We start from the raw sequence: 115,343 nt of genomic DNA, 5'->3' as shown, positions 1-115,343 counted from the left end.
CCTGCGTCTGAGACCTTGGCGCTTTGATCCAGGCCGTTTCGCCGCTCCAGATTTCGAGACGGGTTGCAGTCGTGCTGGGCGGCAGTGTCGAAAGTAAGATTGGCAAAATGACCTTGATTCGCCTAATTCATTCTCTGGAGCAATTATTCCTGTGGGGCATGTCCATGCTCGATTCTCGCCTCAAGCATGCCGTCGCGGTTGGTCAGCTTCGTTCCTTCTCCAGGGCAGCGGATGCGGTTGGTGTCACGCAGTCGGCGGTGACCAAGAGTGTCGCTGAACTCGAACGGCATCTTGGCTATTCCCTTTTCCATCGGACCTCACGGGGCGCGATGCCGACAGAGGAGGGACGCGAATTTATTGATCGCGCAGCGCGCTTGCTTGCCGACGCAGCTGAACTACTCGGAGATACAGCCCGCCGCGCCGACGCCTATGCGGGCCCGCTTCGAATCGGACTGTTCCCAGGGTCAATCGACTGGTTGCTCACCCAACCTCTGGTTTCTTTGCTGCGGCGCCATCCGGCAGTGCGCGTCGAAGTCGTTTCGGGCAACAGCGAAAGGGGCGTGCGACTCCTGTCGCGCGGCGATATCGATGTCGCCTTTGGACTTGAAGCGGCCTTTGCACGCTGGCCGGAATTCAAGTGCGAGCGGGTCGCCTCGATCGAAATACTGCCTTTTGTGCGGAACAATCATCCCATTCTGGGGATAAACCCGACCAGCAAGGAGCCGCTGGTCCAGTTCGAATTCGTAGTGCCCTCATCTTCCGAACCCTACACATCGATCATTCAGCAGATGTACGAAAAAAGCGGTAAGCGTCCCGCTGACTGGATCCACATGACAGACTATTTTCAATTGGTTCGACGGATCGTTGCCACATCCGATGCTATCGGGATGGTTGCAAAACAGTTCACCGAGAACTCATGGTTTCGCGCCAATTTCGTGGCCTTGGAGGGAATCGGTTTATTCGATCCATTGACGCTTTGTTATGCTGTGCGTAGCCGCTGGCAGGTAAAACCGGCTGGCCGTGCGCTCGTCAGCCTTGTTCGTCAGGCATGGCGCACCGCATCATCGGATTAACGGCAAGGGGGCGGGGTGCGATCGGAAATCCGCTGCATCCGTCGCGATCAGCTAGAGCATTTCGCGCAGAAGTGGGAACCGGCTTTCCGGCAGGAAATGCTCTAGCAAATTGATCTTGGGCATTTTCCGAGTTGGCGGGTGATTCCACTCGCCTCGAAAATGGCCTAGAAGCTAATCGCCACTTCTCCGCCGATGACGCGCCCCCTGTTTAGCGGTGAAAGGCTTGCACCCGTGCCCCCGAAGGCCGCCGGCAAAGGTGTATCGCCGCCAATCGTCACCTCATTCAGGAGGTTTCGGCCATAGATGGAGAAGCGCCAGTGCTTGTTGTCGGTCGCCAATGTGAGGCTCGCATCGAGCATATCGGCGCCCTGAAGGAAGCCGACGTTGTTGTCGGTGAATGCCGCCTTGTCGCGATGCGTGAAGCTGACACGCGCCGTTGCTGTCCCCAATTCGCCAAGCTGCTGATCATAAGTCAGCCCCACGCCATAGGTCCATGGCGACAGCCTTGGCAATTTGAGCGCACGATCCACATCGTTGATGACGCCATCACCGCTGAGGTCGAACTGGACGTTGCGATACTGGCCATTCACGTAGCCGAGCTGACCCGAAATCACGAGGTTGGACAAAAGAAAAAACTGCCCCTCGGCCTCGACGCCTTTGATTGTGGCGTCGGCGGTGTTCCGTATGACCTGGCTGACGCCAAGCGGTCCGGGCAGGTTGATCTCGCGCTGCAGGTCCTTCATGCGATTGTAGAAGGCCGCCAGGTTGATCCGGTGGCGCCCGAATTGCTTCTTGGCGCCGAGTTCGAAACTGTCCTGGGTCTCTTGATTGAATGGCCCCGGCGGCACAGCGGGATCGGTGTTGCGCAAATTATATCCGCCGCTGCGGAACCCGCGCGTGTAAAGGCCATAAATCTGCGTGTCGTCATCCGGCTTCCACTGAAGGCCGATTTTCGGCGTAAACCCTCGCCATTTTGCCGCGTCGGCGAAATTGGTTGCACAGATCAGCGTGTCTAGATTGCAACCATTTGCGCGTAAGGCCGAGACCCGAACGGCTTTGCGTTCCCAACTATACCGCGCGCCGAGATTCAAGGTCAGCGTATCGGTGAAATGCCAGTCGGTCGAAGCAAAAATGCCCCATGTTGTCTGGTCTTGCGTACCCCCACCGGAAACGATCCGAGCACCGCCCAAAAGATTCCGCAGCTCGGCGTAACGAAGATCCTGGGAAAAATAGTATAGACCGGTTGTCAATTCGACGTCACCGAACCTTCCGGCATAACGAAGTTCGTCGCTGAGTTGATCCTGGTCGATTTCGAAAAAGGCATGAAAGAAGGACTGTGGTGTTCCATCGATATCAGCGCCCGCGGAGGATCGGAATTTCCGATAGCCAGCGATGTTGGTGAAGACGCCTTCGCCCAGACCGACATCGATGTTGGTTTCCACGATCGCCTGGTCCCATTTGGCATCATAGAAACCTGGGAAATTGATCGAAAACCTGAAGCTGTCGCGGGGAAACAGCGCGTGACTCTGGACAGGGGCTCCATCGCTTTCGACATCGCCATGCTCATAGCGGAGATCCATTCGGAAGCGGTCGCCACCCTTGAGCGAAAGTGCCGGGCGAATGATAAGGTCATGTGATTTACCGAAGCTGCGATTGTCGAAGCGGTTGCGAAACCAGCCATTGTCGTCGCTGTAGTAGACGGCCAATTTGGCAGCCAAAACGTCATCGACGATAGGTCCGGTAACCGTGCCGCTTACGGTCTTTTTCAGTCCCGTTTCAATGGATAGCTTGGCTTTGGCTCCAAAATCGAAGCTGGGCCGCGTGGTCCGCACAACCACGGCACCGCCGGTAACGTTGCGACCGAAAAGCAAGCCTTGCGGTCAACGCAGAACTTCGATCCCCTCAAGGTCGAAGTTGTCCAGCACGACACCAGCGTTGATGCCGAGGTAAATACCGTCAGTGAAAACGCCTACGGTGGGGTCGATCGATGGGATCGTGCTGTTGATGCCGAGGCCCCGGATAGTGAAATTGGCATAGCCCGGTGCCGTACCCACATCCTCGAGCTGGACGTTGGGAACGTCGTAGCTCAGACTTTGAAGATTCTGGACGAACTTGGCATCCAGCTGCGCTTCACCAAAAGCCGTGACCGCCATCGGTACTTTCTGCACGCTTTCGCCATAGCCCTTTTTGGTGGCGGTAACGACAATGTCCTCAGCCAGCGCTTCCGTGGCGCTCCCGGTTTGGTCGTTCGCCTGGGGCGTTGCTTCCTGGGCAAATGCTGTTCCCGAGCACAACAACGCGGCAGAAGCCAATAGACATCCTCTCATGGCTGATCCTCTCTTCCCAGGAGATATTGTGTAGTTCATGCCGTTTGGCGGCATTTGAGGGCCGTCGTCCAATTCAATTCGCTGCAGAACTATTCCTGCTGCTCATCGATATCTGGCGGCAGCACGACGCCATCGGCAGCCCGACGGCCGCTCAAAAATATCATGGTAATTCATCGGGTTGATTACGCTCTCAGCGCCCGTTCTACCGCCTCAAGGCTGTCATTCAGCCCGAGCGGGTGCTCGGCATCCGTGAAGTCGACAATTCTACCCCAGTGCCGGGCGACATCATCGAGCGTGAACGCCCTGTCCGCTCCGAAGGCGTGCCCAAGCGCGCGCTCCCACCTAAGCTTGGCGATATAGCCGGCTCCAACTTCAAAAAGCCCTTTGGTTTCGCTGCAATTCTCGTGCGCAAGCCAACCGACCAATGGACTGATCGCTTCCGCTCTGAGATTGGCGAGAAACTCTTGTGGAAAGGCAGTCGCGGTCATACGCGATGCGGCGATTGGGGCGATCGTATTAACCTGGATGTTTCTGGACCGCCCCTCCTCCGCCAGCGCGTTCGCAAGCCCCAATATTCCGAGCTTGGCTGCGGCATAGTTGGCCTGACCGAAGTTGCCGTAGATTGCGGCTGCAGACGTGGTCATGACGATGCGGCCATAGCCCTTGTCGCGCAGTATCGGCCATGCTGCCTGCGTCACTGCCCGCGTCCCATTCAGATGGACCCGCTGAAGCAGTGTCCAGTCTTCGTCGGTCATTTTGTGGAAGCTCACATCGCGCAGGATGCCGGCATTGTTGATGACGACGTCAACGGTTCCGAAGTTGTCAACCGCGGCTTGGATGATCAGCGCGCCCTCCTCGACCGACGCATAATTTGCCACCGCCTGACCGCCCGTGGCTCGAATTTCGTCGACCACATTGTCAGCGGCTGTGGAGCAGCTGCCGCTCCCTTTCTCGTCGCCACCCAGATCATTCACCACCACCTTGGCTCCGCGCCCGCCAAACATCAGCGCGTACTGGCGCCCAAGTCCGCCTCCGGCTCCGGTCACAACCACTACCCTGCCATCGAAACGAAGCTCTTCGTCCATCGCTTGTCTGCCTCTTTTACCTGAGCGACGCATCTGCGCATTTGATCCTGTGCGAGTCAGGCACGCGGCTCCATTTCCGTCGACGCTGTCGTTTTCGTCTGAGCCTTACCGAAAGGCTTGAATGCCGGTCAGGGCGCGCGAAACAACAAGCTTTTGAATCTCCGTCGTGCCATCGGGGATGGGGCAAATGATCGCCTCACGCACCAGCCGCTCAACGATGAATTCGCGGGTGACGCCGTTGCCGCCATGGATCTGAAGCGCATCGCGCGTCGCTTCGATCGCCATTTCGGTGGCGTACCACTTGGCCATCGAGCATTCCGTCTCTGCGCGCGTGCCCGCCTGGACGAGGGATATTGCCCGGTGCGTCAACAGACGGGCTGCGTCGATCTTGGTCGCCATGATGGCGATCTTGTCGGCGATCAGCTGATGGCCGGCGATCTTCTTGCCATGCTGCGCGCGATCGCGAGCGTACGCGATCGCCTCATCCATTGCTCGCCGTGCGATGCCGATACTCCACATCGCCATATGGCAGCGGGCAATCTCGAACACTTGCAACGTATTGCGCAATCCATCGCCGACCCGGCCGATCGTGTTTGCCACCGGTACGCGGCAATCGGACAGGAATATCTGTGCAGTCGATTGGCCGTTGAGCGCCATCTTCTGGATATCGCGCACCTCATACTCACTCTCGTCACGATCGACCAGGATGTGAGTGACTTCATTTTCGCCAGTCTTGCACGTACAGATGAAGATGTCCGAGTAGGCTCCGTTGGTGATCCAGGTCTTTTCGCCATTGATGACCCAGAAATCGCCGTCTCGTACGGCGCGTGTCTTGATGGCGGCGACGTCCGAGCCGACATCGGGCTCCGAGATGCCGAGCGAAACGAACTTCTCGGCCGCGACGAGGTCGGCAAGATAGCGTTGCTTGATCGTCTCCGGGGCGAAGCGGCGGATGAGTTCTGCGCCAACCGCGTTGATGAAGCCGGGTATGGCCACATCGAGCGAGGAATAGGCGATCTCCTCGAAAATGAGCAGATGAGTGAGCCATCCCATATCAAGCCCGCCCCATTGCTCCTGATGCGGTGCGGTAATATGGCCATAGCCGGTCAGTGCTTGAGTCCATTCCTTCATGAGCGGTTTGGGGATGAATCGCTCCCCATGCCGGCGGATTTCCGGCTCAAGCTTGTTGTCGAGAAAGCGGCGGACGGTTTCCACCGCCATGCGTTGTTCATCGGACAGCTCAAAGTTCATATCGTGACCCCGTGTTTCCCTAGGCGCGCTCTGACAACTACCGGCCCAGGATCGTGACGGCGACCACCGCCTCTTCCACCCCGATGACACCTCCGCCGTTCTGCGCGATCGCGAACCGGGCATTCGGAACCTGTCGATCTTCCGCCTCGCCGCGCAATTGCAGCGCAAGCTCGTAGATTTGGCCGAGCCCGGTGGCGCCGATCGGATGTCCCTTGCATTCAAGCCCGCCCGACGTGTTTACCGGAATACGCCCACCCAGCGCCGTCTCACCGCGCTCTGCCGCGAGTCCGCCCTCGCCAGGCGGCGTCAGGCCGAGCGCCTCGATTTCAATGATCTCGCCAACCGCCGTGGCGTCATGCACCTCCGCGACGCCAATATCTTCTGGCCCCACGCCGGCCATCGCATAGGCCCGGTTCGCCGCAAGGCGGCTGACATGGTGGTCATAATCAAAGGGATCGCGCGCGGCGCCGGTTTGCAGCACAGACGCCAGGATTCTTAGCGCCCTGTCCGGGGCTGCCGACAGTTTGCGCCGACCGGCTTCGCTGCAGATGATCGCAGCGGCGGCGCCGTCGCTGATCGGGGAGCACATCGGCAGTGTGAACGGGTAAACGATCGGAGGCGCAGCGAGTACACTTTCGACGGTATATGGGAGGCGATACTGGGCAAGCAGATTGCGCGTCGAATGCATGTGATTTTTCGCCGAGACGGCCGCGATTTGCGCTTGCGTCGAGCCGTAGGTCTTCATGTGCGCGCGTGCCATCGCGGCGTATACATCCATGAAAACGCTGTAAGGCTGACTCGATGTCGTTCCTTCCGGAACATCGACGCCATTGCCCATGGCCAGCAGCTGCGCGCGGCCCGACTCGGTTTCATGCACGTCCCAAGCGCCATCGAATGCACTGAACATGAGCGCCTTGTCGGGCGAGTACATCTTCTCCGCGCCGAGCGCGAGTACGACATCCGCTGCCCCCGATCGAACATAGGCGGCGGCCATGTGCAAGGCCGTGGAAGCCGTCGCACATGCGTTTTCGACATTCACCACGGGAACGCTTGAGATGCCCATCGCTCGCGCCACGATTTCGCCGCGGATCATGTCCTGGCCCTCCATATGCCCCTGGACGCAATTGCCGAAGAAGATGGCTTCGACATCGCCGGCGGTGCATCCTGCGTCGGAAAAGGCCTGCGACGAAGCTTCGGCGCAGAGCATTTTCAGGCTCTTGTCGAACTGTTTTCCGAACGGGGTCATCCCAACCCCCATGACGAATATGTCGGTCATTCGTTGATCCATTCTTCCAATGTGTTCCGCATCCGATCAGGTCTCACCGGTCGGAAAAATCGGGCTTCCGCTTCTCCCGGAATGCCGCCAGTCCTTCGACAATGTCGTTGGACAAGGCGTAAGCAGCCATGGTTTCGAGTTCCTGACGCAGCCCGACTTCGAGCGAGCTATCCTGCGCAGCGCGGACTAGCTGCTTCATGTAGGCGAGCCCTGGCCGGCTCTTTTCTGCAAGAGATTCTACCAGCGCTTGCGCTGCCGCAATGAGATCCTCGGGAGCAACCAGTTGGGTCACGAGTCCGGCTTCCTTCATCTCGGCAGCCGAGATGGTCCCGCCGGTCATCATCAGATGTTTCGCACGCGCTTCGCCGATCTTCCTAGGGAGTCGAACCGACCCTCCACCGCCGGGCAACAGGCCGTAATTTGCATGGGCGTCGCCAAATCTGGCCGGGTGCGCGGCAATGACGAGATCACAGCACAACACCAGTTCCAAGCCGCCGGCGAGCGTAAGGCCGTTGACCGCCGCAATTATCGGAAGGCGCGACGTCTCGATCCTGTTAAAAGCCTGACCGAGCGGCGGCAGAAACAGATTTAAGCGTTCGGCGAGAGTTTGTCCGCCTGTTCCATCGCCAATTGCGAGCAGATCCGCGCCAGCGCAAAACGCCCGTCCGGCGCCGGTAAGAATGCAAGCGCGCACCGTCGCATCTGCTTCCGCTGCCTCGATCGCTGCGGCGAGTTCCTCGGCCAAAGCCAACGACAGACTGTTCAACGCTGCCGGCCGGTTGAGGGTCACCCAAAGCGCTGGGCCGCGTTGCTCAACCAGGATGTATTCATAGTCCATTGCAGTCTCCCGCGCGCCGGCAGGCGGTCACCGGAATAGAGGATGTGGCTAGGATGGCTGCGTCGGTCATGCCCCCGAAATGCGCCGGTCCTGGCCCGCCCAATAGGGCTCTCGAAGCTTTGAACGAAGCACCTTTCCGACATTGCTCAACGGCAGTGGCTCGGCGGTAAAAACGACCTTGCTTGGCTTTTTTGCGGAGCCCAGACGCTGGCGCACCAAATCTATTATCTCGGTCTCCGTGATTTGTGCTCCGGGCTTGACACGCACCATTGCAAGCGGCGTTTCACCCCATTTTTCATGGGGCACGCCAAAGACCGCGACCTCGAGTACACCGGGATGGTCGGCAATTACGTTTTCGATTTCGGTGGGATAGATATTGAAGCCGCCTGACACGATCATGTCGTTGTTGCGATCGAGCAGATACAAAAATCCGTTTGTGTCGATCATGCCGACATCGCCGGTTTTGACCCAGCCATCTTCCATGCGCCGGGCGGTTTCCTCCGGATCGTTCCAGAATTCCTCCATCTGGCCATTTTCGAACCGTGCGACGATCTCGCCGGGCTCGTTTGGTCCCAGCACCTTTCCGTCCTCGTTACGGATTTCGATATCGGCGCCACTCATGGGACGTCCGACCGCCCGAATTGGGGCAGAACCTTCAAATTCGCCGAACCACTCGTTGGGCCCCATAGACGCGATGGGCAGGATTTCGGTCTGTCCATAGCCCGAATGAAGAACATGATTCCCGAATATCTGGCACGACTTGCGAAGCGTCGGCTCGGAGATCGGCGCTGAAGCACTCAGCAGAAACTTCAAATTCGGAAAGTGGCGGCCATATGCCCCGTCGTGATGCACTATGGCATTGAGCATGGTGGGGGCTACAAAGGCATGGCTGATCCGTTCCTGCTCGAGAGTGTCAAGAAAGGACGCTGGATCGAAGCCGTCCATCATCACGTTGCGGGCGCCGCAATACCAGGCCGGCACGAACAGGAAGCCCGATGCATGGGACAACGGGCCGACATGCAGAATGGCATCCCCTGGGGCCACTTGGGGGCCGATGCTGAAAAATGCGGCGGAGATCGTCATCCATGAACGGTGCCGATAGGCAACGCCCTTGGGTTTGCCCGTCGTGCCGCCGGTGTGGCGGATGACACAATAGTCCTCCGGCGCGACGACGGGATCAGGATCCCGGTCCGAGGCTGTCGCCAACCAATTCTCATAGTTGTGATCGCGGATAATGATCCGCTCAAGCGTCGGAGCTTGGGCATCCAGCCCCGCCAACTCCGAAGCCAATGCCTCATCGACCAGCGCCAACCGAGATCCGGTACTCGCGATCATATGGGCGTGCGCTTCACATCGGTTGCGCGCATAGAGAGGAACACGCGTATAGTTTCCAATGGCAGCCGCCAGTATGATGTCGGCGGCCTCGATGGAGTTCTTCTCCAGCGTAGCAATCCGGTCACCCGGTTGAAGGCCGCACTCCGCAAGAGCATTTGCGAGCTTCACGCCGCGCAACCAGGCTTCCGAGAAAGTCAACCGCCTGTGGCCGTGAACGAGAGCCTCTTGCTGGGCGAAATAACGTGCGGCGCGACGTATTTGCGTACGGACGTCCATCAGCCGCGCTCCTCTAAGGCGCTCGCCCACAATGGCGCAGTCGACACATAATAAACTGACATGCGATAGGCCTCTCCGGACTTCTTTTCGTAAGCATCTGTGTCTGCAGCATTGATCCAATCGTCCAATTCAATATTCTGCGATGCTATTCTTGCTGCTCATATTATCGTGCCGGATCATGTCGGCGGCTTTCTCGCCGATCATGATGCAGGTTGCATTGGTGTTGCCGTTGACGATTGATGGCATGATCGAGGCATCGGCCACGCGGATATTTGCGAGGCCGTGAACGCGCAGGCGGTTGTCGACCACCGCCATCTCGTCGGTGCCCATCTTGCATGTTCCCACCGGATGATAAGCATGATTGGCTTCTGCCCGGATATAGGCGTCGATCTCTTCATCAGTTTCAAGGTAGCGGTCAGGATAGAGAGGCCGTTTCATCATCGCCTTCATGCGATCCGAATGCAGGATCTCCTGCACGACACGGAAGGCATTGCGCAACGTCTTGAGGTCGTCGGGATGACTCAAGAGATTGAGGTCCATCTTGGGATCGGATTCGGGGTTTGAGTCATGTAAGGCAACCCAGCCGCGGCTCTTTGGGCGCCCAATATTGAGAATGATCGCATAGCCCCATTTCGTCATCAGCTTGTAGTCGCGCGCATGGTCGCGATAGGCGAGCGGCACGACATGGACCTGGCAGTCCGCCCGGTTCTGCCCCGGCGCGGATCGCAAGAAACCGCCTGCAGCCGTGGGCGGCGATGCCAGCCAGCTTTTCCTTTGCGTGAGATACTGGAATAGGTCTCGCACGGTCTTGAGCGCGCCAACGACATTGAGTGCGATCCCGAGCCGCTTCTTCGACTGGTAGATCAGCATCAGGTCAGGATGGTCGTGAAGATTCTGGCCGACACCGGGAATATCATGAATCACTTCGATTCCATGCTTCTCCAACTCATCACGCGGTCCGATACCGGAAAGCATCAACAGTTGGGGCGAATTATAGGCGCCGCCGCTGACAATGACTTCCTTTTCGCACGGGATCGTCTTCAACTGCCCGTCCTGGGAATACTCGACTGCCACCGCGCGGTTGCCCTCAAACCTGATACGATGGACGCGGGCATGTACTTCGACGCGGAGGTTGCCGCGCCTGCCCATCACCGGATCAAGGTAACACGCCTTCACGCTGGCGCGCTTCCCGTCCTTCACGGTAAACTGATAGATGCCGACACCTTCCTGGCTGGCACCATTGAAGTCCGGATTGGCTTGATGGTCCAGTCCAGTCGCCGCCTCGATGAAAGCATCATAGACATCGAATTCGCGCTTGCCGTTGGATACGTGAAGCGGTCCCGACGAGCCGTGAAACTCATCCTCACCGCGCTCATTATTCTCAGCCTTGCGGAAATAGGACAGGACATCGTTGTAACCCCAGCCGTCGTTGCCGAGTTCGGCCCAGTGGTCGAAATCCGACCGGTCGCCGCGGATATAGACCATCCCGTTCATACCGCTCGATCCACCCAGCATCTTCCCGCGCGGATTGTAGAGGCGGCGGTCGTTGAGCGCCTTTGAAGGGTCGGTGTTGAACCGCCAGTTGAGCGTATTGATCCGATAGTCTTGGATCAGCGCCCCAAAAGCGCCGGGCGTGGACACAAGCGGCGAGGTGCCTGGGCCGCCTGCCTCGAGCAGGCAAACGGTGACATCGGGGTCCTCGGACAACCGGCTGGCGATAACGCCGCCCGACGACCCACCTCCAATAATTACATAGTCAGCCATTTGCTTCCCTTGTCATTCGACCCATGCTGGCGACCCGGCGTCATGCAACATGCCAGCATCAACCGCCGCAGCCACGTCAGAGGATCTTTTCGAAGATGTTGAGTAGTCCTTCGGTCTTGCTCGAATAGGGTGGCAGAAGTTGACCAAGCAGGCTGAGTTTCGGCTGAGAGAACACCGGCTTGTAATGAGTGAAGCGCTCGAAACTGGCGACGCCGGTATAGGCACCGATGCCGCTCTGTCCGATGCCACCGAAAGGCAGCCGGCGCTGGAAGACGTGCATGACCGTGCCGTTGAGAGTCACGCCGCCAGCGTGCGTTTCGGAAATGATCTTGCGCCGTTCCTCACTTTCGTCGCCAAAATAATAGAGCGCCAGCGGGCGCTCATGCCGGTTTACGTAGCGAATGAGCTCGTCTTCGGAGCGATATGGCATGATCGGCAGGATCGGTCCGAAAATCTCCTCCTGCATCATCGCCATGTCATCGGTAACGTCGAGAACCGCCAACGGCACGATCCGATGCCGTTCAGGAAGCGTTCCATCGCCGTTGTCCGAGAGGTTGAGCACCGTCGCGCCCTTGGCTTCGGCATCATCGAGCAAACCTTGGAGCCGCGCGAACTGTCGGTCATTGATGATACTGGTGAAATCGGGGTTGCTTGCCGCGTTGGGGTAGCATTTGGCAACCTGAGCGCGGAGTGCGGCGACGAAGCTTTCCATCTGATCGACATGGACGAAGGCATAGTCAGCGGCGATGCAGGTCTGGCCGGCGTTGAGCAGCTTGCCGAACACTAAGCTTTCACAGACTTGTGCAAGCGATGCACCCTTGCCCACGATGGCAGGGCATTTGCCGCCAAGTTCCAGAGTAACAGGTGTAAGGTTGGCAGCCGCCGCTTCATAGACTTTGCGGCCAACCGCGGGTGAACCGGTGAAGAGAATATGGTCGAAAGGTAGGGCCGTCATCGCCTGTGCCATGTCGGGCCCGCCCTGGACAATCGCGAATTCCTCTTCGGCGAAATACCGGCGCACAAGCCGCTCGCTGGCTTCGGCGGCGTTGGCGGAAACTTCGCTCGGCTTTGCGATCACGCGGTTGCCGGCCGCCAATGCACCGGCCGCGCCAACGAATATGGTGCCGAGCGGATAGTTCCACGTGCCGAGAACGCCCACCACACCTAGGGGCTGGGGGACCAGGCGCGATGAACCGGGAAGGCCGAAGATGTCAGTCTTCACCCGCCGCGGCCTCAGCCACGTCTTCAGATTGCGGCGCGCAAATTTAATTTCCGATATGCCAAGCATCAGGTCGAGCAGGATAGTCTCGTAGCGGGATCGAATGCCGAAATCGGCGGCAACGGCATCGACCAATTCGTCTCTGTGCTGCTCAAATATCCGGCCAAGGCGCCCGAGCAGGTCCATGCGTTCTTCGTAGCTGCGCGAAACCTGCTCACGCGTCCCTTCGCGTTGGGTCGCGAAAATTCGTTCCAGCTCAGTTCTGTTCCGAGACGCATCCACGTTAAATCGTCCGGAGGCGCGCTGGCCGCTCGGCGCTGCTCGCCTGGGCGGTGCTTTCAGCTGCGCCGATCTCAGTGATCACAGCGCGCTCGATTCTGTACGCCGTGCCGATGAATGAGGGACCGTTGCCGGTGGAACGCATTATGGATGCTCCTCGGTCTGAAAGTCAGGTCGAAAAAATCGGGGGCAGCGGGCGGGAGAGGATGCCCGCCGCCCCCGTCGCAGCAGCGATCAGAACTTGACTGTCGCTTCGACGCCATAAGTGCGCGGCATGCCGCGGTTCAGATAATCGTAGCCGAACACGTTCAGGTTGAGGCCGTAGGTGTAGTAATATTTGTCGAACAGATTCTTCGCCCACAAGCTAACCGACATATTGTCGTGCGCATAGGTTAATCGCGCATTGGCGAGCCAGTAGCCCGGATTTGCGCATGTAATCGCCTTACCCGCGAGCGTTATGTTCGATCCCGCTGGGGGTGTATCGCACGGTGTCTGCCCATAATTCTTGAACGGATCAAAATAGTACTTGCCCATGTAGGACGCATCACCGCGCAAGGTCAGCTTGTTGGTGCCGTCATCGATCATATCCCAGTCGAATCCGGCCTGGAACGTAACCTCCGGCGCGTTCGGGAAGGGATTGCCGTTGACGTTCAATGTCGGGCTGGCCGGGTTTGCCGGATCGATCACATTGCCTTTGTACTTGCTGTTGAGATAGCCCAGCGAAGCATCGAAACGCAACGTATCGGCCACCTGCCAGGCGAGTTCGGCCTCGCCACCGAACAGGCGACCATTGGCGCTGCGCGTGAAGGTTGTAGCGCCGACCGCCTGCGTTACTTGGTGATTCGAATACTCGTAGTAGAAGCCCGCGAGGTTAAGTTGGACGCGGCGATCGAACAGCCGGGTTTTGAGCCCCGCCTCATATGCATTCACCTTTTCAGGCTGGATATAATAGACTTGATTGACGCCCTGATAGGCAAGCCCGTTGAAGCTGCCGCTGCGGTAACCGCGACTGTACTGGAGATAGCCCATGATATCATCGGCGAACTCATAGCTGACATTGATACGGCCGGTTAGCCTGTTTGCCTTTTCGCGCTGCTCAAGCGGCGCGAGATTGGGGTTGTATGGATTGCTGTAGGGGATCAGGTTGACAACCGGCGTCGTACCGTCGAGCGCATAGAGGAAAGTGCTGCCGTTAAGGTAATTGACCTTATCCTGGGTGTAGCGTGCACCCACCGCCACGGTCAGCCGCTCGGTCGCTTTCCAGGTTACGTCGCCGTAGATCGCCTTCGAGGGGCGCGACACGTCAAAACGCTGTTCGCCGAGGATCGGGGTGAACGGAGGCGCGCCTGCCCCGGCGCAGCCCGCCGAAAAGCTACCCCCCATGCCGCCATTGCCCGTATTATTGATCGCGATGTCGGTCTGGAGTGCAATCAGCGAGCGTGCATCAAGGAAGCCGTTGGGATTGATCTCGATCGCGTCGCAGAATCCGGCATCGCCAGGCCCCAACGCCGGATTGGCGGCAAAGGCTGGGATATAGCGGATCGCGTCGGGCGTTCCGATTGCGGCGTTATTGTAGCTGCCCGGAAGACCGGCGCCAAGCAGCAGCGGCCTCAGCGCCCCGAAAAAGTCCGGGTAGTTGACCGTCTTGACCTTGTCCCTGCCATAATAAAGGCCGGCAATGATATCGAGGCGGTCGTTCGAATAGCTGAAACGCAGGTCCTGGTTGAAATTCTTGCTCGTCGACGTGAGGCCGATCGAGCAGAGATCGGCTGGGCCGCCATCGCAATCATCAGGATTGTTGATATAGTCGCCGGTGTCGTAGCCGGTAATCGAGGTGACGGAGAATTGGTCGCTGACATCCCATTTGATGTTGAGGGCTATCCCTTTCGACTTGCTGATGTTCTTACCTACCCGATCAACTGCGACCTCATTGTCACGCAGCAACCGCCCGCCTAGGAAAGGTTGCGGATCGTAACGCGAATAGCCGAGCGCATCCTGCCCGCCCGCGAGTTGACCACCTGCATAGGGCGCGGTGCCCCATGGATCGTCCTTCGCGGCATAGAGCTTCAAATTGATGTCGAGATCGGGATCGGGCCGGAAGCGGATCGAGATGCGACCGCCGATCGTATCGGTGGTCCCTAGGTCGCGCTCATTCCCAGGCAGTACATTGCGCTGCCAACCATCCCCTTTTGCAAAAGTACCGGCGACGCGGACGCCCAAGATGTCGGGAACCAGCGTCGCTTCAGCGGCGCCCTGCACCGTGAAAGTGTCGTAATTGGCATAGCCGGCGGTCAGATAGCCATTGGCCTCTCCCAGATCCGGCTTGCGCGTGAAGAAGCTGATCGCGCCACCCGTGGTGTTGCGACCGTAGAGTGTTCCTTGCGGTCCGCGCAGTACCTCGACCCGGTCGATGTCATAGAGTTGCAGGCCATGGCTCGCCCGGAAGCTCTGATAGACTTCATCGACATAGACGCCAACCGGCGACGCAGTGGAGGCGGAAAATTCGTTCGCCACTGAAATCCCGCGCAGCGAGAAATTCGGTTGGGTGCGACCATAGGGAGTGGTGACTTGCAGGCTGGGGATCGCGCCCATCAAGTCTGAGGTCTCCGTGATGCCGCGCGTGCGCAGCGTCTCGCCGCCTATGGCGGAAACGGCGGCTGGAACATCCTGCAAATTCTGTTCGCGCTTCTGCGCCGTGACGACGATTGTCTCAAGGCCACCTTCCTGCGCCTCGGGCTTTTCGCCCTGCGATGCAGCGTCCTGGGCATGTGCCGGCACTGCAAGCGCACACGCGATCGATAGCGCGGTGGCACAAAGCAAATTTGTCCTAAAGGCTGTGACCATGACTGTCCTCCCCACGGCATTTTTTGATTTGGCGCCATTTGCCGCGCCTTGGGGCTCATCGTCCAATTCAATTTGTTGGCGAACTATTCCTCCCACTCATTGATTAAGGACTGATGAGCCTGCACCGCTGACGCTTCGTGGCGACGCAAATAACCCCATATATTTCATTGAATTAGTCACGCTGAGCGCGTCCATCGGGACGGATGCGCGCGTTCTGCTCGCCCCAATCGAGCCCTTCCAGACGATGTATCGGCGTAATTGGCGGTCCCGGCGGTTTCCCTTGTCGAGTTGCAAGGGGAATCAGCTATGATGAGATGTAGTGAGATACGGTTTCTTGGAGTTCATTCTACTATTCGCGGATGCATCTAAGTAGCTGATATTTCTAACAACTATGGCAGAAAACCGCGCCTCTAAATCGGCGGTTCTGACTTTTGAGGCTCATCGCGAAGCCGCCCGAAGGGGGCGTTGCCAATACGGCTGTCTCTGGTCGCTTGGTGGCAGGTGCTGGATGGGAGCGGAACAGCGCATGAATTGTGAGAACTCGATAGGATTCTTCTCGACATTCGACACTGCGGTTGCCGCGTCGATCACGTCGGCCCAGTCTTGGAGCATCCGCCTTCGCGGTGTGAGATAGAGCGCACTGTTGTAAGCGCCGCGCACCTCATCCTCGTCCTCGTGAGCGAGCGCCATCTCGATCCAATCCGGCTTGTAGCGTTCGGCTTCGTTCGCCCAGGTCGAGCCGAGCCCCCTAAACCCATGTACCGTCTGCCGATGGAGATACCCCATCCGATAACAGGCATAGATCATGGTGTTCTCGGAAATAGACTTTCCAGGCTTGGCTCCGGGAAAGAGGAACGCATCGTTCGTCGCCTGCAAGCGGCGCTGAACGATCATTGCGGCCTGGCGGGACAGCGGAACAAGATGCTCACGTTCCATCTTCATGCGCTCCGGCGACAGACGCCATAGCGGGTTCGGTCCATAGAGATCCTCGAACTCGTCCCTGGCCGCGAAGCGGGTTTCGCTGGTTCGGACCCATGTGAGCAAGGTGAACAGCAGCGCGTCACGGGTGATCTCGCGGCGGCGCGGCGTGTCCTCGCCGTCATAGGCGAAGATCGCTCGCACCAGCTTCGGAAACTCCGCGAGCGGCACGCGCGCCATGTGCCTGACGGGCGGCTTGGGCTTGAGCGCATCGTTGAGGCCGAGCGTCGGATCGATGGTCGCCCAGCCGCTCGCGATCGCGAAGCGATAGATCTGGCTGACGTTCTGCTTGAGGCGACGGGCGATATCGAGGGCGCCGCGCGCTTCGACCGCGCGGATCATCTCGAGAATCTCGGGCGGGTCGATTTCCGTGATCGGACGCTTCCCGATGACCGGAAAGACGTCGCGCTCCATCCGGTTGATGACGCGCAGGGCATGGGCCGAGTCCAGCCCTTCAATACGATTGGCGTGCCAGGCCCGCGCAATCTCTTCGAACAGCTTGAGCGCGGCCCTCTGCTTCTTCGCCCGCTTCCTGGCCTCGGCGGGGTCCTCACCCTGATCGAGCAGCCGCTTGGCTTCGGTCCGCTTCTCGCGGGCGATCGCCAGCGTGACGGTCGGATATTTGCCGAAGCTCAGCAGTTTTTCCTTGCCGTCGAAGCGGTATTTCAGGCGCCAGAGCTTCGATCCGTTCGGCTGGACGAGCAGGTGCAGGCCTTCTCCATCGGACAGCTTGTAGGGGCGCTGCCGCTTGGTGGCGTATTTGACCTCAAGTTCTTTCAAAGCCATCTGGGGGTATCGCCTGTTTTGGGGACAGCCGAAAAATACCCCCAAAATACCCCCAATCCAAATCGCCGTGGGTGGCCGCAGCCGGTCGCACCGGGACGCCGGCGTACGCAACGGGACGCGAAAAATATTTGATTTTCCTCGAAAAATGTCTGCCAGTGGCCTCAGTGGGTCACTGGTGGACAATCCGGGTTGGTAGCGGAGGAGGGACTCGAACCCCCGACACGCGGATTATGATTCCGCTGCTCTAACCTGCTGAGCTACTCCGCCCCGGTGCGCGAAACTGAAGTCCGCTGGGCAGGTCGGGCCTCTAGCTGTGGCTGCCTGTCCGGTCAACCGGGTAAGCAGGATTTTTTCCAGCCCTTGTGGCTGCGCTCCTCCGACCGGCGCCGACGTCGCTAAACCACTCCATTGCTGCCCGTTTGCGCATTGGCGCGCCGTGACTGCCACGCCTTGAACAGCGGCACGAAGGGGAAGACCCACTGCTCGCGGATAGACAGCCGCCTGCGATCGTCCTGCCCGACCACACTGGCCTCGCCCTCCTTGTAGGTGCCGAAGATCCGGTCGCACAGGATCAGCGAATTGCCGTAGTTGCAGCGCGTATCCTCGTAGGGCACCGAGTGGTGCAAGCTGTGGTGGCGGATCGTGGTGAAGAAGAAAGAATAGAACTTCGGCGGGTCCGACCGGACATTGGCGTGCGCAAAGGTCGAGATCACGTTGGTTGCGCCGAATGCGCCCAGCACTGCTGCCTGCGATACGTCAAACAGCACGACGATGCTCAGGCTGATCAGCACCAGTTCGATCGGGTTGCCCACCGCGCCTTTCATCGCGTTGAGTTGCGTGATGTGGTGATGCGGCGCATGGGTCAGCCAGAACGGCGTCGAATTGTGCATTAGGCGATGCATCCAGTACTGGCCAAACTCATAGACGAACAAGATCAGCGCCACTTGCGCCAGAAACGGCATCTCTGCCGCCCAAGGCGTCTCGATGCCCGCTGCCTTCTTGAAAGCCATGAGCGGGGCTTCCCCAACAAGCTGTGAAACCTTCGATATCAGCGTCGCGTTCAACACCATGTAGAACAGGTCGGTGAAGAACTCCTGGCGATTCATCCGCCACCCGGCATGACGCTCGAACACCATCTCGAGTCCCAGCACCCATGTCGTCACAAGCGCGGTCATGATGATTGCGGTCCAGGTGTTTTCCACCCAGGCTTTCGGAGCAAGTCCCCAGAAGGAAACGACAATCGCCAGCGTCACCGGCGGCAGCATATCGACTGCAAATTTCCTGATGTTCATGTCGCTTGCCCGCAAAACCCCTGAACGAAGCAGATATAACGCACTTAGGCCCAACCCGCCAAACCGGGCGCTACGTCAATCGACGTATCCGCACTTTCGGCCGGGCGGGTATTACCAAAGCAGCTGATCGTAATACCAGGGACCAGCCGGTCCGGGGCTGCGACAACGCTTCACTCCATCAAGGGGAATGGCTGGTGCTACATGCCTTCGCGACGCGCTTGCGGACTCATATCGGAAAAGTCGGCAAGACCGCGCTGATCGGTGCGGCACTCGCCCTCGCCTCGTGCTCGGGCGGTGAGAAGGCCGCCGAAAAGCGCACCGAATTCAGCATCGGCTGGTCGATCTATGCGGGCTGGATGCCATGGCCCTATGCCCAGCAGGCCGGCATCGTGAAGAAGTGGGCCGACAAGTACCACATCAAGATCAACGTGGTGCAGGTGAACGACTACGTCGAGTCTGTGAACCAGTACACGGCCGGCAAGTTCGACGGCGTGACGGTTGCCAACATGGATGCACTCACCATCCCCGCCGCCGGCGGCAAGGACACCAGCGCGATCATCGTCGGCGATTACTCCAACGGCAATGACGGCATCCTGCTCAAAGGCGCAAACGCTCTGGCCGCGATCAAGGGCCGCCAGGTCTACCTCGCCGAACTCTCGGTCTCGCATTACCTGCTCGCCCGCGCGCTCGGCAAAAACGGCATGGCGCTGACCGACGTCAAGACAATCAACACGTCCGATGCGGACATCGTTGCCGCCTTCGCTTCGCCCGATGCAACGGCCGCTGTCGCCTGGAACCCGCAACTCTCGGTCATGGCCGCGCAGCCCGGCGTGTCGAAGGTCTTCACCTCGGCGGACATCCCGGGTGAGATCCTCGACCTCCTCGTCGTGGATACCGCAACGCTCAAGGCCAACCCCGATCTCGGCAAGGCCCTCGCCGGCATCTGGTACGATACGATGAAGGTGATGACTGCGCAGGACGAGCAGGGCAGGCAGGCCCGCGCCGCGATGGCAAAGCTCGCCGGGACGACACCGGACGTCTTCGAAGCCCAGCTCAAGACCACCTACCTCTACGCCCAGCCCAAGGACGCGGTAGCCGCCACGCAGGACGCAAAGCTCATCGAGACGATGACCCGCGTGCGCGACTTCAGCTTCTCCAAGGGCCTGTTCCCCGGCGCATCCTCCGCCGATGCAGTGGGCATGGCCTTCCCCGGCGGCAAGACGCTGGGCGATCCAACCCACGTCACCCTGCGCTTCGATGACAGCTTCATGAAGCTTGCCGCCGACGGAAAGCTCTGATCTCCTAGATACTTCGGGACAACTCCTCATGCGCTGGGTAAACCGCGAACCGGACCGCAAACAGCGCCTCGCGCTCGGCGCCGTGCCGATCCTGCTGCTGGTCATCGTCTACCTCTTCGCTGCCTATGGCCGGCATGCGGGGAACCCGGCAGACAAGATCCTGCCGCTGCCTTCGGGCATGGCGACGGCGCTCTGGGCGCAGATGACCAAGGTCGACGTGCTAACGGGCAGCGTGGTGTTCTGGGCCGATACCCTCGCCAGCCTCCAGCGTCTGGGCCTTGGCCTTGCCATCGCCACACTGATGGCGCTGCTGGTCGGCCTTGTCCTGGGCGCGCTGCCCCCGGTGCGCGCCACCTTCGGACCACTCGTAACAGGTATTGCGGTGATCCCGCCGATCGCGCTCCTGCCCATCCTGTTCGTCGCGCTTGGCCTCGGTGAAACGGCCAAGGTCGCCCTGATCGTCATCGGCATCGCGCCGGTCATGATCCGCGACGTCGCCGGCCATGTCGGCACCCTCCCGCGCGAAATGCTGGCCAAGGCGCAGACCCTTGGGGCGGGCTCATGGCAGATCCTCATCCGCGTTGCCCTGCCTCAGGCCATGCCGCGCCTGATCCTCGCCCTGCGCCTCGCGCTCGGCCCGGCTTGGGTATTCCTCATCTCGGCAGAGGCCATCGCGTCCGATGTCGGCCTTGGCTACCGCATCTTCCTCGTCCGCCGATACCTCGCGATGGACGTGATCATTCCCTACGTCGCGTGGATTGCCCTGCTCGCGATCGCCATGGACTGGGGCCTCAAGAACCTGAGCCAGAGGGCGTTCCCCTGGGCACACGGAGCAAGCCATTGAGCGCGCTCCTTTCCCTCCGCAACGTCTGGGTCGAATACGGTGACCGTGTCGTCCTCGAAAAGGTCGATCTCGACGTCGCAGAAGGATCGTTCGTTTCGGTCGTCGGCCCTTCGGGCGCGGGCAAGAGCACGTTCCTGCGCGTCGTTCTCGGCCAGGAAGTGCCCACTTCCGGCACGATCACCCTCGACGGCCAGCCGCTCGCCCGCGAATGCGGCCCAGATCGCGGCGTGGTGTTTCAGCGCTACTCGGTCTTCCCGCACCTCACCGTCCTTCAGAACGTGATGTTCGGCCTCGAATGCACCAAGGCCCCGCTGCTCGCGCGTCTCTTCGGCGATGCAAAGAAGCGTGCCGCCGACGAAGCCACAGCGATGCTGCAGGCGGTCGGCCTCGGCGACAGCCTGAACCTTTATCCCAGCCAGATGTCGGGCGGCATGCAGCAGCGCCTGGCCGTCGCGCAGGCCCTCATCATGCGCCCGCGCATCCTCCTGCTCGACGAGCCGTTCGGCGCGCTGGACCCCGGCATCCGTGCCGACATGCACGTGCTGATCCGCCAGCTCTGGAGGGACTTCGGCTTGACCGTCATCATGGTCACGCACGACATCAAGGAAGCCTTCTCGCTCGGCACCCGCGTTCTCGCGCTCGACAAGCGCCGCCACGATCCCCACGCCCCGCACCGCTTTGGCGCAACGGCAGTCTACGATCTGGAACTGCGCAAGGACGAGCCTGCGCCTGAACCAGAACCGGAAGCGGCGTGATGTCCAACGAACCCGCCAGCCTCGCCCGCCTAAGCATGAGCCTGCCGGCAGACCTGTTCCGCAAGCTCGACATGATGGTCGAGGAACGCCAGCTCCCCTCGCGCTCGCAGCTGATTGCGGAGCTGATCCGCCACGCCCTTGCAGCGCACGAGGCACTGACTCGCCCGGACGAGATCCTCGCCGGCACCATCACCCTCGTCTACCGTGGCGACCGGGGCCGCGTGCGCCAGCAACTCGCAAGCACGCAGGCCGATTTTCAGACCGAAGTGATCTCCACCCAGCACGTCTTTCTGAAGGACGACCAGTCGCTGGAAGTCCTGCTGGTGCAAGGCCCCGCCGCCCGGCTCAAGGGTCTTGCCGACGCTCTGCGCCGTGTGCGCGGGGTCCAGCAACTCCAGCTTGTCACCACCACCGCCTTGTTGCCGCCTCTGTCCGAGGCTGGCCCCGGATCGAAGAAAGGAGCGGCCGCATGACCGACGCCCCAACCAGCACACTGGCAAACCCCAACGCCGCCCGCGATCACGCCCGCTCGATGGCGGGAACGGTCGTGGAAGCCATGCCGATCCTTCCCCCAATCGCGGCAGACCTTCCCGATGGCGTCAGCGCTGACGACCTGCTCTGGGAAGAAACCGTTGCCCCCGGCGGGTATGCCACGCGCCGCATCGCTCGCGGCACCCGTCTGCGGCTGATCGACGTAAAGGGTGATGCCTGCGCCTCGCTCAACATCTTCAACGCCGAAATGCCGACGGAGCGGCTGAACTTCGCCGATACGGTCAAGGTCCAATGGAATGCGTACCTCGGCACCGGCAAGCTTCTCCTGTCCGACATGGGCCGCGTGCTGATGAGCATCGAGGCGGATGATGCCGGCACGCACGATTGCTTCTGCGGCACCTCGAACGCCGCCACCAATGCCGCCAAATACGGCGAAGGCCGCAATAGCGGCAGCTATCCCAACGGGCGCGACCGTTTCCTGCTGGGCGCTGCCAAGCACGGCCTCGGCCGCCGTGATGTTCACCCCTGCGTCACCCTGTTCAAGGGCACCCGCATTGAGGATGACGGCACGATCACGCCGCAGGTTGGCCCCTATGCGCCCGGACGCAGCGTGGTTTTACGCGCAGAGATGGACATCATCGTTGTTGTCACGAACTGCCCGCATGTCCTTGATCCAAGGCCGGAATACAGTGTCACTCCGCTGCGCCTCACCGCATGGCGCGGACTTGTGACAACCCAGAGCGACCCCATCCGCAACGCGACGCCGGAGGGCCAGCGGGCCTTCCTCAATGTCGAAGACTACTACCGCCGCTGAAAAGGACAGGACCGATGACCGATCCCCACATCTCCGGCCTTTCCGGCAAGATCGTCCACGACGAGATCGTCCCCGCCCGCGCGCCGTGGGCGCACCACGTGAAGCAGGGCGAGACGCTGCGCATCGTCGATCTCGAAGGCAACCAGGCGGTCGACTTCCTGATCTACAGCGCCGCCGATGATTCCGAACGCTACAGCGCGCAGGATACTGTCGCCGCACAGGGGAACCTGTTCCTGCGCGAAGGCACCGTGCTGCTTTCCAACGAAGGCCGCCCGCTGATGACCCTCACCGGCAGCGCGGTCGAGTATCACGACACTATCGGCGGCGCATGTTCGTGCGAATCCAATACCTTGCGCTATGGACATCACACAAAGTCGCAACATGCCTGCGTCGAGAACTTTCTGGAGGCCAACCTCTGGGAAGGCCGCGGCAAGCGCGACATCGTCTCCAACATCAACTTCTTCATGAACGTGCCGGTCGAGGCGGACGGTGCGCTTGGCATCGTTGACGGCATTTCCGCCCCTGGCCTCACAGTGGACCTGCGCGCAGAGATGGACGTGATCGTCGTCGTTTCCAACTGCCCGCAGATCAACAACCCCTGCAACGCCTTCAACCCCACCCCCGTCCGCATGATCGTTGCAGCATGAGCATGGCCCCCGCATTCGACACGGTACTGATCGCCAATCGCGGCGCCATCGCCACACGCATCATCCGCACCTTGCGAAAGATGGGCCTTCGCTCGGTCGCGGTCTATTCCGAGGCCGACGAAGCCTCGCTCCATGTTGCGCATGCTGACGAGGCCGTGTGCATTGGCGGCGCGAGACCTTCGGAAAGCTACCTCAACATCGCCGCGATCATCGAAGCGGCCAAGCGCACCGGCGCCGGTGCAATCCATCCGGGCTACGGCTTCCTCTCCGAAAACACCGAGTTTGCCGCCGCCTGTGCCGAAGCCGGCATCGTCTTCATCGGCCCCACGCCCGACAACATCCGCACTTTCGGCCTAAAGCACAGCGCCCGCGAGCTTGCCGCTGCCCATGGCGTCCCCCTTGCGCCGGGCAGCAACCTGCTGACCAGCGAGGACGAAGCGCTCGCCGCAGCAGACGCCATCGGTTTCCCGATCATGCTCAAGGCCACGGCAGGCGGTGGCGGCATCGGCATGCGCGTGTGCGAAACCGCTGACGACATCCGCGAAGGCTTTGCCGCCGTTGCCCGCCTCGGCCAAAGCAATTTTAGCGACGCCGGTGTCTTCCTCGAACGCTTCGTCCGCCGCGCCCGCCATGTCGAAGTTCAGATCTTCGGCGATGGCGAGGGCCGCGTTGTCGCCTTGGGCGAGCGCGACTGTTCGCTCCAGCGCCGCAACCAGAAAGTCGTCGAGGAAGCCCCCGCCCCGCTCCTGCCCGAAGAGGTCCGTCAGGCGCTTTACGCAGCCGCCATCCGCGTCGGCGAAGCAGCCCGCTATCGTTCGGCGGGCACCGTAGAATTCCTCTACGATTCCGAGCGCAAGGAGTTCTTTTTCCTCGAAATGAACACCCGGCTACAGGTCGAACACGGCGTGACCGAAATGGTCATGGGCGTCGATCTGGTGGAATGGATGATCCGCGGCGCTGCCGGGGACTACAGCTTCCTCGATAGCGCCCCCACCACCCCCAGCGGCCATTCGGTTCAGATCCGCCTCTACGCCGAAGACCCCGCGCTCGATTACCGCCCCACTTCGGGCACCCTGACCTGTGTCGAGTTTCCGGCCGACATCCGCGCCGAAACCTGGGTCATGGCGGGCACCGAGGTCAGCGCCTGGTACGATCCGATGCTTGCCAAGCTGATCGTCCACGCGCCCACTCGCGATCTCGCCGTCACCGCGATGCAGGAGGCGCTGGCGCGGTCCCGCGTCGATGGCATCGAAACCAACCTGCGCTGGCTGCGCAGCGTCGTCGCCGCGCCTGCCTTCACTTTAGGTGAAGTCTCAACACGCGCACTCGAAGACGTTGTTTTCAGAACCAAATCAATCCGCGTGCTGAGTGGCGGAACGGCCACCACCGTGCAGGACTGGCCCGGCCGCCAGCACCTCTGGGCCGTGGGCGTGCCGCCCTCTGGCCCGATGGACGACCAGTCCTTCCGCCTCGGCAACCGCCTGCTCGGCAATCCTGAAGGTACCGCCGGGCTGGAGATGACCGTCACCGGCCCCACGCTCCAGTTCGGCGCCGATGCAACCCTGTGCCTCACCGGTGCGGACTTCGGCGCAACTCTCGAGGGCAAACCGGTAACTCCAGGGCAACTCTTCGAGGCAAAGGCAGGGCAAACGCTGGTCGTCGGCAGGGCAAACGGTGGCGGCATGCGCGGCTACCTGCTCGTCGCCGGAGGGCTCGACATCGCCCCCTACCTCGGCAGCCGCAGCACCTTCGAACTCGGCCAGTTCGGCGGCCACGCGGCGCGCCGCCTCGTCGCCGGGGATGTCCTTCACCTCGCCCATGAACCGACTGGCAAACCACTCGCTCCTGCCGCGCTCCCCGCTCTCCCCAATGAATGGTGCGTTCGCGTGCTTTACGGTCCCCATGGCGCGCCGGACTTCTTTACCGAAGCCGACATCGACATGGTGGTCACCGCCGAGTGGCAGGTGCACTACAATTCCAATCGCACCGGCGTGCGCCTTGTCGGCCCCAAGCCCGAATGGGCGCGGCGTGATGGGGGGGAAGCGGGCCTGCACCCGTCCAATATCCACGACAACGCCTATGCCATTGGCGCGGTGGACTTTACCGGCGACATGCCGATCATCCTCGGCCCCGATGGTCCCTCGCTTGGCGGCTTCGTCTGCCCCTTCGTGGTGATCGCGGCTGATCGGTGGAAGATCGGCCAGTTCGTTCCGGGCGACCGGGTGCGCTTCGTGCCCGTAACAATGGAGGAGGCGACCGCCGCCGACCGTGCCCAGCAGGAATACCTCGCAACTGGCGCCAAGCCCGCCTCCAGCCGCCCCTGCGATGCCGCCACCCAGACGCCGATCCTCGGGGCAATCGAGGCCGCGCCCGGACGCCCCGGCGTCGTCTATCGCCAGCAGGGCGATCGCAACATCCTCGTCGAATACGGGCCGCTCGTCCTCGATCTGGAACTGCGCATCCGCGTCCACGCGCTGATGACGGAGTTGGAGCGCATGGCCCTGCCCGGCGTGATCGACGTCGTGCCCGGCATCCGCTCGCTCCAGCTGCATTTCGATGGACGCAGTCTCACGCAAGCCGCTGCCCTTTCCGCGCTCATGGCGGCAGAGGAGCGCCTCGGCGATCTCGAGGACTTCGCCATCCCCTCGCGCATTGTCCACCTGCCGCTCAGCTGGCGCGATCCGGCCACGATCGAGACCATCGAGAAGTACATGAGCGCGGTCCGCGACGATGCGCCGTGGTGCCCGGACAATATCGAGTTCATCCGCCGCATCAACGGCTTGCCCGACGTGGCGGCGGTGGAGAACCTGATCTTCGAGGCGAGCTATCTCGTCATGGGGCTGGGCGATGTCTACCTCGGCGCGCCGGTTGCCACGCCGGTCGATCCGCGCCACCGCCTCGTCACCACCAAGTACAACCCCGCGCGCACCTGGACGCCGCCCAATGTCGTCGGCATCGGCGGCGCCTACATGTGCATCTATGGCATGGAGGGACCCGGCGGCTACCAGTTGTTCGGCCGCACCGTGCAGGTATGGAACACGCACCGGCAGACGGCAGACTTCATCGAGGGCAAGCCCTGGCTCCTGCGCTTCTTCGACCAGATCCGCTTCTATCCGGTCAGCGCCGAGGAACTGGCCGAGTGGCGCCGCGATTTCCCCAGCGGCAAGCGCTCCCTGAAGATCGAACCGTCGGAATTTCGCCTGTCGGACTACCGCAAGTTCCTGTCCGACAACGCCGATGACATCGCCGCGTTCGAAGCGCGCCGCACGGCCGCGTTCGATGCCGAGCGCGCCGAGTGGGAGCGCCGGGGCGAGTTCGACCGGGTCAGTGCGCTTGCCGAGAGCGAGGCTCCGGCAGAAAACGCGGTGGACGTGCCCGAGGGCGCGGACCTGATCGAAGCACCCTTCGGCGGCAGCGTGTGGAAGCTGCTCGTTCAGCCCGGCGACACGGTTCAGGCGGGCGAGACCATCGCGGTGATCGAGGCAATGAAGATGGAATGCCCGGTCGAAAGCCCCGGCGCCGGCACGGTGGCTGCGCTCTACATCAAGGAACGACAGCCGCTACAGCCCGGCACGCCGATGCTGGCCCTGCGGAGGAGCGCATGACCGTGCTCGACCGCCGCAGCGCCGCAGCCATCGCTGCCGGCGTCAATGCCGGCACGACGCCCGCCGTCTCCGTCATGGAGGAAACGCTCGCCCGCATTGCCACCTACGATGCGGTCCAGCCGCAAGTGTGGATCAGCCGCGCCACGGCGGAGGACTTGCTTGCGCAGGCCCGAGCAGTCGACGCCCGGATTGCAGCCGGCGAAGTCCTCCCCCTCGCCGGTGTGCCCTATGCCGCAAAGGACAACATCGACGTGGCGGGGCTCCAGACCACCGCGGCCTGCCCGGCCTTCGCCTATGCGCCCGCGGAAAACGCCACGGTCATTGCCAGGCTCAAGGCCGCAGGCGCGATCTGCGTGGGCAAGACCAACCTCGATCAGTTCGCTACCGGCCTTGTCGGTACGCGCAGCCCCTATGGCATTCCGCGCAATGCCTATAACCGGGACTACGTCAGCGGTGGGTCCAGCTCCGGCTCAGCCATCGCGGTTGCCGCTGGCCTGGTGCCCATCGCGCTTGGCACCGATACCGCAGGTTCGGGCCGCGTGCCCGCCGCGTTCAACCACTTGATCGGCTTCAAGCCGACCAAGGGCCGCTGGAGCACCAGGGGCCTTGTTCCGGCCTGCCGCTCGATCGACTGCATCACCGTGTTCGCCTGCGACACCATCGACGCGCGTCTCGTCGACCATGCGCTGGCCGGATTTGACGTTGGCGATCCATGGTCGCGCCAACTCACCGAAGCCCCGCTCAACCCCAGGCGCATCGGCGTGCCTCGCCGCGATCAGCGGGCATTCTTTGGCGATGGCGAGTCCGAGTTCTTCTATGATCATGCCCTCGCCACGCTGGCGCAAGGTGCAGAAGTGGTCGAAATCGATATCGCCCCGCTGCTCGAAGCCGCGCAACTGCTCTATGGCGGACCGTGGGTGGCCGAACGCACCGCTGCCATCGCCGCACTTCTCAAGGACAACCCCGAAGCTGTCGACCCCACCGTGCGCACCGTGGTCGAGGCAGGGTGGGACAAGACCGCCGTCGAACTGTGGAACGGCTTGTACCGCATGGCCGAGCTGAAACGCCATGCGGATCAGTTGTGGCAAAGCGTCGATATGTTGGCCTTCCCCACGACCGGCACGACCTATCGCGTGGCCGAACTGGCGGTCGCCCCTGTCGCCTTGAACAGCAACCTCGGGTTCTACACCAACTTCGTGAACCTGCTCGACATGGCCGCCGTCGCCGTGCCGGCCGGCACCCGCCACAACGGCACCGGCTTTGGCATCACCCTGATCGGCCCGGCCGCCACAGATCGCGCCCTGCTCGATGCCGCCGATGCGTGGCTCGCTGCCGCCAACCTTTCTCCCCCACCCCCGCTCGATCTGGAGGGCAAGATGCAGACCGTGAAACTGGCCGTTGTTGGCGCACACCTCGAAGGCATGCCGCTGCACTGGCAGTTGACCTCCCGGAATGCGAAGTTCGTCGGCGCCTTTGAAACCGCACCGACGTACAGGCTCTACGCGATCGCCAACAGCGTGCCGCCGAAGCCCGCGCTAGTATTCGATGAAGGTGGGGCGGCAATCAAGTTGGAGGTCTACGAGTTGGGCGTCGCCGAGTTCGGCAGCTTCACCGTCGAGGTTCCGCCGCCGCTCGCCATCGGCACCGTCACGCTGGCGGACGGCAGCAGCGTAAAGGGCTTCGTCGCCGAACCGCGCGCCCTTACCGGAGCCGAAGACATTACGCACCTTGGCGGATGGCGCGCCTATATCGCCTCGCGTAGCTGATCGGGCAGAAGGACGCACACATGATCCGCAACCTGCTTCTCGCCGCCGCCGCCCTGTCCCCCACCCTTGCTCATGCGCAGGTCGAACAGGCGCAGACCGTTCCCGGTTTCGCCGATTTCCTCGCCGTCGATGGCGACGCTGTGTGGGCGACCAATCGCGGCAAGGTCGAAAAGTGGTCACGCACCGGCAAACTTGCGGAAGTTGCCGTCGCCCGCCCCTGCGGTGCGCTGACCGTGGCGTTCGGTTCACTGTGGGTCGCCAACTGCGGCGATGGCTCGCTGGTGCGGATCGATCTCGAAACCGCGAAGATCACCGCCACGATCCCCACCGGAATTGCCAACCAGAAGCAGGGCGAGCTGATCGTCGCCAATGGTGCCGGCTCGATCTGGCTGGCGAGCAAGCCCGAAGGCGCGGTCGCTCGTGTCGATCCTGAGACCAACACCGTCGTCGCCTCCATCCCGGTCGATCCCGATACCTGGTACGTGACCTTCGGTTATGACGCCGTCTGGGCGGTCAGCGCCACGAAGCAGACGCTGCAGAAGATCGATCCCGCCACCAACACCGTCGTCGCCCGCGCTGCGCTCGGCACGATGCCGGGCTTCCTCGCTGCGGGCGAAGGTGGCGTGTGGGTGCAGGAACAGGGTGATGGCACGCTCGTTCGCGCCGATCCGGCCACGGGCCAGGTCGTCGGACGGGTCAAGGTCGGGGCCAACCTCAAATGGGGTGATATCGACACCGGCGGCGGCAAGGTCTGGCTGCGCACCACCGACGATCAGGTCTGGGCGGCAATCGATCCGGTGACCATGACCGTCGCCCAGCGTGGTGGAAAGCCAGCGGGCAGCGGCGCACTGCGTTATACGCCCAAGGGCATCTGGACCTCGGCGCACGATGTGCACACGCTGTCTTGGTGGCCTGCAAACGGATTGGCGACCGCGGCCAAGCCATGACCTGTCGCAGCTCATCGCAGGTTCGCTAACCTATGTTGTGACATGCGCGCCAGCCGCGTTTCACTTTGCCATAATTGACGCTTTTTCAAGGGTTCAGCATCGCGCAGGGATTGCCACGCAGGCAAACTCGGGCAAGATGAGCATACGCAGTCATCCGGCTGCGCGTGCACCTGCCGAAAGGGTGATGGGGGATGCAATCGGGTCGCCAGCAAGGCGAAGCGCACCTGTTTGGTCGATGGCCGTTCTCACTGTGCCATGTTTTTCTCGGCCGCCCCGTTCCTGGCGTACTGTCCGCCATCGGCCTGATCGCATTCGCTCTCGTGGTTCGGCTCGCCATGGGCACGCCGCCACCTGCGCCGCTTCTGCCCTTCTATCCGTCAATTGTCATCGCGACTTTTCTCGGAGGCCGCTTACCAGGCTATATCGCGGCGACTCTGGCATGGATATGCGCTGGCTATCTGTTCCTGAATTCCGGGACGGGCCTTGGCATGCAGCCGGGCGCGCCGGTGGCCATGCTGGTCTATATTCCCAGCACCATAATCGTGCTCGAAGTCGTCCACTCGCTCTGCACCAGCGCGATGAACCTCATCGCCGCAAAAGAGGCGCTTGAACGCGAAGGCCGCGATCAGGCCGAACAGAAAGCCCATCTTCTTGGCGTGATCGACGAGTTGCAGGCAATCTATGACGAGGCTCCTGTCGGCCTTGGCCTGCTCGATGGCGATCTCAAATTCGCGCGCATCAACGCGGCACTTGCGGATATGAACGGGTTTTCAGCCGAGGATCATCTAGGGCAAAGCGTGTGGGATCTTCTCCCCGACTTGCGCTCCTCGGCGGAACCGCTCTTGCGCAAGGTCCTGGAAAGCGGCGAAGTGCTGCGCGGGGTGGAGATCACCGGCGAGACACCGGCAAAGCCAGGCGTGAAGCGCACTTGGTCGGAAGTGTTCTACCCCGTTCACGGCCCAGACGGATTTCGGCGGGGCGTAGGTATTTTCTGCGTCGAGATCACCGACCTCAAGCAAGCGCGCGAACGTGAGGATCTGCTCACGCGTGAAGTCGATCACCGCGCCAAGAACCTGCTCGCCGTGGTCCAGTCGATCGTCCAGATGATGAAAGCGCAGGGCACAGTCAGCGAATTCAAGGATGCCCTGATCGGTCGCATTTCCGCCATCAGCCGCGCCCACAGTCACCTGTCGGAAAACCGCTGGAACGGGGTGCCATTGCAGGCGCTCATCTCAGACGAACTGACGCCTTACGGAATCGAGTTTGCACTTGGGGACGAAACCTCCAACCTCATTCTGACGTCTGCCACGGCCCAGGCGCTGGGCATGGTTCTTCACGAATTGGCGACGAACTCGGCGAAGTATGGCGCGCTCTCGACCGAGGGCAGCGTCGAGGTTACCTGCAGCAGTTCGTCCGAGGACGACGCGGCGCTGGTGCTGAGATGGGCAGAAGCGGGCGGCCCCGCCGTTGCAGAGCCTTCCGCAAAAGGCTTTGGTACAAGGCTGATAGAACGGTCGGTCACCCACGGCATCGGGGGGAAACTGGATTACCAGTTCCGCCCCGAAGGTGTATTCTGCGCGATCAGCATTCCGCGTACGGCGCTGCGTTAAGGTCAGATCATCCGTGGCGTGGTCGCGTTGTGGCCGCCATTGCGGTGCAGGATTTCCGTTACTTGATTACTGTCGGCGAAGTCGTCCTCGACCGTCACAAGAACGGCTCCATCCTTCATCCGGTCGTTGTAGTAGGTCGCGTCGGCCTCATCGATGCCGTGCTTGGTCAGCACCTCGTTCAACGAACCGCCAATCGCGCCAAGCGCCGCGCCGATGCCGATAGCCTCGGGCACCGCCGAAGCCGCGATCGCGCCAGCCGCAGCCAAGGGTCCCACGCCGGGTATTGCCAAGGCTGCAACGCCCAACCCTGCGCCCAATGCGCCGCCGCCGATTATGCCGCGCAACACATTGCGGTGATGTTCGTCCGTCACCTCGCCATCGCCAGAGCGTGTCGTGGTCGTGCCTCCGTGGTGCGCGATGACTGACATCTGGCTGTCGCGCACGCCAAGGCCGCGGAGATCTCCGACGGCGCGTTCCGCTTGTGCGTGGTTGTCGAAAATGGCGGATGCGGGCATTGCTGTCTCTCCTCAGGGTTTGAGCCGAGAGAAGCTTCTGTTCATCCACCAGTTCCGCCCCGAAGGACCAAGCGGTCACCCTGTGCGATGGCCATGCTGGCAAGCACGCCGCAAGCCAACATGGATCAATGGTTGGAGATGTGCGAACCGAGATGCTTGCCCGCCAGATAGCCGAAGGTCAGCCCCGGCCCCAGCGTACCGCCGGCACCGCCGTAGACCTCGCCCAGCACGGCCGCCATGGCATTGCCCGCCGCGTATAGTCCGGGAATGGGATTGCCGCTCCAGTCCAACACTTGCGCATCGGCGTTGGTCTTCGGGCCGCCTGCCGTACCCAAGGCTCCCGCCTCCATCTTCACCGCATAGAACGGTCCCTGATCGATCACCCCGAGCGTGCGGTAGGGAGGGTCGAACGCCATGTCGCCCCACATGTAGAAGTTGTCATAGGTGGTATTGCCGCGGTTGAAATCGTCGTCATGACCGTTGCGAACCATCTGATTGAAGCGCGCAACTTCGGCCTCCAGCCCTGCCGGATCGATGCCGGCCTTCTCCGCCAGTTCGGCCAGCGTTGCCGCCTCGATGGCGTAGCTCGGTGTCGGGCTTCCCGGCTGCGAATTGAACAGCGGGTACTTGTCGCGGTAACGCTGGTCGATGATCAGCCAGTAAGGCAGGTTGGCATACTCATGCGTGCCGCCCTCGAAGGCATGGAGCGACTTGCCCAGCGCGTTGTAATTCGCCGCCTCGTTGACAAAGCGCTTGCCCTTGCGGTTGACGAGGATCGCCCCGGGGCGTGCGCGCTCATCGGATCCCAGCATGTAATTCGGCTTGGCATTGCGGTGCTGTGGCTTGAATTCCAGCGCGCTTTGCATCCAGAAGGCGTTCTGCATGTTGCCTAGCTGCGCCCCGGCTTCGATTGCCATGAGCAGCCCATCGCCTTCGTTTTCGGGCACGCTCACCGGGCCGGTCAGCGGTCCGCGAATGAAGGCCTTCACCAGCGTCTCGTTCCATTCGAACCCGCCAGTGGCGATGACCACGCCGCGCCGCGCCCGCACGCGAAAGTCCTTGCCGTTCGCGTCCTCGGCCACGACGCCGATTACCCGCTCACCATCCTTGACCAGCTTGCGCGCGCGCTTCTCGAATTCCACCGGAATGCCCCGTTCGATCACGCCAAGGAACAGTGAACCGACCAACGCCTGCCCCAGCCCGCGATAGTCACCCGCCTCGCGCTCGGCCAGGGTAGCCTCGTCCAGCGTGCCGCGCGTCGCCTCGATCAGGCTGCCGCGCAAGGGGTAGGCCATCTTGCTGGGGTTCACCCGTGCTGCCCACTTGCCCAGCCGGGCAAAGCTGAATGCCTCGTTGTCGAGCGAGCGCCCGCCGTCGGGCTTCGCGCCCGGGGAATAGGGCTGATAGTCCGGGAAGTCTGAAAAGGAACACATCCGCACTGGCGTATTCTCTTCCAGATAGCGCAACATCTCGGGCCCGCCCTGCATGAATGCCCATAGGGTTTCGGGGTCAAGCGCCCCCGGCGCAAGACCGTCAAGGTAGGCAACGACGTCCTCGTCCGACTCTTCGATCCCTGCGGCGAGCTGGTGATGATTGCCCGGAATCCACAGCATACCACCGGACATCGCAGTGGTGCCACCGACCATTCCGGAGCGCTCGAGGATCACCACCTCCTTCGCGCCGTGGTCATGCGCCGCAATCGCCGCCGTCAGTGCTGAACCGCCCGAACCGAGCACGACAACATCCGCCTCGCGATCCCACGTCATCTCATCACCACTCATCGGGTCTCTCTCCGGGAAATTCTTCTTTGCTTGATGGTGTCAGCGACCTTGCCGCCCTTCGATCCAGTCGTTCAGCACTTCGTGGAAGAACCGGATGCGCGTCTCCTGATCGGAAAGATAGGCGTCGGTGTACCCACGCGAGTGCATCCCCGCCTGCATTGCCTCGGCCAGTTCCATGTCCTGATAGACGATCTGCCCGGCAAGTTCCGGAACCCCGCGTCCGCCATCGAACACACGGTGCTCGCACTCGGCCACCTCGCGCAAGGGCTTCATGCCGGCCATGATCGACTGCACCTCGGTCTGCCCCTCGACCGGGAAAGCCATGCACCACAGGTCGAAGTAGCACTTCTCCGGATCGGTCGCGTGCGGTTCGCTGCGGAACAGGATCAGGTTGTCGGGCAGGAAGCTGATCGTCACGTTCGGGAACATCACCGTATGCGGGCTGTCGGTGATCTCCTCGTCATCCATGTGCTCGTAGTGGAGATAGCCCTTCTCGCGCCACAGCTTCTGCTTGGCCGCCTTGAGGTCGAGCCAGCCCTGCAGCGCGAAGTCCTCGTAACTTGCGTAGGACGCAGGATCGATGTCCCACTTGGCCAGCTCCGCCTCGAACATGGCATTGCCGCCGCCCTCAGGCCGGTCAGTCAGCGACGGGCGCATCGGCTGAACCGTGCGGCCATGGCCCTTGGGCCACATCTCGTGCCGCGCCGAATCCACGTCCTGATCGATCCACGGCGGCACCTGCGGGTGCGCGGTACGGGTGTGATAGCTTTCCGAGAAGTTGTCGGTAACGAACTTCCAGTTGGCGTTGATCTCGATCCGGTACCACGCCACCCGCACGGCCTTGTCCATCGGGTAATTGCGATAGAGCTCGGGCATCGGCTCGAGGAAGTCCATCAGCGACGGGCTGTCGTCCGCCATCGAATACCACACGAAGCCGCCCCAGATGTCGCAGCGCAGTTCCTTCAGCTTCAGCTTTCCGCAGGGGTTGCCCGCCTTAAAATCGACATCGGCGTCCTGCGCGTGCCTGAGCACTCCGTCGATGCCCCACTTCCAGCCGTGGTAGGGGCAGTGGAACGCCTCGACCGAGCTTGAATCATGGACCATCCGCATCCCGCGATGGCCGCAGGAATTGTAGAAGGCCCGGACCGTGCCATCTTCTTGGCGAACCGCGATCACCGATTCCTTCATGAAGTTGTGGACGAGGAAATCCCCGGCTTCGGGAATGTCGGCGGTGCGCCCGGCAATGTGCCAGATGCGCGTCCACATGTGGTCCCATTCCTTCTGCGCGAACTCGGCGGAGAAGTACCGGTCACCGGTTATCGGATCGCCGCGCAGGTGCGAAGGATCGCGCCCGTCCATCGGCAGGGGAACGTGTCCGCGAATGCTCATGCGTGCCCTCCTTCAAGCCGCCCAGTGGGCGTAGACCGGGTCCTGCCGCCCGAAGCAGCCCCGGTTGGTCAGCGCCTCGTAGAAGCCGTCGCGCTGCATCGTCGATTCGTGCGAATGGCTCCAGTCGGCCACGAAAGTCCGGCTCTGGATCAGCCAGCGCCCGTCGCGGCGGACATAGCGGTCGATATAGCGCCCGCCGGTCAGCACCTCGGTCCCGGCCTGGACCATTTGCGCGATGACGTAATGCTCGCCCACCGCCTCGTCGCCGCGCACGTCGACCCATTCGTTCGCCACCGAATGGAAGCACATCTCGAGATTGGCGGACACGAACGCGGTGATCTCGCGGGCGAAATCCATGCCCGATCCGTTGACAACGCCCGAAATTACGGTCGAATCCTCGGTGAAGATCGAGGCGAGCAGTTCGGCATCGGCCCGGTCCACCCCCCGCGCATAGGCCATGCACAGATCGTGGATCTCGGCGCGGGCGAGCGCTGCCTCCAGCGCGGCTTCCTTGTTCGGTGACGTGGACATCGTAGTATTCCTTGCACTTGCGGCGTGAAAGGCGAGCAGCGCCCGGCCCGGATCGGCGGCGCCTTTGCCGCCTGCGGGGACGAAATGTTCAAAGCCTGTCGGCGGATCGGCGCGCACGGCGCTGTTCGGGCGGTTCACGTTGCCGTCGAGCACATAGGTCCGATGGCTAAGCCGCCATTCCCCGTCGCGACACTCGTGCCGGTCAAGATAGCGCCCCAGCACGAACCGCTGCAGCTCCGCTTCCTCGACATAGGCGATCACATAGGATTCCGAATTCGCCCGCTCACCCTCGACCCTGATCCAGCAGTTCGAAGTGCGATGCAGCGTCGGCAGCGCCCCCTTCTGCGCGCCCGCCAGAATCTCCACCAGCGTCGCCGCAGGCCCGGCATAGAACCCGTAATCTACCGTCGCATCGGCATGATAGGCCGAACCCAGCAGGTTCGCATCCGCCCGGTCGACGCCCCGGCTATGATTGGCCAGCGCATTGAGAATGCCATGGCGCGCGATCAGATCGTCGGCAGTCAACACCCGGCGCAATTCCCCGCTCTCCCGGCCCTGAAAAAACAAGACCTTGCATTGCGGCCACCTGTAAATCCGGCAACCTTGCCGGTTTCATCGCAGACAGGCGCGCGCGATGCCTACTGTCCCTTTTGGCAGGATGGGATGAAGCGAGCTCGGATCCTCCGCTAAATCCTCCCCATTTGTGCTCCGCAAAAACAGGGAGGATCAGCGGCGGCTTCCGGGCAATCTGATCCATAAAGCAGTCAGTCAGGACACGACGCCATTGCGGACATTCGGGACATGACGCAGAACATAGTCATGACTGTTCACACGCGCGAGGATTTGGAAAGGATCAGCCGGTTTACACGGCGGCGGTATAGTCACGCACTCATGTCGGACACCAAATGGCGTAAGTTGTTCGACGCCGTGAATCGATCGGGTTGGCATCCCAGTCGGGTCGTAATTAAGTTCGTCGACACCGATGAGCCGGAGGATCAACTGTGGACATGGCCCGGCGAGCACAGCTTCTGGGGTCCGCGACAATGGGTCGACTCTACTGAATTTGGTGGGCCAATCGAGCTTCGATCGATCGAGTGGTTGATCATCCCAGCAACCGTTGTGCCGCCATTCACGGCACATGCTGCCGCTGCGCCTATGCTGCCACAGGACTTCACGGCCATCTAAAGCGCTTTGTCGAAGGTGGGCCAGTTTCCGATCGAGGAAACGCCGGAAGGGCTGAAGATCATCGGATATCGTTAGAGCGGGTGTCGGTTAGGTGGCGGGCACGTATAGCTCGCTAGCTATTCCGCGACAGCTTTCCACCCCGAACCAGCCATTCAGCCCGCAACGGTGAGTACCCAAAACCCGTCGTCCCGGACCTGATCCGGGACTTGGCTTTTCTTGCTTCGCACGCCCGCTCAAATCGCAAGCGCGCCTCCCGCGTTACCAAAGGCCACCCTCACCCGATCATCATCAGACTCGCATTCCCCCCCGCCGCTGTCGTGTTGATCGAGGTCGAGACTTCCTCCAGCAGCCAGTCGCAGTTCCACGCCAGCGGCGCTCCCGGATCGGCCGCATGGACGGTCACGATCGGCCCTTCCATCCCGGCAACCTGCGCCAGCACCGCTCGCACCCGCTCCGTCCCGCCTTCGACCAGCGCGACCGAATAACCCTCGCCCCCGGCAGCAAACCGCCGCGCCACGCTTTCCGGCAGCCCGTCCGGCAGGGCCATCCCCTGCACCACGCCGCGATTGCCGGTGGCGAGCACCGCCGCCATCTGCTCGAGGAGGCCCTCGCGTGTCTCAGGGACAAGCAGCACGGATCCGCGCGGATGCAGCGCATAGAGATTGCGCTCACCCACCGGCCCCGCCAGCTCCAGCTCCGCCCCCAGCGCCGAGGCTTGGGCATAGCGTCGCGCCTTGCGCGCAAGGTCAGCTTCGCACTGCGCGTCGAGCCAGTCGGCAAGGTCCTGCGCTGCGCCCGGCACGCGCCCCCCGCGCCCGGCAAACACTGGCGCGCGGCTGACCAACCGCCCGAGATAGAGCGGCCCGCCCGCCTTCGGTCCCGTTCCCGAAAGCCCGCGCCCGCCGAACGGCTGCACGCCGACAATCGCGCCGATCACGTTGCGGTTGATGTAGATATTGCCGACGCGAATGCGCGCGGTGACGTTCGCGACCGTCTCGTCCAGCCGCGTGTGCAGGCCGAAGGTCAGGCCATAGCCGGTGGCGTTGATCTCATCGATCAGCCGGTTCAGCCCTTCGCGCCGGAAGCGCAATACGTGCAGCACCGGCCCGAACACCTCGCGGCCAAGGTCTGCCATGGAGCCGATCTCGATGATCGTCGGCGCTACGAACGTCCCTTGCGCGCACTCGTCCGGCAGCGCCAGCTGGCTCACCGCAAGTCCCTTTGCCCGCATCATCTCAATGTGTCGCTCGATATGGCCCTTCGCCTCAGCGGTGATGACCGGCCCGATATCGACATCGAGCGCATCGGTCCGCCCGATCCGCAATTCCTGCAACGCCCCCTTCAGCATGGCGAGCGTCCGGTCGGCCACCTCTTCCTGAAGACAGAGCACCCGCAGCGCCGAGCAGCGCTGGCCGGCGCTGTCGAAGGCCGAAGCGATGACATCGGCCACAACCTGTTCGGCGAGCGCCGAACTGTCGACCACCATCGCGTTCTGTCCGCCCGTCTCGGCGATCAGCGGGATCGGCCTGCCATCCGCCGAGAGCCTGCCCGCCAATTGCCGCTGGATCAGCCGGGCCACTTCGGTCGATCCGGTGAACATCACCCCAGCCGTCTGCTCTGCGCCCACCAGCGCCGCCCCGATCGCACCATCTCCGCAGACCAGCTGCAGCGCATCCTCCGGCACGCCCGCCTCGTGCAGCAGGCGCACGGCTTCGGCAGCGATAAGCGGCGTCTCCTCGGCGGGCTTGGCCAGTACCGCATTGCCCGCCACCAGTGCCGCCGCGACTTGGCCGGCGAAGATGGCCAGCGGGAAGTTCCACGGGCTGATGCACACCACCGGCCCCAGCGGCACTTGCGCCGCGCCGAACGTGGCCCTCGCCTGCGCGGCATAATAGCGCAGGAAATCGATCGCCTCGCGCACTTCGGCAATCGCGTTGGGCAACGACTTGCCCGCCTCACGCATGATCAGGCCGAGCATCACCGGCATCCGCGCCTGCATCGCACTCGCCGCCCGCTCCAGCTTCGCCGCCCGGCTCGCCACCGGTTCCTGCCACCATCGCGAAGCCGCCGCCCGCGCCACGGCGGCGACCGCCTGGTCGGGCGAGACTTCGGCTACATGCCCCACAACGTCGCGGTGATCCGCAGGGTTGAGCACTGCCCGCCCTTCTCCCTCACCCGCGCGCCAGTCCACCGCCGCGCTCGCTTGCAGATCCCGCGCCAACTTCTCCAGCACTGCTTCGGAGGCCAGATCCAACCCCGCCGAATTGCGCCGGTCGGGATAGATGGCCGTGGGCAGTTCAATCCCGTCATGGCGCGCCCCGGGGTGCGGCATCGCCTGCACCACCTCAACCGGGTCGGCGACAAGCTCGGCCACCGGCACTGCCGGGTCGCCGATGCGGTTGACGAAGCTGCTGTTTGCCCCATTCTCCAGCAGGCGCCGCACCAGATAAGCCAGAAGCGTCTCGTGCGTCCCCACCGGCGCATAGATGCGGCACGGCCGATTCAGCTTGTCCGCACCTACGACCTGCGCGTACAGCGGCTCGCCCATGCCGTGCAGGCACTGAAACTCATAGTCTTCCGGCCGATAGCCCGGCCCAGCCAGATGGTAGATCGTCGCCAGGGTCTGCGCGTTGTGCGTGGCGAACTGCGGGAACACCGCATCGGGCGCCGCCAGCAATTTGCGCGCGCACGCCACATAGGCAACATCGGTGTGGACCTTGCGGGTATAGACCGGGAAGTCCTCCAGCCCTTCCACTTGCGCCCGCTTGATCTCGGCGTCCCAGTAGGCGCCCTTGACCAGCCGCACCATCATCCGGCGTGCCGACCGCCGCGCCAGATCGACGATCCAGTCGATCACCGCCGGGCAGCGCTTGCCATAGGCCTGGATCACGAAGCCCAGGCCATTCCAGCCCGCCAGCTCCGGATCGGTCGCCAGGCTCTCCAGCAAGTCAAGCGACAGCTCCAGCCGGTCGGCCTCCTCGGCATCGATGTTCAGCCCGATGTCATAGCCCATGCACAGCTTCGCCAGCGTTTTCACCCGCGGCAGCAGCTCTTCCATCACCCTTCCCGCCTGCGCCCGCGAATAGCGCGGATGCAGCGCCGAAAGCTTGATCGAGATCCCCGGCCCCTCGATAATGCCGCGCCCGGCCGAAGCCGCGCCTATCACGTGGATCGCCTTCTCGTAATCGGCATAATAGCGTGCCGCATCCGCCGCCGTCGTCGCCGCCTCGCCCAGCATGTCATAGCTGTAGCGGAAGCCCTTCGCTTCCAGTTCACGCGCGCGGCCCACCGCCTGCTCGATGGTCTCGCCGGTCACGAACTGCTCACCCATCATGCGCATGGCCAGGTCCACGCCGCGCCGGATCACCGGCTCACCGGCCCGCGCCACCAGCCGTGTCAGCGCCGCTCCAAGGCCGCGATCGTCGACGCTGCTTACCAGCTTGCCCGTCACTGCCAGGCCCCAAGATGCCGCATTGACGAAGAGCGAGCGCCCGCCGCCAAGATGCGCGCTCCAGTCGCCATCGGCAATCTTGTCACGGATCAGCGCGTCGCGCGTCGCCGTATCCGGAATGCGCAGCAGCGCCTCGGCCAGGCACATCAGCGCCACGCCCTCTTCGCTCGACAGCGAGTATTCCTGCACCAGCCCTTCAACGCCCGTGCCGCGATGCTCGCTGCGCAGCGCCGTTACGAGATCGCCTGCCGTCGCACGAATGGCCGCGCGCATGTCCTCGGGCAACGTCGCCGCGCGCAACGGCGGCGCGAGAGCCTCGGCCTCATCGATCCGCGCGGCGGCGGTGATCGCGCGGCGCAGTGGCGTTGCAGGACGGACAGGCGGAGCGAACGAGGCGAAGGGCGTGGTCATGGGCATTGACATAGCACAAGGCTGAACGGCAATCTGACCGAACGCGCTTCAGTCTCAAGCCTGATTACCTTTTCTTGAGCCATCCAAAGGACGATAATGCCCAAATTCGGCCTTACCGCAGTCGATCTGGACGATCACGACCGCAAGATCCTCAAGGTCCTGCAGGCCGATGGTCGCATCCCCGTCACCGCGCTCGCCGAAAAGGTCGGCCTGTCCAAGACGCCCTGCCAGGTCCGCCTCAAGCGCTTGGTCGAAGGCGGCGTGATCCGCGGCTTCACCGCGCAGGTCGACTACGCCCGCCTCGGCATGGACCACGTCGCCTTCGCCGAAGTGAAACTCTCCGACACCCGCGACAAGGCCCTCGCCGAATTCAACGCCGGCGTCCTGCGCATCCCGGAGATCGAGGAATGCCACATGATCGCCAGCAGCTTCGACTACCTCCTGAAAGTCCGCACCCCCGACATCCGCCGTTATCGGACCGTGCTGGGCGAAAAGATCTCGAGCCTGCCGCACGTGGCAAGCACCTCGACCTTCGTGGCGATGGAGACGGTGAAGGAGTAGCCCGGCGCAAGGCGGATCAATAAGGACGGAGCGCTTTATCACTCATTGTTCCGCAGCGGCCAAGGCCTGCGACAAGTCGGCAACGATATCGTCGCGGTTCTCGATCCCGATCGACAACCGGACCGTTGCATCGCGCACGCCGAACTTGTCGCGCAACTCCACCGGCACGCCGGAATGGGTTGTCGTCGCTGGGTGGCTTGCCAGCGATTCTGTACCGCCGAGGCTGACCGCCAGCTTGAAGATCTGCAGTGCGTTGAGGAAGCGGAACGCCGCCGGCTGCCCGCCACGAATGTCGAAGGAGAAGGTCGATCCCGCCCCGCCGCATTGCCGCGCGAACACCTCCGCCTCCATCGAACCTGCGTCGGCGAACATGGGTGTGGCCACGCTTTCCACCGCCGGATGATCCTTTAGGAATTCTGCTGCCGCGACGGCATTGGCATTGGCCCGCTCCATCCGAAGCCCTAGCGTCTCGAGCGAGCGCCCGAGCATCCAGCAACTGTGAGCGTCGAGCTGCGTTCCGATTGCGCTGCGCAGCAATCGGACGTCGCGCATCAGCTTGGCGGAGCCCAGGGCCGCACCCGCGACAAGGTCCGAATGCCCACCGACGTACTTGGTCAGCGAATAGACCGAAATGTCCGCACCATGCTGCAGCGGCTGCTGGTAGACTGGGCCAAGCAACGTGTTGTCGCAAACCAGCAGCGGCCGCTTCTCCTGACGCTGCCCGATCGCTTCGCAAACCCGCGCCACCATCGCGATATCGACTAGCGCATTGGTCGGATTGGCCGGGCTCTCGATCATCACCAGCGGAACTGGGCCGCGCGCCAAGGCGCGCTCCGCTGCTGCCCAGACCGCGCTCTCGCTGAGACCATCAGAAAAGGCTTCGGCCCCGATGCCGAGGTTGGCAAACGTCTTCGCCAGCAGGGTCTCGGTCCCGCCATAGAGCGGCTGGGAATGCAGGATCACTTCGCATGGCCGTACGAAGGCAAGCAACGTCGTGGTGATCGCAGCCATGCCGGATGAGAAAACCACCCCGGCATCGGCCCCTTCGTAGACCGCCAGCCGGTCCTCCACGATTTCACTGTTGGGATGGTTGAAGCGCGAATAGACTAGGCCGCGGCCCTGCCCCGGCGGCGGCTCCTTGCGCCCCGCAACGTAGTCGAAGAAGTCGCGTCCTTCCTCGGCCGTGGGGAACACGAAGGTGGAAGTCAGGAACACCGGCGGCTTGACCGCGCCTTCGGACAGGAACGGGTCGTATCCGTAGTTCAGCATCAGCGTTTCGGGATGCAGTTCGTGATTGCCGATAGCGGTCTTGCTCTCACGCGGTGCGTTCATGGCGTCCTCCTCCTGCCTTGTCGATCTTGTGCGTACAACGCCTGAGGCAACGCCCGGTTGCATCCTGGCGACAAGGCCTTCGCATGGGTCTTGCCTTTGCCACGCACCACCGCCAATCAGCCGCCATGCGCATTGCCCTGTTCGAACCCGAAATCGCTGGAAACGTCGGCGCCGTCATGCGGACCGGCGCCTGCCTCGGCGTGGAGATCCACCTGATCGAGCCGCTGGGCTTTCAGTGGGAGGACAAGCGTGTACGCCGCGCCGCAATGGACTATATCGACCACGTGCGCGTGATCCGGCACCCCAGCTTCGCGTTCTTCCGCGAGGCGGCTGGACCCGGCCGTCTAGTACTCTTCACAACCAAGAGCAGCGCCTCGATCTACGACTTCACCTTCGCGCCCAGCGATATCCTGCTGTTCGGCAAGGAAAGCGCTGGCGTCCCTGCAGAGATTTCGGACATCGCCGACGCCCGGGTGCGCATCCCGATGCGGCCAGAGGTCCGCTCGATGAACCTCGCGACCTCCGCCTCGATCGCCGTAGCAGAGGCCCTGCGACAGACAGGCGGCCTTCCCTAGAAGATGAGCGAAAGGGTAAAGGGCTCGCCCTCGACCAATCCCTCAGCCTTGCGCACCGCTGACTTGATCGGCACCATCCATCCTAGCGCCTTCGAGGGAAATGCCGAGGTTCGCCACTCGGTCTGGCCAGCCTTTGCCACGACCTTGACCGACCCCCACCCCGAACGCCGCCCGCTTTCCAGCCTGTGCATCACTGCGGTCCCCGAAAGCGCCTCACCCACCGGGCCGTCGATGGTGGCAAAGAACCAGTCGCCGCCATTTGCGCCGCCCACCCAGCGCCACAACGTCGTAGCCAGGCTGTAGACTTCGTCGTTCATTTGCGGCGACGCACCGGCACCTTGAGATTGCAGATGTCCACCCCGCCGGCTGGCTGCACGTAGAACGGCTCGCGATGGTTGGCGCTCGCCTCGGCATAGCTGCGGAACGATGCGCTTTCGGTTGACAGGAACTCGTAAACCGGCAGGTCCGCCACCTCGCTCGCCGGACGGACCGAGACAATCGGGGTGCGCTCTGCCGGATCGGCATAGACGCCCATCGGCGCAGGCCCGCGCGGCAGCGAGGACATGAACTGCATTCCCTCGATCACCCGCCCGACCACCGCCAGGTTGCGATCCAGCTGGCGCGGCGCATGCCCGATGGCGACATATAGCTCGGCCCCGGTCCCGGTATCGGGCGGCATGTCGCGCGCAACGCCAATGCTGCCATAGCAGTGCACCGGCCACGCGCTCGGTCCCGCTTGCGATGCCGCCACCGGCCAGCCGCGATAGAAGAAGGTCTCGTCGGCGTAAGGATCGGAATCCTTGACCTTCGACCCCTTCCGCGCCAGCGCATGCCACGCCGCATGCGTGCCCTCGATCGTCGCCAGCCACGTATCCAGTTCTTCGTGGGTGGCGCTGCGCTCAGGCCCTTCAGGCCGCACGACATAGCGCTCCTGCGGCACCTGCTCGATACCTGCGGGCAGAAGCTTGGCCTTGGCCTTGTCTTCGCCATCGGCATCGCCCCATTGCGACACCCAGTTGTCCTGCACACGGTAGACGGTCAGCCCGTCCCACCAGTGCGCCGCCGCAAGCTTGCGCACGTTACCTACCCAGCCTTGCGAGAAAGGCTCTGGCATCAGCTGGATCACCACGCGTCGGGGTCTGCCGTTGGAAGCGGGTGCGAGGTCCATCACCAGCAGGTCATCGGGCGAAATCGCTTGCCAGTCCGGGGCCGGAGAAGCCGCAACGACCTCCCCCGGCGACAGCGCGGCGGCAGGCTTGGCAGACACAGGCGAAGCCGCAACGGCGGCCAATGCAAGAAGAAGCGACATATCTTCATCATTGCAGGAAGCCACGCCTTGCGAAAGCGATCTTGTGCGGCTAGTGGGCGCCTTCCAGAGCAATGCGGAGCGGTGGCCGAGTGGTCGAAGGCGCTCGCCTGGAAAGTGAGTATACGTCAAAAGCGTATCGAGGGTTCGAATCCCTCCCGCTCCGCCAGATACTGCATTTCAGCAGACTATCACGAACCAACATGAACGCTTAAAAAGCCGAGATTTTCGGACTTTTCCAAGCGCGATGCGTTCGCGGCGGTTCGTCGCGGATCGTCTCGAGCCAGTGCTTAAACTATGGCTGAAACTCGGCCTAGCAGCCCCTGCCTTAAGCTGCTAATCAGCGAGAATCATGTCCTCGCACGCGCGTAACAAGCTTTCGGCTAGGCAAGTGGCCACGCTCAAGGAGACCAAGGTCTACGCTGACGGTGGCGGCCTCTATCTCCGCGTCCGCAAAACTGGCCGATCGTGGCTATTCATCGGCACCCTGCCCGAGCGCTTCCAGGCTGCAGAGATTGAGAAGAAGCTGGCGGAGTGGAAGAAAAAGCTCGAGGAATGGGAACGCAAGAAAAAGGAGGATGATGAGACCGATCCACCCGAAGAGCCGCGCAAAAACAACATGGTTCGTTTCGAACTGGGGTTGGGCAATGCGCTCGATGTACCATTGGCCAAGGCCAGAGAACGCGCGGCCGAGATTCGGGCTATGCTGGTCGATGGCCTCGATCCCCGCGTTGAGCGCACCAAGACCAAAGTCGTGGAGAGGCCGGTAGTCACCTTCGGCGCTTTCGCGATGGAGTTGGTCGACGACATCGAAGAAGGCTTTAAGAACCCCAAGCATCGCCAACAGTGGCGCAATACCCTTACGACCTACGCCAAGCCCCTGTTCGAAGTGCCGATTAATCAGGTGACCACCGAACAAATACTCGGGGTTCTCCAACCCATCTGGCTGAGCAAGGCCGAGACGGCCTCTCGCCTCCGTGGCCGTATCGAGCGAGTTCTCGATGCGGCAAAGGTCAAGGGGCTGCGCGATGGCGAAAACCCTGCACGTGGGCGGGGTCATCTTGATCTTCTGCTGCCCAAGCGCAGCAAGGCCTCGGTCCGGCACCACCCCGCCTTGCCCTTCGCGGAGGTCGCGACCTTCATGACGGCACTGCGAGCACGTCCTGCTGTTGCAGCTCGCGCGCTGGAGTTCACCATTCTGACGGCTGCACGATCTGGCGAAGCGCGCGGCATGACTTGGGGTGAGGTCAACCTTGTGGAAAAGCTGTGGACCGTTCCGGCAGAACGCATGAAGGCACAGGTTCAACACGAGGTTCCGCTTAGCGATGCCGCCGTCGCCGTTCTTGAGGCGATGCACGAAGACGGCCTCAAGCCGACGGATTTCGTGTTTCCAGCTCCGCGCGGCGGCTCACTTTCCGACATGGCACTGTCACAGCTTCTCAAGCGCATGGAGTACTCGCACATCACTGTGCACGGGTTCCGTTCAACCTTCCGCGATTGGGCAGGCGAAAAGACTCAGTTCGGACGGGAAGAGGTGGAAATGGCTCTAGCCCACACCGTGGCATCGTCCGTAGAGCGGGCATACCGGCGCGGTCGTGCGTTGGAAAAGAGGCGAGAGTTGATGGCTGCTTGGGCAGCGTTCTGCGGCAAGTGACGACCAGCCCTGATCGGTCGGATCAGTTGGCGTCAGCGTCGGTGCCAGCCGGGAACTGCCGATACCATTAATTGACCTGTGTAGCATCTGGTACGTTGTAAACATTCTCCGAGAACGCCGATGACAACCTATGGTCAAGAAGGGCGGTAATAATGTCCGAGCAGGTTTCGTCAGTAGGCTGGATTCGCCCATTTGCGTCAAACACGAGATTGAGCTGGTATTCCGCATGGTGTTGTCGGAGTCGAGCCATAAAGGCCTGATCCTGATAGTGCCCCTTCTGACGAATAGCGCAAATCCGCCGAAGCTGTATTTTGTTAGTCCCAACAAACGCCACAAGGGGTGCGAGGTCTGTGAAAAGGCCCGCGAACAGGGGCTCGGCTTGTAATTCGGCAAAGTCGTTCTCATGCGCTTGGCGATAGCTCACGATCGACTCAAACTTATTCTTCTCCTTGATCAGGATTTGGTCATCCACGATGAAGAAATCTACGTATTTGGAAAGGGAGAATTGCGGAGCATCGTCAAGTTCCAGACCTTCGTCGCGGAACAAAACATCAATGTAGTTTCCGCGTCTGCTCGACCGCCATGAAGCATCTGTCTTGCGCACAGCGTGCAGGACGTCACCACCGCTCGTTAGCTTGATGACGTAAAAGTCTGTATTTTGTATCTGCCGCAGGTTTCTGACCTTCCGCTGTTGCAGAGCATCGGCGGAGGCGGCGACAATCCGGTCGGCATGCGTCTCAAGCGTTCCTATATTGAGGACGCTAGCCTCATTGTTCTGGGCCAGAAGGTTGTAGGGGTTGACCTCCTCAATAGCGTCGCGCGCCTCAGCTATTGCCTCTTTAAGCGCTGCCTCCAGCTCGTCCGTAGTCGCGATCCAATGACCGGTAAAGACGGGGGCGACGCCACCAGCACCGCCCGACTTCTTAAACAGCCAGACGGTGACACCTGCATTGGGAATGTCGAAATCTGCGAATTTTTGGGGTAGCGGCATTTCAGGCTGGAACCTCCGGCTTCATGATCTGGATTTCCTGCAGTGGATATTGCTTGTGACTGCCTGGATTCAGGTGACCTTTGGAGAGTGCGCTCGTCTTGAAGACGTTGGGGCTTCCTGCGAAGCGATAACTGATTGTGTAAAGCCTCCACCCGAGCGCGATCAGGACAGGGTTAAGGATTACCTGTCCGGCCCGGTACGTGATCCAGAACATCCAAACGAGAAACACGAGAAACCCAATGAACTTTCCTGTCTCTTGATAATCAATGCTCATAAACGAGACAACGTAGGGCAGGGTGTAATTCATCAGATCCGTCGGAACGTACTCGGCTTCTATGACCTCCACATCAATTGATGGGCGAATAGCTCGTAATGCCACGAGGGTGACGCCTAAACAGAGGAGAGTGAGCGAAAATAACCCGATCGAGAATATTGGACTTTTTATTGGGATTACACATGCATTCTCATTTATCGGCCAGCAAAACTGATTTCTAACAGCCGAAAAATCAAAATTCTGCGCGAGGAGAATCAGGCTCAGCGGCAGATAGGATCCAATGAATACGATGAGGGCCGTAATAAGTCGGAATTGCACTACACATCCCTCGCGTTATATCCAGCATGGATATCAACTCATGCTTCTCTGTTCAAACCCCAAATGACGGTTACAAGTTTATGGGATAGACTGGCGTGTACTCCAAGTGGGCGCCGCCAAGAAACTGTATGCACAGAGGGCTAGCAGAGTGGTCTCGCGCCAAAATGTGACTCGGTGTTACGTTCTACCGCCGCTCTACTCTTCTCTGCCATCCAAGCTCCGGTCCGCTGCCGACCGATTCGCGGTGTCAGTTCTCCCGGGCGGACCGACCTCCGAGCGCAGGTTATGTCGATAGACCGTGCCGCTCACCCCTTCGCGAGGGAACGGGCCTTTGTCCTAGCCTCGGTCGTTTCTGCATCGGCTCGACCCACTCAAGGGTAGCTGCGAATCGGCACGGCTGGGCGTCAGGAACTACGTAAAATTCGGAACTCAGGCCCAGCCATGCGCAGCCAGCAAAAACCAACCACTTTTGACTTTTTTGGCAGTTTCCCATATGCTTGCGCTGCACCGGATATGGCATTTGGCTCGCAACACCGAGCGTCTCGGCAGGCCAATTCCCGCTCCGGCGCACTCTCGAAAATTGAGGTCCATGAAGGGACGGTCAGGTGATCCTGACCGGGTATTCGCTTGCGTGTCTATCGGGTGATCCGAGGATGCCGCAGGCTTTGCTGCAAGACCGGCGCGTGCCGGAGGAGTGCCCTTCAGGGGCCTCCCTCTGCACAAGGATACAAGCAGCATGGACCACGAACAGCGCGCCAAGGCCACCAACCGCCAAGACCCGGAACTCGCGGCGAAGGTTGTCCGCAGCATAGGTGAGATCGAGACACAGTTCTTCCACGCCGCAGGCCCTCTCAGTGAGCGCATGATGTCCGAGGCGCTCGTCGCAATCGAAAAGGTCGTGACCAGCCCATGGGAGTTCATTGAGAACGAATGGACGCCGCAGGTGGTGTGCCCCGAGTGGAAGATGACGCGCGGCGTCGGCACTGGGGATATGTGGCTGCAGGTGGCCGAGATATCCGCCGACGAGGACGAATACGAACATACCTGGATCGCGGCCGTCACGAAGACGGTGCCATCACAACTCTGCGTTCAACTGATGTTCCGCAGGGGCCTACAGGAGCACGCCCAAGCAGCCATCAAGGACATGAAGGTGATCGGCCCAGTGCTGGAAAAGGGCTTCGTTCGCGACGATGCTAATCTGGCACTGTTTGTGCCGATCCATATCCCCGCCGAGAAGCTGGCGCAGGGCTTTGCCCAGAACGACCTGACGCCGACAGTGCAGCCTTTTGCCAAGGCGATGCAGACAGCACTTGCGGCCAAGCCAGTTCTCGACAAGCTGCTCGAAGGGATCAGGGCAGTGGCCAAGACCAAGTAGCCAGCAGGCGTGTCGCGCGGCTGATCGCCATCAGCCACCAACTCTCGATCCGGTCGCGCGGCCGCTGCCCCTCAGTGCCGGAAGTCCGGCTCCCCGCAAGATCATCAAAACAAGGACCGTTGGCATGGATCGCCACGAAGATGCGTCGCGCCTGCAGCGCACGCGAAAGATACAGGAATTGAACGACCGGCTGCGCAAGACCGGCATCGGCGGCAAGGTCGTCCTCACCCGCGCAGTGGCGGCCATGGGCGCCCCGGAACTGACCGACCTGCTGCGAAGGGTCCGGGAGTTCGACACTTTCACGGGCGGCAATGACCCGTGGGGTGAGCACGACTTCGGAGAGGTCATCATGGATGGTGATCGCTACTACTGGAAGATCGACGCTTACGACGTGAACAACCCGGGGTTCGGCTCACCTGATGCGGCCGATGAGACGATCACCATGCGGGCCATCACCATCATGACGGCCATGGACCTTTGACCATGGCCCGCCAGCATCTTGAACAATCGGCGCGTCCGCCGCATAGCAACGCCACCTGCTCTCAATCGAGCAGGGGAGGCGTAGGAACCTCTAATTGGGGACGCCGGTCGAGTTCACTCGGCCGGGTGGCCGCGTTATGTCCAGGGGTTTGCGCCTTAAAAGCGCGGCGCCCTGGGTCTCCTAGGGTTCCTAACACCCGGCTTTGCCCGGTGCCTCCGATACATGGGGAGGCGCATTTGGGGCTGGGGGAACGACACAACAATCTTGGTGGGCGACAACGCTGCTCCCTCTGGGACTCAGTGCGAGGTGCAGCATGAGCCTGCACGCTTCCGGCACCAACGCCACCATCGACCTGTTCGAGCACCATCTTGTCATCACCCGGCGGCAGCGCGGCTTCCTGTTTGACGGCCCAGATGCCGAACACATGATCCCGCTGGCCAGCATCAAGTCCGTGCAGTTTTTCCGCCCCGGCTTCCTGTCACCGGGCAAGATCGTTCTCGTGCTGGCTGCGGGCACTGCCACACGCACCGGCACGCCCACCGACCCCAACACGGTCTTTTTCTCCAAGCGGCAGTTGGTGCCGTTCGAGAACGTGTTGCGCGCCATTCAGGCGGCAATTGCAACGCCTTCGATCGAGCGGCTGGCCATGGCAGCCCAGCAGCAGCGATCTATCGACAGCTACCAGCCAAGTCCGACCTCGGAGGGTCTCAAGCGCATCGGCCCGGCGATTGGGTCCAGAGAACACTCTGGCCACTGGTCGAACTCGGAATCGAGCAGACAGGGTAGCGCGCAACGCACCAGTTCAGAGCCTGCATCAACGGGGGGCGTCTGGCGAGATATGCCGGTGATCGGCAAGGTTGCTGTAGTCCTGTTCGGCCTCTTCATGTTCTTGATTGTCATCGGCATGAACAGCCCCGACGCCGGAGAGACCGAGGGCGGCGACATAGGTGCGACCTCCCCGGCTGAAAGCGGACCTCCGGCAGACCAAATGCTGGCGGATTGGTCGGAGTTCGTGACGGGCGAATCCAGCAGCGGGCCAGTCGCCCTCATCGATGGCTCCGGCAAGCCCGGCGAGTTCTGCAACGGTAGCGACGGCAAGGTTGGAATGCAGTTTGGGCGTGCGCCATCGGATACGGGATTGCGGATTTCCGACTACTTCTACCGGTCCGACGTGGGGCGCTCGACCAGCTACATTGGTGCGTTCTCCTTCGACCCGGCGACCAAGAGCCTCTCGGCGCTTCGGCTCATGAAGATCCGCACCGGAACCGATGAGGGCGAGGATGCGCCCGACATGGTGATGACCGTCGAACAGATTTCGCCCGGCGTGGTCTCAGTGGACGGCGCCCAGTTCCACGCCTGCATTCTCTGACCGATCAACCGGCTAACCAGACATCACGAGGTATTCCCATGAAGGTTCGTTTCCCCATGGCGGCGCTGCCGTTCGCGCTCGCCAGTTGCGCGCCCACGGCTGACCAAGCGGTGACCGACGCGGTTGTCGCCTGTCAGCGCGCCGACGTTCAAGACGTTTTGGGCAAGGAAGTCCGCAACATGATGCTGAAAGCGGCTGCCGATCGGGTACTCACCGCCGCCTTCTTTGGCATCAACATGACCCAGTCACTGGAACAGGCCCGCACCACGTTCACCGAGGTGGGCGTCTATACCGGAGCCACGCCCTCCGGCGCGCCCTTCAAGCAGATCATCTGCGGCGGCACCCTCCAGATCGATGCCAGCACCGCGACATCGGGCCAGGACATTGTAACCATCCCGCGCCTGCGATGGTCCGTGAACTTTACCCAGCCGACCGAGGAGCCGGGGACTGCGGCCTTTACGGTCGCCGTCGATCCCGCCAGCATCCGTGACGGATTGCTGGTCAATGGTCAGGCCCCGGCCGAAAGCGGGCAACGCGATACCTCGTCCGATGAAGCTGGTGGCGCAAGCTCAGCCGAGAGCAGCGCGCGCTCCGAGGCGGACAGCGCGGCGAACGATGCCGCCGATGCTGGGGACGCCGCAGCAGATGTAGCAGCTGCTGCCCGCGAAGCTGCCGCTGCCAGCGAGGCGCAGCCCCCATCACGCCGCCAGCCGACCGAGGATGAACTTTACGCCCCGCACGGCAACTGACCAGCGCAAGGCTGCCAAGTCATGATCCGAATTGCATCTATCGCTCTTGCCGCAGGTCTGGCTTTGCTGGGTGGCAACGCCGCCGCAATGGACGCGGCAGTGGCCTCGCAGCTCTGTCTGGACAGTCGTATCCGCGCCAATGCCGCCCGTCTGATCGGGGAATGGTCGCAGAGCTATCCCTTCGCCCGCGTCATCATCGGCGACGATGGCAGGTTCGGTGACGTCGGCATACCCAGCCCCGCCGTCACCGGGGCAAGCTTTGTGGTGTGCGGGGCCTCGTACAATCTGGTCAAGACTGGTCGGGATGGTAGGGCTTTTAGGGTTTCCATCGACCGGTTCTACTTCCGCGTCACCGACAATGGGTCGGGATATCAGGTCAGCCTCGAAGACCTACCCGCCACGCTCGATGGCACCACCATGACCAGCCGCGAGCTGATCGGCCGGTTCAAGATCGACGGCAGGCCCTACACCGACATCCTCGCTGAGAACCAGCGGCGGATCGGCCTCGGTCAGTAACGACAATCTACGCTTGGCCTTGTCAGCCTTTCTGAGGTCGGCAAACCACTTTTCCACCCGCTTCGGCTCGCCTGCACGTTTGCAGACCTGCCCGATGCCGCCTGTCTGCATGAGGAAACCAATTAGGAACTCGGGCGGCACCCTATGCCGCCGGGCATAGTTTAGCTGTTGGGCAAACCGCGTAACGTTGCTCTTACTGAGGCTGAAGGTCTTGATGGTTGTCCCTTCAAGTCCGAGAAGGATGTAATAGAATGTGTTCGTCTCGCACGCTTTGCGGAGCGTGCGCAGGACACGCCGATCTCCGAACGGCTTTCCGACTTCGTGAGCGACACGAATATGGTCAATCAGATCGTCGATCTTGTCTGACATTCCGGCATCTTCAAGATCAAGAACCAGTTCATATACGCATCGTTTCAGGACGTTGGCGGGTTGGTAGTATGGAGCGGTATCTTCCCCCGCCAGAATGCCTACTGCTTCTTGCAGTTTTGCGTTGAGGCTCTCGACGAAATCGTCCCAGTCGCCTTCGAAGCCGGTCCGGCCATGGTTCGATCGGTAGGCGTTTCGGAACCGCGCAGCGACATCTGACTTCGGGATTCTGCTGCCGCGAATCACCCCACCTTTTTTGGTCCTAGCCACACCAACTACCTCCCGATTCGCCCCGAAATTTGGGTCTTTCTTGCACAGATAGCCCGTGCATCGTGCAACTTAAATCTGCCAAAGATGGTTCTGTGGGTATCACCGACAGCAACGGGAGGGGGGCTAGAGGCTTCTGCGATTTGCACCCTGTCCCAGCTGCCCAGGGGGCCTCGGAAGTTGATCTAAAAATGAGCCTCCACAACCAATGGAGAGCACCATGCATCAACTCAATCAGTCGGACTTTTCCGAAGACCTGAACACTTCCCGTTACCGGCCCGGGGCGCTGCCCCATGACCCGCCTCACTTCTACTCCGTGAAGGAAACCTGCCGGATTTTGTCGCTGGGCAGGACCACCGTATTCGGACTCCTGAAGAATCAGGTGCTTAGCCGCACCCGCTACGGGCGCAAGACTTTGGTTTTGCGCAAGAGTGTCGACAACTATGCCTTTGTCCTGATGCTTCGCAAGGAGGGCGGCCATGCGGCTTAAGCTCGCTGACATGCGTCGCGCCAAGCGCCCGTTCCGTCCGGACCTCGACACCGGCGACGCCAAGGGGCTCATCGTGGGGCGCACCTCCAAGATGGCCCACCGCGAAGACCGGGTCCGGCTGAAGGCCCTGCGTGAGGCACACCTCCACTGTCCGGAGTTGGCGGCTGCGGCGATGGACCTGCATGATCGCATCGCCCGCGCCGTCGCCAGCGGCGAAATCCCGAACAGCCTCGCGTCGGCCCTGTATTGGCGCGAGGCCTGCATGGGGCCGGTCGGGCACGTTTGGAAGGGGGCCGAGGAGTACGGGGCAGAGCGTACGGCTCTGGTGACGCTCCGCCCCCGGGACCTGCTGTGGGAGGCTGAGGACTTTATGGGGGTCAATCCCATCGTGCTGAAGGCCCGCCTCCGCAACAGCCTCGATCGTGCGGGGGTCACCGGGGCACCGGGCTGGATGCTGATGGGCTTCGATCCGGAGTTTGACAGCAATCGCGGCAGGGCTGGTGTCTGGGACGGCCACTGGCACGGCATCGTGGGAGGCGAGAAGATCGAAGCCCTTGAAGCTCTGCGGGGACGCCGGGCTTTCAAGAATGCCCGTGTCCATCCCCTTGAGCGGGGCATGAAGGAACAGCCTCGTGTCCATGTCGTGGAGGGTCTGGTCAATCTCCCTCATCCCATCTGCTACTGCTTCAAGGGCTGGGCGTGTCATCGCCCCAGCTGGCCCAATGCCGAAGGCGTGCTGGTGAGGTCAAAGCGCAAGGGACGTGTCCCTACGCCCAACCTCATCCAGTGGATGCTGTGGATGGACATGTGGGCACTTGATGACCTGGTGCTGCGGAACGGGCTGCTGATTACTCGCAACGGGTTCCTGATGAGCCCCTGAAAAGTGAGTGACAATGGTTTGGAAATGGGTGGTGTGGGCGTGTTGAGATCTATGATCGGGGTATGAAAACCCACTGGTAGACGGTGTAGTGGTGGCAGAACACGGTTGCTACCGGCCACAGCCCTCCGCCCAGCACGCTCCCCCACCGCTCACCTGCCCGTCACCCCTGACCGAATGTGGCCTGAACACGGCGGGATCGTAGGGATTTTAGGGACGATCCCGGCCAGCCCGGCCCCTCCACCATCTTGAAAATGCCTCTGCGGCCGCACGCCTGCGGCTCGCACTACCCCCTCTACGTCTGGAGAACTTCCATGAGCACTCAGATTCGTATTTCCGGCCACCGTGCCGCCAGTGGTCAGCGCTACATCCATGTGGAAACCGATCAGGGCTCCGCAACGCTGCGCCTCGAACAGTTTAGCCTCGCCAACTCCCGTCTGGCCGGGGACCTCGCCGCGGCAGGGTTTCCGGTATTCACCAAGAAGCAGCTCGAAGAAGTTGTCGGCGAGGTCCCCTACGTCACCGATTTTCAGGACAACCGCGTCGCAGAGCACCCCGGCTGGAACGGCAAGTTTTTCGTCCAGCAGGACGGCTCCGCGATCGGGTCCGATGCCGCGCCGTGGGTAATGTTTACCCCCAAGCCCGGCGCAACCCGCAAGCGCGGCACCCTGAGCGCGTGGCAGGCCGAGGTTGCAAACAGCGTGAAGGCCCAGCCGCTGGTGGCCTCGGCGATCATGGCAGCTTTCCTACCCCCGGTGCTGCATCTCATGCCGCAGGCCGTCAACGCCACGATTGAGATTGTCGGCCCTAGCGGGACCGGCAAGAGTACCGCCCTGATGCTCGCCGCGTCCGTCGCGGGTCCGGTGTCCAGCATCGCTTCCATGCGTGATGTGCTGACCGATCCTGAATCCGCACGGCGTGATGGTCGCGACCACCTTTTGATTGTGGATCACGTCCACCCTGCCGTCATCACCACGGCCAAGACCAAAAAAGCTGACCTGTTTGTGTCGACCGCCTTTGATCTGGTGAGGGCACCGGGTGGGAGGGTCACCCTGCTCTCGGGGCGTTGGCCGCTCGCCGATGCCTGTGACATGGAGCCTGAGGGCAACATCCTGACCTTGCGGGCCAATGGCGATGGCTTGGGGGTGTTTAGCGCCCTGCCGCCGGACGCCGAGAATGCTCCGGCGTTCGCGGCCAAGTTGGTCTCGGCGGCTCGCAAGAACCACGGCCATGCGCTTCCCGCCTTTGTGGCCCGGCTGCAGGCAGATCTCATTGAAGACGCCGCAAAGGTGCGCGCCCGCCTTGCCAAGCACCATGACGATTTCCTTCGCCATTCCCGCGTGGCCGCAGCTGGCGGGGCCGAACGACAGGCCGCCGGCATCTTTGCCTCCCTCTATGCTGCCGGCTGCCTTGCCCGCCGCTATCGCGTCCTGCCGCGCCAGTTCCTGTGCAAGCGGCTGGCTCTGGCGGCTCTTGACCACTACCGGCGCGCGCAGGCTGCGCAGGTGCCGTTTGTGGACCGCTTGGAAGCCCTGATCGCAAGCGGTCAGATCGTAGCCCTGAACGCCGGGTCCGATCCCGCGCTGCAGGCACAGGCCGTGAGCGCCGCGCTTGGAACCGTGGTGGTGCGCGCCACCAGCCGCATCGTCCGCATCGCTCCCGAAAGCATCCTGAAAGCCTTCCCCGACTGGTCACGTATCAAGGGTTCTGCGGAAGTCCGCGCGGTCCTGAAGATGGACGGCAAGAACTCTGCCGTCTGGGGCAAGCTGGCACCGGGCATGGAGCGCGTGCGCCTGTTCCAGTTTGAGCTCCCGGTTCATCCCGAACTCACGTTGTTCACCGGCACGGAGACTGGTGCAGGCCCAGACGACCGCGAGTAATCTAGTGACTGGCCCCGTCGAGTTAAGGCGGGGCCAGTGTTTAGCTGATGTCGACCACTTCCAGAAGTTGGCAATTCAGCGCGCAAGCGGCGTCGCATGCCAAAACCCGCCATTCCGTTCCCTTTCTGTGACCGATGCCAAGCACAGTCCTTGCCGTCTCGCACACTCACGCTAAGCGCTTTACCGTCGAGAACGGGCATGATACCCGTTCTCGACAGGAGGATCGGGTATCATGCCCGTTCTCATGGGGATGACATTGTGCGCTTCGTGCCTACGCCTATCGCGTGCAAGCTGACCGGTCTGTCGACCGAGAAACTGCGCGAGTGGACGAGCCGGCGCGCGATCGTGCCGGCGGATGTTCGCCCCAAAAGCAAGGGCACGCCGGCGAAGTTCTGCTGGCAGTCTATTCTCGTTCTGCGTGTTGCCGTGTTACTCCGCGACCAGTTCAACGTGGAACTTCAGGCGCATAAATCGTCCTTTGAGGGCCTACGCAAAACGCTCCGCGAGAACTCTTTCCTGAGCTTGTGGGGAAGTCGGCTCGTCCTGCATCCCGGCGGCACCTGGTCGCTCATCGAAGCCGATAGCGTGCTAGTTGCCGGCGATGGCATCCTAATTGCCCTCGATCCCCATCTCGTCGTCTTGCGGGACGGCTTTGCCCTGCCGGACGCGAGCGAAGGCCAGCTCGACCTGTTCAGCCTCCCCGCAGTTCGCCGGGCACGACGCACCGCATTAGCCCCCGAAGCCACAGCCAAGCGCCGGTCGGCATGATCTGCACCAATGCCCGGCTCGAGTTTCACCGCGATCTGCACTTCTCTAACTCAAATGTTCCTGATATGTTCTCATTCGATTCCGTCGATTGGAGCGCGTCTTGAGTTCGGACCACGTCACCAGCTGGCTTGAGAAGCTCGGCTATGCGGCCGAGCCGAACTTGCTGCACATGGCGGACGAGACGATCCCCGATGCCCATCCATATGGGCTTGAAATCCGCACGCTGCTCAATGCCGATGGCGCTATTCGCGCGCGTGCAGTGTTCGAAGTCGAAGGCGTCCCAACCGTCGTATTCGTTGGGCGGGACGACACACCGCTTACCGGTGCCGAACTCGACCTGGCGCGCAAGAAGATCTGGAACCAGAATCTCGCGACGATCGTGATCGAGGTCATGGGCACACAGGCGCTGGCGGTGCCCGCGCGCAAGCTCAAACAGGCCGGGGAAAAGCTAGCGCTCGACGAAGCGCGGCCCGACGGCCCGTTCTCCGCGCTCGACGTCGCAACGGCGAACCTGTCGCGCCGTATGCCCGAATGGTTCGACGTCAAAGCACGCGTCGACCGCAAGCTGCTCTACAATCTCTCGACGACGGTCAAGAAATTGACCGAGACCGGATTTGCGGACGCGGTCGATGCACGGACGCGCAGACGACTGGCCGAGCTGCTCATGGGGCAGTTGCTCTTCATCTCATATCTTGAGCATCGCGAAATCGTCGGCGAAACCTATCGCGATCGCCGCAAGGTCAGCCAGCTGCCATCGCTCGTAGGGGACGGAGATCGTGATGGACTGCGGTCGCTGATCGACAACCTGCGTGCCGACTTCAATGGCGACTTTCTCGGCGACGACCGTCACGACCCCTGGCAGAGTTTGAATGAGACCGGCTTCGGGTTGCTCAATCAGTTCCTGCGGCGCACCGATATGGAGACCGGCCAAGGCGACTTCTGGAACTATGATTTTAGCTACATCCCGGTCGAGTTGCTATCGGGTCTCTACGAAAAATTCCTGACTCCCGAGGAACAGGCCAAGGAAGGCGCCTATTACACGCCGCGCAACTTGGCGATGCTTGCGGTCGATCAGGCGCTGCTGCAGTCGCCGGACCCGCTTTCCGAGACGATCTTCGACGGTGCTTGCGGATCGGGCATCCTGCTGACCACGGCTTATCGCCGCCTGCTGGCGCTCAGCGAGGCGGACAAGGGACGCAAGCTCGGTTTCGCCGAACGCGGCGCCCTGCTCAAACGGCAGATTTTCGGCGGCGACATCAACTTTATGGCCTGCCGCGTCACGGCGTTCAGCCTGTACCTGTCGCTGCTTGAAGGCCTAGACCCGACCGATATTCTCGAAGCGCAGGAGCGTGACGGCACCAAATTGCCGTCGCTCAAGGATAGCAATCTCGCGCATGGCCGCGCCCACGCGGACTTCTTCAAGGCGGACCATGTGTTCGCTGGCAAACGTTTCTCGCTGATAATCTCCAACCCGCCTTGGGCCGAGCCAGAGGGCGAGAGCCACACGACCGCCGACGACTGGGCAGCGCAAGCAAAGATGCCGTTCGTGCGGCGACAGATCGCCGGCGCCTATGCGCTACGTGCCAGCGAATTTCTGGCGCCGGGCGGACGCATCTGCCTGATCCTGCCGATCGGGCAGTTGCTGGGCGCCTCTAGCGCCGATTTCGTCGCTCAACTGCTCAGGCTTTATTGCCCAGAACGGCTGATCAATTTCGGTGACCTGCAGGGGCTGTTGTTCCCGACCGCCGAGAATACGTGCCATGTGTTTCTGGGCTGCGTGCGCGATCGGAACGCCGGCGATCTTGTGCCGTTCGGCGAGACCTTCGAATATCTCGTTCCCAAGGCTGACCTCAGCCTAGCCCTCGGCCGCCTGACCATGCAGTCTGCCGACCGGCACCAGCTCCAGACCCGCTCGGTCACCGAGGATCCGCAACTTCTCGTCACGATGATGTGGGGCGACGCCAGCGACCTGGCGATCTGGTCTCGGCTGAGCGTTCGCGGCACGTTCGGTGACTTCTGGGGCGGCCCGCGCAAGACGCGCCGCTGGACCAATCGCAAGGGCATCCACCTTCAGGACAAGAGCCGGGATGCTGTGGACGCTGCCCCTTTGCGCAAGCACCGCTTCATCCCGATCGCTGCGCTGAGCGCCGGCTCTCCTGTCCTGCACCCTGCATTGCTTACGGCTTGGCCCGCCAATTTTACGACTGTAGTCGGTCTCAGCGAAGAAGTGCGGGCCGTATTCGATGGACCTCGCGTTGTGTTCCCAGATGGCTTTTCGCGCGGCGAGCAGAATATCCGCGCGGTCTATTACGACAAGCCTGCGAGCTTCACCCACAGCGTCGGCGTAATCGCCGGTCCCAAGGAAGACGCTGCGCTCCTCAAATTCGCGGCGGTCTACCTGCGTTCGACGCTGGCGCGCTATTTCCTGATGATGCGTGGCTGGAAGATGCTGTGCGAGCGCAACAGCCTGCATCTGGCCGATGTCGAGCCCTTCCCGTTCTTCGCGCCCGAACATGCCCCCGATCCCGACGCAGCGGCCCAGGCGATCGCGCAGGTGGCCGCGCGTGTCGATGCGATCGCCGGGCTCGAAGAGATCGAACAGGCGCCCTATTATCAAGCCATCCGCGACGAACTCGACGAAGCCATCTTCACCTATTTCGGGCTGGAGGATCAGGAGCGCGCGCTGATCCGCGAGACCGTCACCTTGTTGATGCCATCGATCCGACCGCGCAGCTTCAAAAGCCTAGACACCCCAGCCCAACACCTCGTCGAGGAGAAGCAGCTTGGCATCTATGCCCGGGTGCTCGCGCAGGCGCTAAGCGAATGGCGCGAGCGCATGGGCGGCCGGGGGCGCTTCAAGGTCGAGGTCGCGTCGAGCGATCCATCGCGCGCTGGCCCGTCCGGCATCGTGCGGGTTCTCTATGAGAACGTGATGCTGCACGGCGCGGAATATGCCGCGCAAGTCAGCGACGAACTCGTCCTGCTGACACTGGATCAACTCCGGCGCTCGGGTTTGCGCACGTTGCACAGCGGCGACTTCCTGACCTTGGTACCGGATGCTCGCTTTTGGGTGGACGGCACGCTGTATCTGGTCCGCCCGCTCACCAAGCGAAGCTGGACGGTGCGTCAGGCGCTGCGCGATGCGACGCGGATTGTGCGTGACGTCCAATCGGCCGGTGGTGCCGGCAAGCCAGTGATCGCCGCATGACCGCGACGGCTGGCTGGCTCACAGCATTCCCGATCCAGCCGGCGTCCGCTGCGGTCGACGCGTTGATCGAAGGCTGGAGGGAATTGAGCGCGCGCGAACTGCCGCACTTCAATCACAGGACCAAGGAAGGGGCGCTCACCAAGACGCTGAAAATCTATGTCGAGAATCATGTCGCGCCCCGTCATGGTCTGCTCGGCATGTGGTCGGCGGAAAGCGTAATCGGCGATGTCGATCCGGCGACGGGCGAGCGGGTCGAGGAACGGCGCACCGACATCGTCTATGGCTGGAATGATGCGACGCAGGGCATCCAGCTGGTTTTCGAGTTCAAGCGTCTTGGTCGCCAGAAAAAGCACCGCGATCATTATCTGCGCGATCAGGGCCTTGGCCGATTTGTTACCGGCATCTACAGCCGCAAGCAGGCTGTCGCGGCGATGGTTGGCGTTCTGCTCGATCCGGAGCCAGATGTCGTGCCGCAGATTCGCGACGCACTAAAGGACACGGCACTTGGAACAACGCTGCGCTTGATTGCTACCGCTGCGGGCGACCCAATCTCGAAACCATCAAACCTATTTCCTGCCGCTGATTTCGATACCGAACACACCCGGGATACCGCGCTGGCCCCGACGCATGGGTCAATCCGCGTATCGCATTTCTTCTTCGCCTTCGGCTATCCGACCACAACCGTGAAACCGAAAAAGGTTGCCGCACCCTAAGCTTGAACGCAGTCGCCCCTGCCCGAGCACGCCAAAGTCCTCGCCACAACGCCATTCGTGCGCATGCTTGGCGAGATCATCATGCGGCTGCCGCCTTTCGGCCGCTACCGCAGCACGCCACAGCGGGCAGGCCACGTAATCACCAAAATCCTAACAGATCGGTCGGGCAGGACCGGCGTGTACTATGACGAGAAGGGCCGGCCGATGTCGGGCCCAGCACTGGTCCACGATCCGGCGTTCCAGGATCGGGTGCTGGGCGAGAACATGACCTCGTCGCCGCGCACGACCATCCGTGTTGATCGGCCGCTTCCGGCACTGCCTCGGCGTGCCTGAGCGTCAGAGTTCGGTCGCTAACCCACCAGCAGGTTATGAGCCGGAAGCCGCCATACAGCGGAGCCACAAGGAATGGCAGCAAAGTCCCAATCGTCGTCAGAAGAGGTTAGGCCATCGCGCAGAAAAAATGCATGACTGTACTCAAAATGACCGTTTTCGACACAGCTTGACCCACTGTATCGAAACATAGCTTGCTCCAAGTTTCGATACAGCGTACGTTACGACACACGTTTTCGATACAGGTGTGTCATGTCACGAGTATTTGCCTACACCCGAGTAAGCACCGGTCAACAGACCTCAGACAACCAAGTTTTGGAGATCGAAACTGCGGGCTTCCGGCTCGAACCACGGCGGGTTATCGCCGAGACCGTTTCGGGTTCTACCGCAGCCATGGAACGGGAGGGCTTTCGCAGGCTGATGGATCGGTTGGAAGGGGATGACGTTCTGGTCGTCACCAAGCTCGATCGACTGGGCCGCAATGCGATGGATGTCCGCGCCACGGTCGAAAGGCTTGCCGAGATGAATGTCCGCGTCCATTGCTTGGCCCTCGGCGGCGTTGACCTGACCAGTCCGGCTGGCAAGATGACCATGTCGGTGATCGCAGCAGTCGCAGAGTTTGAGCGGGACCTTCTGGTCGAACGAACGCAGGCCGGTCTGTCTCGCGCAAAAGCCCAAGGCAAGAAGCTTGGGCGTCCGCAATCGCTGACAGACGAGCAGCAAGCCGCCGTCCGACAAAGGCGAGGCGAAGGTGCATCGCTCGGGCAGTTGGCCAAAGAGTACGGTGTCAGCCGTTCCCTCATCCAACGGGCAAGCCAAACTGCCTGACCGGACGGCTATCACGCTTCCACCAATCGGCCTGCGTTGGGGTCGTAAACCCAATCTAGAATTGAACGATCGCGAATGCGTTCCACTGCCTCGTCGACGACGTGCAGAGGCACAAGGAACCACTCCCGTGGCTTTACCATGTGGCCGAACCGATCCGGGATCGACAGGTTGATCTGCGCGGACGCGAATACCTTGTGCATGAGGCTTTCCAGCTTTTGGCAGTTCACCCCATACACTTTGTAGGTCGCCACAATCTCCACCCCGGCCAGCAGGTAAGTCGAACTCTTCTCCGCCCCTGAGATTCGCGCTTCGACTGATCCGCTGGTGACGCCGATCTTGTGCATGACCTCTCGATGCTCAGCTACAACCGGATGGTCTGACTTGCTTCGCAGGACGTAGATCGTGCCGGTTTCGGCCTCGCCATCATCCGCCTTGTCTGCAAACAAGGGACCGGGGGCGGGGTCCGTGATACGCCTGCCCGCGTCATCCTCGTTCAGTTGGCGTTGAAGGGAACGCATGAGCATTCCGCTTTCCGTCTTGTTGTCGAAGATGACGCGAAGTCGCGCATCGGTTCGCCCTTGGGGGTTGGTGAACACCTCGCCCATTTCCGCGACGTAGCAAATCTGGCCAAACACAATGAAGAAAGCGCCAGGCCGAATCTCCGCCTTCAGCTCGAAGGGCCGAGTGATGCGGCTACCGTTCGCCAGGTCATCCTTTACCTGCTTGAACAAAGGTTCGAACTTCTCGAAGTCGTGACACTTGTCCCGCCGCGCCACCTCCTCAGCCGCCCGCTTTTCCTCGGCCGATCGAACGTGGCGCAGCGTGGTGATATCATCGCCTTCGCCCAGCCCTGAAAGCTCAGCCATCAGGTCATCGGGATCAAGGTCATCCTCGTCCATCGAAACGACAGCGGCGCGATCGAGAAGAGCGTGCTTGTCCAAGCCCGCAAGCAACGTGCGGCAATCCTCAAGCTCCCGTAGCCGGTCTAGCCGCACCGCATGGAGGCGTTCGAAGATGTCGCGGTCTTCGCCGTGCTGGGGCAGGCGGCCGTGTTCCTCATAGAAGCGTTCGATATCCTCGAACCCGGCGATGATGCGTTCCTCGCGCGCCGTGTAGGTGGCTTGCTTCTTTTTGGCGGGGGCAAAATCGGCAAGCTCCGCAGCCAGATCGTCAAGGCCAAGGTCACTCATAGCGTCCCTCCTCCTTGAATCGCATGAAAGCTGCCGCACCCTCGGCCAAACGCTGCTCCCACGCATCCGCTGCGGTGATCGAGGGTAGCCGCCCTCGTTCCCTTTTGAACCGAACGGCACGACCGGCAAGGTCTTTGGCTTCTTCCGGTGTGATCTTGGTTCGCTTGGCCGAGATCGCCGCCTGCACTTGCTTAAGGGTGCTTTCGCTCATCGACTTGGCCAAGACTGCATAAGCCGCCTGCCATGGGTTGATGCTATCGATCAGGTCTATATCGAGTTCGCGTACGTCCATGGCAAACTGCCGGACACCATCGATAAGCGCAGTGTTCGCCCGGATTTCCCCGTCTTCGTCACTAACGGCCCCCATGGCCAGCCCCTTGGCCTTCTGGGTTAGGTTAAGGGCCGCGATCGCGTGCTGGCGAACAGCTTCCTGATCCTCCGACGACAGTTCCGGGTATCGATCGCGAACGATCTTGCCCATGGCCACTTGCGTCAGTTCCTGGGGTGGAGTTTCCTCATCGAACATGCCGCGTTCGGCAACGGTCTTGGTCTGGACGAAAGCAGCAATCACTTCGTTCAGGTCTTCCTGCACGATGCGGCTTGCCTCGGGGCTCTTCGGTTCGACCAGCCCGGCGATCTCGAAGTGGTACTGGCCCCGTTCCTCGTTCACGCCGATGTTGGTCTTGCCCTCCTGATAACCGGCTGGGCCATAGTCGAAATCGGGCAGCGGCCCCTTGTTCTTCGGCGTGAAGGTGAAGCGCGGCGCCAGTACTTGCTCCATGAGCAAGCTGGCGGCGATGGCTTTCAGGGTGTCGTTGATCGCGTCCGCCACGGCAGCTTCTGAGGCATCCGGCTCCGCGATCAGATTGGTGAAGGTGGCGACTTCCTTTCCAGGCGCATCGCGAGTGGCGCGGCCGATGATCTGGATGATCTCAGTCAGGCTGGAGCGATAGCCGACCGTCAGGGCATGTTCGCACCAAATCCAGTCGAAGCCCTCTTTGGCCATACCCAGCGCAATGATGATGTCGACATGATCGCGGTCGTTTTTGTGCGCAGGGTCTTTCAGCGCAGCGAGAACCTTTGCGCGGCGGGCTGGATCACTGTCGTCCACCAGATCGGCAATCTTGAGTACCCGGCCATCGGGAAGCGCCACCAATTCAAAGCCTGTCACCTGGTCGGCCCCTGTCCACTTGCCGAGGTAGTGCAGGATTTCATTGACCTCGGCGACCTTGTCCTTGGTGCTCTCTCGTGCGTTGACCGAGGGGATGTGGACGATCGTCTTGCGGCTGGGATCAAGGCAGTGTTCGATCGCCTCAAGGTAGCGGCCCGTATAGAAGAAATAGCCGATGTTGAGCGCTTTGAGGTGCTCGTACCCGTTGAGCTGCTCGAAATAGGTGAAGCTCACCGTCTCGAACTTCGCCTCATCCTCGGGTGTCAGCACGGGCGCGGCATCGCCACGGAAATAGCTGCCTGTCATGGCGACGATATGCGCCTTGTCGCGCGCGATGAAGGCGGCGAGCTGGCTGCCAAGCCGGTTATCCGGGCTGGACGAGACATGGTGGAACTCATCCACTGCGATCAGCCGGTCGTCGAACGCCTCGATGCCCAGCGCCTCCACCGCGAAGCGGAACGTGGCATGGGTGCACACCAACACCGGATCGCCACTGGCAAGGAACTGGCCGACAGCCTTGACCTTCGAGGAATCCACCCGCTCCTCGTCCACACCCGGTGCGTTGCACAGGTTCCACTGCGGCTTGACCGTCCAGTCTGCCCAGAAGCCATGCCTGCTCAGCGGTTCATCAACAAAGCTGCCGCCGATCGACTTTTCCGGTACGGCGATGATCGCCTGCTTCAGCCCCTGATTGTGCAACTTGTCGAGCGCGATGAACATGAGCGCCCGACTCTTGCCCGATGCTGGCGGCGACTTGATCAGCAGGTACTGTTCACCCCGCTTGTTATAGGCACGCTCCTGCATCACGCGCATACCCAGCGCATTGGCCTTGGCCGAGACGCCTGAGCGCGCTGTCTGGAAGCTGACAGCGGGGATAGGTTTTGAGGTGGTCATGTTAGTTTTTCATCTCAGCGAGCTCTTCCAGAAGTGCTCTGTTAGAGGCCCGTTCGGCTGCCCTCAAATGCAAAACTTCGCCCTTCTTTTGGCGAAGGAACTTCGTCGAGTCCCAATCAGGATTGCCGATCGCGATTGAAGATTGGGGCAGATTGAACTTGCGCCTCAGCGCGTCAACAATGCTGAGTGCCTCAAGACCGAGGTCAGCATACCCTTCCCAGCGAGCTTGGAAAAGCTCATCGTAGCCGGGGGGAAATGAATGTTCAGAAACTGCTAAGATGAACCGTTCGGTCCCAAGCGCCATATTGGGTAAAGCAAGGATGCGATACATCAAGTCTGGGCTTATGCTTGTCCAGTCGATGTCGTCAGGAAAGACAGGTGGTTCGGGCGGGTCGACCTGCGCCTCGTAGTACTCTTCGCCGCTCGCGGTCCTGCCCGCCGGCCTACCTTCCGCAGTGCCATCATCCCCAGCGACGTCGACACACTTCTCAGCAAACTGGTCGAGGATGCAAACGATACGAACAGCCGCATATCGTCCAGAGTTGCGTCGTCCGATCCAATAGGCAACGAAATCTTTTCCGATGGTCGCAACGACGCCAACAAGCACACCGACAAAGCCAATGACCGCGTCGTTCATGTTGCCACCCGCCTATCAATGAGCCCGATCATCAGCGCCTTCCCTCTCGTTCTTTGCGGAGCGCGCGATCGAGCCACTTCGGCACCTCAGTCACCTGAGAGAAGAAGATGTTCTCTGGCAGTTCATTCCAGAAAGCAGTGATCGAATGGGCAAAGCACGCCAGATCATCATTGCAGACGGCTAGTGACGAGTAGTCCAGCGCAGAAACAAAGAACGCTGGTAGTCCGTCGGTTTTACCCACCAAATCTGGCGCGACAACCTTTAAGGTCTTGAATGATGGCCCATTCCCATGCTTGTAGACGTTGGTGACTAACTGGCAACGGGACAGTTGGTCAAAGAATCCCAGCGTGCGCACCGCCCAACCGCAGGCTTCGAAAAGATCGAAGAGTTCATCGAGCTTCACCGACCAAACTGCCGCATGTGCATGTTTGCCGAAGCCGTGGTGGCCAAGCTCCCGGCCCAACCAGTCGCGCAACTGCTTTTCCCACTCGTGGAACATGCCTGCGATGATGCTCAGTCGCGTATTGTCTCGCAGATCAGAGAGCCTTTGATAAAAGCCGATGCTCTCATCCCATGATTGCTCATAGTCGGAACCGGGATCGTCGCGATCGGGGTCGAAGGGCTTACCAGCGAGCCATGCGTCTGCGAACGCGTTAGCGTCGGCCTCCATGCTTTCGTCTGTGAACTGGTCGAGCAGACGGCGCTTGGCTTCCGCCACATAGAACTCGTGGCTGGCAATCAAGTGTTCACGCGTAGGCCCCCACATCTGCAAGAAAACGCGATCAGGCTCAGTCATGCCGCTGCCTTCTTACCCGTCAATTTGGTGTAGAGTTCGAAGAGTTTTTGCAGCCTTTCGGTGTCGTTACCGAAGCTGAGGCCGATGCATGCGCGCTCTCGCATCAAGCGCACGCCGAGGGTGTTGGCCTCGACGGAGACGCCACTGCGCGAAGTCTGGAAGCTGACAGCGGGGATAGGCTTTTTGGTGGTCATCTTATCGCGCTTCCTGCCGTATTCTTCCCCATTGCCCAAGCTCGTTCGATCGCTTCACCATCGGCAAGGAAGAACTCTCCTCCGAGCGATTGCCCCGCATGGGTCAGGTCGGTGACCATAGCTTGCTCGCCGGCCTTGGCATGAGCGGCGACGGGATAGGGTTCCAGCCCCTCGTCCAATGTCGATTTGAGGACCCGCCACGAAAAAGCGCCAGCAGGCAGCGCGCGGTTGTGGTCATCCCTGCGCACCGCCGGGCTGCGCGAAAAGCCCACCTTGATGATGCGCCTACCCGCGCTGGGGTAGCCTAGAAAGTGATCCGCGCTGCCTTCCAGTTGCAGAATGTAGAGGTGCTTTGGACCTTCGGCCTCTCGGACCACGTACGCCGATTGGGACACAGGGCCAGGTCGGCTTGGCTTCAACGCCTCTCGGCCCGGCTCCAGCACGAAATCCGAAATCATGTCCGCGCCGAACAGCGGCCTCGGCACGAGTTCCAGATCAAGAATTTTGCGGGCCTCAGCTCTCGTCAGGAAGGCGCCGTACCGGCTGATCGCCATGCCCCTCTCGGTCGCATAGGTCTCGTTGGCAAAGTCAGCGACCAATGGCGCGCTGTCTGGGGCAACCTGCCACGCGCGAAGCGCGCGGAAGGCGTGATTCCATGAACCTGCTTTGGGCTCCACGGCTAGCTTGCGCTTCAGCCCGGCTGGCGAGAGGAACGCTTCAGTGTGCCCCGTCCGATGCGAGAGTTGATAAATGCCGATCACTCTGCCGCGCATTTCCTTGGGCACGCTGGCGGTATTGTTGCCATAGACCACGCCCAGAAATCCCGGCTCGGTTTCGGCGAGGATCGTGCGCAAGCGGCCCTCGTCGGTGAATGTGAGGCAAGGCCAGTCTTCGGGGGTGAACCCCCAATATGCCGTTAGCACGACCTTGGGATAGGGCTCCTCCAGCGCGGCAAGCGGATTGAGGACGTAGTTGCCCGCAACGCCCCGTTCATGCGCGCGCTCGAACGCCTCGACGCTGCCGTAGACACTTACGATCCGTTGTCCCTGCGCTGGCATCATGGATTGGCCGCGCTCCGGCCAACCGTGCGCCTCGAATAGGCTGGCGAGCCGCCCGCCATAGTGCTGCGCAATCACCGCGCTTATCGACTTGGCATCCCAGCCCGGTTCGCGTCGCGAGATCATGCTGCCTTACCGCGACCGCCCTTCGCGGTCATTTTGGTGTAGAGTTCGAACAGCTTTTCCAGCCGTTCGGTATCGTTGCGGAAGCGGCGGCCAATATAGATGCGTTCCAGTACCTCGTCGTTGCGATCGTGCGCAGCTCGCAGGTCGTCGGGCATGGCTTCGGAATCATAGAGGTCCGCGATCGTCGCCGGGAAATGCGCCTCGCGTGCAAGAAGGATATCCTCCGCGCAGCGGGTGAGGTCGACCTTGTTCTGGTCGGTCAGACTGGGAACAGGGAAGGTGTTCCAACCGAGGGTGTTGGAGTAGCGGAAGTCAGTTTTAAGCTTTCCGCAAACGGTAGCGATCCACACCAAATGCAGTCGCGAGGCAATCAATGCCATGTTCCACAGGGGGGCGTCAAACAGTGCAAACGCAAGGTTGGTTAGTGCAGTGTTACTGTCCAAATAACCGACGGGCAAAAATGGCCGTCGTTCAGAAGATACTGCCGGCACAATAATGGTCGCATTATTTCCTATCTGGAGCGTTTTCATCTGATGAGCCCTCCTTGCGAGTGCATTAGCTCCCTTGTCGGAACTGCTCAGCCGAAATTTCTTAACCATCTCAATTCGTTGCGCAAAATCAGAGATGCCGAGGGCTTCTTGCAGATGTTGGTCTTCGATCCAGATCGCGTATCGATGCTTCCCATTAATGAAATCGTCCGAGCCGATAATTTTACGAATAAACTTCGATCTCTCATCATCAGACAGTTCAAGCGCAGCCAACTCATCGCTTGATAAGAGAAAATTTCCAGCGTCGTACGGCATGTTGCCGCGCGTCATTGTGGAAACACAGGACATTGGAATACGAGACTTCTCGACCACCACATTTTCACCTGCGGTGAGGTAGGGGTTTATATTATCTACCACGCGCCTTGTATGGACATCACCATCCGAAGTCTCAAATAACACGGGACTAACTGCATCGGTTGAGAGCCCAACAATGACGACAATCACACCTGCATTATTTGATGCAAGGTTTTTCCACTTAAAAGATTGATAGGCGAAGGCCAGGCGCACCTTGTCACTGAGAATTATTGGCCATAGAATTGGAACCATTATTCCTTGGCAAATGGAGTTAGTGCAAACAAACGCAGCCTTCCCATCAACAATCTTGATGAAGTCTGCCGCCTTCATGAGCCATCCTGCGATGTAATCTAAAAAACCCGGAGAGTTTGACCGGCCATTCGCGATGTCGCGAATTTCCTCTTTTTGCGTTCTATTTTGTCCAGTACTGCCGAGGTACGGCGGATTTCCACAGATATACGTCTCGCCACCCTCATTCTCAAAATCGATCTCAGCCTGATCCAGCGGCGTACTGAAAAGATCGTCGGCCTGCACTCGGACTGCTGTTCCAGTGGGGGGGCAGATGCTCAACCAGTCCAGCCGAAGGGCATTGCCGCAGGTGATCCAATTCTGGCTGTCTAGCGGAAGAAACTCGGCCAGCGCCTCCTTTTGGCCGCGATAGAGCACGTCGCACTGGTATTCGGCGATGATCAGCGCCAGCCGCGCGATCTCGGCCGGGAAGTCGCGCAGTTCAATGCCGCGAAAGTTGGTGAGGGGAATGTCGCTGCGACGATCTGGCTCGCCGCGCCGCTTGTTGATCTCCGCCTCGATCGCTCGCATTTCCTTGTAGGCGATCACAAGGAAATTGCCCGAGCCACAGGCCGGATCGAATACCCGTATCTTGGCCATTCGCTGACGCAGATTCAGCAGCTTGCGCGGGTTGTCACCCGCCTCCTCAAGCTTGGCACGCAAATCGTCAAGGAACAGCGGGTTCAGCACCTTCAGGATGTTGGGCACCGAAGTGTAATGCATCCCGAGCGCGCCGCGCTCCTCGTCATCTGCTACGGCCTGGATCATCGAGCCGAAGATGTCGGGGTTAATCTTCTGCCAGTTCAGGCTGCCGATGTGCAGCAGGTAGGACCGGGCGATCTTGCTGAATCGCGGGCACTCTGTGGAGCCGGAGAATAGCTGGCCATTCACGTAGGGGAACTGGTTGGCATAGCGCTTGATGCCAGCAGCCTCGCGATCGGCGGGCTTGGTGTCCATAGCCCGGAATATCTCGGCCATGACGAGGTGCGTGTCGGAAGAATCCCGCGCGCTCATCTGCTCAATGGTCTTGCTGAACAGGCCTTCGCCGAGAAAGATATCGGTATCCTCGGCGAAAAAGCAGAAAATCAGGCGGGCCATGAAGTGATTCATGTCCTCGCGCCTGCTGGCCCAGTCCGGATTATCCTTCAATAGCTCCACATAGAGCTTGTTGAGCCGCCCGGTCGCCTTGATGTCGAACGAGCTCTCACGGATTTGCTCGACTGTGGTGATGCCCGCCAGCGGCAGGAAGAACCCAAAGTGATCCGGGAACTCGGCATATGAACAGGCGACCGTGCCGCCGCCGTTCATGTCCTCGGCTTGAAATGCCTCGCCATCGGTGGCGAGGATAAACTTGACTTTCTGCGACGCTGTCTTCGGGCTCTCGCGCAACGCCTTCAAGGTATCGTCGACTGCCCCGGGGGCGCAGGCAGCGATGTGGATGTTACCGCGCTGAAGCACCGCGCCGGGTACATCGGACTGGTTGGTGTTACCCGCCTTCAGCCGCGCAATCGCCGTGTCCTTGTTCCCGAACGCCCGAAGGAACTGGAACGGGAACTCGACCCGATCGAACGGCTCAAGTGCAAGATTGGATACAGCTTCTTCGATCTCTACCGGGTTCATGGCGCGAACCTAGCGTTCGAAGGCAGAAGCCGTCCAGCGATGCAGGGCACATTCTCTATCGTTCACCACAGATTCCCGCCATAGACCTCAGACAGGTCAGAGCCCTTCGCAGCGAACCGTCACCAACCGATTTGAAAATATGACCAAAACTATGACCAAATCGAATACCCTTGATATTTACATTATAAAACAAAGATGTTTGTATACCTCCCGCTCCGCCACTTCATACGATGGGATGCCGGCCCTCCAATGACCTCGTGGCGTCGTTTACCTGACCCGACGTAGCGCGGCGAGACGTGACAGGTTAGCCGTAAGGCACTAGCGCGATTGTGTTGCCCGCTCCTCGATGGTCTCGTCGAGACAACTCGATGGATGGTCGGGTCGGGGACGGAGGCGCGCAGAAACGCTGTGACCTTGATGATGACGATGTTCGGAATCCCCGGAGTCTTCAGCGTACCCTGAGGACCTTCTCCACCTCGTCGCAGATCTGCTGGACGGAGAAAGGCTTGGCGAGAAAATGCATGTTCGGGATATCGATCTCGCGGCGTAGCTGCTCCTCGGCATAGCCCGACATGAAGAGGAACGGCATGTCCGGGCGGAGTGCCCGGATCTCACGGGCCATGGCCGGGCCATCCATCGTCGGCATCACAACGTCGGACACGACCAGATCGAACTGGCCCCGGCCGATCGCCTCGAGCCCTTCCTCGCCATCGGCCGCCGTGGTCACCTCATAGCCCTGGCGCACGAGCGCACGCTCGGCAACGGCACGAACGGTGTCCTCGTCCTCAACCAGCAGGATCCGGCCGCCGCCTGACCATTCCCGCTTCGGTTCGGGGCTTGCTAACTGGCGCGCGGGCGCTTCGCTGGCATCGGGTACATGGACCGGGAGATAGATGCTGAAGCGGGTAAACTTGCCCACCTCGCTTTCGGCAAAGATGAAACCGCCGGACTGCTTCACGATGCCGTACACGGTGGAAAGACCAAGGCCGGTGCCCTTGCCTTTCTCCTTGGTGGTGAAGAACGGCTCGAAGATCTTGCCGATCTGCGACGGCTTGATGCCGTGACCATTATCTTCGACGACAAGCGCAGTGTAATCCCCGAGCGGCAGGATCTCGCTTTTCATCGCGCGCACGTCAGCCGCCGTCACCCGCCGGGTCATCAACTTGACCACGCCACCGCCCTTGGCCCCCGTAGCGGCAAGCTTGTCATTGATGGCGTCACGCGCGTTGACGGCCAGGTTCAGCAGCACCTGTTCAAGCTGTGTGGGGTCCGCACGAACAAAGCCGAGGTCGCGATCGTGCACGACTTCAAGCGTGATCTTCTCGCCGATCAACCGTTTAAGAAGAGCGGAAACTTCGGCGACCACGTCGGGCAACTGCAGCACCTGCGGCCGCAATGTCTGCTGACGTGAGAACGCAAGAAGCTGCCGCGTGAGCGATGCTGCGCGGTTCGAGTTGGCCTTGATCTGCTGGATATCGTCGTAATCGCTGTCGCCAGGCGTGTGGCGCATCAGCATCAGATCGCAGTAGCCGATGATCGCGGTAAGCACGTTGTTGAAATCGTGCGCAACGCCACCGGCAAGCTGGCCAACGGCCTGCATCTTCGTCGCCTGCGCGATCTCACGCTTGAGCCGGGTTTCTTCCGAGGAATCCTTGAGGCTGAGAAGGACGGCCCCTTCCCCAAGCCCGCGCACACCCGCAAGGCTGAGCGAGACCGGCTCGTCCGGTGCGGCACGCAAGCGCACGGCCACGTCGCCTGCGGTTGCCTGCCCTTGCGCATAGCGGCGCACGGCATCGACCAGCGCGCCCTTGTCTTCCCGGATGACAAGGTCCGACGGATATGGCGGCGGGATCGTATCGTCATGCCCGGCAGCGCGCAGGAATGCGGCGTTGGCGAAAAGGAAGCGCCCGTCACGGTCGGTCATCGCCAGACCCAGCGGCAGGCGGGCAAGCAGCGCCTCGATCTGCGGAAGGCCCGCCGTGACATCGCCGATGCCCTGCCCGAAGCCGCCGTTATCGATCAGCAGGAACAACGAGGTTGTGCGTGATGGATCGGTGTTGGCGACGCCATCGGGGTCGGCCACCGGCACGTGGACGAGCTTGACCGGCGTGCCCTTGCCGCCCTCGCGGGCGTAGTAGATGCGGTCGCTTTCGTCGCTGGCGAGGAACGAGACGAAATCGGCGCCTGCCATCTGGGCGCTGACCGAACCCGTCGCGCGCTGGGCGAAGGCTGCGTTGGCCGCGAGGATCACGCCTTCGGGCGAGACCACGGCTGCCTGCAACCCTTCGCGGGCGAGAGCGCGGCCGACCTTGCCGGCGATGTGCCCTGCCATGTCTGCCACAAGATCCTGCGTGACGACCGGCACGAAACGCCAGACGAGGTAGTCCTCGCCCCGGCCGACGCGCTGAATCTCTGCCGTCCACGTGCCTTGGCTGTACGCAACGCCGTCGGCCTTTGCAGAGCCATCTCGCCACGCAGCTCGCGTTGCAGCTTCGAGCAGCTCGACCGAGCCGCGCTCGACCGGAAGACGTGGCGGTGCGGCGGTGATACCGAACCAGGCCCCCATCAGGCCATTGGCGCAGACCAGCCGCCCTGCCCTGTCGGTGATGGCGATGCCCACATCGTCGCGCGCGATCGCGGCATTGGTGACCGTCCAATCCGGAACGGCGAAATCCTCGGTAACTGCATCCTGGCGGGGGCGAAGCAAAACGCGCAAGGCTGCGCCGATGACAGTGACCCCTCCTGCAAACCCGGCGGCGAGCAGCGGTTGGCCGGAGATCCCCCAAAGCGCTGCAGCGCTTACCGTAACCGCGCCTGATAGCATGAGCCAATCGCGCAAGGGTACGGTCGGCGTGACCACAGCCGCCCCTTCGCTGGCCACGTTCGCCATCAGTCGGGAAAGTCCCGCGCGGCGGCCCGCATGTTGCGCACCTTGCGCTTGTGCGCGGTCCACCAGCGCCAACCGAACGCTGCAAGGACATAGCCGATTGCGGCCGAAACAATCGAGATCAGGAAAAGCCCGATGACAAGGGACGGCGCCGCATCCGATCCAAGCCAGACGAGCCATTCGCCGATGCCCGCGCCTTTGGTAACCATGGCCTGCACGGTGGAGAAGTCCGCGTGGAAACCGAAGCTGTTGCCCACGGCAATGGCGCCTGGAAGGAACACGAACAGCGTTGTCGGCGGGATCGAGATGAAGGTCATCAGCACGGCAAGCGGGATGTTGCCCCGGCACGGCACGCACATCAAGGCCGCACCGATGATCTGGATGCCGGGAATCAGCGCGAAGATGCCTATGAAAAGTCCGGCGGCGACTCCGCGTGGCACCGAACGGCGCGTGAAGCGCCACAGTTCATGCCGGGCGGCAAGCGGGCGCGCGAAGCGGTTCTGCTCCATCTGCTCGCGCGTTGGCATGTTGGCCCGCGCCCAGTTGACGATCCGCTCGAACATTGCGCGTCTGTTGTATCCGTTTCCCGTCCGCCCCGCCACGGGCCCGTTTGTTCGCTTAGACCGGATTTCCTTGCCGGTCGGTGAAGTGCCTCACCCCGGATCGACCTAGCCGTGGTCCTTCATGATCCGCGCCTTGTCGCGCTTCCAATCGCGGTCCTTCATCGTCGCGCGCTTGTCGGCGACGTTCTTGCCCTTGCACAGCGCGAGCTCGACTTTCGCGCGACCACGGCTGTTGAAGTAGATCGAAAGCGGAACCAGCGTCATGCCTTTGCGCTCGACCGCGCCGGTAAATTTGGCAATCTGCCGTTCCTTCAGCAGCAACTTGCGCGGGCGCTTGGGCACGTGGTTGAAGCGGTTGCCGTGGCTGAATTCGGGCACGTTGGAGTTGACCAGCCAGACTTCGCCGCCCTTCACCTCGGCATAGCTTTCGGCAATCGATCCTTCACCGAAGCGTAAGGATTTGACCTCGGTCCCGGTCAGCACGATGCCGGCCTCGTACTTCTCCTCGATGAAGTATTCGAAGCGGGCGCGCCGGTTTTCGGCGACAATCTTCTTCTTGTCGAATTCGGGATGTACGGGACGTGCCATGATGTGGCTGCATGTAGGCGCTGGCCCGACAAAGCGGAAGGGGAACTTCGCACTTTGTCGGGCAGCAGTTTTCCGGACGCGACGCGTCAGATCAGGCCGGCATGCTGCAGCGCCGCGTCGACCGCCTTGCGGGCCGCGTCGTTGCAGGGAACCATGGGCAGGCGCAGTTCGTCCGAGATATCCGGGAAGACGCGGCTCAGCGCGTACTTGACCGGGCCGGGCGAGGCATCCTCAAACATCGCGTAGTGGAGCGGATAGAGCTTGTCGTTAAGCTCGCGCGCCTTTTCGAGATCGTTGGCGGCACAAGCGGCCTGGAACTCGGCGCAGAGCTTCGGCGCGACGTTGGCGGTGACCGAGATGCAGCCCACGGCACCGGCAGCGTTGGCCGGGAGCGCCAATTCATCGTCGCCCGAAAGCTGGCAGAAGTGCTTGCCGATGCCCATGCGATGATCGGTCACGCGCGACAGGTCGCCGCTGGCGTCCTTGATGCCGATGATCTTCTCGGGATAGCGCTTGGCCAGCTCGCACACGGTTTCCGGCAGGATGTCGGTCACCGTACGGCCGGGCACGTTGTAGAGCACGATCGGCAGGTCGTTGTGCTCGGCAAGGTAGCTGAAGTGAGCAATGATGCCCGCCTGGCTTGGCCGATTGTAATATGGCGCGACGCAGAGCGCCGCCTGGGCACCACACTTCTTCGAGAAGTTCATGTGCAGCAGCGCGTTCATCGTATCGTTGCTGCCGCAGCCGGCAATTACCGGAACGCGGCCCGCGGCCTGTTCGACGCAGACTTCGATGACGCGGTGGTGTTCGGCATTGGACAGGGTCGATGCCTCGCCGGTGGTGCCGCAGGGGACCAGCGCCGACGATCCGTTCTCGATCTGCCAGTCGACGAGGCGGCGAAACGCTTTCTCGTCAAACGCTCCATCGCGAAATGGAGTCACTAGGGCCGGAATCGAGCCGGAAAACATGGACAATACCCCTCAATTTACCCCATGATGCAGTTCGGTTCATCGTGATCCGAACCCGCTGGGGGCCTGTTCAGCGCGTGATAAGGAGCCGCTCCATAGTATGTCCAGCATGGACGTGAAAGCCTTGATGTTGCGCTGGGGATTTGCCGGGGTTCTGCTCCAGACGGTGGTCGCCTCGAGCGCAGTGCACGCGAGCGGCGCCGACGGTGCCGATGGATCCGACTGGGACCGCGCCCGCGCCAATCTCACCGCCAGTCAGGGTGGGCCGATGATGGCTGCTGTGGAACGATGGAAGCTGCTGTCCAGTTCCAACCGCTTCGGCTTTTCCGATTACTCGAATTTCGTGCTGTCGTATCCCGGCTTTCCCGACGAGGAGAAGCTGCGGCGCTATGCCGAGCTTTCGCTGGAACGCGATTTTGCCGAGCCTTCGCGGCTGGTTGCCTATTTCAGCCAGAAGCCGCCGCTGACCAACCTTGGCCGCGCGCAATATGCGCTGGCCCTGACGCAGCTCGGCCGACCGGAAGCGCGGGAAGCCGCGCGGGCGGCTTGGCGCGGCGGGGCGATGACCGATGCGGCCGAGACTGCGCTGCTTGCCGCATGGGGCACCAGCTTCACGCCCGACGATCACGATGCGCGGATGGATGCGTTGCTGTGGTCTGGATCGACTGATCAGGCCGCACGGCAGATCGTGTGGGTCAGCCCTGCGCGCAAGGGCATCGACGGGGCGCGGCTGGCGGCGATGCAAGGCGGCGATCCCTACGGCATTCTGGCGGGCGTTCCCGCGCGGCAGTTCAATGCCGATCCCGGTTTCATCTTTCAGCGCGTGCGGCAGTTGCGCAAGTCTGGCCAGGGCGCAGCAGCGCGCGATCTGCTGTCCAACCGTCCATTGCTCTCTCGCAAGCCGCTCGATCGCGACAAGTGGGTCGAGGAACTTCTGGTCAACGCGCGTGGCGCAGCGACGTCGGGCGATGCCCGCGCGGCCATGCGCATCGCAGCGGGGATCGACGATGCCTTTGCTCCTGGCGAGGATGTCAGCCAGCTCAACTATGGCCTGCGTGACGATTATACCTCGCTGATGTGGCTGGGCGGCACGCAAGGGTATTTCAACACCGGCGACTATGCCGGGGCGGCGCCGTTGTTCTGGCGCTATGGCGCCGCGGCGCGCACGCCGGGGACGCGCTCGAAGGGTTTCTACTGGGCCGGAAAGGCCGCAGCACGGGCCGGGCAGCAGGCCGAAGCCCGGCGGTACTTCGAGATGGCGGCGCAGTATGGCGACCAGTTCTATGGCTTGCTGGCGCTCGAGAGGCTGGGCCGTCCGGTGCCGCAATTTGCCAGGGACTCGAACGTCCAACCCTCACCCGATGAACGTAGCCGCTTCTACAGCCAGCCACTGACACTGGCCGTGCGCGAGGTCGCCCGCAATGGAGACTGGAAGACGACCGTACGCTTCTTCAAGGAAGTGGCCGAGCAGCAGCAGACCGAAGCGCAGCACATGATGGTGGCGAACCTGGCGCGTGAGTTGGGGCGGCGCGACCTCGGCGTGATCGTCGGGCAGGCAGCGGCGGCGCGCGGCTACCTCGATTTCCAGCACATCGCCTTCCCGCTGATCCCCGTGCCGCCGGGCTATGAGGCGAAGTGGACCGGCATTCACGCCATCAGCCGGCAGGAAAGCCAGTTCGCGCAGAACGCGGTCAGCCATGCCGGCGCGCGCGGGCTGATGCAGCTGATGCCGGGCACGGCCAATGAGCAGGCGGGCAAGCTGGGGCTGTCGTACAACGCTTCGGCGCTGACGCAGGATGCAGGATACAACATCCAGCTCGGCTCGGGCTATTTCGCGCGCATGCTCGACTATTATCGCGGCTCTTGGCCACTGGCCGTGGCGGCCTACAACGCTGGCCCCGGCAACGTGAACAAGTTCCTGCGCGCCAATGGCGATCCGCGCAATGGCGGTATCGACTGGGTGGAATGGATCGAGAAGATCCCGCTTTCCGAGACACGCAACTACGTCCAGCGCGTGCTGGAAAATGCGGTGGTCTATGAGGCGATGAACCCGCAGTATGCAAGCTATCGCGGGAGCAATCCGATGAGCTACTTTATCGGGAAGCGGGAACCGGGGTGAGCGAGGCTACGCTGATCTTGGGCAGGTATTTTGAGCATGGTATACGGTCGGAAGAAGAGCTTCATGCTGCAATGGTCGGACTGGACCAGTTCGACAATGGCGAGATCGCGTCTCTGACGATTGAACCGAAGAGGTACATTCGCGCCAAGCGTTGCGGGTTGTATTGGTCAGTCACGGCACGCAGTGGCAGCTTATTAACGCTTGCCTCATTCACGGCAGATTCGACCACCGAGTATTCGGCGCGTGTTGTGCAAGAGGCACAGGCCATGCCTTCACTACGGGATCGGATACGGGCCGCCTTTAAGAGGGTGCCGGAGCAAAGCCTTTCGACCGAGCAGGTGAGAACGCTGTTCGGAGAGTTTTTCGGCGGCCGAAGGTATACAATCCCTCGGTCTGGCGCTTGAGAAGCGGGATCCCGGGTCAAGCCCGGGATGGGTTAGTGTTGAGGCCGCAGTTCTCTATCCTACCTGTTTTTGCGGAGCACAAACGGGGAGGTGTCAGCGGTGCAGCCGGTGACGGAGGCATTCTTTCTCTTGCCCCTCCACCAACCGCTTCGCGGGCGGCCCCCCTCCCCATTTGTCCTGCGGAAAAATGGGGCGGATTTGTTGTTTAGATTCTCGTCCTCGCCCACAAACGGGGCATGAAACCTGACGGTCACCCCATCACTCCCGCCGGATTTGCGGCACTACGCGCGCGCTATGACCACCTTCTCGGCACTGAGCGCCCGGCCATCGTCGAAATCGTTAGCTGGGCTGCCGGCAACGGCGACCGGTCGGAGAACGGCGATTATCTCTATGGCCGCAAGCGGATGCGGGAGATTGATCGGGAACTGGCGTTCCTTGCGCGGCGGATGAAGGCGGCGCGGGTGGTCGATCCCGCGCGGCAGGAGGATCGGTCGCGCGTGCTGTTCGGAGCCTGTGTCGAGATTGCCGACGAGGACGACAACCGCAAGGTTCTGACCTTGGTCGGCGATGACGAGCAGGATGCCTCGAAGGGGCTGATCGGATGGAGCGCGCCGATTGCCAAGGCCTTGCGCGGGGCGCGGGTTGGCGATTTGCGTGTGGTGCGGTTGCCTTCGGGCGAGAAGGAGTGGGAAATCATGAGCGTTTCCTATCCCGAAGCCTAGCGCTATGAGCGTTCCCATGAAACGGGGTCGCTTCTACATCATGCGCCACGGCGAGACGGTCTATAATGCGACGCGTCGGCTGCAGGCGAACCACATCCACACGCCGCTTACGCGGCAGGGCTTCGAGCAGGCGGTGGCGATGGGCTGCGCGCTGCGGGCCGAACTGGGCGAGCGACCACAAGTGACGCTGCATATCTCCGACACCGGGCGCGCCTTGCAGACGGCGGCGCTGATTGCCGAGGAACTGGGGCTAGACTGGTTCGCCGGGCAGCGGACGATGGATCTCAAGGAGATCGACATGGGATCGTGGTGCGGCCGATCCTACAGTGATGTCGAGGACGAGGTCGGCCCGATCGTGATCGAAGACCACCTGCTGCGTCCGGCGCCCGATGGCGAGGACTACCCGATGATTGCGGCGCGGCTGAACCGCTGGCTCGAGGGGTTGACCGACGAGAGCGGCGATCACATCGTCGTGATGCACGGCATCTCCAGCCGCGTGTTGCGCGGGATCATGGCGGGCTATCCGGTGCATCCCCTTCACGGCGCACCAATTGCGCCGTCGCTCGTGCAAGGTTCAATTGCGCTGATCCAGGACGGCGAAGAATCGGTCCTGTTCGGCTCGGAACGCGGGATCGAGCACGCCTGATGGGCGATGTCGTCAATCTCCGAGCAGCGCGCAAGGCCAAGGCGCGGGTTTCGCGCGAGGTTGAGGCGCAGGCCAACCGGGCCAAGTTCGGGCGGACCAAGGGCGAAAAGCTGCGCGAGGCGCAAGAAGCGGAACGAGCAGCAAGACAGCTCGATGGCGCGAAACGGGAGGAGCCGTGAGGCGGCTGCTGGTTCTGGCAGCACTGGTGCTTGGCGGGACCGCCGTCGCGCGCGACAGCTTGGGCGTGTTCGGCACTTGGGGCGCGTTTCGCGATCCGGGTGTGCCGCGCTGTTATGCGATTGCCATGGCGGAGAAGGTCAACGGGCGGGAGCAGACTTTCCAGCCCTACTTCACCGTGGGCTACTGGCCCAAGCGCGGCATTCGCGGTGCAGTGCATTTGCGCCTTGCAAGGCGCCTGGCGCCGGGGTCGTCGGTCAACGTCTCGTTTCCCGAAGCCAACTTCACGCTGCAGGCGGGACAGGCCGATGCCTGGCCGATGGACCAGCGCGCCAACGCCGGGATCGTAGCCGCCTTGCGCAGCGCGCCGCGCGTGGTGGTGACAGCGCAAGGGGCGGACGGACGGAGGTTCCGCGATGTATACACGCTTGGCGGTGCAGCCTCTGCCATGGATGCAGCGGCGCTGGGGTGCGCCGGATAGGAAAAGGGCGAGCCTTGACGGCCCGCCCTTCCCTTTGTCTTCAAGCTTGACGCTTAGAAGCGGATGCCGACGCCAGCAGTCACCGAGTGACGGTCGGTGTCGATGTTGAAGCGGCTCGAGTCTGGCGTGTCGCCGTTGAAGTCGAATTCACCTTCGCTGTAGTTGGCGTACTTGTATTCGAGCTTCACGAAGGCGTTGGTGCCGATGTTCTGCTCGACGCCCGCGCCGACGCGATAGCCGTCGGTGTCAAGGCGCTGGCGCAGATTGGTCGTGCCGTTCGTGCCCTGCAGGTTGTAACGGGCGTTGCTGTAACCACCCTTGACGTAGACCATGGTGCTCGGGCTCATCGCGTAACCAAGACGGGCACCGACATAGTACTGGCGACCGGCTTCTACGCGGCCAAGATTGAACACGTTCGGCTGGTCGTTGTTGTTGTCCCAGCTGGCGCTGCTGTCGGTGATTTCGGCTTCGGCGCCGGCAACCAGGTTGGTGCCAAGCGGGATATCGTAACCGATGGCAGCACCGTATTCGACGCCGTCGATCGACTGCTTCAGATCACGGTCGCCGTCGACGTCTTCGCTGCTGCCCGAGCGGTTGTGGTCGTAGCCGACGAGAGCTTCAGCGCGAAAGCCGCTGAACGCCTCGGCAGGGGTAGCGTCCTGCGCGTACGCAGGGGCGGCGGCGATGGCGGTGCCGGCGGCGAGAATTGCGCAGATCTTCTTCATGTCTCACTCCATTCGAAAACTTCCTGCCGGTCCTGTTGTCGTTGCGACCCGACAGTGACCGGTGGAATGAGCGGAACTGCATCCGGTTTCCTGAACCTCACACAACAGGAAACCGTGACATTTCAGCCACATAAAATGCGATGAAGTGCAGTACACGGGCGATGAAATACTGGAACACCGACGCCCCCAAGGCGTTCGCGCGAGCCTCGGTTTGCGCCCGGGGCCTCGAATCACTATATGCGCGCGATGCAGAGCCAGATCGATCCCAGCCCTTCGCTTCCCGCCAACATGCCCATTGCTGGGCACGTTGATCCCGTTCCGGTGCCGCGCGAGGTGACGCCGCGCGAGGATGGACGGGTGGACCTCATCGGCCTGCCGAAGAAGCAGATCGCCTCGCTATTCGAAGCCGCGGGTCTTGATGCCAAGGCGGCCAAGCTGCGCGCGAAGCAGGTGTTTCACTGGCTTTATCATCGCGGCGTGACCGACTTCGAAGCGATGACCGACATCGCCAAGACGATGCGTCCATGGCTGGCGGAGCGCTTCGTCATCGGCCGCCCCGATATTGTCGAGGCGCAGGTTTCGACCGATGGCACGCGCAAGTGGCTGCTGCGCACGGCAGACAAGCACGATTTCGAGATGGTGTTCATCCCCGATGCGGATCGCGGCACGCTTTGCGTTTCGAGCCAGGTCGGCTGCACGCTCAATTGCCGCTTCTGCCACACTGGCACGATGCGCCTGGTGCGCAACCTGACACCGGGGGAGATCGTCGGCCAGGTCATGCTCGCGCGCGATGCGCTGGGCGAATGGCCCAAGGCTGGCGGTACGATGGCCGGGCTCGACTTCGACGATGAAGACGAGGAAGCTGCCAGCGCCTACACCCCCGATGGTCGCCTGCTGACGAACATCGTGATGATGGGCATGGGCGAGCCGCTCTACAATTTCGACAATGTGCGCGATGCGCTCAAGCTGGTCATGGACGGTGACGGGCTTGCCCTGTCGAAGCGTCGCATCACGCTCTCGACCAGCGGCGTCGTGCCGATGATGGAGCGCTGCGGCGAGGAGATCGGGGTGAACCTCGCGGTCTCTCTCCACGCGGTGACCAAGGAAGTGCGCGACGAGATCGTGCCGATCAACCGCAAGTACGGCATCGACGAACTGCTGCAGGCCTGCTCCGACTATCCCGGCGCTTCGAACGCCCGCCGCATCACGTTCGAGTACGTGATGCTGAAGGACAAGAACGACAGCGACGACGACGCGCGCGAGCTGGTGCGCCTGATCCGTCAGTACAAGTTGCCGGCCAAGGTCAACCTGATCCCGTTCAACCCCTGGCCCGGCGCACCCTACGAGTGCTCCAGCCCGGAGCGGATCAAGAGCTTCGCGAACATCGTGTTCGAAGCCGGGATCAGCGCACCGGTGCGCACGCCACGCGGGCGCGACATCGACGCAGCTTGCGGGCAGTTGAAGACGGCAGCGGAGAAGAAGAGCCGCGCCGAACTCGACCGTCTTGCTGAAGAGAAGATGGCCGCGCTAGGCTGAGAAGTCATCCCACCTTGCGCTGAACCACCGGCTCGGGTTCGTTCTTGACCGGTGGAATGCCCGATACGGCAGCAATGCGCCCGCCCTCGTCGAGCCGCAGCGGCATGGAGAATTCCACGCCCATGCGGTCATCGCTTGACCAGCGGCAAGTTGCCGTAACCACGTGGTTCTCTGCCAACAGTACCCGGAAGATCGTTCCCGGAGGCACGTTCCACAAGCCTTCGATCAGCGCCCCGGTCTGGCTGATATTTCGGACCATCGCGTTGTAGCGATGGCCGCCGTGATCGAGCACGACCTTGCGCAGCATGGACTGGCGCGCGGCGCGCGCGGAACGTGGCCCTTGCGCGATAGCCATGAGGCCGGTCGAAAGACGGGCAGCGGCGTTCATCGCCGACAGCGGACGCTCGTAGATATAGCCCTGCACGTGGCTGCAGCCGAGCATGCGGACCAGATCCAGTTCGTCCAGCGTCTCGACACCTTCGGCCGTCGTTTCCATCCCCAGTGCCTCGGCAAGGCTGACGATCGAGGCAATGATCGCGCCGTTGCGGCTGCCGGGTTGGGTTGCGCCGCGCACGAAGCTCTGGTCGATCTTGATCTTGTCGAACGGCGCAGACCGCAAGTAGCCCAGCGAGGAATAGCCTGTGCCGAAATCGTCCAGCGCCAAACGCACGCCGATGGCCTTCAACGACTTGAACATCTGGTCGGTGCCCTCGTCGTCATTGAGGAACACGCTTTCGGTGATCTCCAGTTCGAGGCGTTCTGCTGCAACCTGCGAACTCGCCAGCGCGTTTGTGACGATCACCGGAAGCGACGGATTGGCGAACTGTAGCGGCGAGACGTTTACCGCCACGCGCACGTTATCGGGCCAGCGCGCCAAGTCCTGACAAGCGGTGCGCAGCGCCCATTCGCCAATCGGCGCGATCAGACCGGTATCTTCTGCGATGGGTATGAACCGGCTCGGGCTGATCCAGCCGTGCTCGGGGTGGTTCCAGCGCAGCAGCGCCTCGAATCCGGTAATCTTCTCGGTCGCTGTCTGCACGACTGGCTGATAATAGAGCTCCAGTCCCCCGTTCGAGACCGCATCGCGCAGGTCTTCTTCCATCTGGCGGCGCTCTTCGGCATCGCTGTGCAGGTCCGGCGCATAGAAGTGGAACCGTCCGCGACCGCCATCCTTGGCTGCATAAAGCGCCAGGTCGGCATTGCGGATCAGCGCCTCGCTGGTCACGCCATCGTCCGGCGCCAGCGCGATGCCGACCGAGGCGCCGATCATCACGCGGCTGCCCTCGATTGAGTAGGGTTGCGACAGGCTCTCGATGATGCGCTGGGCCAGATGGCCAAGTTGCTCGCGCTCGATCTTGCCAGGCAAAATCACCTGGAATTCATCGCCACCGAGGCGGCCGACACGGCCCATCTTGCCCACGACCCGCTCCAGACGCTGCGCGACCTGCTTGAGCAGCGCATCGCCGGCAGGATGGCCTAGCGTATCGTTCACCTGCTTGAAGCGATCGAGGTCGAGCAGGAAGACCGTGCAGGCGCGCTGATGCAGTTGCGGAGCGAGAAGGATCTTCTCCAGCGTCTGCGACATGCGGAAGCGATTGGACAGGCCTGTCAGCGAATCAAAGTGCGCCAACCGCGAAGCATGCTCCTGTGAACGACGCTTTTCGGTAAGATCCGTGCCAGATCCGCGGAAACCGGTGAAGTTGTTGAACGTGTCGTAGGTCGGCCGGCCGGTGATCGACCACCAGCGCTCCTCTTCCGCTGTCGCTGCCCGCACCGCAAGTTCGCCGAAGCTGGATCGCGCGGAGAGGTGAAAGGCCAGCGTACGTTCGCCTTCGCCCGATTGCTCGGACAGGTTGAACAGCTCGGCAAAGGGACGGCCGATCAGATCGTCGACCTTGCGACCGAGAATCTCGGCAACGGGTGTGGAAAGATATGTCAGCTGACCACGACGATCAGTTTCCCAGAACCAGCCCTGCCCCGTCTCTTCATAATCGGAAAGAATTTCCTGTGCGCGGGTGGATGCGCGCTGGTCGTTCTCCAGCTTCTCGCGAAGCAGCAGGTCGATCTTGCGCTGGCGCAGGTAGGCTGCGACGGCAATCGCAACACCTACCAGCAAAGAGAAGTAGCCGCCGAACGTGCTGGCTACGCAGGTGACACCCGACCACACGGAGATCTGAGCCGCCAGTACGCCCACCAACCGGCCTGAGAGCACCACTGTCGCCAGCAACGAAATAGTTGCCACTGCGACGAGGCAGTAGAACCAATCGATCTGACCCGAAGTGCCCCAGACGCCCATGGCAGAGCCAAACAGAAACATGGGCAAGGCAACTGCCACGCCCATCAGCGCCATCCGCTGCCCGGTCTCCATCTCGCTTTGCGCTTCACGGCGCACCGCGAGCTTCGAAAGGTGCGCCGCAATAGCGGCGACAACCGCCAAGAGTGCTGCAAGCGGGTTCGGGATTACCAGGTTGAAACCGGCAACCAGCAGCGGAAGCACCAGCATGACATAGGCCATTTGCGGCCATTCCGGCGCTATCAGGCGGTTCGCCGAATCGCTGCCAAACAGAAAACTGGCCCCTGCTTCGGGCGCTGCCGGGACGACAGGACGTTCCCGCCGGCGCGTACGCGCGAAGTCGCGCGTGGCAGTTTGCCTGTTTGGTTGAGTTTCAGCGTCTCCCGGCATGGCGCGTGTTTGCACGACGGTGCTTTGAGAAAGCGTTAAGCGATCCGCATTCGTGTACTTTTGCTGCGAGTGCGAAGGTGCTAGTCAGCGGCTGTAGCGTGGGGTCATAGTGAACAGTACACCGAAACAATCAAAGATTGGCGTTGCCGGACGTCGTCTCAACATTGCGCGCTGGCACGAAGGGGCCGGAAGAGGCCAATATCGCCCTCTGCTCATGCTCAACGGTATCGGCATGAACCTCGAACTGCTTGCCCCCGTCGCCCGGGCGCTGCCAGAGCGCGAGGTGATCTGCTTCGACATGCCGGGCATCGGTGGCTCGCCCGATCCAGTACTGCCCTATACGATTCCGAGCATGGCGCTGACCACGGCGTCGCTGCTCGATCTTCTGGGCATCGAACAGGTCGATATCCTCGGGATCAGTTGGGGCGGCGCGCTGACCCAGCAATTCGCCTTCCAGCACCGCGCACGGACCGGGCGGATCGTTCTTGCGGCCACGGCATCCGGCGGCGCGACCATGGTGCCCGGCAATAGCTCCATGCTCGCCCACCTTTCCGATCCACGTGAGTACACGGTAGAGCGGACACTGCGCCGAAACCTCGCCTCGATCTATAATGGTGGGGGCAGCGGAAAGGTCTCGCTCAATGCGGCCAAGGCGCCCTCGCCGCTCGGCTTCTCATATCAGATGATGGCGTTTGCGACATGGAGCAGCGTGCCGTTCCTGCCGCTTCTGTCCATGCCGGTGATGATCATGGCCGACGAGGAGGACCAGCTGGTTCCGGCCTCTAATGCCCATTTCCTTCACAATGCCATTCCCCACAGCCGGATCGAGATGTTCCACGGCGGTGGTCACCTGTTCATGCTGTCCCAGCGTGACCGCTTCATCGAAAAGCTGCGCGCCTTCCTGGACGAGGATATCCACCGCGGCTGATCGTGAACCTCGCTGGCCCGCTTTCCTTTTGCTGTCTTGACGATAGCATCGAAGAAAGACTCGAAAGGCTGAGGAGAGGCCATGCGGCATATCGCGATCGTCGGTTCGGGACCGGCCGGGTACTACACCGCGGAAGCCGCGCAAAAGCAGTGGGGCGATGACGTCCGCATCGACATCTTCGACATGCTGCCGGTGCCCTACGGCCTCATTCGCTTCGGGGTCGCGCCGGATCACCAGTCGATCAAGGGCGTAACCCGGCGCTATGAACAGACCGCGCTTGCCGACAACGTGCGCTTCGTCGGCAACGTCAAGGTTGGCCAGGACGTCTCGATTGCGGAACTGCAGGGCCTGTACGACGCGGTCGTGCTTGCCACTGGCGCGCCACGTGACAAGGACATCGGCGTTCCGGGCGATCATCTGAAAAACGTCTTCGGCAGCGCGGCCTTTGTCGGATGGTACAATGGCCACCCCGAATTCGCCGCGCTCGATCCTGATTTGTCCGGCCACACCGCCGTAGTCATCGGCATGGGCAACGTCGCACTCGACGTGACGCGCATCCTTTCCAAGACGCGCGAGGAGTTTGCCGGAAGCGACATCGTGGCGCACGCGCTTGAACGGCTGATGGCCTCGAAGATCAAGCGGATCGTCATCCTCGGGCGGCGCGGACCTCACCAAATCATGATGACACCCAAGGAACTGGGTGAGCTTGGCCACCTTTCCCGCACCGCCCCGTGGGTGGATCCGCGCGACTTGCCCGAAGAAGTGGAAGACGCGCTGCTTGAACCGGGCATCCGCAAGTCCGTGACACATTTGCGCTCTTTCGCGGCCATCCCGGAAAGCCATCGCGCCGACCTGCCGCTGGAGGTGGAATTCGATTTCTTCGCCTCGCCCCGGGGGCTGATGGGCGAAGGCCAGGTGCAGGCGATTTCCGTTGAGCGCACGCGTATCGAGGCGGGCCGCGCGGTCGGCACAGGCGAGTTCTACGAAATTCCGGCGAACCTGGTGATCTCGTGCATCGGATACCAGACTTCGCCGATCGAAGGCGTGCCCTTCGATGATCGCGCCGGCCGCTTTGCCAATGACGAAGGGCGCATCCTCCCCGGCCTTTATTGCGTGGGCTGGGCGCGGCGGGGGCCTTCGGGCACGATCGGCACCAACCGTCCGGATGGCTTCGGCATCGTCGAAATGATCGCTGAGGACTTTCCCCAGAGCCAACGCAAGACCGGGCGCGTTGGCTTCGATGCCCTCGCAGCTGCCCGCAAGCTGGACGTGGTCAGCTTCGACGACTGGAAGAAGATCGAGGAAGCCGAAACGTTGCGCGCACGGGACGATGCTCCGCGCGAGAAATTCGTGGACGTCGAAGAGATGATTAGGGCCAGCGGCCATGATTGATGCAACGCCCTGCCCGGACAGTTGACCGTCGGGCAAACCTCTGACTTAATCGCCCGGTTAACGCGACAGGCGACCAGCTTGAGTCGGCCTGCGCGGGGAGAAGGAGCCAGCTTATGCCAGCCTATGACCTGATCATCCGCAATGGGACGATCGTCGACGGAACCGGCGCGCCGCGCTTTACCGGCGACGTTGCCGTGAAGAATGGCCTCATTGCCGCCGTCGGCACTGTGCGCGGCGATGCTGCCGAGGAGATCGATGCCACCGGCCGTGTCGTTGCGCCGGGGTGGGTGGACGTACACACGCACTACGATGGTCAGGCGACTTGGGACGCCGAAATGGCGCCTTCTTCCTGGCATGGTGTGACCACCGTGGTCATGGGCAACTGCGGCGTCGGCTTCGCCCCCGCCGCGCCTGATCGCCACGATTGGCTGATCGGCCTGATGGAAGGCGTGGAAGACATTCCGGGCACTGCGCTGGCCGAGGGCATGACCTGGGACTGGGAGACTTTCCCCGAGTACCTCGATGCGCTGGAGAAGATGCCGCGCGCGGTCGATATCGGCACGCACGTGCCGCACGGGGCGGTACGCGCATATGTGCTGGGTGATCGCGAGAAACCGGGTGCAATCCCGACCGAGGACGACATCCGCAAGATGGCAGAGATCGTCGAGGAAGGTGTCCGTGCCGGCGCGCTCGGCTTTTCGACCAGCCGCACGGTGATCCACAAGTCGGTCGACGGTGAAGTGGTCCCCGGCACCACGGCCACGGCGGAAGAGCTGATCGAGATCGGGCGCGCGATGGGCCGTGTTGGCCATGGCGTGTTCGAAATGGCTTCCGACATGCGCCGCGAATGGGATGAATTCGGCTGGATGGGGGCGCTCAGCCGTGAGACCGGGCTGCCCGTCACCTATGCGGCGCTGCAGTCCATCGCCAAGGAAATGCCGCTCGAGGAACAGATTGCGGAAATGCGCCGCCAGAACGCGCAAGGGGCAAACATCGTCGCCCAGATCGCTCTGCGCGGAAACGGCGTGATCATGGCCTGGCAGGGCACGATCCACCCCTTCCGCTTCCGGCCAAGCTATGTGGCGATTGCCGACCTGCCATGGAAAGAGCAACTCGCCCACCTCAAGGACCCGGCCTTCCGCGAGAAAGTCCTGTCCGAAGCAAACGAGTACCCGGAAAGCGACATCATCGGCCTGCTGATGATGATCTCGCAAGGCTGGCACAACCAATTCATCATGGACGACGGCTTCGATTACGAGCCGCAGGCCGAAGCCAGCGTGCTCGCTCGTGCAAAGTCGGCAGGCGTTGCGCCGGACGCCTATGCTTACGACAAGCTGATGGAGAATGACGGAACCGGCTTCATCTACCTGCCGATCCTGAATTACGCCGATGGCAACCTCGATTTCCTGGAGGCATTGCAAGCATCCGAAGATACCGTGAACTCGCTCTCCGATGGCGGAGCGCATTGCGGAACGATCTGCGACGCGGCCAGTCCGACGTTCATGCTACAGCATTGGGTCCGGGATCGCCAGCGTGGCGGCAGGATCAGCCTGGAACATGCCGTGAAGCGCCAGTGCCACGACACGGCGAGGCTCTACGGGCTGGACGATCGCGGCATATTGGCACCGGGATACCTGGCCGATATCAACATCATCGACTTCGACAACATCAAGTTGCTCAAGCCTTGGTTGGCGTTTGACCTGCCTGCGGGCGGCAAGCGCCTGCTTCAGAAAGCCGAGGGGTATGACTACACCATCAAGGGCGGCAAGGTGACGTTCCGCAAGGGAGAATGGACCGGGGCGACGCCGGGCGTGCTGATCCGCGGCCCGCAGCGGGCGGAGCTCCTCGAAGCAGCAGAATGACGCAGGCAGGCCCGCCCCTTCGTTCGGGGGCGGGCCTGCCGGCTTTCACGCTAATTCAGGCAGCGTTGCGGAACGTTGCATTCGCAGAATGGCCGAAGTTGCCCTCAAGCCTGAATTGCGAAACCAGCGAAGACAGGCGGTTGGCCTCGCCCGCAAGGCTTCGTGCCGCTGCCGTGGCTTCCTCGACCATCGCAGCGTTTTGCTGGGTCATGGTGTCCATCTCACGCACGGTCTCGCGAACCTGGCCAATGCTGCCAGCCTGATCCTGCGCCATCGCGGCGATGCTGCTGGCAAGCTGGGCGACATGGCCGACCTGCTCCACGATCAGGGCAAAGGTATCCCCGGTCTGCCCTACAAGGCTCACCCCGCGCTCTACCTGTGTCGAACTGGCCGTGATCAGGTGCTTGATATCGCGGGCGGCGTCCGCAGTGCGCTGCGCCAGCGCGCGAACCTCGGTGGCCACCACCGCGAACCCGCGGCCGGCATCTCCGGCACGGGCCGCCTCTACGCCCGCGTTCAACGCAAGCAGATTGGTCTGGAACGCGATGCCATCGATGACAGAAATGATCTTGCCGATCTCCTGCGCCGAATTGTGTATATCGTTCATGGCCTGGACCGCTTCGCTGACGACTTCGCCGCCCCGCATCGCCTCGCCATGCGCCTGCTGAACCGAATCGTGCATGTGCGCCGCATCGCCGGCCGTCGTATTGACGGTTGAGGCCAGCGCAGTGACCGCCGCCGATGCTTCTTCCAGGCTCGCCGCCTGCTGTTCGGTACGGCGCGCCAGATCGTCGGAAGCCTGGCGGATCTGCTTGGCCCCGACGTCAACCGAGCCAGATGTGTCGGCCACGTTGCGCAACACGCCTGAAACCTGGACCCGCATGCCGTCGAGATGCTTCTGCAGTTCCGCAAACGCGGTTGGCAAATCCGGCACCGGAGTGGCAAAATCACCTTCCGCCATCGCGCGCAAGGTTGCGCTCACTTCGTCGATGACCGCAACTCGCGCAGCTTCCTCGGCCTTGAAGTACGTCGAAAGCGCCACCTCCATGTCCAGCAGCGCCAGCTTGATCATGGAACCGACAGACTTGGCCACCTGCCGCCGACGGAAGATTGCCGTGAAGCCTGCGAACATCTTGTTTACGATGTTCTCGAGCACGGAGGCATAGGCGCCAATATACCAGCCCGGCTCAAGTCCGATCCGGGCATGCACGTTGCCAATCCGCTCGGCGCTGTCGAAATAGGCTTTGTCGACAGAGCCGCCAAACATCCCGGCCCAATGCTCGATCTGCTTGTCGCGAGCATGGTTCATCGCAGCGCGCGAACCGAAGAAGCGGGATGTCTCCGGGGTTGCGGAAATCTGGTCGTAAAGATTGTCCAGTGCAGGCGGTGCGTGCTTGCGCAACGCCGATGCGATCTCAGGGAAGCGGGCGAGATCCTCGCTGCCGATGTTGAAGAAAGCCAGCTTCTTGGCCACCGCCTGCGGATCGTGGGAACTCTGCATCCTCGACACTCCTGTTCGAGCAGACAGTATCAACCGACGCTTCAAATACGGTAATTGGCACTACAGTGGCACTACGAGAGGCAAAACTTACTTTCGTTAACCCAACATCGTGTCTTGTGACGATGGTGATCAGACCGGTGCCGGCCGCCGGTCCGTGCATCGCACGGACCGTAATAGCATCAGACGCGCATCGGCATCAGCACATAAAGCGCAGGTGATTTATCATCGCGGCGGATGAGCGTCGGCGCTCCGGCATCGGCAAGGTGCAGTTCGACTGTGTCGCCGTCGATCTGGCTGAGGATGTCCTTCAGATAATTGGCGTTGAAGCCAATCTCGAAGCCGGAGGCAGCATAGCTTGCCGGGAGTTCTTCCGCAGCAGTGCCGTTGTCAGGACTGGTGACCGAAAGCGTCACGCGGTCATTCTCCAAGGCCATCTTCACGGCGCGGGTCTTCTCGGTGGCGATCGTCGCCACGCGATCGACGCCTTCGAAGAACGAGCGCGGATCAAGCTTGAGCAGCTTGTCGTTGCCGGTCGGGATGACTCGGCTATAATCCGGGAAGGTGCCGTCGATCAGCTTGCTGGTGAGCACTACGCCGTTTTCACCGCCAAGGGTGAAGCGGACCTTGCTGGCGGAAAGGTCGATCAGCACGGCCGAATCGAGCACTTCTTCCAGCAGCTTGCGCAGCTCGCCCACGCATTTGCGCGGCACGATCACGTCGGGCATGCCCTCTGCGCCTTCGGGGCGAGCAATGGTGAAGCGGGCAAGGCGGTGGCCATCGGTGGCGGCGGCCTTGAGAACGGGCTGCGCATCGTCCGAAACGTGGAGGAAGATACCGTTGAGGTAATAGCGCGTCTCTTCGGTCGAGATCGCAAAGCGGGTGCGGTCGATCAGTTCGGCCAGCGTGCGCGCGGGAACTTCGAAGCTGGTGGGCAAGTCACCCTCGACGATCACCGGGAAATCATCGCGCGGCAGCGTCGGCAGTTGGAAGCGGCTGCGGCCAGCCTTCACGATCATGCGATTGTCCGACGTCTCAAGGCTGACCTGCGAGCCATCCGGCAACTTGCGCGCGATATCGAACAGCAGGTGCGCCGAAACGGTAATGGCCCCCGGGCTCTCGACCGAGATGGCAGCCATGGTCTCGACGATCTGGAGATCGAGGTCGGTCGCCATCAGACGGACCGTGTTGTCGGGCGCGGCCTCGATCAGCACGTTGGACAGGATCGGAATCGTGTTCCGGCGCTCGACCACCGACTGGACGTGGGACAGGCAGCGCAGGAGCGTCGCGCGTTCGATCGTCGCCTTCATTCTCGTCTCGATCCCCCCGGGAACGGCCGGATGGCCCTGCCCCGTGAATATGGCTGAACCGGGGAATCACGCTCCCCGGCGTTTGGTTCGGACTACCTGTCTTAACGCAGAGGCGGGACTCGGCAAGCACCGGCCCCGCTCTTGTCCCCTAAGTTGGGGATAAAACCGCCAGAATCAGCCTGTGGCGGGGCTCAGGAGAGCATTACGACATCATCGCCATGCCGCCATTGACGTGCAGCGTCTGGCCGGTGACGTAGCCCGCCTCCTTCGAGGCGAGATAGGCGACGGCAGCGCCGATGTCCGAACCCTCGCCCATGCGCCCCATCGGGATGCGGGCGTTGAGCGCGTCCTTCTGGCCATCGGGCAGCACATCGGTCATCGCCGTGCGGATGAAGCCGGGCGCGACGCAGTTCACGGTGACGCCGCGGCTGGCGAGTTCCTGACCCAGCGACTTGGACATACCGACGAGTCCGGCCTTGGCCGCCGCGTAGTTGACCTGGCCGGGATTGCCGGTCGCACCGACAACGCTGGTGATGGTGACGATGCGGCCGAAGCGGGCCTTCATCATCGGCTTGGTCGCGGCGCGCATCAGGCGGAACGCGGCTTCGAGGTTGACGCGGATGACCGCGTCCCATTCCTCGTCCTTCATCCGCATGGCTAGGTTGTCACGGGTGATGCCGGCGTTGTTCACCAAAATGTCGAGCTTGCCCAGCGTGTCCATCGCCGCCGGGACGAGATGCTCGACCTGCTCGGTGTTCGAAAGATCGCAGGTGATTTCGACGTGGTCATGACCGTATGTGTCGTTCAGTTCCTCGCGGAAGGCGCGCAGCTTGGCGGGATTGGTGCCCGACAGGGCGATGCGGGCACCCTGCTTTGCCAGTGCATGGCAGATCGAGGAGCCGATGCCCCCGGCAGCGCCGGTGACGAGGGCGGTCATGCCGCTAAGGTCGAAAAGACGATTTTCCATGGGCTCAGAGCTCCTTGAGGATGGCTTCGATGTCGGCCATGCCGATGACGCTGGTGACGGACACATCGGCGACCGAGCGGTTGATCATGGGCCCAAGGACCTTGCCGCCAAGTTCGACGAACTGCTCGACGCCGGCATCCTTCATCGCCATCGCGCTTTCGCGCCAGCGGACGCGGCCGGTGACCTGTTCGACCAGAAGGCGCTTCACTTCCGCAGGATCGGTCACCACTGCGGCGGTGACATTGGCGAAAAGCGCGACGCGCAGCGCGGACGGCGGAGTCTTCTCGAACGCCTCGGCCATGGCATCGGCCGCAGGCTGCATCAGCGGGCAGTGGAACGGCGCGGACACCGGCAGCAGCACGCCGCGCTTGATGCCATGATCCTTGACCATCGCCACCGCGCGCTCAATCGCCGCCTTGTGGCCGGAAAGCACGACCTGCGTCGGATCATTGTCGTTGGCGACAGTGCAGACTTCTCCTTCGGCTGCAGCTTCAGCCAAGGCAGTCGCCTTCTCGATGTCGGCCCCCAGCAGCGCGCACATCGCGCCCTGTCCGACAGGCACCGCAGCCTGCATCGACTGGCCGCGCAGCTTCAGCAAGCGTGCGGTATCGGCAAGGCTGAACGCGCTCGCAGCGCAAAGCGCAGTATATTCGCCAAGGCTGTGCCCGGCCACGAAATCGGCCTTCTCTGCTAGCGTGATGCCCCCTTCCTTCTCGAGCACGCGCAGCACGGCGATGGCGTTGGCCATGATCGCGGGCTGGGCGTTTTCGGTAAGGGTCAGAGCGTCTTCCGGGCCTTCCTTCATGATCTGGAAAAGCTTCTGGCCAAGCGCGTCGTCAACTTCCTCGAACACTTCGCGCGCCACGGCGCTGGCTTCGGCGAGTTCGAGGCCCATGCCGACCTTCTGGCTGCCCTGCCCCGGAAAAACGAAAGCTCGCATTGCAACTCTCCTCAATCGCGCCCGAATTGGTTGCCGTCACTACTGTGGCGCGCGCCCTATTGCCGCCGTTCTCTTCAGGCAAGCCCGAACGGGACGATCTTGTTGTCGATATCGTGGCCGATGTCGGCCTGCCCGAGATAGGCGATCCCGGTGCGCGAGCACCAGTGTCGCGCCATGTCCTCGACCTCGCAACCGAAGGGGCGGTCGTTTTCAGGCACGTCGCTGACGCGGCCAAGGCGAAGCCCTGCCACGCCAACCAAGGAAAGGCTGCCGGTGACATGGAACAGCAGCCGGTCCACCGCATAGAGGTACTCGGCAACTTCCTCGACCATCACGACGTGCCCGGAAAGGTTCGGCATCAGTGGCGTTCCGCACAGCATTGCGAGCGTCATCAGGTTGAATGCGACGGCGGGCTTCCCGCCGGCAAGCGAAGGTTCAAGGCCGGCACGACCTCCGTTTAGCCAATCCAGCGTGCGCAGGACAGCAGCCTCGCCGCCCGGCCGGCGCAGATCGACCGGCATAGGTGCATGGACCTGCCGGCCAATGCCGGCGCGGTACAGCAGTCCGAGCAAAGTCCCGCCGTCCGAGTAGCCCAGATACTGCTTGTCATAGGCCGACGCGCTGAGCTCGGGCAGCGCATCCATGGCGATGCGATTGGCGCCGTAACCACCGCGCACGAACCAAACCGCCTCGAACGCGGGATCATTGGCGCATTCGACGAATGCTGCGCGCCGCAGTGCGTCCGATCCGGCGAAGTGCCCATCGCTGACAAAGCACTGTTCGTGGAAAACAAGTTCGAGTTCGGGGGATTCCGCCTCGGCCAAGGCAATCACGCGCGCGGCGTCTTCCCGTGTGAACGGCGTCGAAGGCGCGCAGATGGCGATGCGTCTGGTCACCCGCATTCCCTAGCCGGTTTCTCCGCTGCGGTAAAAGCGGCAATCGGATGGTTGTCACCAGCCGCGCGGGCGCATACCGCAAGGGCATGACCACGACCGATCCTGCAGCCCCTTCCGATCTCACCACGCGCAACTGGTTCTTTTGCGGGATCGGCGGCTCGGGGATGTTGCCGCTCGCGCTGATCCTGCGGGGAATGGGGGCCCAGGTTGCAGGGTCTGACCGCAGCCGCGATCAGGGCAGGACGCCGGAGAAGTTCGCATGGCTGGAAACGCTCGGCTTTAAGCTGTTTGCGCAGGATGGTTCAGGCCTGACCTCGGCAGGCCAAGTGCTCGTAGCCTCGGCGGCTGTCGAGGATACTGTCCCCGAAGTCGTCAAAGCCAAGGCGCTCGGCTGTGAGCGTATGAGCCGCGCAGAGTTGCTGTCGAGACTGTTCAACGCGAGTGCGCATAGCATTGCGGTGGGCGGCACCAGCGGCAAATCCACCGTGACGGGGATGATCGGATGGATCCTCACCGCCGCAGGGCGGGATCCGACGATCATGAACGGCGCGGTGATGAAGAACTTTGTTGCGGCGGATGCACCGTTCGCCTCCGCAAGAGTCGGCTCTGGCGGCATTTTTGTTTCGGAGGTTGACGAGAGCGATGGCTCCATCGCGCTCTACGAACCTTTGATTGCAGTGCTGAACAACGTCAGTCTCGATCACAAGAGCCTTGAGGAACTGCACGAGTTGTTTGGCGATTTCCTCGGCCGGGCGGCGATTGCAGTAATCAACGCCGATGACCCGGAAAGCCTTGCACTGGTACATCGCGCAAACAAGGCAGTGACGTTCGGGTTTGCAGGCAATGCGCGCATCTTCGTAGAACCAGGCACGATTGCGGAAGGGCCCACTTCAATCTCCGCGACGGTCATCGACCGCAACGACGGCGCCGCCTATCCGCTCACGCTCAAGGTGCCGGGCCGCCACAACCTTGCCAATGCGCTGGCGGCCCTTGCTGCAGCGCAGGCCGCCGGAGTACCGCTGAACGACGGTGTTCGGCACCTTGCAGGCTTTTCCGGCTTGGCCCGCCGCTTCGACATCGTCGGCACCAGCGCCGGCGGGATCACGGTCATCGACGATTTCGGTCATAACCCTGAAAAGGTCGCGGCCACTCTCGCCACCCTCAAGGCCCACCCGGGCCGGGTGATCGCGTTCTTCCAGCCGCACGGCTATGGTCCGCTGCGACAGATGGGCCACGAACTCGCAGAAGTCCTGGCGACCCGACTGTCTCCGGAAGACGTCACGATCCTGTGCGATCCTGTCTACTTCGGTGGAACGGTGGATCGCTCGGTCGGGTCAGAGCGCATCGTCGGCATGATCCGCGAGCACGGCGGGCAGGCCGAATACCTCCCCTCGCGCGATGATTGCGCCGACCGAATCGTTGTCCTTGCCCGCCCGGGCGACCGGATCGTAATCATGGGCGCGCGCGACGACACGCTTTCGCTGTTTGCGCGGGATATGCTCGCCCGATTACCCTGAGTAACAAAAGCCGGAGCAGGCCTTCCCCTGCCCCGGCTGCAGCCTCGATGCGACCCGAGGAACTGCGTCAGTCGAAGCGCTTTTCCAGCAGCAAGAGGCGCGGGTCACCATCGATGGCACGGGGCACGAAGCCGCGTTCGCGCTCAAGTTCGATGGCGGCATGGTTGTCACGATCCTCGATCGAGATCACGCGCCGCAGCCCGCGCTTGCGCGCTTCTTCACCAAGCAGGTCGAGCATCGCCCAGCCGATGCCGCGACCGCGCCAGTCGTTGCGGATCGAGACAGCGATTTCCCCGGTCTCCATCTTGGCGTCGCAGGCGAGTACCGCCGAGGCTACGAGCACCCCGCTCTCATGATCAAATGCCAGGAAGCTTTCGGTGCGCCAGTGATCGCAATGGGTCAGTGGATAGAGCTGGTCGTGTCCGACATGGCGGCTTGCTGCGAGAAAACGGAAGCGGCGGTCCTCAGCGCTGACGTTTTCGAAGAAGCTTTCCAGCACCGCCTCGTCTTCGGAAAAGGCCGCACGCACATCCAGGCGCGTGCCGTCGCGCGTTGCAAAGGGACGAAGCGGGGCGAGTTCGGCAAGGCTTGCGGCGGTCATGAGGATCTCCTTGGCATCCTGTGAAGCTGATGCGTGATTAATGCCCTCAACAGTCGGAGCCTTGATCCAGCGCAAGCTGGCCTCGCGTTACACTTGCAAATCAAGCTGTGCCGCTTGCAACTGACGCACGGGTCTTGTGGCAAACACGTACCGCCCTGAAATCCTGTCCCGACGCTCCGTCCTTATCCATGTGGTTAAAACCAGAGGAGGACCTGTCATGTGGCTGGATACCAGTTCCGAAGAACTCGATGTAAAGCGCCGCGCCTCACGCGTGGGAATCGAGCTTCCGGTTCGCTGCAAGCACGGCGCAACACGGTCAACGGTTATGCTTAAGGATCTCAATCCTTACGGCGCGCGGATCGAGGGCCTCGAGAAGCTGCGGATCGACGAACCGCTCTACCTGATGCTGCCGGGCCTCCAGCCCAAGCTGGCGTTCGTGGTGTGGAGCCGGGATCGGGTCTCGGGGCTGGAGTTCGAACATCGCCTGCACGACGCTGTGTTCGAACGCCTGGTGAGCGAGTTTGCCATCCGCCACTATCGCGAGGGGCATTCGCCGAAGCAGGCGCCCGTCCGCCGCGCAGCCTGAAGCGTCAGTGCTTTCCGCGCGCCTTGCCTATGGCATGCACGACAAAGGCGACGATCGTACCAAGCGCCACGCCGACCAAGGCAGAAAGCACCGCGTAGGTGAGCCAGCCCAGCACTCCACCAAGTGCGCCCGTTGCATGCTCCACCCAATCCTGCGCCTCGTGTGCAAGGTGTGCCGGCCCCGAGATGCCCAGAACCTCCAGCCCATGGAGGATGATGCCGCCGCCGACCCAAAGCATCGCCGCCGTGCCGACCGTGGCCAGCACTGCCAGCAACACTGGCATCGCTCGCAGAAGAAACCCGCCGATGGCCTTGGCCGTGGCCGAGGTCCGCTTCACAAGATGCAGTCCGATATCGTCCATCTTCACGATGAAGCCGACGGTGCCATAAACCGCGATGGTGATGACCACACCGACGAGCGCCAGAATCAGCGCCTGCTGAATGATGCCCTGATCAGCCACTTCGGCTAGGGCGATCGCCATGATCTCGGCCGACAGGATCAGGTCGGTCCGCACTGCACCGGAAACCCGTTCATTCTCGAATGACGCTGCGTCAGCCGGTTGGTCTTCCAGGGTCTGGCCATGTTTCTCAGCCCCCAGCTTTTCCAGAAGCTTCTCCGCCCCCTCGAAGCAGAGGAACAGCCCCCCGGCCATCAGCAGGGGCGTGATCGCCCATGGCAGGAACGCGCTTAGCAGCAGTGCCGCAGGCAGCAGGATCACCAGCTTGTTGAACAGGCTGCCCTTGGCGATGCGCGCGATGACCGGCAGTTCGCGATCCGGGGTGAATTCGGTCACGTATGAGGGGGTCACCGCCGCGTCGTCGATCACTACGCCTGCGGCCTTGGTCCCGGCCTTAGCTGCGGCGGCACTCACATCGTCAAGCGAGGCAGCAGCGGCACGGGCGATGACGGACACGTCGTCAAGCAGGGCGACAAGGCCGGTAGGCATTCTGGTTGGGATCCTTGCAGAGGCGGAAAATCGAAAGTGCGATGTGCGGGAACGATGAGACGAGTGCAAGGGTCCCGTTCAGCGCAATTTTGTCAGGTTCTCTCGCGCGAGCCCGGCACGGCAACCTGGATGAAGCGTGGTTTGCCTTTCGGTTCGGCAGCAGCGCCCGCAGCTTGTAACGTCGATGGCGGCACCCGGTGACGTGTGCACAAGCCACCAGCGCCATCGCTGGTCAGGGGCTGTTCGAATTCGACGCCGATCACCGCCTCCTCCGAACGCACCACCATAGAGACGACCAGCTGCCCCCCGCCCAGGTCGACGACAAGGCTGGTCCCTACCGGCACGCCGAGCAAGCCGTCGATCCGCGCACCGGTACGAGAAAGGTCGCGCATGACGGCTTCGTAGCGGTGGTCCTCATGGATCACTGTCACGCGGCGGAATACCGACCTTCTCTCCGGGCGATGCCGCTTCGGACCGTTGGGCTCTAGCTTCAGATCGCCGCTCTCGAGTTTTGCCTCCACCTCGGCCAGAGGCATGGCACGGGCAAACAGGTGTCCCTGCACGAGCTTGGCCCCCCGCTTCTTCACCACGTCGAGCTGGTCGAACGCCTCGACGCCTTCAACCGTCGTCTCCATGCCGAGCGCCTCGGCCAGACCGATGATCGCGGAGATGATCTTGGCGCTGTTGTTGTCCTTAGCCGCACAAGTCTCGACAAAGCTGCGGTCGATCTTGAGCTTGTCGAACGGAGCCGAACGCAGATAGCTGAGCGAGGAGTAGCCCGTTCCGAAGTCATCGAGGGCAAGGCGCACACCCAGCCCTTTCAGCGACGCAAACACCTCGTCAACCGCTTCGCTGTCCCGCATGAACACGGTTTCGGTCAGTTCGAGCTCCAGACGCTCCGGATCGATCCCGCTCGTCGCCACTGCAGACGCCACTGCATTGACGAAACCGGACACGGCAAACTGCACGGCCGAGACGTTGACCGACAAGCGCACATTGTCCGGCCACTGGGCTGCATCGGCGCAAGCCTGCCGCAAGGCCCATTCCCCCAAGGGAACGATGAGGTTGCTCTCTTCGGCGATCGGAATGAACACCGAAGGCGCGATGGGTCCCCGTTCGGGATGATTCCAGCGCATCAGCGCCTCGAATCCCACCACGTAGTTGTCGGCGATCCGGACGACAGGCTGGTAATGCAGTTCCAGTTCACCGCGCCCCAGTGCTTCCCGCAGATCTTCGGTGAGGATCGTGCGCTCCTGCGCCTCGTCCTTGAGCTCGGCCGAAAAGAAGCGGAATTGCCCCCGACCGCCGTTCTTGGCGGCATAGAGCGCAAGGTCGGCCGATGCCACCAGCGCTTCGCGGTCCTCGCCATCGTGCGGCGCCACGGCAACACCAACCGAAGTGCCGATGACTGCACGCTTGCCTTCGATGGCATATGGCTGCGAGATCATCTGGATCAGCTTGGAGGCCAGCTCGCCCAAACGGCCACGATCTTCGATGTCGGGCAGGATGACCTGGAACTCGTCACCGCCGAGGCGGCCGATATCGCCACGATCCCCGACTACCTTGCGCAGGCGTTCGGCCACCTGGCGCAGCAGTTCGTCCCCGGCGGGATGGCCCATCGTATCGTTGACGTGCTTGAACTTGTCGAGATCGAGCATCAGCAAGCTGCAGCAGCGGCCGGAAGCGCGATAGGCCGCCAGTATGGCATCCAACCTGCGCGTCATGCGATGCCGGTTGAAAAGACCGGTGAGTGAATCGAATTCGGCGGCGCGCTCATCCTCGCGTTGCCGCGCATATTCCTGCGTCACGTCACGGGCAAAGCCCACGTAACCGGTGAATGTGCCTTCCGGCGTGTACCTTGGCTGTCCGGACAAGGACCACCAACGCTGGTCATCACGGCGGACGGCAAAGCGCACGATGACATCCGATATCCGGCTGTGGGCAGAGAACTGGAAAGCCAGGGAACGCGATGGCTGGCCTGCGGCGGCGCTGTTGTCGGTTTCGACCACGCTCGGAAAAGGGCGCCCGATATACGACTGTGCATGGTCGAGAATCGTCTGCGTGATATAGCTCAACCGGCCTTCGCCGTCCGTGGCCCAAAGCCAGCCCAGACCGCCCTCTTCGAACCCGTCCAGAACCGCAAGCCGGACCGCTGAATCGACATGATCCATGGCCGGAGAGCCGGCAGGGGGCTTCGCGGAAGGGCAGTCAGCGCTTGCTACTGCCCCCGGCTTTACCAGGCCCCTGAATATGCCTCTGACCATCAGACAGTTTCGTTCAAGCAAAAGTTGCAGGATTTTCAGCGTCTCAGGCTAAACGGCGGTGGTTACTTTCACCCTAACGCCGTCCGCCCGTCGACGATGCCACCGATAGGAATGCCTATCTCGCTTAGACGGGCGGGAACCGCTAGAGCGCGACGATGTCCTCGCCCGCGAAACGCCTGCACCATCTCGATGCCGCCCGTGCCTTGCTGCTGCTGCTGGGCCTGCCTTTTCACGTCGCGACCAAGGCGATCTTCGAGAGCGCACCGCCCGCAACAGACTTCCAGCAATCGCTGGTGATCGGTGGCTGGGCCTCGCTGACACACGTGTTCCGCATGTTCGCCTTCTTCATGCTGGCCGGGTATTTTGCAGGCATGATCCGCGAACGGAAAGGCACGAAAGCGTGGCTGGCGGAGCGGGCCCGGCGGCTTGGCCTGCCATTCGCGGCGAGCCTTATCACACTCGGCGCGGTGCAGTTCCGCTTGCAGGACCTGCTACTGCACAAGGCATCGCCGACCTTTCTCGGACTGCCCCTGGCGCTCGATCACCTTTGGTTTCTGGTCGTGCTGCTGGGCTTCTGCGTCACCTATGCCGCCATGCCGATGCAGCGCTTGAAGCCCGGCTCCGGTGTCCGGCGCGCCATGCTGCTCGAAGGCCCCGGAGGGCTGGTCTTGCTGGCCTCGCTCGCGCTGTGGGGCCTGTTGCGTTACGCAATCGAACAGGTCCCGCCGATCCCGAACGCGCCGAGCGAGACCCTGCTGTGGCAGCAATACGTGTTCCACGCCGCGGGGTTCGCGCTTGGTGTGGTGGCCTGGCACGGCCAGCTTGGCGAGCATATCTTCGCGCTGCGCAGCCGCTGGATCATTCCCGGCATCGCAGTGCTGCTGGTACCCTACGTCCCGCTCGATCCGCTTATGCGACCTGCGCTGGGCAAGGAAATCTATCCTGACCTCGCCGGGACGCTGGCGCTGCGCGCGCTCGAACTGCCGCTGGCCTATCTCATGTCGCTTGCGCTGTTTCGCCTGCTGGCCTGGGCAGTGAGAGGACCGAGCAAGGTCGTGACCTTCTTCGTCAACGGCGCACTGGCGATCTATCTCTTCCACCTGGTCTGGGCGATGATCGTCCTGCCGCAGGCACGGTCACTACCCCTGCCGGCCGAGGCCCAATGGCTGGTCAGCGCCGGCGCTGTCCTGCTGCTGGCGGTCTTGAGCTACCTCGCCGTCCGCACCACAAACCTGACCTCGATCCTGTTCTGTGGCGCCCCATTGAAGCAGACCGCCTCTGCTGCCCCGCCGGTTTCGCCTGCGCGCTTCTGACGAGCATGGCCGGCGGCCCCCTTACCCCTGCGCGCGGCCCCGCTCCATTACCTCGCGGCGGCGCGCTTCGACTTGCCTCGCATCGACCTTCCCGTTCATTGCTCGGGAGACCTGGCCTTCAAGCGCCAGTGCCTCAGCGAAGGCCAAGGCGTAGCCGTCGTCGATCAAGGCCTTGTAAGCCGTTGTCATACGCGGCTCGATGCTTGCCATGTCCTGCGCCAGCGCAATGCATGTGGACAGGAGGTCTGCTGTCGGAACCACGCGGTTCACCAGCCCCCAGGCGCAGGCCTGATCCGCACTGATGAAGTTGCCCGTCAGCGACAGCTCTTTCGCTCGCGAAATGCCAATCATCCGCGAGAGCTTCTGCGAGAGCCCCCAGCCGGGCATGATTCCGACGCGCGCATGGGTATCGGCAAAGCGCGCATTCTGGCTGGCGATCAGCACATCACATGCCAGCGCCAGTTCGAAGCCACCGGTGATGGCCAAACCATTGATCGCACCGATCACCGGTTTGCGGCACTGCTCCACCGCCTTGACCGGATTGCGTTCGGCCTCACCGGCGTTGGCATCGCCCAGCTTCGAGGTATCGGACCCAAGCTCCTTGAGATCGAGCCCAGCCGTGAACGCACGCTCCCCTGCTCCCGTCAGCACGACCGCGCGGATGCTTTCGTCCGCATCGACATCGCGCATCACCTGCGCCAGTTCGGCGCGCATAGCCGAAGACAAGGCGTTCATCGCTTCCGGGCGGTTGAGCGTAACCACGGCCACGGCATCGTGGCGTTCGACTTTGACCAGCATCCTGCATCTCCCTTAATGGAGCGATTAAAGGCAAGTCATCAGGCCTTGGCAAGCCACTGCCGACCAAGTTCAGGCTTGCTTTCCACGCCAGAATCGCTATGCGCCGCCCCTTCGCGGGATGTCCCGTGAAAACCGAAGAAAGCCGGAGGGGCCCCGCAATCCCGCGGACAAGCCAGCGATCGGTTAGTTAGATAAGGAAGCACGAAGCATGCCGCTTTACGAGCATGTCTTTCTCGCGCGCCAGGATCTGAGCCAGGCTCAGGTTGATACGCTCGCGGCCGCCGCCACCGAAATCGTCGAGAGCAACAACGGCAAGGTCACCAAGACCGAGACCTGGGGCCTCCGTTCGCTGGCATACAAGATCCAGAAGAACCGCAAGGCGCACTTCGTGCTGCTGAACATCGAAGCTTCGGGCGACGTGATCGCCGAGCTCGAGCGTCAGACGCAGATCAACGAAGACGTGATCCGCTACATGACCGTCCGCGTTGACGAGCATGAAGCCGGCCCGTCCGTGATGATGCGCAAGAACGATCGCGAGCGCAGCCGTCGCCGCGAACGCGAAGGGGAATAAGACATGGCTCGTCCGTTTTTCCGTCGCCGCAAGAGCTGCCCGTTCTCGGGCAAGAACGCGCCGAAGATCGACTACAAGGACGTGCGCCTGCTGCAGGGCTTCATGTCCGAGCGTGGCAAGATCGTTCCGTCGCGCATCACCGCCGTTTCGGCGAAGAAGCAGCGTGAGCTGAGCCAGGCGATCAAGCGCGCCCGGCACATCGGCCTCCTGCCCTACATCGTGAAGTAAGGAGCGCTACCCATGCAGATCATCCTGCTCGAGCGCATCGAGAAGCTGGGTTCGATCGGTGACGAAGTCACCGTGAAGGACGGCTACGCCCGCAACTTCCTTCTTCCCAACAAGAAGGCCCTGCGCGCCAACGAAGCCAACCGCAAGGTCTTCGAAGCCAACCGCGCCCGCATCGAAGCCGAAAACGCCGCCCGCCGCGAAGACGCCCAGAATGAATCGGGCAACGTCGAAGGCAAGGAAGTCGTGCTCATCCGCGCCGCTTCGAACGCTGGCCAGCTTTACGGCTCGGTCTCGGTTCGCGACATCGCCGACGCTCTGGTCGAACAGGGCGCCAAGGTCAGCAAGGCCATGATCGTGCTCGAACGCCCGATCAAGACCCTCGGCGTCTACGACGTCAAGGTCTCGCTGCACCCGGAAGTCTCGGTGAACGTCAAGGTCAACGTCGCGCGTTCGCCCGACGAAGCCGAACTGCAGTCGAAGGGCGTCAACGTCATCGACGCGATGTTCGACAACGAGACCGGCGGCTTCACCGAAGCCTACGATCCGAACGCAGAACCGGGCGAAATCCCGGCCGAGCTGCTGGAAGGCGGCGAGGAAGCGACCGAAGCGTGAGGCTTCATCGCTTTTTGGCAACAGAATTGGGGGCGTCCTTCGGGGCGCCCCTTTTTCTTTGGCCTTACTTCGCGGGTTCCAGCCGCAGGAAGCGCGCGGCATTGTTGTAGAGAATGTCGCGCTTCTGCTCTGGGCTCAGATAGTCCGCGTTCTGGATCAGCCCGATCGAGTAAGCCATCAGCCCAGGCCATGCGAGCTGGTCCGTCCCGTACAACACGCGGTCGCCAAAGCCCGCATCGACCAGCCGCTCGATGTAGCGGTTCACGTCCTTGCGCGGGTAGCTCCAGATCAGTCCGGCAATATCGACATAGACGTGGCTGTTGGCCTGCAGCAGCGTCAGCATGTTGTCGATCATCGGATACCCGGCATGCATCACCTGCACCCGCAGCTTCGGATGTCGCGCCAGCAATTCCTCCAGCAACAGCGGGTTGCCCATCGAGCCGCGATACGTCGGCATCGCAATGTTGGCGCGGCCAGAACCGCCCGTGCCCATGTGTATCGCCACCGGAATGTCCAGCTTCTCTGCCAGCGCGAAGTACTGATCGACGCGCATGTCCGATGGCGAGATGCCTTCGTACTGCAAGCCGATCTCACCCATGACCTTGAAGCCCTCCTTGGTGAAGGCAACCTCCAGCATCTTGAGCTGATTGGCTGGATCCCCGCCTTCGACCCGGCCGAAAGCAGTTCCTGGAATGACGCGCGCCGGCGCCGCCGCCTGCCAAGTCTTCACCGCCTCGACATCGCCGAAGACGACGCCGCGCACATTGAGGCGCTCCATCTCGGCCAGGACTGCCTTCATGTACTCGCCCTTGGGTGCCGGATAGAGCTTGGGCGAACACTCCTCGCTGGACCAGCCGAACGGTGCTTCGGGTCCATTCTTCGGATCCGAGGCTTCGAAGCGCGCCTGATTCGGGCAAACGGGCGTGGCCCAGGGCGCTTCGGCCATGGCGTGCATGTGAACATCAATGATCGGTGCCACGGCGGCAGTGGTGTTCTGGGCCGAGGCCGAGCCGGCTCCCATCAGCGCGATTATCGCAAGCGAACTCAATCCAAGGCGCATCTTCGTGGTTCTCCCAATATTTGACAGCGTTATCATTCGAACGCCTGCAAGGCGCAAGACCTGTTTGGATTGCTGACTTCGTGCGCATGGCTGTGTCTTTGCAGGGACACGCAGCCGCGCTAGACAAGTGGGGATGGAAACAACTGAAACGATCGTCGCCGAACTTTCCCGCATCTACGACAACGCCGTCGCCACGCTCAGGGCCGACATAGCGGACTACGCCAACCACGGCACCCTGCCCCCGTCTCAGCGGCGGACCGACGGCAGCTACTGCTACCCCGAACTGCACGTCCGCCTCAATGCGGAGCCAAGCCATGAATCGACAGGGAGGGCGTTCGGACGTCTCACCCAGCGTGGTGACTATTCGTGCACGGTCACGCGGCCCGCGCTGTTCGACGATTACCTGAAGGAGCAGATCGACCTGATCCGCGAAGGCTTCGAGGTCGAGATCGCGGTCCGCCCCTCGCGGCAGGAAATACCCTTCCCCTATGTGCTCGACGGTGCCTATGGCGCCCAGATCGGCCGTATAAACCCGCAGGAACTGGCGCAGCACTTCCCCGCCACCGACCTAGCCCACATCGGCGACGAAATCGCGGATGCCGATTATGACGTGGGCGATGGCCCGCTGCCGCTGTCACTGTTTGACGGCTTGCGCACCGATTTCAGTCTCGCCCGCCTGGCGCATTATACCGGGACGCAGATCGACGATTTCCAGCGCTACATCCTGTTCACCAACTATCACCGCTATGTCGACGAGTTCGTCGATTGGGCCGCGCAGCAGATCGATGGCGAGAATTTCATCGCCCTCACCGGCGCGGGCGGCCTTTCCCTGGATGCACGAACCGAGAATGCCCGCGCCCGCCTGTCCGACACCGCCTGGCGGCGTCATCAGATGCCCGCGTACCACCTCGTGGCGCCGGACAAGTCGGGCATCACGCTGGTGAACATCGGAGTCGGCCCCTCCAACGCCAAGACGATTTGCGACCACCTCGCGGTGCTGCGCCCCGAGGCTTGGCTGATGATCGGTCATTGCGGCGGCTTACGGCCGACCCAGAAGATCGGCGACTACGTCCTCGCCCACGCCTATCTGCGCGATGACCACGTGCTTGATCCCGTCCTGCCGCCCGAAATCCCTATTCCCGCAATTGCCGAAGTGCAGGTGGCACTGCAGAAGGCGGCGGAGCTCGTGTCAGGCGAAGGCGGCACCGATCTCAAGAAGCGCATGCGCACCGGCACGATCGTCACCACCGACGATCGCAATTGGGAACTCCGCTACACCCATTCCGCCCGCCGCCTGTCGCTATCGCGGGCTGTAGGCATCGACATGGAGAGCGCCACGATCGCCGCGCAGGGCTATCGCTTCCGCGTGCCCTACGGCACCCTGTTGTGCGTCTCGGACAAGCCTCTGCACGGGGAGATCAAACTGCCGGGCCAGGCGAACCGCTTCTACGAGGAAGCCATCGCCGCCCATCTCGCCATCGGCACGACCGCTTGTGACCTGCTACGACAGGAAGGCCCCCGCCTCCACAGCCGCAAGCTGCGCGCCTTTAACGAACCGCCGTTTCGTTAAGTCACAAAAGAAAAGGCAATCCGAAGCAGCTAGCCCTGCTTGCGGATTGCCGAGGTTGCGTCCCTTCGCTTCGGGGTGGCCGAAGCGGGGTCCTGATTACTTGAAGACTTCCGCGCCCAGCGTATCCATGGCGCTGCGGAACATATCGACCGAGTTGGAGAAAACCTCGAAGTCTATGCCCTTCCCGGTGACCATGTCCCATGTCATCATCACGGCATCGTCCTTGCCCAGTGAGACCGAGGCAAAACGGGTATTGCGGTTGAAGCGCACGGCGTCTTCGGCAGTGAACTTCTTCTCGGGCGTGAAATTCGCCACGAATTGCAGCGACTGGCACCCGTCATGGGTCTTTTCGTTGCATTCGTAAAACAGCAGCGCTGCCTGCCAGCCCCCGATCTCTGTGTTGATCAGTGGATCGCCGTTGGCGTCTTTGGCGAGTTCGGCAGTATACCCCAGGTTCTTCAACGCTTCAGCCACACCTTCGGGCTTTACCGCGCTGACGGTGGCAGTTGCCGCCTCAGCTGCCGAAGGGGCAAGAACGCTGACGGCAGCCGCCGCCAGCAGGCTCTTCCAGATCATTCGCATTCTCAATCCCGAAAAGGGCTCTTGCCGGCCCGTTCGTTTGTGGGATCGAAGCTGCCATCATTGCACGCTGTCGGCAAGAGGGCTCTGACAACCTTTTTTGCGTCCCCTCAGGCGAGGAATTCGGCCAGACGCTCCCCCATTTCCGGACGTGTCACGCAACTCATATGCGTGCCGGGGATGAACGTCAGCGTCGCATCGGGTAGGGCTTCGGCCAACCGTTCGGCCGATCCATTGTCATTGTCCTGATCGCCGCACAGCACCTGTGTGGGCATGGTAATCGCGGAAAGCTCTGCCGGATCGGTGTCCGCCATGGTGCCGAGCAGCATCCGCGCCGCCAGCCGGTCAACGCCCATGGTCTTTAGGAACTGCTGCGAGAAGTATGCCGGATCGTCGCGCTTGATGGTGCCGAACCGATTGATGACGTCGAGGAAGAAGTCCTGCCGCCGCGCCCAGCCGGCAAGCCCTTCGAGTCCCATGCCCGAAAGAACCAGCTTGCGCGGTCTCATGCCACCAATCACTGCGCGCGCTGCGGTTCGCGAGCCCAGCGAAAAACCGACAAGATCGAAGTCTGTCAGGCCAAGATGCGCCACCAAAGCCTCAAGATCGCGCACCAGCACGTCCTGGGGATAGGCGGCCGGGTCATGCGGTGCAGCGCTGTGCCCATGCACGCGCAGATCGGGCATCAGGCATTCGAAGCCCGCCTCGACCAGCTTCGCCGCCGTTCCGAACTTGATCCAGTTGACCTCGGCGGAGGAAAACAGGCCATGCAGAAGCACCACCGGTCTTCCCGCGCCTAAGCGATGCAGCGCCAATTGCGCTCCGCCAAAGCCTGGGAAGAACTCGGTGGTTGCTTCCGTCATGCGATGATCAGCCCTTCTTGAGGTGGCGACGGCCGAGCAGCTCGGCGATCTGCACCGCGTTCAGTGCCGCACCCTTGCGCAGGTTGTCCGAAACGCACCAGATGTTCAGGCCATTGTCGATGGTCGAATCCTCGCGCACGCGCGAAACGAAAGTGGCGAAATCGCCCACGCATTCGACCGGCGTCACGTATCCGCCGTTCTCGCGCTTGTCGATCAGCATCACGCCCGGCGCTTCGCGCAGGATGTTCTGCGCTTCCTCGGCCGAAATCTCGTTCTCGAACTCGATATTCAGCGATTCCGAGTGACCGATGAACACCGGCACGCGCACGCAGGTGGCCGTGACCTTGACCTTGGGATCGAGGATCTTCTTGGTTTCGGCGACCATCTTCCACTCTTCCTTGGTCGAACCATCGTCAAGGAAGACGTCGATGTGCGGGATCACGTTGAAGGCGATCTGCTTGGTGAACTTCCTGGGCTCGACCGGGTCGCCGACGAAGATCGCACGGCTCTGTTCGAACAGCTCGTCCATGCCTTCCTTGCCCGCGCCGGAAACCGACTGATAGGTCGAGACGACGACGCGCTTGATCTTCGCAGCATCGTGCAGCGGCTTCAATGCAACGACCATCTGCGCGGTCGAGCAGTTCGGATTGGCGATGATGTTCTTCGCGGTATAGCCGTCGATTGCATCCGGGTTAACCTCGGGCACGATCAGCGGCACGTCCGGGTCCATGCGGTAGAGCGACGAGTTGTCGATCACTACGCAGCCTGCGGCGGCAGCGCGGGGGGCATGAACCTGCGTCGGGCCCGAACCCGCTGCGAACAGGGCAATGTCCCAGCCGGTGAAATCGAAATTGTCGACGTTCTGGACTTTCAGCATCCTGCCCGTTTCGCCGAACTCGATCTCGGTGCCCTGCGAACGCGACGAAGCAACCGCCGCGATCTCGTCGCAGGGAAACTCGCGCTCGGCCAGAATGTTGAGCATCTCGCGGCCCACATTCCCCGTCGCACCGACCACTACAACCCGGTAACCCATTTCCATTCCCTTCCTGCGGCCCGCCCTTCAACAGCGGACGGGCCGTTCCCTAGCGGCTGGTTCCGACCAGCCAAGTGTTTTGGGCTTTAGGCCCATGAAGTGAGGCTACTTGCCACTCCCTGCGCCATTACGGTCAAGGAAGCGGAAAATCGTCTCGTACAAGTGCTGGCTCACCTTCGGCCCGCTGATGCGGTGCGTGTAGCCGGGATAGAGCATCATCTCGAACGGCACCGCCTCGGCCTGCATCTTGGCGATGATCGCCGACGCATTCTCGAACACCACGTTGTCGTCGGCCATGCCGTGGATGACGAGCAGCGGATCGCTTATCTTGCCGGTGTCGGCCAGCGCGTTCGACTTCTCGTAGACTTGCGGCAGCTTGTTCGGATCGCCCAGGTAACGCTCGGTATAGGTCGTGTCGTACATCTGCCACTTGGTCACCGGCGCCACGGCAATGCCCGCCGCATAGGCGCCTGGATTGGCCTCGAGCATCTTGATCGACATGTAGCCGCCATAAGACCAGCCGAAGGTGCTGATCTTGTCGGCATCGACGAAGTTCTGCTTCTTCAGCCAGTTGGCGCCTGCCAGCTGGTCCTCGACCTCGACCGTGCCCATCGCGTGGTGCAGCGCCGAGGCGAACTTCACGCCGCGGTTCTCCGACCCGCGATTGTCGATCGCGAAGTAGATGTAGCCCTTGTCGACAATCGCCTGTGCCAGCGCGCCCTGGAAGCCCTTGGCTACCACTTGCGCGGTCGGCCCGCCGTAGTGGTAGGTGAACACCGGGTACTTCTTGCCGGGTTCCAGCGGTGGCGTGATCATCATGTAGTGCAGCGGCGTGCCATCAGCCGCTGGGATGGTGCCGAATTGCGCGGGACGATGGCTGGCAAGGTAGGGCGCATAGGGGTGCGAGCCAGTGACCTTGTTCTCCTCGATCCACGCCAGGCGCTTGCCCGTGGTGTCCGCAATATAGGACTGCGCCGGCTGTGCGTCCGACGATCGCGTGATCATCAGCGTCTGGCCGCTCTTGTCCATGCCCGCGCTGTTGACCCAGCCGAGTTCGGTAAGACGGGTCAGCTTGCCCGGCGCCTTGAGATCCATCGCATAGACCTGTTGCGCCAGAACGTCGTCCTTGGTGCCCGTCAGGTAAAGCTTGCCGCCCTTCTCGTCGACGCTGACCAGGCCGGTGACGACCCACTCACCCTTGGTCAGCTGGCTCCACTTGCCCTTGTTGAAGCGGTACAGATGCCCGAAGCCATCGCGCTGCGACCACCAGACAAGGCTGCCGTCCGAAAGAAAGCGATAGCTGTCCGAAAGATCGATCCAGTGCCTGTCCGCCGCCTTCTCGCTGAACAGCACGCTCGACTTACCGGTCGCAGGATCGACCTTGAGCATGTCGAGCACGGTCTGCTCACGGTTCATGCGCTGGACGTAGAGCGTCTTGCCATCGGGCGCCCAGTCGACGCGGGCGAGGTAGATGTCCTTGTCCTTGCCCAGATCGACCTGCACGCGGTTCGAGCCATCCGGCCCCATCACGTAGAGCGAGACTTCGGCGTTGGGCGTGCCCGCAGCCGGATAGCGCTGATCGAAAGTCTTGGTGCCTTCCGCACCGATAGCGGCGCGCGTGACCACGCCGACCATGCTTTCGTCAAAGCGCTCTACCGCGATGCGGCTTTCATCGGGAGACCACCAGAAGCCGTTGAAGCGGTTCATTTCCTCCTGTGCGACAAACTCGGCCTCGCCCCAATGGACGTCGGCATTCGCCTCTTCCGGTGTGATCGCCTGCGCTGCCCCACCGGTCACCGGCCCTGCCCACAGACGGCGGTCGCGCACAAAGGCGATGTGCTCGCCCTTCGGCCCCAGCTTCGGCGTCAGCTCGCCCCCCTTGGTTCCTTCAACCTTGCGCAGCGATCCGTCGAGCCCGGCCAGCAGCAGATCGCCGTCCACCGGCACCAGCACAGACTTGCCGTCCGCGCTCCACTCGTACGACACGATGCCCTTGAGATCGCCGATGCGCTGGCGTTCGCGCTGCATCTTCTCGGCCTCGCTCAACTGGCGGCCGGACGAGAGCTTGAGCGAATCCACCAGCATCTTCCACTCAGCCGTCTGGCGGTCGAAGCCCCACAGGTCATAGCGCTCCCGGTCGTCGGCGCGGTTGCGCAGCAGCGTCAGGTAGCGACCATCGGGCGATAGCTTCACCGCCCGCGGCGCCGGGCCATTGAGGCTCGGACTGGCGAACACGCGCTCGAACGTCAGGTCTTTCGCTTCGGCCGGGGCTGGAGCGGACTCGGCAGTGGTCATCGGGGTTCCCTGTTGGGCAAGCGCAGGCGCAGCGACGAAAGAGACAAGCGCGCAGGCGGCGAGCAGGCGGAAGTGACGCATGGGTTTTCGGTATCCTCTGGCCCGGCTCCACGTCCGGGGCGTGTTTGCGATGCGCCTAGGTGGCCCGAAATGGTTGCGTATGAAAGCAGAAAAGGCGCCCTGGCTCTGAGCCAGGACGCCTTTCTGAACACGTTATCCGCGTCGGGGCGTTGCTCAGGCCTTGGTGACCTTACGCTCAGCAATACGCGCCGATTTACCCGTGCGGCCGCGAAGGTAGTAGAGCTTCGCACGACGCACGACACCACGGCGCACCACGGTAATCGAATCGATGTTGGGCGAGTAGAGCGGGAACACGCGCTCCACGCCTTCGCCGAACGAAATCTTGCGAACGGTGAAGTTCGAGCCGAGGCCACGGTTCGAACGCGCGATGCACACGCCTTCGTAGGCCTGGACGCGGGTACGCTCGCCTTCGACGACGCGCACGCCAACGCGGACAGTATCGCCAGCGCGGAAGTCCGGAATTTCCTTCTTCGCCTTGAATTCGGCGATTGCTTCAGCTTCAAGCTGCTGAATCAGGTTCATTTTCAATCATCCTGCACTTCATGCTGCGCGCCAGAGGCAGACTGGACCCGAACGCCGATGTGGCGCTCCCAAAGGTCCGGCCTGCGTAACCGTGTATCGATCTCGGACTGTGACTTGCGCCAAGCCGCGATCTTCGCATGATCCCCCGATCGCAGCACTTCAGGGATCGTGCGCCCTTCCCATTCCTGGGGTCGGGTATAGTGCGGGTATTCGAGGAGGCCGTTCTCGAACGACTCCTCATGCCCGCTAGAAGCCGCGCCCATTACGCCGGGAAGCAGCCGAATGCAAGCGTCCAGCAGCATCAGCGCGGCACATTCGCCGCCGGACAAAACAATATCGCCGACCGAGACTTCCTCGACGTCGCGGCCTTCGAAAATGCGCTCGTCGAAGCCCTCGAAACGGCCACACAGGACGATCACGCCCGGCCCCTCGGCAAGCTCCCGCACCCGCTCCTGCGTCAGCGGCTTGCCGCGCGGCGTCATGGCGATCACCGGGCAGCCGGGATGCTCTTCCCGCGCATGGTCGATCGCCTTGGCGAGCACATCCACCCGCAACACCATCCCCGCCCCGCCGCCTGCCGGCGTGTCGTCAACGGTCTTGTGCCTGTCGATGGCAAAGTCCCGGATCTGCACCGCATCCATCGCCCACGTCCCCTCACGCAACGCGCGTCCGGCAAGGCTGACGCCGAGCGGACCCGGGAACATCTCGGGGTAGAGGGTCAGGACGGTGGCGGCGAAGGTCATTTGAATCTACTGAATTTGGAGGTCAGGAAGAATGCCCCGTAGATCGAGACTGGGCCCAACAGAAGCGCCAACAGCGGATAGCCAATGACATCGCTAGATGCGCACTCTTCTACGCCGGGCACGATCATGGAGACTACGACAGCTAGCGCGATGGTCAATCCAATGGGAGTAAGACAGCCCAGCCCGAAGCCGGATAAGGACACCGGCTCAATCGGTGGACCGAGCCAAACGAGGGACGGCAAGACCTTCGCTCCCGCCCCTAAAACAGCGCCAATGAACGCCGTACATGCGGCAACGAGTAACTCGTCGGCTCCAGATACATCACAGAGGGAGCTGAGATCGAACATCAATCCGTCCAGTTCTCAACCACCAGCCCCGGCACATCCCGGAAGTCCGCCTCGTTGTCCGTCACCACGATCAACCCGTGTGACAGTGCATGCGCCGCGATCAGCCGGTCATAGCTCGCGCGCTTGAACGGGAGTGTGGCATAAGCCTGCGCCGCCTTGAAATCGAAGTCCAGTATGGGCACTTCCTCGACAAGCGCGCGAAGCTGTTCAGTCGCAGGCGGCTTCTCGTTTGCAGAACCGTAGGCGACTTCGGCATAGCAAACGGCGGACGTCACCATCTCACCCGCCTCGCATTGCGATGCACGTGCATAGACGCCCGAATCCTGGTTCATGACCAGTGCGATGATGATGTTGCTGTCGAGCAGGTACTTCACTGCTCGTCCTTTGAAGAGTCACGACTGCGCAGCGGGCGGTCTTCGAAAATACGATCCTCGCGCCGGATCGGCTTCAGGCTCGTAGCCGACCCCGCCACCTTGTCGATATTGAACATCCGCTTGGGCTGCTCGACAGGCTCGTAGGACAGGAACTGCCCATCCTCGACCAAAAGGTCCATCTCCATTCCGGCGGAAAGCTTGGTGCCAGCCGGGATGCGGACGGCAAGAGAGTTACCCGACCTGAACACCTTGGTGCGGTGACGCTGCTTCTCGATGGCTTTCAGCCAAGGGGCAGAACCGAACACCCGCATGTTGAATTTCTTGCGTTCTTCGCGGACCTTGTCGTCTTGTGCCATCACGGCCTCCGTATATACGCGACGTATATACTACTCGACCCAGCCCGCCTCAATCACAATCCGCTCGTCGGTCCATTCCGGAACCGCTTGCGGTTTCATCGGCACCATGAACTTCTTGCCATCGGCCTTGCGAATCTCGATCACGTCGCCCGCGCCGAAGTTCTCGACCGCGATGCATTCGCCAAGCGCCTCGCCATCGGTCGAGACTGCCGGCAGGCCGATCAGGTCGGCGTGATAGTACTCGCCCTCGGGCAGGGGCGGCATTTCCGAGCGGCGCACGGTCAGCGCCGTGCCGCGCAGCTTCTCCGCCGCTGTGCGATCGGGCACTTCGGCAAAGCGGGCGATCGCGCCGCCCTTGCCGTCGTCCTTCAGCTTTACGACGGTCAGCCCAGAACCATCGCCAGAATCGTTGAAGGCGCGGTAGCGCTTGAGCGCCGCCACGCCTTCACCGAACAGCTTCAAGCGGACCTCGCCCGTCACCCCATGTGCGCCAGTGATGGCGGCGAGCGTGACGGGCCGGTCGCGCAAGATCAGGCTTCCGTCTGCTCTTCAGCAGCAGCTTCGGCAGCCGGAGCTTCCTCGGCCGGAGCAGCCGAGGCGGCAGCAGCGGCTTCAGCAGCTTCACGAGCCTTCTCGGCCTTTTCCTCGGCGCGCTCCTTGGCCTTCTTGCCGGGTTCGCCAGCCTGCGGGTTGTTGGTGGGCTTGCGCTCCTTGATGCCAGCCTTGTCGAGCATGCGGGCAACGCGATCGGTCGGCTGCGCGCCAACGCCGATCCAGTAACGCACGCGGTCTTCGACCAGGCGCACGCGGTTCTCGTCGTCCTTGGCGAGCAGCGGGTTGTAGGTGCCGACCTGCTCGAGGTACTTGCCGTCACGCGGGGCGCGGCTGTTGGAAACGACGATCTTGTAATACGGGCGCTTCTTCGAACCACCGCGCGAAAGACGCATAGAAACGGACATTTGAACTACCTTTCAATCAAACTGTGTGAACTGCGAAACTCGAAATCACTTCTTCTTGAGCAGGTCGCCGAGATTGCCCGGCAAGCCGCCCGAACCCAGACCGGGCAGGCCGCCCCCACCCAGAC

At 62.0% G+C, this 115,343-nt stretch carries 99 protein-coding genes and 2 tRNA genes; 44 read left to right on the top strand and 57 right to left on the bottom strand.

What is annotated here, in order from left to right; translation table 11 throughout:
* The first annotated feature begins 71 nt into the window (after positions 1-71).
* The gene (locus NJ75_RS12325) at positions 72-1,073 is read left to right on the top strand and encodes a LysR family transcriptional regulator (protein WP_017499965.1); all 1,002 of its coding nucleotides are present in this window, start codon (positions 72-74) and stop codon (positions 1,071-1,073) included.
* 164 nt (positions 1,074-1,237) lie between these two features.
* Here the strand turns inward: NJ75_RS12325 and NJ75_RS12320 are convergent, their stop codons facing one another.
* The 13 genes from NJ75_RS12320 to NJ75_RS12265 all read right to left on the bottom strand — a co-directional run bounded on the left by NJ75_RS12320 (position 1,238) and on the right by NJ75_RS12265 (position 18,623).
* Positions 1,238-2,944 carry a TonB-dependent receptor gene (locus NJ75_RS12320; RefSeq protein ID WP_231737069.1) on the bottom strand — a complete coding sequence of 569 codons (1,707 nt, stop codon included), beginning with the start codon at positions 2,942-2,944 and terminating at the stop codon, positions 1,238-1,240.
* A gap of 9 nt (positions 2,945-2,953) precedes the next feature.
* Positions 2,954-3,439 carry a TonB-dependent receptor plug domain-containing protein gene (locus tag NJ75_RS25050; protein WP_236727139.1) on the bottom strand — a complete coding sequence of 162 codons (486 nt, stop codon included), beginning with the start codon at positions 3,437-3,439 and terminating at the stop codon, positions 2,954-2,956.
* Between the two features lie 143 nt (positions 3,440-3,582).
* Positions 3,583-4,485, bottom strand: coding sequence for an SDR family oxidoreductase (locus tag NJ75_RS12315; protein WP_011415065.1), 903 nt, complete (start codon positions 4,483-4,485; stop codon positions 3,583-3,585).
* 105 nt (positions 4,486-4,590) lie between these two features.
* Positions 4,591-5,736, bottom strand: coding sequence for an acyl-CoA dehydrogenase family protein (locus tag NJ75_RS12310; protein WP_017499968.1), 1,146 nt, complete (start codon positions 5,734-5,736; stop codon positions 4,591-4,593).
* 37 nt (positions 5,737-5,773) lie between these two features.
* Positions 5,774-7,012, bottom strand: coding sequence for a thiolase family protein (locus NJ75_RS12305; RefSeq protein WP_011415063.1), 1,239 nt, complete (start codon positions 7,010-7,012; stop codon positions 5,774-5,776).
* 43 nt (positions 7,013-7,055) lie between these two features.
* Complete coding sequence (locus tag NJ75_RS12300) at positions 7,056-7,850, bottom strand: enoyl-CoA hydratase/isomerase family protein (RefSeq protein WP_011415062.1); 795 nt, start codon at positions 7,848-7,850, stop codon at positions 7,056-7,058.
* A gap of 66 nt (positions 7,851-7,916) precedes the next feature.
* Entirely contained in the window at positions 7,917-9,461 is a 1,545-nt protein-coding gene (locus tag NJ75_RS12295; RefSeq protein ID WP_026108915.1) for a class I adenylate-forming enzyme family protein, read from the bottom strand.
* A 129-nt stretch (positions 9,462-9,590) separates the two neighbouring features.
* Positions 9,591-11,225, bottom strand: a complete 1,635-nt coding sequence (locus NJ75_RS12290) for a GMC family oxidoreductase (RefSeq protein WP_082013366.1) — start codon at positions 11,223-11,225, stop codon at positions 9,591-9,593.
* A gap of 76 nt (positions 11,226-11,301) precedes the next feature.
* Positions 11,302-12,726 (bottom strand): aldehyde dehydrogenase family protein, encoded by a 1,425-nt coding sequence (locus tag NJ75_RS12285; RefSeq protein WP_157228455.1) that lies wholly within the window; start codon positions 12,724-12,726, stop codon positions 11,302-11,304.
* A gap of 231 nt (positions 12,727-12,957) precedes the next feature.
* A complete protein-coding gene (locus NJ75_RS12280; protein ID WP_236727138.1) occupies positions 12,958-15,663 on the bottom strand; it encodes a TonB-dependent receptor in 2,706 nt (901 codons plus the stop codon).
* A 342-nt stretch (positions 15,664-16,005) separates the two neighbouring features.
* The gene (locus NJ75_RS12275; protein WP_254895206.1) at positions 16,006-17,442 is read right to left on the bottom strand and encodes a tyrosine-type recombinase/integrase; all 1,437 of its coding nucleotides are present in this window, start codon (positions 17,440-17,442) and stop codon (positions 16,006-16,008) included.
* A 79-nt stretch (positions 17,443-17,521) separates the two neighbouring features.
* Positions 17,522-17,598 (bottom strand) — tRNA-Met (locus NJ75_RS12270).
* A gap of 128 nt (positions 17,599-17,726) precedes the next feature.
* Positions 17,727-18,623, bottom strand: a complete 897-nt coding sequence (locus NJ75_RS12265; RefSeq protein WP_039334908.1) for a sterol desaturase family protein — start codon at positions 18,621-18,623, stop codon at positions 17,727-17,729.
* A 218-nt stretch (positions 18,624-18,841) separates the two neighbouring features.
* Here NJ75_RS12265 and NJ75_RS12260 point away from each other — a divergent pair, with 218 nt between their 5' ends.
* The 10 genes from NJ75_RS12260 (at position 18,842) to NJ75_RS23355 (ending at position 31,401) form a co-directional block, all read left to right on the top strand.
* Positions 18,842-19,921, top strand: coding sequence for a putative urea ABC transporter substrate-binding protein (locus NJ75_RS12260; RefSeq protein ID WP_039335001.1), 1,080 nt, complete (start codon positions 18,842-18,844; stop codon positions 19,919-19,921).
* A 28-nt stretch (positions 19,922-19,949) separates the two neighbouring features.
* The gene (locus NJ75_RS12255) at positions 19,950-20,765 is read left to right on the top strand and encodes an ABC transporter permease (protein WP_039334906.1); all 816 of its coding nucleotides are present in this window, start codon (positions 19,950-19,952) and stop codon (positions 20,763-20,765) included.
* On the top strand, positions 20,762-21,520 hold the full coding sequence (locus tag NJ75_RS12250) for an ABC transporter ATP-binding protein (RefSeq protein ID WP_039334904.1): 759 nt from the start codon (positions 20,762-20,764) through the stop codon (positions 21,518-21,520). Before NJ75_RS12255 ends, NJ75_RS12250 begins: the two co-directional genes overlap by 4 nt.
* Positions 21,520-21,993 (top strand): CopG family ribbon-helix-helix protein, encoded by a 474-nt coding sequence (locus NJ75_RS12245; protein WP_039334902.1) that lies wholly within the window; start codon positions 21,520-21,522, stop codon positions 21,991-21,993. The genes NJ75_RS12250 and NJ75_RS12245 overlap by 1 nt, the downstream gene beginning before the upstream one ends.
* Positions 21,990-22,826: an urea amidolyase associated protein UAAP1 gene (locus NJ75_RS12240; RefSeq protein ID WP_039334900.1), complete on the top strand. Its 837-nt coding sequence runs from the start codon at positions 21,990-21,992 to the stop codon at positions 22,824-22,826. The genes NJ75_RS12245 and NJ75_RS12240 overlap by 4 nt, the downstream gene beginning before the upstream one ends.
* A gap of 14 nt (positions 22,827-22,840) precedes the next feature.
* Entirely contained in the window at positions 22,841-23,473 is a 633-nt protein-coding gene (locus NJ75_RS12235; protein ID WP_039334898.1) for an urea amidolyase associated protein UAAP2, read from the top strand.
* A complete protein-coding gene (gene uca, locus NJ75_RS12230) occupies positions 23,470-27,078 on the top strand; it encodes an urea carboxylase (protein ID WP_236727137.1) in 3,609 nt (1,202 codons plus the stop codon). Before NJ75_RS12235 ends, uca begins: the two co-directional genes overlap by 4 nt.
* Positions 27,075-28,844 (top strand): allophanate hydrolase, encoded by a 1,770-nt coding sequence (gene atzF / locus NJ75_RS12225; protein ID WP_039334896.1) that lies wholly within the window; start codon positions 27,075-27,077, stop codon positions 28,842-28,844. The genes uca and atzF overlap by 4 nt, the downstream gene beginning before the upstream one ends.
* A 20-nt stretch (positions 28,845-28,864) precedes the next feature.
* A complete protein-coding gene (locus NJ75_RS12220; RefSeq protein WP_039334893.1) occupies positions 28,865-29,791 on the top strand; it encodes a Vgb family protein in 927 nt (308 codons plus the stop codon).
* Positions 29,792-29,982: 191 nt separating this feature from the next.
* Positions 29,983-31,401: a sensor histidine kinase gene (locus tag NJ75_RS23355; RefSeq protein ID WP_052242420.1), complete on the top strand. Its 1,419-nt coding sequence runs from the start codon at positions 29,983-29,985 to the stop codon at positions 31,399-31,401.
* 2 nt (positions 31,402-31,403) lie between these two features.
* On the opposite strand, the gene NJ75_RS12210 is transcribed toward NJ75_RS23355, so the two are convergent.
* The 4 genes from NJ75_RS12210 to NJ75_RS12195 form a co-directional block, all read right to left on the bottom strand.
* Positions 31,404-31,916 carry a hypothetical protein gene (locus NJ75_RS12210; protein WP_039334890.1) on the bottom strand — a complete coding sequence of 171 codons (513 nt, stop codon included), beginning with the start codon at positions 31,914-31,916 and terminating at the stop codon, positions 31,404-31,406.
* A gap of 125 nt (positions 31,917-32,041) precedes the next feature.
* Positions 32,042-33,697, bottom strand: coding sequence for an FAD-dependent oxidoreductase (locus NJ75_RS12205; protein ID WP_052242418.1), 1,656 nt, complete (start codon positions 33,695-33,697; stop codon positions 32,042-32,044).
* Between the two features lie 39 nt (positions 33,698-33,736).
* Positions 33,737-35,086, bottom strand: a complete 1,350-nt coding sequence (locus NJ75_RS12200; RefSeq protein WP_039334887.1) for an aromatic ring-hydroxylating oxygenase subunit alpha — start codon at positions 35,084-35,086, stop codon at positions 33,737-33,739.
* Between the two features lie 12 nt (positions 35,087-35,098).
* Positions 35,099-36,145, bottom strand: a complete 1,047-nt coding sequence (locus NJ75_RS12195; RefSeq protein WP_082013365.1) for a nuclear transport factor 2 family protein — start codon at positions 36,143-36,145, stop codon at positions 35,099-35,101.
* A gap of 273 nt (positions 36,146-36,418) precedes the next feature.
* On the opposite strand from NJ75_RS12195, the gene NJ75_RS12190 reads away from it, so the two are divergent.
* Positions 36,419-36,802, top strand: coding sequence for a DUF6678 family protein (locus NJ75_RS12190; protein WP_039334884.1), 384 nt, complete (start codon positions 36,419-36,421; stop codon positions 36,800-36,802).
* A 274-nt stretch (positions 36,803-37,076) separates the two neighbouring features.
* Here NJ75_RS12190 and putA read toward each other — a convergent pair whose 3' ends face one another.
* Complete coding sequence (gene putA, locus NJ75_RS12185; RefSeq protein WP_039334992.1) at positions 37,077-40,670, bottom strand: trifunctional transcriptional regulator/proline dehydrogenase/L-glutamate gamma-semialdehyde dehydrogenase; 3,594 nt, start codon at positions 40,668-40,670, stop codon at positions 37,077-37,079.
* 90 nt (positions 40,671-40,760) lie between these two features.
* On the opposite strand from putA, the gene NJ75_RS12180 reads away from it, so the two are divergent.
* Complete coding sequence (locus NJ75_RS12180) at positions 40,761-41,225, top strand: Lrp/AsnC family transcriptional regulator (protein ID WP_039334880.1); 465 nt, start codon at positions 40,761-40,763, stop codon at positions 41,223-41,225.
* Positions 41,226-41,267: 42 nt separating this feature from the next.
* Here NJ75_RS12180 and NJ75_RS12175 read toward each other — a convergent pair whose 3' ends face one another.
* Positions 41,268-42,557: a cystathionine gamma-synthase family protein gene (locus tag NJ75_RS12175; protein WP_039334878.1), complete on the bottom strand. Its 1,290-nt coding sequence runs from the start codon at positions 42,555-42,557 to the stop codon at positions 41,268-41,270.
* Between the two features lie 125 nt (positions 42,558-42,682).
* On the opposite strand from NJ75_RS12175, the gene NJ75_RS12170 reads away from it, so the two are divergent.
* Entirely contained in the window at positions 42,683-43,132 is a 450-nt protein-coding gene (locus tag NJ75_RS12170) for a tRNA (cytidine(34)-2'-O)-methyltransferase (RefSeq protein ID WP_039334991.1), read from the top strand.
* Here NJ75_RS12170 and NJ75_RS12165 read toward each other — a convergent pair.
* Together NJ75_RS12165 and NJ75_RS12160 are read right to left on the bottom strand one after the other, a co-directional pair.
* The gene (locus tag NJ75_RS12165) at positions 43,129-43,449 is read right to left on the bottom strand and encodes a DUF1905 domain-containing protein (RefSeq protein WP_039334875.1); all 321 of its coding nucleotides are present in this window, start codon (positions 43,447-43,449) and stop codon (positions 43,129-43,131) included. The genes NJ75_RS12170 and NJ75_RS12165 overlap by 4 nt on opposite strands.
* A complete protein-coding gene (locus NJ75_RS12160) occupies positions 43,446-44,441 on the bottom strand; it encodes a peptidylprolyl isomerase (RefSeq protein ID WP_039334872.1) in 996 nt (331 codons plus the stop codon). The genes NJ75_RS12165 and NJ75_RS12160 overlap by 4 nt, the downstream gene beginning before the upstream one ends.
* Before the next feature lie 75 nt (positions 44,442-44,516).
* On the opposite strand from NJ75_RS12160, the gene NJ75_RS12155 reads away from it, so the two are divergent.
* A tRNA-Ser gene (locus NJ75_RS12155) sits at positions 44,517-44,607 on the top strand.
* A gap of 183 nt (positions 44,608-44,790) precedes the next feature.
* The gene (locus NJ75_RS12150) at positions 44,791-46,092 is read left to right on the top strand and encodes a phage integrase central domain-containing protein (RefSeq protein ID WP_039334869.1); all 1,302 of its coding nucleotides are present in this window, start codon (positions 44,791-44,793) and stop codon (positions 46,090-46,092) included.
* 67 nt (positions 46,093-46,159) lie between these two features.
* On the opposite strand, the gene NJ75_RS12145 is transcribed toward NJ75_RS12150, so the two are convergent.
* The gene (locus NJ75_RS12145) at positions 46,160-47,083 is read right to left on the bottom strand and encodes a Kiwa anti-phage protein KwaB-like domain-containing protein (protein ID WP_039334866.1); all 924 of its coding nucleotides are present in this window, start codon (positions 47,081-47,083) and stop codon (positions 46,160-46,162) included.
* Between the two features lies 1 nt (position 47,084).
* On the bottom strand, positions 47,085-47,462 hold the full coding sequence (locus tag NJ75_RS24745) for a hypothetical protein (RefSeq protein ID WP_156484053.1): 378 nt from the start codon (positions 47,460-47,462) through the stop codon (positions 47,085-47,087).
* A 949-nt stretch (positions 47,463-48,411) separates the two neighbouring features.
* On the opposite strand from NJ75_RS24745, the gene NJ75_RS12135 reads away from it, so the two are divergent.
* From NJ75_RS12135 to NJ75_RS12120, 4 genes are all read left to right on the top strand, one after another.
* Positions 48,412-49,050, top strand: a complete 639-nt coding sequence (locus NJ75_RS12135) for a hypothetical protein (RefSeq protein ID WP_039334863.1) — start codon at positions 48,412-48,414, stop codon at positions 49,048-49,050.
* A 124-nt stretch (positions 49,051-49,174) separates the two neighbouring features.
* Positions 49,175-49,531 carry a DUF3768 domain-containing protein gene (locus NJ75_RS12130; protein ID WP_052242414.1) on the top strand — a complete coding sequence of 119 codons (357 nt, stop codon included), beginning with the start codon at positions 49,175-49,177 and terminating at the stop codon, positions 49,529-49,531.
* Positions 49,532-49,844: 313 nt separating this feature from the next.
* Entirely contained in the window at positions 49,845-50,900 is a 1,056-nt protein-coding gene (locus NJ75_RS12125; RefSeq protein WP_039334859.1) for a hypothetical protein, read from the top strand.
* Between the two features lie 38 nt (positions 50,901-50,938).
* The gene (locus tag NJ75_RS12120; protein ID WP_039334856.1) at positions 50,939-51,649 is read left to right on the top strand and encodes a hypothetical protein; all 711 of its coding nucleotides are present in this window, start codon (positions 50,939-50,941) and stop codon (positions 51,647-51,649) included.
* 390 nt (positions 51,650-52,039) lie between these two features.
* Here NJ75_RS12120 and NJ75_RS24345 read toward each other — a convergent pair whose 3' ends face one another.
* Entirely contained in the window at positions 52,040-52,801 is a 762-nt protein-coding gene (locus tag NJ75_RS24345; RefSeq protein ID WP_156135781.1) for a hypothetical protein, read from the bottom strand.
* A gap of 205 nt (positions 52,802-53,006) precedes the next feature.
* On the opposite strand from NJ75_RS24345, the gene NJ75_RS12105 reads away from it, so the two are divergent.
* From NJ75_RS12105 to NJ75_RS12070, 8 genes are all read left to right on the top strand, one after another.
* On the top strand, positions 53,007-53,288 hold the full coding sequence (locus NJ75_RS12105; RefSeq protein WP_039334849.1) for a helix-turn-helix domain-containing protein: 282 nt from the start codon (positions 53,007-53,009) through the stop codon (positions 53,286-53,288).
* Positions 53,278-54,168, top strand: a complete 891-nt coding sequence (locus NJ75_RS12100) for a hypothetical protein (RefSeq protein WP_039334847.1) — start codon at positions 53,278-53,280, stop codon at positions 54,166-54,168. The genes NJ75_RS12105 and NJ75_RS12100 overlap by 11 nt, the downstream gene beginning before the upstream one ends.
* Positions 54,169-54,479: 311 nt before the next feature.
* Positions 54,480-56,045, top strand: a complete 1,566-nt coding sequence (locus tag NJ75_RS12095; protein ID WP_039334845.1) for a DUF927 domain-containing protein — start codon at positions 54,480-54,482, stop codon at positions 56,043-56,045.
* Between the two features lie 267 nt (positions 56,046-56,312).
* On the top strand, positions 56,313-56,813 hold the full coding sequence (locus tag NJ75_RS12090) for a hypothetical protein (RefSeq protein WP_211257941.1): 501 nt from the start codon (positions 56,313-56,315) through the stop codon (positions 56,811-56,813).
* Positions 56,814-56,913: 100 nt separating this feature from the next.
* The gene (locus tag NJ75_RS12085) at positions 56,914-60,021 is read left to right on the top strand and encodes an N-6 DNA methylase (protein WP_052242435.1); all 3,108 of its coding nucleotides are present in this window, start codon (positions 56,914-56,916) and stop codon (positions 60,019-60,021) included.
* Positions 60,018-60,734 (top strand): hypothetical protein, encoded by a 717-nt coding sequence (locus NJ75_RS12080; protein ID WP_039334843.1) that lies wholly within the window; start codon positions 60,018-60,020, stop codon positions 60,732-60,734. The genes NJ75_RS12085 and NJ75_RS12080 overlap by 4 nt, the downstream gene beginning before the upstream one ends.
* Before the next feature lie 63 nt (positions 60,735-60,797).
* Positions 60,798-61,067, top strand: coding sequence for a hypothetical protein (locus NJ75_RS12075; RefSeq protein ID WP_039334840.1), 270 nt, complete (start codon positions 60,798-60,800; stop codon positions 61,065-61,067).
* 249 nt (positions 61,068-61,316) lie between these two features.
* Positions 61,317-61,892 carry a recombinase family protein gene (locus tag NJ75_RS12070; RefSeq protein ID WP_039334837.1) on the top strand — a complete coding sequence of 192 codons (576 nt, stop codon included), beginning with the start codon at positions 61,317-61,319 and terminating at the stop codon, positions 61,890-61,892.
* A gap of 11 nt (positions 61,893-61,903) precedes the next feature.
* On the opposite strand, the gene NJ75_RS12065 is transcribed toward NJ75_RS12070, so the two are convergent.
* The 11 genes from NJ75_RS12065 to dapA form a co-directional block, all read right to left on the bottom strand.
* Positions 61,904-63,082: a GIY-YIG nuclease family protein gene (locus tag NJ75_RS12065; protein WP_039334834.1), complete on the bottom strand. Its 1,179-nt coding sequence runs from the start codon at positions 63,080-63,082 to the stop codon at positions 61,904-61,906.
* Entirely contained in the window at positions 63,075-65,147 is a 2,073-nt protein-coding gene (locus NJ75_RS12060; protein ID WP_039334831.1) for a pseudomurein-binding repeat-containing protein, read from the bottom strand. Before NJ75_RS12060 ends, NJ75_RS12065 begins: the two co-directional genes overlap by 8 nt.
* A 1-nt stretch (position 65,148) precedes the next feature.
* Positions 65,149-65,784: a hypothetical protein gene (locus NJ75_RS23345; protein WP_052242412.1), complete on the bottom strand. Its 636-nt coding sequence runs from the start codon at positions 65,782-65,784 to the stop codon at positions 65,149-65,151.
* Between the two features lie 31 nt (positions 65,785-65,815).
* Complete coding sequence (locus NJ75_RS12045) at positions 65,816-66,580, bottom strand: hypothetical protein (protein ID WP_039334828.1); 765 nt, start codon at positions 66,578-66,580, stop codon at positions 65,816-65,818.
* Complete coding sequence (locus NJ75_RS12040) at positions 66,577-66,774, bottom strand: hypothetical protein (protein ID WP_039334825.1); 198 nt, start codon at positions 66,772-66,774, stop codon at positions 66,577-66,579. Before NJ75_RS12040 ends, NJ75_RS12045 begins: the two co-directional genes overlap by 4 nt.
* The gene (locus tag NJ75_RS12035; protein WP_039334821.1) at positions 66,771-67,958 is read right to left on the bottom strand and encodes a hypothetical protein; all 1,188 of its coding nucleotides are present in this window, start codon (positions 67,956-67,958) and stop codon (positions 66,771-66,773) included. The genes NJ75_RS12040 and NJ75_RS12035 overlap by 4 nt, the downstream gene beginning before the upstream one ends.
* Positions 67,955-70,708, bottom strand: coding sequence for a class I SAM-dependent DNA methyltransferase (locus NJ75_RS12030; protein WP_039334819.1), 2,754 nt, complete (start codon positions 70,706-70,708; stop codon positions 67,955-67,957). The genes NJ75_RS12035 and NJ75_RS12030 overlap by 4 nt, the downstream gene beginning before the upstream one ends.
* 448 nt (positions 70,709-71,156) lie before the next feature.
* Positions 71,157-73,598: a response regulator gene (locus NJ75_RS12025; protein ID WP_052242410.1), complete on the bottom strand. Its 2,442-nt coding sequence runs from the start codon at positions 73,596-73,598 to the stop codon at positions 71,157-71,159.
* Positions 73,598-74,158, bottom strand: a complete 561-nt coding sequence (locus NJ75_RS12020) for a DUF2062 domain-containing protein (RefSeq protein WP_039334973.1) — start codon at positions 74,156-74,158, stop codon at positions 73,598-73,600. The genes NJ75_RS12025 and NJ75_RS12020 overlap by 1 nt, the downstream gene beginning before the upstream one ends.
* 105 nt (positions 74,159-74,263) lie before the next feature.
* Complete coding sequence (gene smpB / locus NJ75_RS12015) at positions 74,264-74,746, bottom strand: SsrA-binding protein SmpB (protein ID WP_039334817.1); 483 nt, start codon at positions 74,744-74,746, stop codon at positions 74,264-74,266.
* A gap of 86 nt (positions 74,747-74,832) precedes the next feature.
* Positions 74,833-75,714 carry a 4-hydroxy-tetrahydrodipicolinate synthase gene (dapA, locus tag NJ75_RS12010; RefSeq protein ID WP_039334815.1) on the bottom strand — a complete coding sequence of 294 codons (882 nt, stop codon included), beginning with the start codon at positions 75,712-75,714 and terminating at the stop codon, positions 74,833-74,835.
* Positions 75,715-75,814: 100 nt separating this feature from the next.
* Here dapA and NJ75_RS12005 point away from each other — a divergent pair, with 100 nt between their 5' ends.
* The 5 genes from NJ75_RS12005 (at position 75,815) to NJ75_RS11980 (ending at position 80,263) form a co-directional block, all read left to right on the top strand.
* On the top strand, positions 75,815-77,833 hold the full coding sequence (locus NJ75_RS12005) for a lytic transglycosylase domain-containing protein (protein ID WP_039334812.1): 2,019 nt from the start codon (positions 75,815-75,817) through the stop codon (positions 77,831-77,833).
* A 640-nt stretch (positions 77,834-78,473) separates the two neighbouring features.
* Positions 78,474-78,959: a transcription elongation factor GreB gene (gene greB, locus NJ75_RS11995; protein ID WP_039334807.1), complete on the top strand. Its 486-nt coding sequence runs from the start codon at positions 78,474-78,476 to the stop codon at positions 78,957-78,959.
* A gap of 16 nt (positions 78,960-78,975) precedes the next feature.
* Positions 78,976-79,605 (top strand): phosphoglycerate mutase family protein, encoded by a 630-nt coding sequence (locus tag NJ75_RS11990; RefSeq protein ID WP_039334971.1) that lies wholly within the window; start codon positions 78,976-78,978, stop codon positions 79,603-79,605.
* Positions 79,605-79,784 (top strand): DUF4169 family protein, encoded by a 180-nt coding sequence (locus NJ75_RS11985; RefSeq protein WP_039334804.1) that lies wholly within the window; start codon positions 79,605-79,607, stop codon positions 79,782-79,784. The genes NJ75_RS11990 and NJ75_RS11985 overlap by 1 nt, the downstream gene beginning before the upstream one ends.
* On the top strand, positions 79,781-80,263 hold the full coding sequence (locus tag NJ75_RS11980) for a hypothetical protein (protein ID WP_039334801.1): 483 nt from the start codon (positions 79,781-79,783) through the stop codon (positions 80,261-80,263). Before NJ75_RS11985 ends, NJ75_RS11980 begins: the two co-directional genes overlap by 4 nt.
* A gap of 53 nt (positions 80,264-80,316) precedes the next feature.
* On the opposite strand, the gene NJ75_RS11975 is transcribed toward NJ75_RS11980, so the two are convergent.
* Complete coding sequence (locus NJ75_RS11975) at positions 80,317-80,988, bottom strand: outer membrane protein (protein ID WP_039334798.1); 672 nt, start codon at positions 80,986-80,988, stop codon at positions 80,317-80,319.
* Positions 80,989-81,234: 246 nt separating this feature from the next.
* Here NJ75_RS11975 and rlmN point away from each other — a divergent pair, with 246 nt between their 5' ends.
* Positions 81,235-82,524, top strand: coding sequence for a dual-specificity RNA methyltransferase RlmN (gene rlmN / locus NJ75_RS11970; RefSeq protein ID WP_039334969.1), 1,290 nt, complete (start codon positions 81,235-81,237; stop codon positions 82,522-82,524).
* A gap of 4 nt (positions 82,525-82,528) precedes the next feature.
* Here the strand turns inward: rlmN and NJ75_RS11965 are convergent, their stop codons facing one another.
* Positions 82,529-85,039, bottom strand: a complete 2,511-nt coding sequence (locus tag NJ75_RS11965) for an EAL domain-containing protein (protein WP_236727135.1) — start codon at positions 85,037-85,039, stop codon at positions 82,529-82,531.
* Positions 85,040-85,316: 277 nt separating this feature from the next.
* On the opposite strand from NJ75_RS11965, the gene NJ75_RS11960 reads away from it, so the two are divergent.
* The 3 genes from NJ75_RS11960 to NJ75_RS11950 all read left to right on the top strand — a co-directional run bounded on the left by NJ75_RS11960 (position 85,317) and on the right by NJ75_RS11950 (position 89,389).
* Entirely contained in the window at positions 85,317-86,135 is an 819-nt protein-coding gene (locus NJ75_RS11960; protein ID WP_039334795.1) for an alpha/beta fold hydrolase, read from the top strand.
* An 81-nt stretch (positions 86,136-86,216) separates the two neighbouring features.
* Positions 86,217-87,527 carry an FAD-dependent oxidoreductase gene (locus NJ75_RS11955; RefSeq protein ID WP_039334792.1) on the top strand — a complete coding sequence of 437 codons (1,311 nt, stop codon included), beginning with the start codon at positions 86,217-86,219 and terminating at the stop codon, positions 87,525-87,527.
* Positions 87,528-87,640: 113 nt separating this feature from the next.
* The gene (locus NJ75_RS11950; protein WP_039334788.1) at positions 87,641-89,389 is read left to right on the top strand and encodes an N-acyl-D-amino-acid deacylase family protein; all 1,749 of its coding nucleotides are present in this window, start codon (positions 87,641-87,643) and stop codon (positions 89,387-89,389) included.
* A 55-nt stretch (positions 89,390-89,444) separates the two neighbouring features.
* Here the strand turns inward: NJ75_RS11950 and NJ75_RS11945 are convergent, their stop codons facing one another.
* The 5 genes from NJ75_RS11945 to NJ75_RS11925 all read right to left on the bottom strand — a co-directional run bounded on the left by NJ75_RS11945 (position 89,445) and on the right by NJ75_RS11925 (position 95,006).
* The gene (locus NJ75_RS11945) at positions 89,445-90,890 is read right to left on the bottom strand and encodes a globin-coupled sensor protein (protein ID WP_039334785.1); all 1,446 of its coding nucleotides are present in this window, start codon (positions 90,888-90,890) and stop codon (positions 89,445-89,447) included.
* A 179-nt stretch (positions 90,891-91,069) separates the two neighbouring features.
* Positions 91,070-92,197, bottom strand: coding sequence for a DNA polymerase III subunit beta (gene dnaN / locus NJ75_RS11940; RefSeq protein WP_039334782.1), 1,128 nt, complete (start codon positions 92,195-92,197; stop codon positions 91,070-91,072).
* A gap of 202 nt (positions 92,198-92,399) precedes the next feature.
* Positions 92,400-93,164 carry a 3-oxoacyl-[acyl-carrier-protein] reductase gene (gene fabG / locus NJ75_RS11935; protein ID WP_039334779.1) on the bottom strand — a complete coding sequence of 255 codons (765 nt, stop codon included), beginning with the start codon at positions 93,162-93,164 and terminating at the stop codon, positions 92,400-92,402.
* Positions 93,165-93,168: 4 nt separating this feature from the next.
* The gene (gene fabD, locus NJ75_RS11930) at positions 93,169-94,104 is read right to left on the bottom strand and encodes an ACP S-malonyltransferase (protein WP_039334776.1); all 936 of its coding nucleotides are present in this window, start codon (positions 94,102-94,104) and stop codon (positions 93,169-93,171) included.
* A 74-nt stretch (positions 94,105-94,178) separates the two neighbouring features.
* A complete protein-coding gene (locus NJ75_RS11925; RefSeq protein ID WP_039334775.1) occupies positions 94,179-95,006 on the bottom strand; it encodes an LD-carboxypeptidase in 828 nt (275 codons plus the stop codon).
* 80 nt (positions 95,007-95,086) lie between these two features.
* On the opposite strand from NJ75_RS11925, the gene NJ75_RS11920 reads away from it, so the two are divergent.
* Positions 95,087-96,517 (top strand): glutamate ligase domain-containing protein, encoded by a 1,431-nt coding sequence (locus NJ75_RS11920; protein ID WP_039334965.1) that lies wholly within the window; start codon positions 95,087-95,089, stop codon positions 96,515-96,517.
* Positions 96,518-96,584: 67 nt separating this feature from the next.
* Here NJ75_RS11920 and NJ75_RS11915 read toward each other — a convergent pair whose 3' ends face one another.
* Positions 96,585-97,118 carry a GNAT family N-acetyltransferase gene (locus tag NJ75_RS11915; RefSeq protein WP_039334963.1) on the bottom strand — a complete coding sequence of 178 codons (534 nt, stop codon included), beginning with the start codon at positions 97,116-97,118 and terminating at the stop codon, positions 96,585-96,587.
* Positions 97,119-97,335: 217 nt separating this feature from the next.
* Between NJ75_RS11915 and NJ75_RS11910 the strand changes: the two genes are divergently transcribed.
* Positions 97,336-97,704: a PilZ domain-containing protein gene (locus NJ75_RS11910; RefSeq protein WP_052242402.1), complete on the top strand. Its 369-nt coding sequence runs from the start codon at positions 97,336-97,338 to the stop codon at positions 97,702-97,704.
* Between the two features lie 4 nt (positions 97,705-97,708).
* On the opposite strand, the gene NJ75_RS11905 is transcribed toward NJ75_RS11910, so the two are convergent.
* Positions 97,709-98,650 (bottom strand): DUF808 domain-containing protein, encoded by a 942-nt coding sequence (locus NJ75_RS11905; RefSeq protein ID WP_039334772.1) that lies wholly within the window; start codon positions 98,648-98,650, stop codon positions 97,709-97,711.
* 92 nt (positions 98,651-98,742) lie between these two features.
* Complete coding sequence (locus NJ75_RS11900; protein WP_236727134.1) at positions 98,743-100,821, bottom strand: EAL domain-containing protein; 2,079 nt, start codon at positions 100,819-100,821, stop codon at positions 98,743-98,745.
* A 248-nt stretch (positions 100,822-101,069) separates the two neighbouring features.
* Between NJ75_RS11900 and NJ75_RS23340 the strand changes: the two genes are divergently transcribed.
* Positions 101,070-102,227: an acyltransferase family protein gene (locus NJ75_RS23340; RefSeq protein WP_052242400.1), complete on the top strand. Its 1,158-nt coding sequence runs from the start codon at positions 101,070-101,072 to the stop codon at positions 102,225-102,227.
* 21 nt (positions 102,228-102,248) lie between these two features.
* On the opposite strand, the gene NJ75_RS11890 is transcribed toward NJ75_RS23340, so the two are convergent.
* Positions 102,249-103,025, bottom strand: a complete 777-nt coding sequence (locus NJ75_RS11890; protein WP_156135779.1) for an enoyl-CoA hydratase — start codon at positions 103,023-103,025, stop codon at positions 102,249-102,251.
* Positions 103,026-103,233: 208 nt separating this feature from the next.
* Between NJ75_RS11890 and rpsF the strand changes: the two genes are divergently transcribed.
* Genes rpsF through rplI form a run of 3 tightly spaced genes read left to right on the top strand, consistent with a single transcriptional unit; the run spans position 103,234 to position 104,436 of the window.
* On the top strand, positions 103,234-103,596 hold the full coding sequence (gene rpsF, locus NJ75_RS11885) for a 30S ribosomal protein S6 (RefSeq protein ID WP_039334770.1): 363 nt from the start codon (positions 103,234-103,236) through the stop codon (positions 103,594-103,596).
* Positions 103,597-103,599: 3 nt separating this feature from the next.
* The gene (rpsR, locus tag NJ75_RS11880) at positions 103,600-103,824 is read left to right on the top strand and encodes a 30S ribosomal protein S18 (protein WP_011445073.1); all 225 of its coding nucleotides are present in this window, start codon (positions 103,600-103,602) and stop codon (positions 103,822-103,824) included.
* A 12-nt stretch (positions 103,825-103,836) separates the two neighbouring features.
* Entirely contained in the window at positions 103,837-104,436 is a 600-nt protein-coding gene (gene rplI / locus NJ75_RS11875; protein WP_039334765.1) for a 50S ribosomal protein L9, read from the top strand.
* A gap of 64 nt (positions 104,437-104,500) precedes the next feature.
* Here the strand turns inward: rplI and NJ75_RS11870 are convergent, their stop codons facing one another.
* Positions 104,501-105,457, bottom strand: a complete 957-nt coding sequence (locus NJ75_RS11870; RefSeq protein ID WP_211257940.1) for an amidohydrolase family protein — start codon at positions 105,455-105,457, stop codon at positions 104,501-104,503.
* A 166-nt stretch (positions 105,458-105,623) separates the two neighbouring features.
* Here NJ75_RS11870 and NJ75_RS11865 point away from each other — a divergent pair, with 166 nt between their 5' ends.
* Complete coding sequence (locus tag NJ75_RS11865; RefSeq protein ID WP_269078580.1) at positions 105,624-107,066, top strand: AMP nucleosidase; 1,443 nt, start codon at positions 105,624-105,626, stop codon at positions 107,064-107,066.
* 96 nt (positions 107,067-107,162) lie between these two features.
* On the opposite strand, the gene NJ75_RS11860 is transcribed toward NJ75_RS11865, so the two are convergent.
* From NJ75_RS11860 to rpsP, 10 genes are all read right to left on the bottom strand, one after another.
* Positions 107,163-107,648 (bottom strand): YbjN domain-containing protein, encoded by a 486-nt coding sequence (locus NJ75_RS11860; RefSeq protein WP_039334759.1) that lies wholly within the window; start codon positions 107,646-107,648, stop codon positions 107,163-107,165.
* Between the two features lie 107 nt (positions 107,649-107,755).
* On the bottom strand, positions 107,756-108,508 hold the full coding sequence (locus tag NJ75_RS11855; protein ID WP_039334756.1) for an alpha/beta fold hydrolase: 753 nt from the start codon (positions 108,506-108,508) through the stop codon (positions 107,756-107,758).
* Positions 108,509-108,515: 7 nt separating this feature from the next.
* Positions 108,516-109,541, bottom strand: coding sequence for an aspartate-semialdehyde dehydrogenase (locus NJ75_RS11850; protein ID WP_039334753.1), 1,026 nt, complete (start codon positions 109,539-109,541; stop codon positions 108,516-108,518).
* 105 nt (positions 109,542-109,646) lie between these two features.
* The gene (locus NJ75_RS11845; RefSeq protein ID WP_039334750.1) at positions 109,647-111,917 is read right to left on the bottom strand and encodes a S9 family peptidase; all 2,271 of its coding nucleotides are present in this window, start codon (positions 111,915-111,917) and stop codon (positions 109,647-109,649) included.
* 153 nt (positions 111,918-112,070) lie between these two features.
* Positions 112,071-112,439: a 50S ribosomal protein L19 gene (gene rplS / locus NJ75_RS11840; RefSeq protein WP_011445066.1), complete on the bottom strand. Its 369-nt coding sequence runs from the start codon at positions 112,437-112,439 to the stop codon at positions 112,071-112,073.
* 2 nt (positions 112,440-112,441) lie between these two features.
* Positions 112,442-113,182 carry a tRNA (guanosine(37)-N1)-methyltransferase TrmD gene (trmD, locus tag NJ75_RS11835; protein WP_039334739.1) on the bottom strand — a complete coding sequence of 247 codons (741 nt, stop codon included), beginning with the start codon at positions 113,180-113,182 and terminating at the stop codon, positions 112,442-112,444.
* Between the two features lie 346 nt (positions 113,183-113,528).
* Positions 113,529-113,903, bottom strand: coding sequence for a type II toxin-antitoxin system VapC family toxin (locus tag NJ75_RS11825; RefSeq protein ID WP_039334737.1), 375 nt, complete (start codon positions 113,901-113,903; stop codon positions 113,529-113,531).
* Positions 113,900-114,259, bottom strand: a complete 360-nt coding sequence (locus NJ75_RS11820) for an AbrB/MazE/SpoVT family DNA-binding domain-containing protein (RefSeq protein ID WP_230487666.1) — start codon at positions 114,257-114,259, stop codon at positions 113,900-113,902. Before NJ75_RS11820 ends, NJ75_RS11825 begins: the two co-directional genes overlap by 4 nt.
* 30 nt (positions 114,260-114,289) lie before the next feature.
* A complete protein-coding gene (rimM, locus tag NJ75_RS11815; protein WP_039334736.1) occupies positions 114,290-114,787 on the bottom strand; it encodes a ribosome maturation factor RimM in 498 nt (165 codons plus the stop codon).
* 2 nt (positions 114,788-114,789) lie between these two features.
* Complete coding sequence (gene rpsP / locus NJ75_RS11810) at positions 114,790-115,218, bottom strand: 30S ribosomal protein S16 (protein ID WP_039334735.1); 429 nt, start codon at positions 115,216-115,218, stop codon at positions 114,790-114,792.
* Positions 115,219-115,343 lie beyond the last annotated feature (125 nt).

Source organism: Novosphingobium subterraneum, assembly GCF_000807925.1.
GTDB classification, from domain to species: Bacteria; Pseudomonadota; Alphaproteobacteria; order Sphingomonadales; family Sphingomonadaceae; genus Novosphingobium; species Novosphingobium subterraneum.
The sequence above is the reverse complement of the archived record's forward strand: the minus strand, read 5'-3'. Positions and strand labels throughout refer to the sequence as shown.

What these genes read in the sequence shown, in the direction of transcription:
- NJ75_RS25050 (WP_236727139.1), bottom strand. Translation starts at nt 3,439, where the DNA reads ATGAACTACACAATATCTCCTGGGAAGAGAGGATCAGCCATGAGAGGA.
- NJ75_RS12315 (WP_011415065.1), bottom strand. Translation starts at nt 4,485, where the DNA reads ATGGACGAAGAGCTTCGTTTCGATGGCAGGGTAGTGGTTGTGACCGGA.
- NJ75_RS12310 (WP_017499968.1), bottom strand. Translation starts at nt 5,736, where the DNA reads ATGAACTTTGAGCTGTCCGATGAACAACGCATGGCGGTGGAAACCGTC.
- NJ75_RS12305 (WP_011415063.1), bottom strand. Translation starts at nt 7,012, where the DNA reads ATGACCGACATATTCGTCATGGGGGTTGGGATGACCCCGTTCGGAAAA.
- NJ75_RS12300 (WP_011415062.1), bottom strand. Translation starts at nt 7,850, where the DNA reads ATGGACTATGAATACATCCTGGTTGAGCAACGCGGCCCAGCGCTTTGG.
- NJ75_RS12295 (WP_026108915.1), bottom strand. Translation starts at nt 9,461, where the DNA reads ATGGACGTCCGTACGCAAATACGTCGCGCCGCACGTTATTTCGCCCAG.
- NJ75_RS12290 (WP_082013366.1), bottom strand. Translation starts at nt 11,225, where the DNA reads ATGGCTGACTATGTAATTATTGGAGGTGGGTCGTCGGGCGGCGTTATC.
- NJ75_RS12265 (WP_039334908.1), bottom strand. Translation starts at nt 18,623, where the DNA reads ATGAACATCAGGAAATTTGCAGTCGATATGCTGCCGCCGGTGACGCTG.
- NJ75_RS12255 (WP_039334906.1), top strand. Translation starts at nt 19,950, where the DNA reads ATGCGCTGGGTAAACCGCGAACCGGACCGCAAACAGCGCCTCGCGCTC.
- NJ75_RS12245 (WP_039334902.1), top strand. Translation starts at nt 21,520, where the DNA reads ATGTCCAACGAACCCGCCAGCCTCGCCCGCCTAAGCATGAGCCTGCCG.
- NJ75_RS12240 (WP_039334900.1), top strand. Translation starts at nt 21,990, where the DNA reads ATGACCGACGCCCCAACCAGCACACTGGCAAACCCCAACGCCGCCCGC.
- NJ75_RS12235 (WP_039334898.1), top strand. Translation starts at nt 22,841, where the DNA reads ATGACCGATCCCCACATCTCCGGCCTTTCCGGCAAGATCGTCCACGAC.
- uca (WP_236727137.1), top strand. Translation starts at nt 23,470, where the DNA reads ATGAGCATGGCCCCCGCATTCGACACGGTACTGATCGCCAATCGCGGC.
- atzF (WP_039334896.1), top strand. Translation starts at nt 27,075, where the DNA reads ATGACCGTGCTCGACCGCCGCAGCGCCGCAGCCATCGCTGCCGGCGTC.
- NJ75_RS12220 (WP_039334893.1), top strand. Translation starts at nt 28,865, where the DNA reads ATGATCCGCAACCTGCTTCTCGCCGCCGCCGCCCTGTCCCCCACCCTT.
- NJ75_RS23355 (WP_052242420.1), top strand. Translation starts at nt 29,983, where the DNA reads ATGCAATCGGGTCGCCAGCAAGGCGAAGCGCACCTGTTTGGTCGATGG.
- NJ75_RS12210 (WP_039334890.1), bottom strand. Translation starts at nt 31,916, where the DNA reads ATGCCCGCATCCGCCATTTTCGACAACCACGCACAAGCGGAACGCGCC.
- NJ75_RS12205 (WP_052242418.1), bottom strand. Translation starts at nt 33,697, where the DNA reads ATGAGTGGTGATGAGATGACGTGGGATCGCGAGGCGGATGTTGTCGTG.
- NJ75_RS12200 (WP_039334887.1), bottom strand. Translation starts at nt 35,086, where the DNA reads ATGAGCATTCGCGGACACGTTCCCCTGCCGATGGACGGGCGCGATCCT.
- NJ75_RS12190 (WP_039334884.1), top strand. Translation starts at nt 36,419, where the DNA reads ATGACGCAGAACATAGTCATGACTGTTCACACGCGCGAGGATTTGGAA.
- putA (WP_039334992.1), bottom strand. Translation starts at nt 40,670, where the DNA reads ATGCCCATGACCACGCCCTTCGCCTCGTTCGCTCCGCCTGTCCGTCCT.
- NJ75_RS12180 (WP_039334880.1), top strand. Translation starts at nt 40,761, where the DNA reads ATGCCCAAATTCGGCCTTACCGCAGTCGATCTGGACGATCACGACCGC.
- NJ75_RS12175 (WP_039334878.1), bottom strand. Translation starts at nt 42,557, where the DNA reads ATGAACGCACCGCGTGAGAGCAAGACCGCTATCGGCAATCACGAACTG.
- NJ75_RS12170 (WP_039334991.1), top strand. Translation starts at nt 42,683, where the DNA reads ATGCGCATTGCCCTGTTCGAACCCGAAATCGCTGGAAACGTCGGCGCC.
- NJ75_RS12165 (WP_039334875.1), bottom strand. Translation starts at nt 43,449, where the DNA reads ATGAACGACGAAGTCTACAGCCTGGCTACGACGTTGTGGCGCTGGGTG.
- NJ75_RS12160 (WP_039334872.1), bottom strand. Translation starts at nt 44,441, where the DNA reads ATGTCGCTTCTTCTTGCATTGGCCGCCGTTGCGGCTTCGCCTGTGTCT.
- NJ75_RS12150 (WP_039334869.1), top strand. Translation starts at nt 44,791, where the DNA reads ATGTCCTCGCACGCGCGTAACAAGCTTTCGGCTAGGCAAGTGGCCACG.
- NJ75_RS12145 (WP_039334866.1), bottom strand. Translation starts at nt 47,083, where the DNA reads ATGCCGCTACCCCAAAAATTCGCAGATTTCGACATTCCCAATGCAGGT.
- NJ75_RS12135 (WP_039334863.1), top strand. Translation starts at nt 48,412, where the DNA reads ATGGACCACGAACAGCGCGCCAAGGCCACCAACCGCCAAGACCCGGAA.
- NJ75_RS12130 (WP_052242414.1), top strand. Translation starts at nt 49,175, where the DNA reads ATGGATCGCCACGAAGATGCGTCGCGCCTGCAGCGCACGCGAAAGATA.
- NJ75_RS12125 (WP_039334859.1), top strand. Translation starts at nt 49,845, where the DNA reads ATGAGCCTGCACGCTTCCGGCACCAACGCCACCATCGACCTGTTCGAG.
- NJ75_RS12120 (WP_039334856.1), top strand. Translation starts at nt 50,939, where the DNA reads ATGAAGGTTCGTTTCCCCATGGCGGCGCTGCCGTTCGCGCTCGCCAGT.
- NJ75_RS12105 (WP_039334849.1), top strand. Translation starts at nt 53,007, where the DNA reads ATGGAGAGCACCATGCATCAACTCAATCAGTCGGACTTTTCCGAAGAC.
- NJ75_RS12100 (WP_039334847.1), top strand. Translation starts at nt 53,278, where the DNA reads ATGCGGCTTAAGCTCGCTGACATGCGTCGCGCCAAGCGCCCGTTCCGT.
- NJ75_RS12095 (WP_039334845.1), top strand. Translation starts at nt 54,480, where the DNA reads ATGAGCACTCAGATTCGTATTTCCGGCCACCGTGCCGCCAGTGGTCAG.
- NJ75_RS12080 (WP_039334843.1), top strand. Translation starts at nt 60,018, where the DNA reads ATGACCGCGACGGCTGGCTGGCTCACAGCATTCCCGATCCAGCCGGCG.
- NJ75_RS12075 (WP_039334840.1), top strand. Translation starts at nt 60,798, where the DNA reads ATGCTTGGCGAGATCATCATGCGGCTGCCGCCTTTCGGCCGCTACCGC.
- NJ75_RS12070 (WP_039334837.1), top strand. Translation starts at nt 61,317, where the DNA reads ATGTCACGAGTATTTGCCTACACCCGAGTAAGCACCGGTCAACAGACC.
- NJ75_RS12065 (WP_039334834.1), bottom strand. Translation starts at nt 63,082, where the DNA reads ATGAGTGACCTTGGCCTTGACGATCTGGCTGCGGAGCTTGCCGATTTT.
- NJ75_RS12060 (WP_039334831.1), bottom strand. Translation starts at nt 65,147, where the DNA reads ATGACCACCTCAAAACCTATCCCCGCTGTCAGCTTCCAGACAGCGCGC.
- NJ75_RS23345 (WP_052242412.1), bottom strand. Translation starts at nt 65,784, where the DNA reads ATGAACGACGCGGTCATTGGCTTTGTCGGTGTGCTTGTTGGCGTCGTT.
- NJ75_RS12045 (WP_039334828.1), bottom strand. Translation starts at nt 66,580, where the DNA reads ATGACTGAGCCTGATCGCGTTTTCTTGCAGATGTGGGGGCCTACGCGT.
- NJ75_RS12040 (WP_039334825.1), bottom strand. Translation starts at nt 66,774, where the DNA reads ATGACCACCAAAAAGCCTATCCCCGCTGTCAGCTTCCAGACTTCGCGC.
- NJ75_RS12035 (WP_039334821.1), bottom strand. Translation starts at nt 67,958, where the DNA reads ATGATCTCGCGACGCGAACCGGGCTGGGATGCCAAGTCGATAAGCGCG.
- NJ75_RS12030 (WP_039334819.1), bottom strand. Translation starts at nt 70,708, where the DNA reads ATGAACCCGGTAGAGATCGAAGAAGCTGTATCCAATCTTGCACTTGAG.
- NJ75_RS12025 (WP_052242410.1), bottom strand. Translation starts at nt 73,598, where the DNA reads ATGGCGAACGTGGCCAGCGAAGGGGCGGCTGTGGTCACGCCGACCGTA.
- NJ75_RS12020 (WP_039334973.1), bottom strand. Translation starts at nt 74,158, where the DNA reads ATGTTCGAGCGGATCGTCAACTGGGCGCGGGCCAACATGCCAACGCGC.
- smpB (WP_039334817.1), bottom strand. Translation starts at nt 74,746, where the DNA reads ATGGCACGTCCCGTACATCCCGAATTCGACAAGAAGAAGATTGTCGCC.
- dapA (WP_039334815.1), bottom strand. Translation starts at nt 75,714, where the DNA reads ATGTTTTCCGGCTCGATTCCGGCCCTAGTGACTCCATTTCGCGATGGA.
- NJ75_RS12005 (WP_039334812.1), top strand. Translation starts at nt 75,815, where the DNA reads ATGTCCAGCATGGACGTGAAAGCCTTGATGTTGCGCTGGGGATTTGCC.
- greB (WP_039334807.1), top strand. Translation starts at nt 78,474, where the DNA reads ATGAAACCTGACGGTCACCCCATCACTCCCGCCGGATTTGCGGCACTA.
- NJ75_RS11990 (WP_039334971.1), top strand. Translation starts at nt 78,976, where the DNA reads ATGAAACGGGGTCGCTTCTACATCATGCGCCACGGCGAGACGGTCTAT.
- NJ75_RS11985 (WP_039334804.1), top strand. Translation starts at nt 79,605, where the DNA reads ATGGGCGATGTCGTCAATCTCCGAGCAGCGCGCAAGGCCAAGGCGCGG.
- NJ75_RS11975 (WP_039334798.1), bottom strand. Translation starts at nt 80,988, where the DNA reads ATGAAGAAGATCTGCGCAATTCTCGCCGCCGGCACCGCCATCGCCGCC.
- rlmN (WP_039334969.1), top strand. Translation starts at nt 81,235, where the DNA reads ATGCAGAGCCAGATCGATCCCAGCCCTTCGCTTCCCGCCAACATGCCC.
- NJ75_RS11965 (WP_236727135.1), bottom strand. Translation starts at nt 85,039, where the DNA reads ATGGCCTATGTCATGCTGGTGCTTCCGCTGCTGGTTGCCGGTTTCAAC.
- NJ75_RS11955 (WP_039334792.1), top strand. Translation starts at nt 86,217, where the DNA reads ATGCGGCATATCGCGATCGTCGGTTCGGGACCGGCCGGGTACTACACC.
- NJ75_RS11950 (WP_039334788.1), top strand. Translation starts at nt 87,641, where the DNA reads ATGCCAGCCTATGACCTGATCATCCGCAATGGGACGATCGTCGACGGA.
- NJ75_RS11945 (WP_039334785.1), bottom strand. Translation starts at nt 90,890, where the DNA reads ATGCAGAGTTCCCACGATCCGCAGGCGGTGGCCAAGAAGCTGGCTTTC.
- dnaN (WP_039334782.1), bottom strand. Translation starts at nt 92,197, where the DNA reads ATGAAGGCGACGATCGAACGCGCGACGCTCCTGCGCTGCCTGTCCCAC.
- fabG (WP_039334779.1), bottom strand. Translation starts at nt 93,164, where the DNA reads ATGGAAAATCGTCTTTTCGACCTTAGCGGCATGACCGCCCTCGTCACC.
- fabD (WP_039334776.1), bottom strand. Translation starts at nt 94,104, where the DNA reads ATGCGAGCTTTCGTTTTTCCGGGGCAGGGCAGCCAGAAGGTCGGCATG.
- NJ75_RS11925 (WP_039334775.1), bottom strand. Translation starts at nt 95,006, where the DNA reads ATGCGGGTGACCAGACGCATCGCCATCTGCGCGCCTTCGACGCCGTTC.
- NJ75_RS11920 (WP_039334965.1), top strand. Translation starts at nt 95,087, where the DNA reads ATGACCACGACCGATCCTGCAGCCCCTTCCGATCTCACCACGCGCAAC.
- NJ75_RS11915 (WP_039334963.1), bottom strand. Translation starts at nt 97,118, where the DNA reads ATGACCGCCGCAAGCCTTGCCGAACTCGCCCCGCTTCGTCCCTTTGCA.
- NJ75_RS11910 (WP_052242402.1), top strand. Translation starts at nt 97,336, where the DNA reads ATGTGGCTGGATACCAGTTCCGAAGAACTCGATGTAAAGCGCCGCGCC.
- NJ75_RS11905 (WP_039334772.1), bottom strand. Translation starts at nt 98,650, where the DNA reads ATGCCTACCGGCCTTGTCGCCCTGCTTGACGACGTGTCCGTCATCGCC.
- NJ75_RS11900 (WP_236727134.1), bottom strand. Translation starts at nt 100,821, where the DNA reads ATGGATCATGTCGATTCAGCGGTCCGGCTTGCGGTTCTGGACGGGTTC.
- NJ75_RS23340 (WP_052242400.1), top strand. Translation starts at nt 101,070, where the DNA reads ATGTCCTCGCCCGCGAAACGCCTGCACCATCTCGATGCCGCCCGTGCC.
- NJ75_RS11890 (WP_156135779.1), bottom strand. Translation starts at nt 103,025, where the DNA reads ATGCTGGTCAAAGTCGAACGCCACGATGCCGTGGCCGTGGTTACGCTC.
- rpsF (WP_039334770.1), top strand. Translation starts at nt 103,234, where the DNA reads ATGCCGCTTTACGAGCATGTCTTTCTCGCGCGCCAGGATCTGAGCCAG.
- rpsR (WP_011445073.1), top strand. Translation starts at nt 103,600, where the DNA reads ATGGCTCGTCCGTTTTTCCGTCGCCGCAAGAGCTGCCCGTTCTCGGGC.
- rplI (WP_039334765.1), top strand. Translation starts at nt 103,837, where the DNA reads ATGCAGATCATCCTGCTCGAGCGCATCGAGAAGCTGGGTTCGATCGGT.
- NJ75_RS11870 (WP_211257940.1), bottom strand. Translation starts at nt 105,457, where the DNA reads ATGGGAGCCGGCTCGGCCTCGGCCCAGAACACCACTGCCGCCGTGGCA.
- NJ75_RS11860 (WP_039334759.1), bottom strand. Translation starts at nt 107,648, where the DNA reads ATGCGAATGATCTGGAAGAGCCTGCTGGCGGCGGCTGCCGTCAGCGTT.
- NJ75_RS11855 (WP_039334756.1), bottom strand. Translation starts at nt 108,508, where the DNA reads ATGACGGAAGCAACCACCGAGTTCTTCCCAGGCTTTGGCGGAGCGCAA.
- NJ75_RS11850 (WP_039334753.1), bottom strand. Translation starts at nt 109,541, where the DNA reads ATGGGTTACCGGGTTGTAGTGGTCGGTGCGACGGGGAATGTGGGCCGC.
- NJ75_RS11845 (WP_039334750.1), bottom strand. Translation starts at nt 111,917, where the DNA reads ATGCGTCACTTCCGCCTGCTCGCCGCCTGCGCGCTTGTCTCTTTCGTC.
- rplS (WP_011445066.1), bottom strand. Translation starts at nt 112,439, where the DNA reads ATGAACCTGATTCAGCAGCTTGAAGCTGAAGCAATCGCCGAATTCAAG.
- trmD (WP_039334739.1), bottom strand. Translation starts at nt 113,182, where the DNA reads ATGACCTTCGCCGCCACCGTCCTGACCCTCTACCCCGAGATGTTCCCG.
- NJ75_RS11820 (WP_230487666.1), bottom strand. Translation starts at nt 114,259, where the DNA reads ATGGCACAAGACGACAAGGTCCGCGAAGAACGCAAGAAATTCAACATG.
- rpsP (WP_039334735.1), bottom strand. Translation starts at nt 115,218, where the DNA reads ATGTCCGTTTCTATGCGTCTTTCGCGCGGTGGTTCGAAGAAGCGCCCG.